General features: G+C 63.2%; 100 protein-coding genes and 2 tRNA genes (2 of these 102 cut by a window edge). 40 read left to right on the top strand and 62 right to left on the bottom strand.

Annotated elements, in window-relative coordinates; genetic code table 11:
• Positions 1–1,359, top strand: partial view of a surface lipoprotein assembly modifier gene (locus tag MF4836_RS05890; protein WP_238596129.1) — the 3' portion only. The gene continues 96 nt to the left of window position 1, outside the view; the window shows 1,359 of its 1,455 coding nt (coding positions 97–1,455); its start codon lies beyond the left edge, outside the window; its stop codon occupies positions 1,357–1,359.
• A gap of 83 nt (positions 1,360–1,442) precedes the next feature.
• On the opposite strand, the gene MF4836_RS05895 is transcribed toward MF4836_RS05890, so the two are convergent.
• Together MF4836_RS05895 and MF4836_RS05900 are read right to left on the bottom strand one after the other, a co-directional pair.
• A tRNA-Leu gene (locus MF4836_RS05895) sits at positions 1,443–1,529 on the bottom strand.
• A gap of 164 nt (positions 1,530–1,693) precedes the next feature.
• Positions 1,694–1,780, bottom strand: a tRNA-Leu gene (locus MF4836_RS05900).
• A gap of 223 nt (positions 1,781–2,003) precedes the next feature.
• Here MF4836_RS05900 and rnr point away from each other — a divergent pair.
• The 13 genes from rnr (at position 2,004) to MF4836_RS05965 (ending at position 20,238) form a co-directional block, all read left to right on the top strand.
• The gene (gene rnr / locus MF4836_RS05905; protein ID WP_078469559.1) at positions 2,004–4,628 is read left to right on the top strand and encodes a ribonuclease R; all 2,625 of its coding nucleotides are present in this window, start codon (positions 2,004–2,006) and stop codon (positions 4,626–4,628) included.
• A complete protein-coding gene (gene rlmB / locus MF4836_RS05910; RefSeq protein WP_078469560.1) occupies positions 4,625–5,380 on the top strand; it encodes a 23S rRNA (guanosine(2251)-2'-O)-methyltransferase RlmB in 756 nt (251 codons plus the stop codon). Before rnr ends, rlmB begins: the two co-directional genes overlap by 4 nt.
• A 308-nt stretch (positions 5,381–5,688) precedes the next feature.
• Positions 5,689–6,114 (top strand): 30S ribosomal protein S6, encoded by a 426-nt coding sequence (gene rpsF, locus MF4836_RS05915; RefSeq protein ID WP_020299424.1) that lies wholly within the window; start codon positions 5,689–5,691, stop codon positions 6,112–6,114.
• Positions 6,115–6,142: 28 nt separating this feature from the next.
• A complete protein-coding gene (gene rpsR, locus MF4836_RS05920; protein ID WP_002551829.1) occupies positions 6,143–6,373 on the top strand; it encodes a 30S ribosomal protein S18 in 231 nt (76 codons plus the stop codon).
• Positions 6,374–6,409: 36 nt separating this feature from the next.
• Complete coding sequence (locus tag MF4836_RS05925; RefSeq protein WP_078469561.1) at positions 6,410–7,303, top strand: hypothetical protein; 894 nt, start codon at positions 6,410–6,412, stop codon at positions 7,301–7,303.
• A 19-nt stretch (positions 7,304–7,322) separates the two neighbouring features.
• On the top strand, positions 7,323–7,769 hold the full coding sequence (rplI, locus tag MF4836_RS05930) for a 50S ribosomal protein L9 (protein ID WP_020299422.1): 447 nt from the start codon (positions 7,323–7,325) through the stop codon (positions 7,767–7,769).
• A gap of 123 nt (positions 7,770–7,892) precedes the next feature.
• Positions 7,893–9,287, top strand: a complete 1,395-nt coding sequence (gene dnaB, locus MF4836_RS05935) for a replicative DNA helicase (protein WP_078469562.1) — start codon at positions 7,893–7,895, stop codon at positions 9,285–9,287.
• 143 nt (positions 9,288–9,430) lie between these two features.
• Entirely contained in the window at positions 9,431–11,734 is a 2,304-nt protein-coding gene (locus MF4836_RS05940) for a YgiQ family radical SAM protein (protein WP_078469694.1), read from the top strand.
• Positions 11,735–11,919: 185 nt separating this feature from the next.
• Entirely contained in the window at positions 11,920–12,870 is a 951-nt protein-coding gene (locus tag MF4836_RS05945; RefSeq protein ID WP_078469563.1) for an NAD synthetase, read from the top strand.
• Positions 12,867–13,328, top strand: a complete 462-nt coding sequence (locus tag MF4836_RS05950; RefSeq protein ID WP_078469564.1) for a hypothetical protein — start codon at positions 12,867–12,869, stop codon at positions 13,326–13,328. Before MF4836_RS05945 ends, MF4836_RS05950 begins: the two co-directional genes overlap by 4 nt.
• Positions 13,329–13,498: 170 nt before the next feature.
• Entirely contained in the window at positions 13,499–16,774 is a 3,276-nt protein-coding gene (locus MF4836_RS05955; protein WP_078469565.1) for a transglutaminase family protein, read from the top strand.
• Between the two features lie 87 nt (positions 16,775–16,861).
• Entirely contained in the window at positions 16,862–19,348 is a 2,487-nt protein-coding gene (locus MF4836_RS05960) for a circularly permuted type 2 ATP-grasp protein (protein ID WP_078469566.1), read from the top strand.
• The gene (locus tag MF4836_RS05965) at positions 19,348–20,238 is read left to right on the top strand and encodes a transglutaminase family protein (RefSeq protein WP_078469567.1); all 891 of its coding nucleotides are present in this window, start codon (positions 19,348–19,350) and stop codon (positions 20,236–20,238) included. The genes MF4836_RS05960 and MF4836_RS05965 overlap by 1 nt, the downstream gene beginning before the upstream one ends.
• Positions 20,239–20,417: 179 nt before the next feature.
• Here MF4836_RS05965 and MF4836_RS05970 read toward each other — a convergent pair whose 3' ends face one another.
• Both MF4836_RS05970 and MF4836_RS05975 read right to left on the bottom strand, forming a co-directional pair.
• Positions 20,418–20,606: a hypothetical protein gene (locus tag MF4836_RS05970; RefSeq protein WP_020299414.1), complete on the bottom strand. Its 189-nt coding sequence runs from the start codon at positions 20,604–20,606 to the stop codon at positions 20,418–20,420.
• A gap of 69 nt (positions 20,607–20,675) precedes the next feature.
• Positions 20,676–21,263: a TIGR00730 family Rossman fold protein gene (locus tag MF4836_RS05975; RefSeq protein ID WP_078469568.1), complete on the bottom strand. Its 588-nt coding sequence runs from the start codon at positions 21,261–21,263 to the stop codon at positions 20,676–20,678.
• Between the two features lie 351 nt (positions 21,264–21,614).
• Between MF4836_RS05975 and azu the strand changes: the two genes are divergently transcribed.
• Entirely contained in the window at positions 21,615–22,061 is a 447-nt protein-coding gene (gene azu / locus MF4836_RS05980; protein ID WP_020299412.1) for an azurin, read from the top strand.
• Between the two features lie 117 nt (positions 22,062–22,178).
• Here azu and nadE read toward each other — a convergent pair whose 3' ends face one another.
• From nadE to MF4836_RS05995, 3 genes are all read right to left on the bottom strand, one after another.
• Positions 22,179–23,006 carry an ammonia-dependent NAD(+) synthetase gene (gene nadE / locus MF4836_RS05985; RefSeq protein ID WP_020299411.1) on the bottom strand — a complete coding sequence of 276 codons (828 nt, stop codon included), beginning with the start codon at positions 23,004–23,006 and terminating at the stop codon, positions 22,179–22,181.
• 3 nt (positions 23,007–23,009) lie between these two features.
• Entirely contained in the window at positions 23,010–24,236 is a 1,227-nt protein-coding gene (gene pncB, locus MF4836_RS05990; RefSeq protein ID WP_020299410.1) for a nicotinate phosphoribosyltransferase, read from the bottom strand.
• Between the two features lie 125 nt (positions 24,237–24,361).
• Entirely contained in the window at positions 24,362–25,264 is a 903-nt protein-coding gene (locus MF4836_RS05995) for a LysR family transcriptional regulator (protein ID WP_078469569.1), read from the bottom strand.
• Between the two features lie 178 nt (positions 25,265–25,442).
• On the opposite strand from MF4836_RS05995, the gene amaB reads away from it, so the two are divergent.
• From amaB to MF4836_RS06045, 9 genes are all read left to right on the top strand, one after another.
• Positions 25,443–26,933: an L-piperidine-6-carboxylate dehydrogenase gene (amaB, locus tag MF4836_RS06000; protein ID WP_078469570.1), complete on the top strand. Its 1,491-nt coding sequence runs from the start codon at positions 25,443–25,445 to the stop codon at positions 26,931–26,933.
• Between the two features lie 244 nt (positions 26,934–27,177).
• The gene (gene amaA / locus MF4836_RS06005) at positions 27,178–28,461 is read left to right on the top strand and encodes an L-pipecolate oxidase (protein WP_078469571.1); all 1,284 of its coding nucleotides are present in this window, start codon (positions 27,178–27,180) and stop codon (positions 28,459–28,461) included.
• Between the two features lie 362 nt (positions 28,462–28,823).
• Positions 28,824–29,960, top strand: coding sequence for a branched-chain amino acid ABC transporter substrate-binding protein (locus MF4836_RS06010; RefSeq protein WP_020299406.1), 1,137 nt, complete (start codon positions 28,824–28,826; stop codon positions 29,958–29,960).
• A 250-nt stretch (positions 29,961–30,210) separates the two neighbouring features.
• Complete coding sequence (locus tag MF4836_RS06015) at positions 30,211–31,125, top strand: ABC transporter permease subunit (RefSeq protein WP_020299405.1); 915 nt, start codon at positions 30,211–30,213, stop codon at positions 31,123–31,125.
• 2 nt (positions 31,126–31,127) lie between these two features.
• Positions 31,128–32,423, top strand: a complete 1,296-nt coding sequence (livM, locus tag MF4836_RS06020) for a high-affinity branched-chain amino acid ABC transporter permease LivM (RefSeq protein ID WP_078469572.1) — start codon at positions 31,128–31,130, stop codon at positions 32,421–32,423.
• The gene (locus MF4836_RS06025; RefSeq protein ID WP_078469573.1) at positions 32,420–33,295 is read left to right on the top strand and encodes an ABC transporter ATP-binding protein; all 876 of its coding nucleotides are present in this window, start codon (positions 32,420–32,422) and stop codon (positions 33,293–33,295) included. Before livM ends, MF4836_RS06025 begins: the two co-directional genes overlap by 4 nt.
• Positions 33,292–34,008 (top strand): ABC transporter ATP-binding protein, encoded by a 717-nt coding sequence (locus MF4836_RS06030; protein ID WP_078469574.1) that lies wholly within the window; start codon positions 33,292–33,294, stop codon positions 34,006–34,008. The genes MF4836_RS06025 and MF4836_RS06030 overlap by 4 nt, the downstream gene beginning before the upstream one ends.
• A 930-nt stretch (positions 34,009–34,938) precedes the next feature.
• Positions 34,939–35,706: an SDR family oxidoreductase gene (locus MF4836_RS06040; RefSeq protein WP_078469575.1), complete on the top strand. Its 768-nt coding sequence runs from the start codon at positions 34,939–34,941 to the stop codon at positions 35,704–35,706.
• A 269-nt stretch (positions 35,707–35,975) separates the two neighbouring features.
• Positions 35,976–36,881, top strand: a complete 906-nt coding sequence (locus tag MF4836_RS06045) for a cation diffusion facilitator family transporter (RefSeq protein WP_078469576.1) — start codon at positions 35,976–35,978, stop codon at positions 36,879–36,881.
• A 47-nt stretch (positions 36,882–36,928) separates the two neighbouring features.
• On the opposite strand, the gene MF4836_RS06050 is transcribed toward MF4836_RS06045, so the two are convergent.
• The 7 genes from MF4836_RS06050 to MF4836_RS06080 all read right to left on the bottom strand — a co-directional run bounded on the left by MF4836_RS06050 (position 36,929) and on the right by MF4836_RS06080 (position 42,186).
• Positions 36,929–38,062: an AGE family epimerase/isomerase gene (locus tag MF4836_RS06050; protein ID WP_078469577.1), complete on the bottom strand. Its 1,134-nt coding sequence runs from the start codon at positions 38,060–38,062 to the stop codon at positions 36,929–36,931.
• Positions 38,063–38,169: 107 nt separating this feature from the next.
• Positions 38,170–38,742, bottom strand: a complete 573-nt coding sequence (locus MF4836_RS06055; RefSeq protein WP_078469578.1) for a HupE/UreJ family protein — start codon at positions 38,740–38,742, stop codon at positions 38,170–38,172.
• A gap of 37 nt (positions 38,743–38,779) precedes the next feature.
• Entirely contained in the window at positions 38,780–39,394 is a 615-nt protein-coding gene (gene ureG, locus MF4836_RS06060) for an urease accessory protein UreG (protein ID WP_020298712.1), read from the bottom strand.
• A gap of 37 nt (positions 39,395–39,431) precedes the next feature.
• Complete coding sequence (locus MF4836_RS06065; RefSeq protein WP_078469579.1) at positions 39,432–40,106, bottom strand: urease accessory protein UreF; 675 nt, start codon at positions 40,104–40,106, stop codon at positions 39,432–39,434.
• Positions 40,103–40,603, bottom strand: a complete 501-nt coding sequence (gene ureE / locus MF4836_RS06070) for an urease accessory protein UreE (RefSeq protein WP_078469580.1) — start codon at positions 40,601–40,603, stop codon at positions 40,103–40,105. Before ureE ends, MF4836_RS06065 begins: the two co-directional genes overlap by 4 nt.
• 273 nt (positions 40,604–40,876) lie before the next feature.
• Positions 40,877–41,509 (bottom strand): TetR family transcriptional regulator, encoded by a 633-nt coding sequence (locus MF4836_RS06075; RefSeq protein WP_078469581.1) that lies wholly within the window; start codon positions 41,507–41,509, stop codon positions 40,877–40,879.
• Positions 41,510–41,676: 167 nt separating this feature from the next.
• Positions 41,677–42,186 (bottom strand): hypothetical protein, encoded by a 510-nt coding sequence (locus MF4836_RS06080; protein WP_078469582.1) that lies wholly within the window; start codon positions 42,184–42,186, stop codon positions 41,677–41,679.
• Between the two features lie 388 nt (positions 42,187–42,574).
• Between MF4836_RS06080 and MF4836_RS06085 the strand changes: the two genes are divergently transcribed.
• Positions 42,575–44,650, top strand: a complete 2,076-nt coding sequence (locus MF4836_RS06085; RefSeq protein ID WP_078469583.1) for an AsmA family protein — start codon at positions 42,575–42,577, stop codon at positions 44,648–44,650.
• 73 nt (positions 44,651–44,723) lie between these two features.
• On the opposite strand, the gene MF4836_RS06090 is transcribed toward MF4836_RS06085, so the two are convergent.
• Together MF4836_RS06090 and MF4836_RS06095 are read right to left on the bottom strand one after the other, a co-directional pair.
• Positions 44,724–45,254 carry a ferritin-like domain-containing protein gene (locus MF4836_RS06090; protein WP_020298718.1) on the bottom strand — a complete coding sequence of 177 codons (531 nt, stop codon included), beginning with the start codon at positions 45,252–45,254 and terminating at the stop codon, positions 44,724–44,726.
• A gap of 110 nt (positions 45,255–45,364) precedes the next feature.
• Entirely contained in the window at positions 45,365–46,276 is a 912-nt protein-coding gene (locus MF4836_RS06095) for a LysR substrate-binding domain-containing protein (protein ID WP_078469584.1), read from the bottom strand.
• Between the two features lie 137 nt (positions 46,277–46,413).
• Here MF4836_RS06095 and MF4836_RS06100 point away from each other — a divergent pair, with 137 nt between their 5' ends.
• Complete coding sequence (locus tag MF4836_RS06100; RefSeq protein WP_078469585.1) at positions 46,414–47,052, top strand: FMN-dependent NADH-azoreductase; 639 nt, start codon at positions 46,414–46,416, stop codon at positions 47,050–47,052.
• A 193-nt stretch (positions 47,053–47,245) separates the two neighbouring features.
• Positions 47,246–48,136 carry a lipase family alpha/beta hydrolase gene (locus MF4836_RS06105; RefSeq protein WP_078469586.1) on the top strand — a complete coding sequence of 297 codons (891 nt, stop codon included), beginning with the start codon at positions 47,246–47,248 and terminating at the stop codon, positions 48,134–48,136.
• Between the two features lie 25 nt (positions 48,137–48,161).
• On the opposite strand, the gene MF4836_RS06110 is transcribed toward MF4836_RS06105, so the two are convergent.
• Complete coding sequence (locus tag MF4836_RS06110) at positions 48,162–49,049, bottom strand: DMT family transporter (RefSeq protein ID WP_078469587.1); 888 nt, start codon at positions 49,047–49,049, stop codon at positions 48,162–48,164.
• A 96-nt stretch (positions 49,050–49,145) separates the two neighbouring features.
• Here MF4836_RS06110 and MF4836_RS06115 point away from each other — a divergent pair, with 96 nt between their 5' ends.
• The 7 genes from MF4836_RS06115 (at position 49,146) to MF4836_RS06145 (ending at position 64,838) form a co-directional block, all read left to right on the top strand.
• Positions 49,146–49,934: an AraC family transcriptional regulator gene (locus MF4836_RS06115; RefSeq protein WP_078469588.1), complete on the top strand. Its 789-nt coding sequence runs from the start codon at positions 49,146–49,148 to the stop codon at positions 49,932–49,934.
• 71 nt (positions 49,935–50,005) lie between these two features.
• Positions 50,006–50,299: a PsiF family protein gene (locus MF4836_RS06120; RefSeq protein WP_020298724.1), complete on the top strand. Its 294-nt coding sequence runs from the start codon at positions 50,006–50,008 to the stop codon at positions 50,297–50,299.
• Between the two features lie 189 nt (positions 50,300–50,488).
• Entirely contained in the window at positions 50,489–51,166 is a 678-nt protein-coding gene (locus MF4836_RS06125; protein WP_178102914.1) for a hypothetical protein, read from the top strand.
• A 309-nt stretch (positions 51,167–51,475) separates the two neighbouring features.
• On the top strand, positions 51,476–53,173 hold the full coding sequence (locus MF4836_RS06130; protein WP_078469589.1) for a ShlB/FhaC/HecB family hemolysin secretion/activation protein: 1,698 nt from the start codon (positions 51,476–51,478) through the stop codon (positions 53,171–53,173).
• A gap of 34 nt (positions 53,174–53,207) precedes the next feature.
• Complete coding sequence (locus MF4836_RS06135) at positions 53,208–62,846, top strand: hemagglutinin repeat-containing protein (protein ID WP_078469590.1); 9,639 nt, start codon at positions 53,208–53,210, stop codon at positions 62,844–62,846.
• Positions 62,843–63,685: a hypothetical protein gene (locus MF4836_RS06140; RefSeq protein ID WP_078469591.1), complete on the top strand. Its 843-nt coding sequence runs from the start codon at positions 62,843–62,845 to the stop codon at positions 63,683–63,685. Before MF4836_RS06135 ends, MF4836_RS06140 begins: the two co-directional genes overlap by 4 nt.
• Positions 63,686–63,827: 142 nt before the next feature.
• Entirely contained in the window at positions 63,828–64,838 is a 1,011-nt protein-coding gene (locus MF4836_RS06145; protein WP_078469592.1) for an AI-2E family transporter, read from the top strand.
• 13 nt (positions 64,839–64,851) lie between these two features.
• On the opposite strand, the gene MF4836_RS06150 is transcribed toward MF4836_RS06145, so the two are convergent.
• Positions 64,852–65,760, bottom strand: coding sequence for a hypothetical protein (locus MF4836_RS06150; RefSeq protein ID WP_078469593.1), 909 nt, complete (start codon positions 65,758–65,760; stop codon positions 64,852–64,854).
• Positions 65,761–65,819: 59 nt separating this feature from the next.
• A complete protein-coding gene (locus MF4836_RS06155) occupies positions 65,820–67,085 on the bottom strand; it encodes an Hsp70 family protein (RefSeq protein WP_078469594.1) in 1,266 nt (421 codons plus the stop codon).
• Positions 67,086–67,385: 300 nt separating this feature from the next.
• Here MF4836_RS06155 and MF4836_RS06160 point away from each other — a divergent pair, with 300 nt between their 5' ends.
• Both MF4836_RS06160 and MF4836_RS06165 read left to right on the top strand, forming a co-directional pair.
• Entirely contained in the window at positions 67,386–68,330 is a 945-nt protein-coding gene (locus MF4836_RS06160) for a DnaJ C-terminal domain-containing protein (protein WP_078469696.1), read from the top strand.
• 22 nt (positions 68,331–68,352) lie between these two features.
• Entirely contained in the window at positions 68,353–68,655 is a 303-nt protein-coding gene (locus MF4836_RS06165; RefSeq protein WP_020298733.1) for a chaperone modulator CbpM, read from the top strand.
• 104 nt (positions 68,656–68,759) lie between these two features.
• Here MF4836_RS06165 and MF4836_RS06170 read toward each other — a convergent pair whose 3' ends face one another.
• From MF4836_RS06170 to cbiE, 26 genes are all read right to left on the bottom strand, one after another.
• Positions 68,760–69,899 (bottom strand): sensor histidine kinase, encoded by a 1,140-nt coding sequence (locus MF4836_RS06170; RefSeq protein ID WP_078469595.1) that lies wholly within the window; start codon positions 69,897–69,899, stop codon positions 68,760–68,762.
• 112 nt (positions 69,900–70,011) lie between these two features.
• Entirely contained in the window at positions 70,012–71,712 is a 1,701-nt protein-coding gene (ureC, locus tag MF4836_RS06175; RefSeq protein WP_078469596.1) for an urease subunit alpha, read from the bottom strand.
• 116 nt (positions 71,713–71,828) lie between these two features.
• A complete protein-coding gene (locus tag MF4836_RS06180; RefSeq protein ID WP_078469597.1) occupies positions 71,829–72,134 on the bottom strand; it encodes an urease subunit beta in 306 nt (101 codons plus the stop codon).
• Entirely contained in the window at positions 72,131–72,664 is a 534-nt protein-coding gene (locus MF4836_RS06185; protein WP_078469598.1) for a GNAT family N-acetyltransferase, read from the bottom strand. The genes MF4836_RS06180 and MF4836_RS06185 overlap by 4 nt, the downstream gene beginning before the upstream one ends.
• A 6-nt stretch (positions 72,665–72,670) precedes the next feature.
• Entirely contained in the window at positions 72,671–73,204 is a 534-nt protein-coding gene (locus tag MF4836_RS06190) for a GNAT family N-acetyltransferase (protein WP_078469599.1), read from the bottom strand.
• A 9-nt stretch (positions 73,205–73,213) separates the two neighbouring features.
• Positions 73,214–73,516: an urease subunit gamma gene (locus tag MF4836_RS06195; RefSeq protein ID WP_020298739.1), complete on the bottom strand. Its 303-nt coding sequence runs from the start codon at positions 73,514–73,516 to the stop codon at positions 73,214–73,216.
• Positions 73,517–73,585: 69 nt separating this feature from the next.
• Positions 73,586–74,425, bottom strand: coding sequence for an urease accessory protein UreD (locus MF4836_RS06200; protein ID WP_078469600.1), 840 nt, complete (start codon positions 74,423–74,425; stop codon positions 73,586–73,588).
• Positions 74,426–74,455: 30 nt separating this feature from the next.
• Entirely contained in the window at positions 74,456–75,154 is a 699-nt protein-coding gene (gene urtE, locus MF4836_RS06205; protein WP_078469601.1) for an urea ABC transporter ATP-binding subunit UrtE, read from the bottom strand.
• 109 nt (positions 75,155–75,263) lie between these two features.
• On the bottom strand, positions 75,264–76,124 hold the full coding sequence (gene urtD / locus MF4836_RS06210) for an urea ABC transporter ATP-binding protein UrtD (RefSeq protein WP_078469602.1): 861 nt from the start codon (positions 76,122–76,124) through the stop codon (positions 75,264–75,266).
• A complete protein-coding gene (gene urtC / locus MF4836_RS06215; RefSeq protein ID WP_078469603.1) occupies positions 76,121–77,200 on the bottom strand; it encodes an urea ABC transporter permease subunit UrtC in 1,080 nt (359 codons plus the stop codon). Before urtC ends, urtD begins: the two co-directional genes overlap by 4 nt.
• Positions 77,200–78,702, bottom strand: coding sequence for an urea ABC transporter permease subunit UrtB (gene urtB, locus MF4836_RS06220; RefSeq protein ID WP_078469604.1), 1,503 nt, complete (start codon positions 78,700–78,702; stop codon positions 77,200–77,202). Before urtB ends, urtC begins: the two co-directional genes overlap by 1 nt.
• A gap of 158 nt (positions 78,703–78,860) precedes the next feature.
• Entirely contained in the window at positions 78,861–80,126 is a 1,266-nt protein-coding gene (gene urtA / locus MF4836_RS06225; protein ID WP_020298745.1) for an urea ABC transporter substrate-binding protein, read from the bottom strand.
• 226 nt (positions 80,127–80,352) lie between these two features.
• Positions 80,353–80,652, bottom strand: a complete 300-nt coding sequence (locus MF4836_RS06230) for a hypothetical protein (protein WP_078469605.1) — start codon at positions 80,650–80,652, stop codon at positions 80,353–80,355.
• Positions 80,653–80,749: 97 nt separating this feature from the next.
• The gene (locus MF4836_RS06235; protein WP_078469606.1) at positions 80,750–81,760 is read right to left on the bottom strand and encodes a FecCD family ABC transporter permease; all 1,011 of its coding nucleotides are present in this window, start codon (positions 81,758–81,760) and stop codon (positions 80,750–80,752) included.
• Complete coding sequence (locus MF4836_RS06240) at positions 81,757–82,704, bottom strand: ABC transporter substrate-binding protein (RefSeq protein ID WP_078469607.1); 948 nt, start codon at positions 82,702–82,704, stop codon at positions 81,757–81,759. Before MF4836_RS06240 ends, MF4836_RS06235 begins: the two co-directional genes overlap by 4 nt.
• Positions 82,701–83,489: an ABC transporter ATP-binding protein gene (locus MF4836_RS06245; protein ID WP_078469608.1), complete on the bottom strand. Its 789-nt coding sequence runs from the start codon at positions 83,487–83,489 to the stop codon at positions 82,701–82,703. Before MF4836_RS06245 ends, MF4836_RS06240 begins: the two co-directional genes overlap by 4 nt.
• A 144-nt stretch (positions 83,490–83,633) precedes the next feature.
• Positions 83,634–85,016: a PepSY-associated TM helix domain-containing protein gene (locus tag MF4836_RS06250; protein WP_078469609.1), complete on the bottom strand. Its 1,383-nt coding sequence runs from the start codon at positions 85,014–85,016 to the stop codon at positions 83,634–83,636.
• A 155-nt stretch (positions 85,017–85,171) separates the two neighbouring features.
• Positions 85,172–87,307, bottom strand: a complete 2,136-nt coding sequence (locus MF4836_RS06255) for a TonB-dependent copper receptor (protein WP_078469610.1) — start codon at positions 87,305–87,307, stop codon at positions 85,172–85,174.
• Between the two features lie 85 nt (positions 87,308–87,392).
• Entirely contained in the window at positions 87,393–87,803 is a 411-nt protein-coding gene (locus tag MF4836_RS06260) for a DUF2946 domain-containing protein (protein WP_078469611.1), read from the bottom strand.
• Between the two features lie 55 nt (positions 87,804–87,858).
• Positions 87,859–88,353, bottom strand: a complete 495-nt coding sequence (locus MF4836_RS06265) for a copper chaperone PCu(A)C (protein ID WP_078469612.1) — start codon at positions 88,351–88,353, stop codon at positions 87,859–87,861.
• Positions 88,354–88,401: 48 nt separating this feature from the next.
• Positions 88,402–88,800, bottom strand: a complete 399-nt coding sequence (locus tag MF4836_RS06270; RefSeq protein WP_078469613.1) for a DUF2946 domain-containing protein — start codon at positions 88,798–88,800, stop codon at positions 88,402–88,404.
• A gap of 98 nt (positions 88,801–88,898) precedes the next feature.
• On the bottom strand, positions 88,899–89,189 hold the full coding sequence (locus tag MF4836_RS06275) for an addiction module antidote protein (RefSeq protein WP_078469614.1): 291 nt from the start codon (positions 89,187–89,189) through the stop codon (positions 88,899–88,901).
• A gap of 3 nt (positions 89,190–89,192) precedes the next feature.
• On the bottom strand, positions 89,193–89,495 hold the full coding sequence (locus tag MF4836_RS06280; protein ID WP_078469615.1) for a type II toxin-antitoxin system RelE/ParE family toxin: 303 nt from the start codon (positions 89,493–89,495) through the stop codon (positions 89,193–89,195).
• A 190-nt stretch (positions 89,496–89,685) separates the two neighbouring features.
• Positions 89,686–90,414 carry a cobalt-precorrin-6A reductase gene (locus MF4836_RS06285; RefSeq protein ID WP_078469616.1) on the bottom strand — a complete coding sequence of 243 codons (729 nt, stop codon included), beginning with the start codon at positions 90,412–90,414 and terminating at the stop codon, positions 89,686–89,688.
• Positions 90,411–91,508 (bottom strand): cobalt-precorrin-5B (C(1))-methyltransferase, encoded by a 1,098-nt coding sequence (locus MF4836_RS06290; protein WP_078469617.1) that lies wholly within the window; start codon positions 91,506–91,508, stop codon positions 90,411–90,413. The genes MF4836_RS06285 and MF4836_RS06290 overlap by 4 nt, the downstream gene beginning before the upstream one ends.
• Positions 91,509–91,562: 54 nt before the next feature.
• Positions 91,563–92,768, bottom strand: coding sequence for a precorrin-6y C5,15-methyltransferase (decarboxylating) subunit CbiE (cbiE, locus tag MF4836_RS06295; protein WP_078469618.1), 1,206 nt, complete (start codon positions 92,766–92,768; stop codon positions 91,563–91,565).
• A 146-nt stretch (positions 92,769–92,914) separates the two neighbouring features.
• On the opposite strand from cbiE, the gene cobG reads away from it, so the two are divergent.
• Genes cobG through cobJ form a run of 4 tightly spaced genes read left to right on the top strand, consistent with a single transcriptional unit; the run spans position 92,915 to position 97,266 of the window.
• Positions 92,915–94,216: a precorrin-3B synthase gene (gene cobG / locus MF4836_RS06300; RefSeq protein WP_078469619.1), complete on the top strand. Its 1,302-nt coding sequence runs from the start codon at positions 92,915–92,917 to the stop codon at positions 94,214–94,216.
• Complete coding sequence (locus MF4836_RS06305; protein WP_078469620.1) at positions 94,209–94,835, top strand: precorrin-8X methylmutase; 627 nt, start codon at positions 94,209–94,211, stop codon at positions 94,833–94,835. The genes cobG and MF4836_RS06305 overlap by 8 nt, the downstream gene beginning before the upstream one ends.
• Complete coding sequence (locus MF4836_RS06310) at positions 94,835–95,566, top strand: precorrin-2 C(20)-methyltransferase (RefSeq protein ID WP_020299137.1); 732 nt, start codon at positions 94,835–94,837, stop codon at positions 95,564–95,566. The genes MF4836_RS06305 and MF4836_RS06310 overlap by 1 nt, the downstream gene beginning before the upstream one ends.
• Positions 95,566–97,266 (top strand): precorrin-3B C(17)-methyltransferase, encoded by a 1,701-nt coding sequence (gene cobJ / locus MF4836_RS06315; protein WP_078469621.1) that lies wholly within the window; start codon positions 95,566–95,568, stop codon positions 97,264–97,266. The genes MF4836_RS06310 and cobJ overlap by 1 nt, the downstream gene beginning before the upstream one ends.
• A gap of 334 nt (positions 97,267–97,600) precedes the next feature.
• Here cobJ and MF4836_RS06320 read toward each other — a convergent pair whose 3' ends face one another.
• From MF4836_RS06320 to aroQ, 17 genes are all read right to left on the bottom strand, one after another.
• The gene (locus MF4836_RS06320; RefSeq protein ID WP_078469622.1) at positions 97,601–98,044 is read right to left on the bottom strand and encodes an SMI1/KNR4 family protein; all 444 of its coding nucleotides are present in this window, start codon (positions 98,042–98,044) and stop codon (positions 97,601–97,603) included.
• Positions 98,041–98,586 carry a CPCC family cysteine-rich protein gene (locus tag MF4836_RS06325; RefSeq protein ID WP_078469623.1) on the bottom strand — a complete coding sequence of 182 codons (546 nt, stop codon included), beginning with the start codon at positions 98,584–98,586 and terminating at the stop codon, positions 98,041–98,043. Before MF4836_RS06325 ends, MF4836_RS06320 begins: the two co-directional genes overlap by 4 nt.
• A 25-nt stretch (positions 98,587–98,611) precedes the next feature.
• Positions 98,612–99,583, bottom strand: a complete 972-nt coding sequence (locus MF4836_RS06330; protein WP_338013625.1) for a tetratricopeptide repeat protein — start codon at positions 99,581–99,583, stop codon at positions 98,612–98,614.
• 58 nt (positions 99,584–99,641) lie between these two features.
• Positions 99,642–100,100, bottom strand: a complete 459-nt coding sequence (locus MF4836_RS06335) for a hypothetical protein (RefSeq protein ID WP_078469625.1) — start codon at positions 100,098–100,100, stop codon at positions 99,642–99,644.
• A 38-nt stretch (positions 100,101–100,138) separates the two neighbouring features.
• A complete protein-coding gene (locus MF4836_RS06340) occupies positions 100,139–100,807 on the bottom strand; it encodes a hypothetical protein (RefSeq protein ID WP_078469626.1) in 669 nt (222 codons plus the stop codon).
• Positions 100,808–100,810: 3 nt separating this feature from the next.
• On the bottom strand, positions 100,811–101,707 hold the full coding sequence (locus tag MF4836_RS06345; RefSeq protein WP_102047884.1) for a hypothetical protein: 897 nt from the start codon (positions 101,705–101,707) through the stop codon (positions 100,811–100,813).
• Between the two features lie 33 nt (positions 101,708–101,740).
• Entirely contained in the window at positions 101,741–102,337 is a 597-nt protein-coding gene (locus MF4836_RS06350) for a MarC family protein (RefSeq protein ID WP_020299145.1), read from the bottom strand.
• A 63-nt stretch (positions 102,338–102,400) separates the two neighbouring features.
• Positions 102,401–105,190: a hybrid sensor histidine kinase/response regulator gene (locus tag MF4836_RS06355; RefSeq protein ID WP_078469628.1), complete on the bottom strand. Its 2,790-nt coding sequence runs from the start codon at positions 105,188–105,190 to the stop codon at positions 102,401–102,403.
• A gap of 98 nt (positions 105,191–105,288) precedes the next feature.
• Positions 105,289–106,584 (bottom strand): phosphoribosylamine--glycine ligase, encoded by a 1,296-nt coding sequence (gene purD / locus MF4836_RS06360; protein ID WP_078469629.1) that lies wholly within the window; start codon positions 106,582–106,584, stop codon positions 105,289–105,291.
• Positions 106,585–106,773: 189 nt separating this feature from the next.
• Entirely contained in the window at positions 106,774–108,381 is a 1,608-nt protein-coding gene (purH, locus tag MF4836_RS06365; protein WP_078469630.1) for a bifunctional phosphoribosylaminoimidazolecarboxamide formyltransferase/IMP cyclohydrolase, read from the bottom strand.
• 81 nt (positions 108,382–108,462) lie between these two features.
• On the bottom strand, positions 108,463–108,783 hold the full coding sequence (gene fis, locus MF4836_RS06370; protein WP_003186237.1) for a DNA-binding transcriptional regulator Fis: 321 nt from the start codon (positions 108,781–108,783) through the stop codon (positions 108,463–108,465).
• Positions 108,780–109,793 carry a tRNA dihydrouridine synthase DusB gene (gene dusB / locus MF4836_RS06375; protein ID WP_020299149.1) on the bottom strand — a complete coding sequence of 338 codons (1,014 nt, stop codon included), beginning with the start codon at positions 109,791–109,793 and terminating at the stop codon, positions 108,780–108,782. The genes fis and dusB overlap by 4 nt, the downstream gene beginning before the upstream one ends.
• A gap of 194 nt (positions 109,794–109,987) precedes the next feature.
• Positions 109,988–111,226, bottom strand: a complete 1,239-nt coding sequence (locus tag MF4836_RS06380; RefSeq protein WP_078469631.1) for a DUF3426 domain-containing protein — start codon at positions 111,224–111,226, stop codon at positions 109,988–109,990.
• A gap of 30 nt (positions 111,227–111,256) precedes the next feature.
• A complete protein-coding gene (gene prmA / locus MF4836_RS06385) occupies positions 111,257–112,135 on the bottom strand; it encodes a 50S ribosomal protein L11 methyltransferase (RefSeq protein ID WP_078469632.1) in 879 nt (292 codons plus the stop codon).
• Positions 112,136–112,336: 201 nt separating this feature from the next.
• Entirely contained in the window at positions 112,337–113,698 is a 1,362-nt protein-coding gene (gene accC, locus MF4836_RS06390) for an acetyl-CoA carboxylase biotin carboxylase subunit (RefSeq protein WP_020299152.1), read from the bottom strand.
• Between the two features lie 17 nt (positions 113,699–113,715).
• Complete coding sequence (gene accB / locus MF4836_RS06395; RefSeq protein ID WP_078469633.1) at positions 113,716–114,174, bottom strand: acetyl-CoA carboxylase biotin carboxyl carrier protein; 459 nt, start codon at positions 114,172–114,174, stop codon at positions 113,716–113,718.
• Between the two features lie 24 nt (positions 114,175–114,198).
• A protein-coding gene (gene aroQ, locus MF4836_RS06400; RefSeq protein WP_020299154.1) for a type II 3-dehydroquinate dehydratase crosses the window boundary here: on the bottom strand, positions 114,199–114,539 show its 3' portion. The gene runs 115 nt beyond the window's last position; only the last 341 of its 456 coding nucleotides appear in the window; its start codon lies off the right edge, out of view — the gene reads right to left on this strand; the stop codon is at positions 114,199–114,201.

Here is a 114,539-nt window from a genome sequence, read left to right on the forward strand (position 1 = left end):
GAGCGCTCGCATTTGATCGATATTGATCCGGCCACGGATGACTCGTCACTGATTACCATCGAGGGGCGCACGTACAACGTGCAGAACACTCTGGAGGATCTGGGGCCTGCCATCTATGTCACGCTGAATTTGCAGCAATGGCCCAAGGTGCGCCAGTTCGTCGAGCGCTACCGGCAACTGCCGGGGCATGAAGAGAAAGTGGTGCTGATGGCCGAAGGCATGCTGGCCCGGCAGGAAAAGCGCTACGGCCGGGCCATCGCCCATCTTCGAGCCGCAGCGGCCATGGACCCGGCTTTTGTGCGGGCCAAGCTGGAGCTGGCCCGGGCTTTATTCGAGGACAACCAGTCGCGTGAAGCCAAGGTGCTGTTTGATGAAGTGGCGGCGAGTGCGGTTCCTGAGCAGGTCATTCCAGTGCTTGAGGGTTATCAGGGGGCCTTGCAGGAGCGGCGCAGCTGGCATGGGTCGGTTGCCCTGGGCGCCGGCTACAACAGCAACGTCAACCAGGCCAACGGCATGACGACCCATACGGACGTGTGTGATTTCTTTGGCTGCTACCGTTTCAGTCGCAAGATGCCCGAGCCCATCAAGTCCTCCAGCCTGGTGTACGACGCCGTGGCCGAGCGGCGCTTTCAGATCGATGGGCATCATCATGTGCTGGTTCGCGGACTCAGCTATGGCAACTACTACCATCGGCACAAGGAAGACGAGCCCGAGACCTATTACGACGAAAACACCAGTGTGATTTATGTCGGCTACAACTACCTGAGCGCGTTGAATGATGTCTCGGTGTCGCCACTGTTCGAAAGCTACTACGGCGATCGGCACAACAAGTATCAAGCCAGCGGCCTGCGCCTGGAGTGGAAGCACACCCTGACCGAGCGGCTGCAACTGAGCCTCCAGGGGCAGCAGAAGCACTTTCGTTTCCAGGGTGAGGAGCGGGACTACTTCGAGAACTACGACGAGCGCCTGGTGGGCGGCTCGGCGTCTTACCTGTTGGGCGGTCAAACCCTGGTGTACGGCGGCTTGACCTATACCCGTCGGACCCAGCCGCAGGAGTCGGCCAGTAACAAGGAATACATGGCGAGCCTTGGGCTGTATCGAATGTTCGATGTGGGGCTGAACCTCAATGCGACGGCGCTCTACCGGCGCACGCGGTATGACGAGCCGGATTACTTTCTCGGCGGGCTGCGCGAGGATCGTCAGCAGATCTATATCGCCAACCTGGCCATGCCACGCTTTAAAGTGGCGGGCGTGGTGCCCAACCTTTACGTCAAGCGCACCCTCAATGCGAGCACCATCGATTGGGCTTATCAATATCGCCAGACGGAAGTGGCGCTGAAGCTGGAGAAGAGTTTTTGATGGGGGAGGGTGTGTAGCGCGTGACCGGGGAAAAACAGGAGGCCAGAAACGAAAAAACCCGCTTTCGCGGGTTTGATCTGAATTGGTGCCCAGAAGAAGACTCGAACTTCCACGACCTTGCGGTCACCAGCACCTGAAGCTGGCGTGTCTACCAATTTCACCATCTGGGCAGTATCGACATCGTTGCCGTGTCGATGGAGCGCACTATACGGAGCGTGATTTGATCTGTAAACCCCTGTTTTGGTTTTAATAAATCAAATACTTAGAATGCAAAAACCCGCTTTCGCGGGTTTTTGTGTGAGCCTTGAGATTGATCTACTCTCAAGCTCGAAATTGGTGCCCAGAAGAAGACTCGAACTTCCACGACCTTGCGGTCACCAGCACCTGAAGCTGGCGTGTCTACCAATTTCACCATCTGGGCAGTATCAACGACGTCGCCGTGTTGATGGCGCGCACTATACGGACCACTTTTTAAGCTGTAAACCCCTGTTTTGAAAAATACCCAAAAAATTGCGCAAGCCATGCTGCTAAGAGGTTTCCGAGGCGTTTCACGGATCTTTCGCGCGTTGTCTGAGCCTGAAATTTCCCGTTTCAATACGCGTATGCCAAACTAACCCGCATATAGACAAGGTGAAATTTATCTAATGGCCGATTGGCAGTCCCTCGATCCCGAGGCCGCTCGTGAAGCGGAAAAATACGAAAACCCTATTCCTAGCCGCGAACTGATCCTGCAGCACCTTGCTGACCGGGGTTCGCCTGCTAGCCGCGAGCAGTTGGTAGAAGAGTTCGGTCTGACCACAGAAGACCAGCTCGAAGCCCTGCGCCGCCGCCTGCGCGCCATGGAGCGCGATGCTCAACTGATTTACACCCGTCGTGGCACCTATGCCCCGGTGGACAAGCTCGACCTGATCCTGGGCCGCATCAGCGGTCACCGCGATGGCTTCGGCTTCCTGGTGCCGGACGACGGCAGTGACGACCTGTTCATGAGCCCAGGGCAAATGCGCCTGGTGTTCGATGGCGACCGCGCCCTGGCACGTGTCTCCGGCCTGGACCGTCGTGGTCGCCGTGAAGGTGTGATCGTTGAAGTGGTATCCCGTGCCCACGAGACCATCGTCGGCCGTTACTTCGAAGAGGGTGGCATCGGCTTTGTCGTGGCCGATAATCCGAAGATCCAGCAAGAAGTGCTGGTGACCCCGGGTCGCAACGCCAACGCCAAGGTCGGTCAGTTCGTCGAGGTGAAGATCACTCACTGGCCGACGCCGCGCTTCCAGCCGCAGGGCGATGTGGTCGAAGTGGTGGGCAACTACATGGCGCCGGGCATGGAGATTGATGTCGCGCTGCGTACCTACGACATCCCTCACGTCTGGCCGGAGGCCGTCCTCAAGGAAGCCGCCAAGCTCAAGCCGGAAGTCGAAGAAAAAGACAAAGAGAAGCGCATCGACCTGCGTCATCTGCCGTTCGTCACCATTGACGGCGAAGATGCGCGGGACTTCGATGACGCGGTGTATTGCGAAGCCAAGCCTGGCAAGTTGCGCCTGTTCTCCGGCGGCTGGAAGTTGTTCGTCGCGATTGCCGACGTTTCCAGCTACGTGAAGATCGGTTCGGCCCTGGACAACGAAGCCCAGGTGCGCGGCAACTCGGTGTACTTCCCCGAGCGCGTGATCCCGATGCTGCCTGAGCAGCTGTCCAACGGCTTGTGCTCGCTGAACCCGAAAGTCGACCGCTTGGCCATGGTGTGCGAGATGACCATCTCGAAAACCGGCGAAATGACCGACTACCAGTTCTACGAAGCGGTGATTCACTCCCAGGCCCGCCTGACCTACAACAAGGTCAGCACCATCCTGGAGCAGCCGAAAACCAGCGAGGCCAAAACCCTGCGCGGTGAGTACGGCCATGTCGTGCCGCACCTCAAGCAGCTCTACGCACTGTACAAGGTGCTGTTGGGCGCTCGGCATGTGCGCGGCGCGATCGATTTTGAAACTCAGGAAACCCGGATTGTCTTCGGTTCCGAGCGCAAGATCGCCGCGATCACCCCGACCACGCGCAACGACGCTCACAAGCTGATTGAGGAATGCATGCTGGCGGCCAACGTGGCCACCGCTGAATTCCTGAAGAAGCATGAGATCCCTGCGTTGTACCGAGTACACGACGGCCCGCCGCCGGAGCGTCTGGAGAAGTTGCGCGCGTTCCTCGGCGAGCTCGGCCTGTCCCTGCACAAAGGCAAGGACGGCCCGACGCCGAAGGACTACCAGGCACTGTTGGCCAGCATCAAGGACCGTCCGGATTATCACGTGATCCAGACCGTGATGCTGCGCTCCCTGAGCCAGGCGGTGTACAGCGCCGATAACCAGGGCCACTTCGGCCTGAATTACGAGGCGTACACCCACTTCACCTCGCCGATTCGCCGTTACCCGGACCTGCTCACGCACCGGGCGATCCGCAGCGTGATCCATTCCAAGCAGAACACCCCGCACGTCAAGCGCGCCGGTGCCATGACCATTCCGAAGGCGCGGATCTATCCGTACGACGAAGCGGCCCTGGAGCAACTGGGCGAGCAGTGCTCCATGAGCGAGCGGCGTGCCGACGAAGCCACTCGCGATGTTGTGAACTGGCTCAAGTGCGAGTTCATGAAAGACCGTGTGGGCGAGTCGTTCCCGGGCGTGATCACCGCGGTGACCGGCTTTGGTCTGTTCGTCGAGCTGACTGACATCTACGTCGAAGGCCTGGTGCACGTCACCGCCTTGCCGGGTGACTACTACCACTTCGATCCTGTGCATCACCGCCTGGCGGGCGAGCGCACCGGTCGCAGCTTCCGTCTGGGCGATACCGTGGAAGTACAGGTCATGCGCGTCGACTTGGACGAGCGCAAGATCGACTTCGGCATGCCGGACAAGCCTGTTGAGCCGACTGGCCGTAAAAAACGTGGCAACGAAACCGCAGCACCGGCCGCGAAAGGTAAAGGTGCTCCTGCGAAAGCAGCGGCCGCCGAGCCTGCGCCAGCCAAGGCGGGTCGTCGTTCGTCTGCCAAGGACAAGGCCCCCGAAGCCTACCGCCCAAGCGATGCCGCGGCAAAAAACGCCGAAGTACGCAAGAGTCGTGAGTTGAAGCAGCAGTTGCTCAGCGAAGCCAAAAGCGGTGGTAAAGCGGCGTCTGGGGGAAAGTCCCAGGGCGCAGAAAAGAAACCGAGCAAACACCGTAAAGGCCCGCCGAAAGCGGGTTCGGCCCCCGCGAAAAGCGGCGGGTCGCGCAAACCTAAGGCCAAGTCATGAGTCTGGAAAAAATCTACGGCGTACACGCCGTAGAGGCATTGCTGCGTCACCACCCGAAACGCGTCAAGCAGGTGTGGTTGGCAGAAGGCCGCAGTGAGCCACGCGTTCAAGCGCTGGTCGAGCTGGCCAACCAAAACAAAGTGGCGATCGGCCAAGCCGAGCGTCGTGAGATGGACGTCTGGGTCGAAGGCGTTCACCAGGGCGTGGTAGCGGACGTAAGCCCGAGCCAGGTCTGGGGCGAGGCGATGCTCGATGAGCTGCTCGATCGCACCGAAGGCGCACCGCTGTTGCTGGTGCTCGACGGCGTGACCGATCCGCACAACCTGGGCGCCTGCCTGCGCTCGGCCGATGCTGCCGGTGCGCTGGCGGTGATCGTGCCTAAAGACAAGTCGGCGACCTTGACGCCTGTGGTGCGTAAAGTCGCCTGCGGTGCGGCGGAAGTGATTCCGCTGGTGGCCGTGACCAACCTGGCGCGCACCCTGGAGAAGCTCCAGCAGCGTGGCCTGTGGATCGTGGGCACGGCGGGGGAGGCCGAGGTCAGCATTTATGACCAGGACCTGACCGGCCCAACCATCCTGATCATGGGGGCTGAAGGCAAGGGCATGCGTCGCCTGACTCGCGAGCATTGCGACTACCTGGTGCACCTGCCGATGGCCGGTAGCGTCAGCAGCCTCAACGTTTCAGTCGCAACGGGTGTCTGCCTGTTCGAAGCCCAGCGCCAGCGTGGCGCCAAGGCCAAAGCCAAGAAGTAACCAAGTTTGACGCAGGTCAAAGTGTGGGAGGGGGCTTGCTCCCGGATACGGTGTGTCAGCCAGTGCATTGGTTAACTGGCATACCGCTTTCGGAAGTGCGCCCCCTCCCACATTTGTTTTTGTGGTGTATGGGGGATTGTTCAAATAATCACCAATCACCTTGCGCCCTTTCTCCCCCTTCTCTACAATTGCGCCCCTTGCCTTCCTGGCAGGCACGCATGTGCCTCCCTGCGGCAAGATCCATAAGTGTCATTCACTCCTTGTCTGACCGTTTTTGAGCGGCAGGCTACAACCCGTAAGGAGCATTCATGCGTCATTACGAAATCATCTTTTTGGTCCACCCGGATCAAAGCGAGCAAGTCGGCGGCATGGTTGAGCGTTACACCAAGCTGATCGAAGAAGACGGCGGCAAAATCCACCGTCTGGAAGATTGGGGCCGTCGTCAACTGGCCTACGCAATCAACAATGTTCACAAGGCTCACTACGTGATGCTGAACGTTGAGTGCACTGGCAAGGCCCTGGCCGAGCTGGAAGACAACTTCCGCTACAACGATGCAGTGATCCGTAACCTGGTCATCCGTCGCGAAGAAGCCGTTACCGGCCAATCCGAGATGCTCAAGGCTGAAGAAAACCGCAGTGAGCGCCGTGAGCGTCGTGACCGTCCTGAGCATTCTGACAGCGCCGATGGCGATGACAGCGATAACAGCGACGCCAGCGATAACGCTGACGAGTAATCCACGGACCTTTTGAGGAGCCAATTACATGGCACGTTTCTTCCGTCGTCGTAAATTCTGCCGCTTCACCGCTGAAGACGTGAAAGAGATCGATTACAAAGATCTCAACACTCTGAAAGCCTACGTATCCGAGACCGGCAAAATCGTTCCAAGCCGCATCACCGGTACCAAAGCTCGTTATCAGCGTCAGCTGGCCACCGCTATCAAGCGCGCCCGCTTCCTGGCCCTGCTGGCCTACACCGACAGCCACGGCCGCTGAGACCGGGCAGTCGACAAGTAGTAAGGGATTGAATGCATGCGCGCCTTAGCTGAGTTCATCATGCGCGGTCGTGTGCAGGCCACTCTGGTAGTGGCTGGATGTGCGGCATTGCCGTTGTTGTATTGGTTGGGTGCTGCTGCGGGAAGCCTTGTGCTCCTGCGGCGCGGATTGAAGGACGCCGTTGGTGTCCTCGCCCTGGGACTGCTGCCAGCGTTGATCTGGTGGTTTTATTCCGCTGATCCCCGCGCGCTTTTAGTGATGCTGGGGTCTTCGGGCCTTGCGTTGGTTTTACGCGCAAGCGAGTCCTGGAACCGTGTGCTGCTGGTCAGCATAGCGCTGGGCCTGGTGTTTGCTGGAGTGCTGGGTGTGACTTTCCGCCCCCAGATCGAGATGCTCTCGCAGGAGTTGGTAAAAATCCTGCCGTTGGCCCTCGGTGATCTCTACCAGCAATTATCGGTTGAAGAGCGAGCTCGTCTCGCCTCGCTGATAGCACCGGTCCTGACCGGCCTGATTGCGGCCTTGTTGCAGATCGTCAGTGTGCTGAGCCTGATTGTTGGGCGCTACTGGCAGGCGTTGTTGTACAACCCTGGTGGTTTTGGTCGCGAGTTTCGCGCGATCAGAATCCCGCTGGGGCCGGCGATGTTGCTGCTGGCGTGCATGCTTCTGGGACCGAACTTCGGCCCCCAGATGGCGATGTTGACGCCGTTGTGCAGCGTACCGCTGGTGTTCGCCGGGCTGGCCCTGATTCATGGGCTGGTGGCTGAGAAGCGGCTGGCCAGATTCTGGCTGGTGGGGTTGTACGTAACGCTGCTGCTGTTCATGCAACTGATCTATCCGTTGCTGGTGGTCTTGGCCATCGTCGACAGCCTGATTGATTTTCGCGGTCGTTTGGCGCCGAAAGACGCCGATAACGCGAACGGTGAAGGTTAAAAGTTAAGAGGATTTTCACATGCAACTGATCCTTCTGGAAAAAGTCGCCAACCTGGGCAACCTGGGCGACAAAGTGAACGTTAAGGCTGGTTACGGCCGTAACTACCTGCTGCCTTACGGCAAAGCTACCGCTGCGACCGCTGCCAACCTGGCTGCGTTCGAAGAGCGTCGTGCTGAGTTGGAAAAACTGGCTGCAGACCGTAAAGCATCGGCTGAAAGCCGCGCTGCCCAACTGGCTGAGCTGGAAGTGACTATCACTGCCACCGCCGGTGACGAAGGCAAGCTGTTCGGTTCGATCGGTACTCACGACATCGCTGATGCACTGACCGCCTCTGGCGTTGAAGTTGCAAAAAGCGAAGTTCGTCTGCCGAACGGCACCATCCGCAACGTAGGCGAATTCGACGTAGCCGTGCACCTGCACGCCGAAGTTGAAGCCACCGTACGCGTTGTCGTGGTAGCAGCTTAAGCAGCACTTGTCGGCTGGCACCCCCGGGTGCTTGCCGGTAACATCGGGCACGATCCTGTTTACAGGTCGTGCCCTTTGTCTTTCTGCACCCTGTGTTTTTTACTCCCCTGATTCCAAGTGGCCATGAACGATATCTCCGCTCCCGAGCAATACGATCTGCAAACCGCTGCCCTGAAGGTGCCGCCGCATTCCATCGAGGCCGAGCAGGCCGTGCTCGGTGGTCTGATGCTGGACAACAACGCCTGGGAACGCGTGCTCGATCAAGTATCGGATGGCGATTTCTATCGACATGACCACCGCCTGATCTTCCGTGCGATCGCCAAGCTGGCCGATCAGAACATGCCGATCGATGTGGTGACCCTGTCCGAGCAATTGGACAAGGAAGGTCAGACCTCGCAAGTGGGTGGCCTGGGCTATCTGGGCGAGCTGGCGAAAAATACCCCGTCGGTGGCCAACATCAAGGCCTATGCCGCGATCGTGCGCGAGCGTGCGACCCTGCGCCAACTGATCGGCATCAGCACCGAAATCGCCGACAGCGCCTTCAACCCCGAAGGGCGCACCGCCGCCGAGATCCTCGACGAGGCCGAGCGGCAGATCTTCCAGATCGCCGAGGCCCGGCCGAAAACCGGCGGTCCGGTCAGCGTCAATGACCTGCTGACCAAGGCCATCGACCGCATCGACACCCTGTTCAACACCGACAACGCGATTACCGGCCTGTCCACCGGCTACACCGACCTCGACGAGAAGACCAGTGGCCTGCAGCCGTCCGACTTGATCATCGTCGCCGGCCGTCCATCCATGGGTAAAACCACCTTTGCGATGAACCTGGTGGAAAACGCCGTACTGCGCAGTGACAAGTGTGTACTGGTCTACTCCCTGGAGATGCCAGGCGAATCGCTGATCATGCGTATGTTGTCGTCCCTGGGGCGGATCGATCAAACCAAGGTCCGGGCCGGCCGCCTGGACGACGACGATTGGCCGCGCCTGACTTCGGCGGTCAATCTGCTCAACGATCGCAAGTTGTTCATCGACGATACGGCCGGTATCAGCCCCTCGGAAATGCGTGCGCGGACCCGACGCCTGGTGCGTGAGCACGGCGAAGTCGCGCTGATCATGATCGACTACCTGCAGTTGATGCAGATCCCGGGTTCGGGTGGCGATAACCGGACCAACGAGATTTCGGAAATCTCTCGCTCCCTGAAAGCCCTGGCCAAAGAGTTCAACTGCCCGGTGGTGGCGCTGTCGCAGCTCAACCGCTCCCTGGAGCAACGCCCGAACAAGCGCCCGATCAACTCCGACTTGCGGGAATCCGGAGCCATCGAGCAGGATGCCGACGTCATCATGTTCGTGTACCGGGACGAGGTGTACCACCCGGAAACCGAGCACAAGGGCATCGCCGAGATCATTATCGGCAAGCAGCGGAACGGTCCGATCGGTACCTCGCGACTGGCGTTTATCGGCAAGTACACCCGCTTCGAAAACCTGGCCCCAGGCAGCTACAACTTCGACGACGAGTAAGCCCGCCGGAGCTTCAGGCTCCCGGCGGCAGGTCCTAAGCCCGGCGCTGATATTTCCGACCGTTGCAGTCGGAATTGGTCATTTTTTGTGCTATATTCCGCGCCCGCGAAATTCAATGAAAGCCAACACCGGTTATCGACATGATGCAAGCAGCCAAGCCTCTCTTTGACTATCCCAAGTACTGGGCCGAATGTTTCGGGCCAGCGCCGTTCCTGCCGATGAGCAGGGAGGAGATGGATCAGCTCGGCTGGGATTCATGCGACATCATCATCGTGACCGGTGATGCCTATGTCGATCACCCGTCGTTCGGCATGGCGATCATCGGCCGGCTGCTGGAGTCCCAGGGCTTTCGCGTCGGGATCATTGCCCAGCCGAACTGGCAGTCCAAAGACGACTTCATGAAGCTCGGCGAGCCGAACCTGTTCTTCGGCGTCGCGGCCGGCAACATGGATTCGATGATCAACCGCTACACCGCCGATAAAAAGATCCGTTCCGATGACGCCTACACCCCAGGTGGCATGGCTGGCAAACGTCCGGATCGCGCCAGCCTGGTCTACAGCCAGCGCTGCAAGGAAGCCTACAAGAATGTGCCGATCGTCCTCGGCGGCATCGAAGCGTCCCTGCGCCGTATCGCCCACTACGACTATTGGCAGGACCGCGTACGCAACTCGATCCTGATCGACGCCTGTGCCGATATCCTGCTGTACGGCAACGCCGAGCGGGCGATTGTCGAAGTTGCCCAGCGCCTGTCCTACGGTCACAAGATCGAAGACATCACCGACGTGCGTGGCACCGCGTTCATCCGTCGCGATACACCGAAAGACTGGTACGAAGTCGACTCCACGCGCATCGACCGTCCGGGCAAGGTCGACAAGATCATCAACCCCTACGTGAATACGCAGGACACCCAGGCTTGCGCCATCGAGCAAGAGAAAGGGCCGGTTGAAGACCCCAACGAAGCCAAGGTGGTGCAGATCCTGGCCAGCCCGCGGATGACCCGGGACAAGACAGTGATTCGCTTGCCTTCGGTGGAAAAGGTCCGTGGCGACGCGGTGCTGTATGCCCACGCCAACCGCGTGCTGCACCTGGAAACCAATCCGGGCAACGCCCGCGCGCTGGTGCAGAAGCATGGTGAAGTGGACGTCTGGTTCAACCCGCCGCCCATTCCCATGACCACCGAAGAAATGGACTACGTGTTCGGCATGCCCTATGCGCGCGTCCCGCACCCGGCGTACGGCAAGGAAAAAATTCCGGCCTACGACATGATCCGCTTCTCGGTGAACATCATGCGTGGCTGCTTCGGCGGCTGTACCTTCTGCTCGATCACCGAGCACGAGGGGCGGATCATCCAGAACCGTTCCGAAGAGTCGATCATTCGCGAGATCGAAGAGATTCGCGACAAGGTCCCGGGCTTTACCGGCGTGATCTCCGACCTCGGCGGCCCGACCGCGAACATGTACCGCATTGCCTGCAAGAGCCCGGAAATCGAATCCGCGTGCCGCAAGCCGTCCTGCGTGTTCCCGGGTATCTGCCCGAACCTGAATACCGACCACTCGTCGCTGATCCAGCTGTATCGCAGCGCCCGTGCCTTGCCGGGTGTGAAGAAGATCCTGATCGCTTCCGGCCTGCGCTACGACCTGGCGGTCGAGTCGCCGGAATACGTCAAAGAGCTGGTGACCCACCACGTTGGCGGCTACCTGAAGATCGCCCCGGAACACACCGAGGAAGGTCCGCTCAACCAGATGATGAAGCCGGGCATCGGCAGCTATGACAAGTTCAAGCGCATGTTCGAGAAGTACACCAAGGAAGCCGGGAAAGAGCAGTACCTGATTCCATACTTCATCGCTGCGCACCCTGGTACCACCGACGAAGACATGATGAACCTGGCCCTGTGGCTCAAGGGCAACGGCTTCCGTGCCGACCAGGTGCAGGCGTTCTACCCGTCGCCGATGGCCACCGCCACCGCCATGTACCACTCGGGCAAGAACCCGCTGCGCAAGGTGACCTACAAGAGCGACGCGGTGACCATCGTCAAGAGCGAGGAGCAGCGTCGCCTGCACAAGGCGTTCTTGCGTTATCACGACCCGAAAGGCTGGCCGATGCTGCGTGAAGCCTTGACCCGCATGGGCCGCGCCGACCTGATCGGGCCGGGCAAGAACCAGTTGATCCCGTTGCACCAGCCGGCCACCGACAGCTACCAGAGCGCCCGTCGCAAGAACTCGACGCCGGCTGGCAGCCACAAAGTGGCCGGCGAGAAGACCACCAGGATCCTGACCCAGCACACCGGCCTGCCACCACGGGCCAGCGATGGCGGCAACTCGTGGGACAAACGCGAGCAGGCCAAGGCGGCGGCTTTCGCCCGCAACCAGCAGGCGGCCAAGGAACGCAAGGATGCGGCCAAGGGCAAGGGCCCCAAGCCCGCGCGTAAACCGGTCGTACCGCGTTAAGCGCAACGCCAGCCTCAGGGCTGGCGTTTTGCATTCCGGCGAAACATTTTGCCGCGCTGCCGGTCTTAAAAGTCCTGCCGGCTTTGTTAAGGTGGCGCCAGCCTGCACCGCCGAGGTGCCCGAGGCAGCTGCCAGCTGACGCATGGCAGGCCGACTTTTCACCCATGAGATCAAGGACGAATCCCGTGACCATCGCTTTAGACGAAGTGATCGGAGACCTGCGCCTGACGCAGGTTCTTGCCCGCCAGCGGATCGAAAGCCAGATCAACCTGCCGCGGCTGTTTGCCGCCATCGATACCGACCCCTCGATTGCCGGCGCCGGGGTGGTGTACATCGATGCAGACTTCAATGTGATCACCCTGCGCGAATTTCGGCCGATCTGCAGCATCCGGCCCAAACGGCTGATTCTGCGGGAGGCCAAGCGCTACATCGCGCCCCAGCAGTTTGTCGACCAGGTGAAGAACAACCCGCGGGAGTCGCGGCTGGCCAGTGAGTCCTTCAACACCACCCTGGCCTGCACGGCCGCGGTGATCGGCTGGGTGGTGGTGTTCAGTGGCAGCATTGCCGTGCCTTTCACCGCCGGCGCCAGTGCCTGGCTGGTGGTGCTGGGGGCTTCGGCAGCGATGGCCGGCACCGCTCAATGCGTGATCGGGGGTGTGCGGGTGGCCAACGAGATCCAGGACCCGGCGGCCAACGACCGCATGGACGATGCCGAGTGGTACAACGTCGTCTCGCCGATTCTCGATGGCATTTCCCTGGTGGGGGTCGGTGGATCAGCGCTGACCACCTACAGGCTGCTCAAGGCCAGCAAAGCGGCCAACGCCGGCAGAAGCTGGACGCAGTTGCTCAAGGGCCTCAACCGCCAGGAACGGGCCAAGTTGACCAACGAGCTGTTGAGCCTGCGGGACCCGAGCCTGACCGCCAAACTGTTGAAGCTGCGCCAGCGTGCCGGTGTCTTGCCCAAGCGCTATTCGACAACGCAGATCAGTCACGCGACCCTGACCCAGATGCAGGATGCCCTCGGCGCCACGCTGAGTACCGGCGGCAGCCTTAGATCCGGCAACATCAAAGCGGCGAAAGAATACGTGGTGCAAAAAGCCATCGCGCTGGGTCTCTACGAGGAGTTCGACGAATGATTGGCGGTGGCCGGACGGTGGATTTTCTTGCGCGTTATTTTCCGACCTTCATGCTCACGATCCTGCTCGGCTGCTTCAGTGGCTCGATCCTGCTGTCCCTGGCCGGCACCACCTATTGGCGCATGCTGGAGCCTTCGCGCAGTACCGATAATGTCGGGCTCGGCATGTTGGTGCTGGTGACGCTGCTGGTGTTCGGCAACCTGATGATTGTGCGCGGGCGGGAATGGGCGGCGTGGCTGGTGGCGGGGTATTTCCTGCTGTGCCTGGCGGCGCTGGTGCCGATGTACCGGTATGGGCCGCACCCGGGCCTGTATGGCTTTGCGCTGTTGCTGCCATTGCTCGGCCTGTTGTTACTCAACAGCCGACGCCATCGGGAGATGCGCAAGCAGCTTGTGCAGATTCGCCACGAACGCCAGCGCATCAAGCGTGAGGCCAAGGGACCGGGCAAGCGCGGGTGAGGTATCGCACCGTGCCTGCCGCATTTGTGTGCAACCCTTGCACGGCAATGCAGGCACTGCGCGGTTTTGGTGCTGTACTGCGTTGAGTCACAGTGGAAAGCGTTGGCGGGGCGGGATGGCATAAGTCTTGCGCGCTTTCTTTCACCGCCCAGGCTCGCAGGAGGCACGCCGTGTCGATCCATGTCGCATTGCACCATGTCACGCATTACCGCTACGACCGCGCGGTCGAACTCGGCCCGCAGATCGTGCGCCTGCGCCCGGCCGCCCACAGCCGGACGCGGATTCTCTCCTATGCGCTGAAGGTTTTGCCTGAGCAGCACTTTATCAACTGGCAGCAGGACCCCCAGGGCAACTACCTGGCACGCCTGGTGTTCCCGGAAAAAACCAGCGAGCTGCGGATCGAGGTCGATCTGCTGGCCGAGATGGCGGTGTTCAACCCGTTCGACTTTTTCCTTGAGCCCTACGCCGAGCAAATCCCCTTTGTCTACGCCGCCGACGAACAGCGCGAGCTGGCGCCGTATCTGGAAACCTTGCCGCTGACCCCGAAATTCCAGGCCTACCTGGACGGCATCGACCGCACGCCACTGCCGGCAGTGGATTTCCTGGTGGCCCTCAACCAGCGCCTGAGCGAAGACATCGGCTACCTGATCCGCATGGAACCCGGGGTCCAGACCCCGGAGCAGACCCTGGCCAACGCCTCGGGCTCCTGCCGCGACTCGGCTTGGCTGCTGGTCCAGTTGCTGCGCAACCTGGGGCTGGCGGCGAGATTCGTCTCGGGCTACCTGATTCAACTGACCGCGGATGTAAAGGCCCTCGATGGCCCCTCCGGCACCGAGGTCGACTTCACCGACCTGCATGCCTGGTGCGAAGTCTATTTGCCGGGTGCGGGCTGGATCGGCCTGGATGCCACCTCCGGGCTGTTTGCCGGCGAAGGGCACATTCCGTTGGCGTGCAGCCCCGATCCGTCCTCTGCGGCGCCTATCAGCGGCCTGGTGGAGCCTTGCGAGTGCGAATTCACCCACGAAATGTCGGTTGAGCGGATCTGGGAAGCCCCTCGGGTCACCAAGCCCTACACCGAAGAGCAGTGGCTGGCGATCCAGACCCTGGGGCGGCAGATTGACGCCGACCTGCTGCAAGGCGATGTGCGCCTGACCATGGGCGGCGAGCCGACCTTTGTCTCGATCGACGACCCGGACGGTGCCGAGTGGAACACCGCAGCCCTGGGTGCCGACAAGCGACGGCTGTCCGCCGAGTTGTTCCAGCGCATGCGCAATCACTACGCGCCCAAGGGCCTGGTGCATTTCGGCCAGGGCAAGTGGTACCCCGGCGAGCAACTGCCGCGGTGGTCGTTGAACTGCTACTGGCGGCGGGACGGTGTGCCGATCTGGCACAACAGCGCCTTGATCGCCGATGAGCATCAGGACTATGGCGCCGATGGCCTGCTGGCTGGACGTTTTCTGGCGAGTGTCGCCGAGCGCCTGAAGCTGCCGGCGCGCTTCGTGTTTGCGGCTTACGAAGACAATTTCTACTACCTGTGGCGCGAGGGCGCCTTGCCATCCAACGTCACCGCCGAAGATTCGCGCCTGGACGATGCCCTGGAACGCGCGCGGCTGCATAAGGTGTTCAGCCAGGGCCTGGACAAGGTCATCGGCCAGGTCTTGCCCCTGGCGCGCACGGCCAAGGGCGACCAGTGGCAGAGCGGCCGCTGGTACCTGCGCGACAGTCACTGCCGGCTGATTCCCGGGGATTCGCCCCTGGGATATCGCCTGCCCCTGGGGTCCCAACCCTGGGTCAAGGCAGCGGAGTACCCGTTCATTCACCCGACCGACCCCAACCAGGAGTTCGCCGAGCTGCCCGGCAGCCAGCAATTGCACAGCCATGGCGAACCGTCTCCCGTGGATGAGCGGGTGCCGGCCATCGATGAGTCCGCCGACTGGCTGACCCGCACTGCGCTCTGCGCCGAGGCGCGTGAGGGGCGTCTTTATCTGTTTATGCCGCCGCTGGAGCGAGTGGAGGATTACCTGGAGCTGGTGAGCGCCATCGAAGCCACCGCCGAGGAGTTGCACAGCCCGGTGTTGCTGGAAGGGTACGAGCCGCCCAGCGATCCGCGCCTGAGCAACTTCAGGGTCACCCCGGACCCGGGTGTGATCGAGGTCAACGTGCAGCCTTCGGCCAGTTGGGACGAGTTGGTGGAGCGCACCGAGTTTCTCTACGAAGAGGCGCGGCAGAACCGCCTGACCACCGAGAAATTCATGATCGACGGGCGCCACACCGGTACCGGTGGCGGCAACCACTTCGTCCTCGGCGGCGCGACCCCAGCGGACTCGCCCTTCCTGCGGCGCCCGGACCTGCTGCGCAGCCTCATCAGTTACTGGCACAACCACCCCTCGTTGTCCTACCTGTTTTCCGGGTTGTTTATCGGGCCGACCTCCCAGGCGCCCCGGGTCGACGAGGCGCGCAACGATGCCTTGTACGAGCTGGAAATCGCCTTCGCGCAAATGCCCGAACCAGGCCAGGAGTGCGCGCCGTGGCTGGTGGACCGGCTGCTGCGCAACCTGCTGATCGACGTCACCGGCAATACCCACCGGGCCGAGTTCTGCATCGACAAACTGTATTCGCCGGATGGTGCCACCGGACGCCTGGGGCTGCTGGAGCTGCGGGCCTTCGAGATGCCGCCCCATGCGCGCATGAGCCTGGCCCAGCAACTGCTGCTGCGGGCCCTGGTGGCGCGCTTCTGGCGCGAACCTTATGCGCCGGCCAAGCTGGCGCGCTGGGGCACCGAGCTGCATGACCGCTTTATGCTGCCGCACTTTATCGAGCAGGACTTCGCCGACGTCATTGTCGAGCTCAATGCGGCCGGCTACGGGCTGCGCGCCGAATGGTTTGCCGCGCACCTGGAGTTTCGATTCCCGAAGGTGGGGGATTACGCGGTCAGCGGTATCGAGCTGGAACTGCGCCAGGCCCTGGAACCCTGGCATGTGCTGGGGGAAGAGGGCACGGCCGGCGGCACGGTGCGTTACGTCGACTCCTCGCTGGAGCGCCTGCAGGTCAAGCTCAGTGGCCTGGCACCGCAACGCTACATCCTGACCTGCAACGGGGTGGCGGTGCCGTTGCAGCCAACCGGCCGGGTCGGTGAGTTTGTCGCTGGCGTGCGCTATCGCGCCTGGCAGCCGGCCAACTGTCTGCAACCGACCATCCCGGTGCATGCGCCGCTGGTGTTCGACCTGCTCGACACCTGGATGCAGCGCTCCCTGGGCGGTTGCCAGTACCACGTCGCGCACCCGGGCGGGCGGAACTACGACAGCCTGCCGGTCAACGCCAATGAGGCGGAAAGCCGGCGCATGGCGCGCTTTTTCCGCCTGGGCCACACCCCGGGAACCTTGCCCGTGCCGAGCTTGAGCATCAACGACGAGTTGCCGATGACGCTCGATTTACGACGCTTCTAAAGCAGACGCGACGTCCGGAGGATTCGAATATCCGGGCGTCATGTGTCTGCGTTAATCTGACGGTCCTTGCTGTCTGCCGAGTTTTCCATGCCCGACCTGCTTGCCCGCTACCCGCTGACGGCGGGTACTTACCATGAACTGCTGGACGACAGCGGTGCGGTCCGGCCGCACTGGCAGCGCCTGCTCGAGCAATTGCAACGCAGCACGCCGACGCAGTTGGCCCAGCGCCAGGCGCTGCTGACCCGGCAAATTCACGAGAACGGCGTCACCTATAACGTCTACGCCGATCCCAAGGGCGCCGACCGGCCCTGGGAGCTGGACTTGCTGCCCCATGTGATCCCTGCGGACGAGTGGCAGCATTTGTCGGCCGGGATCGCCCAGCGTGCGCGCCTGCTCAACGCCGTGCTGGCCGACCTCTACGGGCCGCAGCGCCTGATCAGCGAAGGCCTGCTGCCGGCTGAGCTGGTGTTTGGCCATAACAATTTCCTGTGGCCGTGCCAGGGTATCCAGCCACCTGACGGCGCCTTCCTGCACCTGTACGCGGTGGATCTGGCGCGCACCCCCGATGGCCGCTGGTGGGTCACCGCCGACCGCACCCAGGCGCCCTCCGGCGCCGGTTATGCCCTGGAAAACCGGATGATCGTGTCCCGGGCCTTTCCCGATCTGTACCGGGACCTGCAAGTGCAGCACCTGGCCGGGTTCTTCCGCACCTTGCAGGAAACCCTGGCCCGCCAGGCTCCGCGAGACGAGGAAGCGCCACTGATCGTGCTGCTGACGCCGGGGCGCTTCAATGAAAGCTATTTCGAACACCTGTACCTGGCGCGGCAGCTGGGCTACCCCCTGGTCGAGGGCGGCGACCTGACCGTGCGCGATGCCACGGTCTACCTGAAAACCCTCAGCGGGCTGCGCCGGGTGCACGCCATCATGCGCCGCCTGGACGATGACTTCTGCGACCCGCTGGAGCTGCGCACCGACTCGGCGCTCGGCGTGCCCGGGCTGCTGGAGGTGGTGCGTCAGGGCCGGGTGCTGGTGGCCAATGCCCTGGGCAGCGGGGTGCTGGAGTCTCCGGGGCTGCTCGGCTTCCTGCCGAAGATCAACCAATACCTGTTCGGCGAAGAGCTGATATTGCCGTCGGTGGCCACCTGGTGGTGCGGCGAGGCGCCGGTGCTGGCCCAGGCCCTGGAGAAAATGCCGGAGCTGCTGATCAAGCCGGCGTTTCCCTCGCAAAGCTTCGCGCCGCTGTTCGGCCGCGACCTGACCCCAGAGCAGCGCGTGGCGTTGGCCGAGCGGATGCGGGCGCGGCCCTATGCCTATGTCGCCCAGGAGTTGGCGCAGCTGTCCCAGGCGCCGATCTGGCAGGCCGACGACGGCCAGTTGCAGCCCCGTGCGATCGGCATGCGGGTCTACGCCGTGGCCAGTGCCGATGGCTATCGGGTGTTGCCCGGGGGCTTGACCCGGGTCGCCGCCGAGGCGGATGCCGAAGTGGTGTCGATGCAGCGCGGTGGCGCGAGCAAGGACACCTGGGTGCTTGGCGAGCGGGCGCCCAGCGGCGAGCAGTGGAAGGGCCAGCGCAGCATTGGCGTGTACGACCTGGTGCGGCGCGATCCGTACCTGCCGTCGCGGGTGGTGGAGAACCTGTTCTGGTTTGGCCGTTATTGCGAGCGTTGCGATGACAGCGCGCGGCTGTTGCGGATCATGCTCGCGCGCTACGTTGACGGCGATGACCCACAGGCCTTGCAGGCCGCCGTCGACCTGGGCGAAAGCCTGATGCTGCTGCCGGATGAAGGTGAGCTGCCGGAGCGCTTGCTGGCGGCGCTGCTGGGTGACGACTGGTCGTTCAGCCTGCGGTCCAATCTGCAACGCTTGCAGTGGGCGGCGTCCCAGGTGCGCGGCAAGCTGTCCCGGGAAAACTGGCAGGCCCTGGTGGAGTTGCAGCGCGAAGCGCTGGAGCTGGACACCGAGGAGCCGGACTTTGGCGAGCTGCTGGACTTTCTCAACCGCTTGGTGATGTCCCTGGCGGCGCTGTCCGGGTTTGCCCTGGACGACATGACCCGCGACGAGGGCTGGCGCTTCCTGATGATCGGCCGGCGCATCGAGCGCCTGCAGTTTCTCAGCGCCAGCCTTGCCGCATTCCTGCGTGGCACTGGCGCGTTCGATCAGGCCGGGCTGGAGTGGCTGCTGGAGCTGGGCAACAGCAGCATCACCTACCGCTCGCGCTACCTGGCGGTGGCGCAGTTGATCCCGGTGCTCGACTTGCTGCTGCTGGATGAGCAGAACCCGCACGCCGTGCTGTTCCAGTTGAAACTGGTGACCCGCACCCTGAAGCGCTTGAACGATGACTTCGGTGCCCCCCGCGAAGCCGGCCTGCCCAAACTGGTGGAGCGCCTGTCGCGTTTTGACCTGGGCTGCCTGGAAAACTCCCTGTTTGGCGAAGCCAGCGTGCACGCCGCCATCGATGGCCTGGCCGACCTGTTGCAGGAGATCGCCGATGCCAGTAGCCAGGTGTCCGATCGCCTGGCCTTGCGCCATTTCGCCCATGTCGACGATGTCAGCCAACAAACGGTGTCTGTCTGATGAGCGCTCGGTACCAGATCTTTCACGACACTCACTATCACTACGACAGCCCGGTGTCCCTGGCCCAGCAACTGGCTCACCTGTGGCCGCGAGCCTGCGCCTGGCAGCGTTGCACCGAACAGCAGTTGCTGATCAGCCCGGAGCCGACGGTGCGCCGCGATGAGCTGGATGTGTTCGGCAACCCGCTGACCCGCCTGGCGTTCGAGCGGCCCCATGATGAGTTGCTGGTCAATGCCCAGCTGACGGTCGAGGTGCTGGCCCGGCCGCTGCTGGATTTCAGCCAATCCCCGGCCTGGGATGAAACCCGCAGCGCGCTGACCTATAGCGGCCAGCCCTTGTCGGCAGCGTTGCTGGACGCCTGCCGTTATCGGTTTGAATCGCCCTATGTGCACCTGAAGAAAAGCTTCGTCGAGTTTTCCGCGAGCTGTTTCCCGAGCGGGCGCCCGCTGTTGCTCGGGGTGCAGGCGCTGATGGAGAAGATCTTCAGCGAGTTCACCTTCGACGCCGAGGCTACCCAGGTCGCTACGCCCCTGGTGGAAGTGCTGGAGCGGCGGCGCGGCGTGTGCCAGGACTTTGCCCACCTGATGCTCGCCTGCGTGCGTTCCCGCGGGCTGGCGGCGCGTTATGTCAGCGGCTACCTGTTGACCCAGCCACCGCCCGGGCAACCCAGGCTGATTGGCGCCGATGCGTCCCACGCCTGGGTTTCGGTGTTTTGTCCGGTGCTGGGTTGGGTGGATTTCGACCCGACCAACAACGTCCAGCCGGCGCTGGAGCACATCACCCTGGCCTGGGGTCGGGATTTTTCCGATGTCTCGCCGTTGCGCGGGGTGATTCTGGGCGGCGGCAACCACGATCCGGAAGTGCAGGTCACGGTGATGCCCCTGGAGTGACTGCGGTTTGCCGGGCTTTCACCCAGGCGTGCTTGTACCTACGGCGGGGCTGGCGATCGGGATTTTTTGAGGGGGCGAGACCCGTGGGTCAAGGGGTGGGTCTGTGAGGACCGGCAGCGTGGCTGCCGATCCTGGGCACAGATCCCGGGGCCTGATCGGAACATCGGGCCCGGCGGGTATCAGGCCTGGGGAGCCTGATTGTCTACGGCGTCACTATCATCGGCTGCCACTTCACCTTCTGCTTCCGGGTTCAGTGCGCTGGCTTCTTCTTCAGCGGTCGCTTTCTTGCGTTGCAACTTTTCCTCTTTCTTCTGCTCCTTTGCCAGGTCTCTCTGACGTTTGGCGAAGGAGTAATTAGGTTTAGCCATGGGCGATCCTCTTGGGGTCGAAGGTGAGGTTGAGCGGCGCGTATTCTGCCTTGTATCGGGCCTGGGCGGTTAGCTGGGTTTTTGTTCGGCCCATTTTGCCGGGGCCGAAGGTTGCCAGGCGTCCAGTACATCCAGCAGTTCTGCGGGCGATTCGCTCATTTGCAGCATGGCACGGTGCGGAGCCCGAACGAAGCCTTCGCCGACGATATGATCGAGAAAACCACTGAGCTTTTCATAAAAGCCGTTCACTTCCAGCAGACCCAGCGGCTTGCCGTGGTAGCCCAGCTGACCCCAGGTCCAGACTTCGAACAGCTCTTCCAGGGTGCCGAGACCGCCTGGCAGGGCGATGAAGGCGTCGCTCAATTGGGCCATGCGCGCCTTGCGTGCGTGCATGCCATCGACCACTTCCAGGCGGGTCAGACCGGTGTGGCCGATCTCCGAATCCTTCAGGCTTTGCGGGATGATCCCGATCACTTCGCCGCCGGCCGCCAGGGCCGCATCGGCAACAATCCCCATCAGCCCGACGGCGCCGCCGCCGTAGACCAGGGTCAGCTTGCGCTCGGCCAGGGCCCGCCCGAGGGCGGCGGCCGCTTCACGGTAAACGGGGTTGGTGCCGGTGCTGGCACCGCAGAACACACAGACAGACGTTAATGGCATGCCTTACTCCCAGGTCATTGAGGGCCCAAGAGTAATGGCTTGAGGGTGATGCGCCAAACGTTAAACCTCGTGTTGCGGGGTTTCATGGGTGCCGCTGGCCCCACAGGCATAGGCGGCGAGCAAGCTGCGAAACAGGCTGTTGAGAGGCATGACGGTGCTCCAGCTGGGGGAATGAGCGGATCATAAAGGCCGAGTCGGCCCCGGGCCGGTCAATTGTCTTAATCGGGGCTATAGGTCGAAAGTTGTATACAATTTCTTGATGCAAATCATAGGAACTTGCGAAGTTTTCAGGCAGTCTTCACCCCCATGGATTCAGATGGATTTTGTTAAACCCTGCCTTGGAGATTCACCATGTTTGCCAAACTTGTTGCGGTATCCCTGTTGACACTGGCTAGCAGCCAATTGATGGCCGCCGAATGCAAGGTCGATGTTGATTCCACCGACCAGATGTCCTTCAACACGAAGGAAATCACCATCGACAAGAGCTGCAAGACGTTCACCGTCAACCTGACCCACTCCGGCAGCTTGCCGAAGAACGTCATGGGCCATAACTGGGTCCTGAGCAAAACCGCCGACATGGCCGGTATTGCCACCGACGGCATGGCCGCCGGCATCGACAAGAGCTACCTGAAAGATGGCGACACCCGCGTTATCGCCCACACCAAAATCATCGGTGCTGGCGAAAAAGACTCGGTGACCTTCGACGTGTCGAAGCTGACTGCCGGCGAAAGCTACCAGTTCTTCTGCTCGTTCCCTGGCCACAACTCGATGATGAAAGGCGCTGTGGTCCTGAAGTGATCGGTTGACCCGGCAGCAACAAAAAAGCCGCTTTCCTGATAAGGGAAAGCGGCTTTTTTTATGGGGGGAGCCTGCTCCCTGGCCATAGGTGTTAGCGGGACCAGGGCCCGCAGGGACTCACGGCGCGAAGGGCATTTCGCGTTTGTGGTGGGTCTTGCGGTAGGTGTCGCAGATGATCTTGAACGCTTCTTCGCGCACCGGCTGGCCGTGCAGGAAGGCGTCGATCTCGGTGTAGGTGACGCCGTGGGAGGCTTCATCCGGTTTGCCCGGCGACAGGTCTTCAAGGTCGGCGGTGGGGACTTTTTCCACTAGGGACTCCGGCGCGCCGAAATGCCGGGCGATGGCCCGTACCTGGTTCTTCACCAGGCCGCTCAAGGGGGCCAGGTCGCAGGCACCGTCACCGAACTTGGTGAAGAAACCCATCACCGCCTCGGCCGCATGGTCGGTGCCGATCACCAGGCCATGGGCGGCGCCGGCGATGGTGTACTGGGCCACCATGCGCATCCGCGCCTTGGTGTTGCCGAGAACGAAATCCACCGACACCGCGTGCTGCCCTTCAAAGGCGGCGACTTCATTGGCCAGGGCCTTGACCGCAGGGCCAATATTGACCGTGTGCCGCTCATCGGGGGCGATGAAGTCCACCGAGGCCTGGGCATCGTGCTCGTCGAACTGGGTTTCGTAGGGCAGGCGCACGGCGATGAAACGGTACTTGTCGTCACCCGTGCGTGCGCGCAGTTCGCGCATGGCCCGTTGTGCCAAGAGGCCTGCGGTGAGGGAGTCGACACCGCCGCTGATGCCCAGCACCAGGGATTTGAGCCCCGAGTTGAGCAGGCAGTCCTGGATAAAGGTCACGCGCCGGGCGACTTCCGCCTCCAGGGCGGCCTGGTCCTGGAACGGTGCCTGGACCTTGAGCTGCTGCGCAATCTCACGCTGTACGGCTTGCATGATTCACTCCTTGCTTGATGTGCCTGAAAGGGCGGCAGGTACTTGGAAAACGTGGCGCAGGTAACCTACGAAGTTCGGATCCCGGCAATGGGTCTTGCCCGCTTCGTCGGAGATCTTGGCGACCGGCTGGCCATTGCAGGCGGCCATTTTAAGCACGATGCTCATCGGCTCGACACCGGGAATATCGCAGGTCAGGTTGGTGCCGATGCCAAAGCTGACATTGATCCGACCACGCAGCGCCCGGAAAATCTCCAGGGAGCGGGGCAGTGTCAGGCTGTCGGAAAACACCAGGGTCTTGCTCATCGGCTCGATGCCCAGCTTGTGGTAATGGGCGATGGCTTTTTCGGCCCACAGGATCGGGTCGCCGGAATCGTGGCGCAAACCGTCGAAGAGCTTGGCGAAGTACAGGTCGAAGTCGCCGAGAAAGGCGTCGGTGGTGATGCAGTCGGTCAGGGCGATGCCCAGCAGGCCGCGGTACTCGCGGACCCAGCAGTCCAGGGCGGCGATCTGGCTGTCGATCAGCCGTGGGCCGAGCTGCTGGTGGGCCATGATCCATTCGTGGGCCATGGTGCCCAGGGGCTTCATGTCCAGCACCCGCGACAGGTGCACGTTGCTGGTGCCGACGAAGCGCCCGGGGAAGTCGTGCTTGAGCACGTTCACCACTTCCTCCTGCACGCGGTAGGAGAAGCGCCGGCGGGTGCCGAAGTCGGCGACCTGCAGCTCCGAAAGCTCTTCGCTGCTGGCGTTGGCGCTGAGCCAGTCGAACTTGCGGTACAGCTGCTCGCGCGCCTGCTCCAGCACCACTTCGCGGTAGCGATAGCGGTTACGCACTTCGCTGACGATGGCCAGCATCGGCACTTCAAACAGGATCACGTGCAGCCAGGGCCCGCGCAGGCGGATAAACAGCTCGCCGTCCTCGATGCCGGTGTAGACGTAGCGCAGGTTGAAGCGGAACAGACCGAGAAAACGCAGGAAGTCGGGCTTGAGGAAGCTGATGCGCTCCAGGGAACTCAGTTGGTCAGCGCTCAGGCTGAGTTCGGCCAGGCGTTCGAACTGGTAGCGGATTTCTGCCAGGTACGGCCGCAGGTCCTCGCTGTTACGGCAACGGAACTCCCATTCGACTTCCACGTTGGGGTAGTTGTGCAGCACCGCCTGCATCATGGTCAATTTGTAGAAGTCGGTGTCGAGCAGGTTCTGCACGATGCGATCGGCAAACACACTCTCGCTCATAACGGGAATCTCCAGGCGGGCCGCGTAGAAATGCGCGGCTTTGCAGCTTTTTTCAATGAAGGCGGTAGTGGCGCATATCCGCAGTCTGTTTTGCCAGCGTTTTTTTAGCGGGCGCGGCCGAGCCGCTAGGGGGTCGGGCTGTCGACCTGCTCCAGCATCCAGCGCACAAAGTCGCGGACCTTGGGCACTTCGGCGGAATGCTCGGGGTAGGCGATGAAGTACGCATCGTTACTGGGCATCGCGTACTGCCAGGCGATTACCAGCTTGCCGTCGTTCAACTCTTCCTCCACCAGAAAGCGCGGCAGCAGGGCCACGCCGCAACCGACCTGGGCGGCGCGGATGCACATGTAGAAGGTTTCGAAGCGCGGGCCGTGATAGCTGTGTTCGGTGTGGTAGCCCTGGCTGTCGAACCAGTCGTGCCAGGCCTGGGGCCGGGAGGCATTCTGCAGCAGCACCAGATCGGCCAGTTGCGTCGGGTCGGTGAACGGCTGGTCCGGCAAGCTGCCTGGGGCGCAGACCGCCACCAGCTCTTCGCTGAACAGCTTCAGGCACTCGGTGCCGGGGCGCGAACCCTGGCCGAAGTAGAACGCCAGGTCGCTGCGGCCCTGCAGCAAATCATCGGCCTCCTGCTCGTTGCACAGGTCCAGATGGATATGCGGATGACGCAGGCGCCAGCCCTTGAGGCGTGGCACCAGCCAGCGCGCGCCGAAGGTCGAGGGCGTGGACACCCGCAGCACTTCGGTTTCACCGCCGTAGGAACGCAGGTAGTGGGTCGACATCTCGACCTGGGTCAGGATCTTGCGCACTTCCACCAGGTACAGGTCGCCGGCCGGAGTCATCTGCAAGCGTCGGCGCACGCGGCGGAACAACAGGTGTTGCAGCAGCTCTTCGAGTTGCGCCACCTGCTTGCTGACCGCGCTTTGGGTCAGGTTCAGCTCTTCGGCGGCACGGGTGAAGCTCAGGTGGCGGGTGACCGCTTCGAAACACTGCAAGGCGGTGATCGAGGGCAGGTGGCGTTTGTTCAGCATGGCGCAAGGTCCCTGGTTCTTGTCTCAGCGCTGCTTGGCCGACGCAGCATGAATAAACGGAATGATATCTCGCCTAATCGTCGTTTGTTGGCAAGTCTCAGGCCAGCTACAACTACAGGCCTCAATAGCTGGTTTATCGGCTACGACTTTTTGTTTTTTCATCTGTAAGGAGTGACCCATGGTTGCCGCATTGCTTGATCGTCTCGGTGTGAACCCGGCCCTGTATCAGTCGGGCAGCCAGCCCGTGCACTCGCCGATCGACGGCAGCCGCATCGCCGCCGTGAACTGGGAAGGTGCAGCCGAAGTCGAGCAACAGGTCAGTCGCGCAGAGCATGCATTCGAACTCTGGCGCAAGGTGCCGGCGCCCCGTCGCGGCGAGCTGGTCCGCCAGTTCGGTGAAGTGTTGCGCGAGTACAAGGCCGACCTTGGCGAGCTGGTGTCCTGGGAAGCCGGCAAGATCACCCAGGAAGGCCTGGGTGAAGTGCAAGAGATGATCGACATCTGCGACTTCGCCGTCGGCCTGTCGCGCCAGCTCTACGGTTTGACCATCGCCTCCGAGCGTCCTGGCCACCACATGCGTGAAACCTGGCACCCGCTGGGCGTGGTCGGGGTGATCAGCGCGTTCAACTTCCCGGTGGCGGTCTGGGCCTGGAACACCACTCTGGCGCTGGTCTGCGGCAACCCGGTGATCTGGAAACCGTCGGAGAAAACCCCGCTGACCGCCCTGGCCTGCCAGGCGTTGTTCGAGCGCGTGCTGAAAAACTTCAGCGACGCTCCGCCCTACCTCAGCCAGGTGATCATCGGCGGGCGTGAAGCCGGCGCCGCGCTGGTGGACGATCCGCGTGTGGCCCTGATCAGCGCCACCGGCAGCACCCGCATGGGCCGTGAAGTGGCGCCCAAAGTCGCCGCGCGCTTTGCCCGCAGCATCCTCGAGCTGGGCGGCAACAACGCGATGATCCTCGGCCCAAGCGCCGACCTGGACATGGCCGTGCGCGCCATTCTGTTCAGCGCCGTCGGCACCGCCGGCCAGCGTTGCACGTCCCTGCGTCGACTGATTGCCCATGAGTCAGTCAAGGAAGAAATTGTCACCCGGCTCAAGGCCGCCTACTCCAAGGTGCGGATCGGTCATCCGCTGGAAGGCAACCTGGTCGGCCCGCTGATCGACAAACACAGCTTCGACAATATGCAGGACGCCCTGGAACAGGCCTTGAGCGAAGGCGGCCGGGTGTTTGGCGGCAAGCGGCAGTTGGAAGAACAGTTCCCGAATGCCTATTACGTGTCGCCGGCCATCGTCGAGATGCCTGAGCAGAGCGACGTGGTGCGCGATGAAACCTTTGCCCCGATCCTCTACGTGGTCGGCTACACCGAGTTTGCCGAAGCGCTGCGCCTGAACAACGCTGTGCCTCAGGGCCTGTCGTCGTGCATCTTCACCACCGATGTGCGCGAAGCCGAGCAGTTCATGTCGGCGGTGGGCAGCGACTGCGGCATCGCCAACGTCAACATCGGCCCGAGCGGCGCGGAAATCGGCGGCGCCTTCGGTGGCGAGAAAGAAACCGGTGGCGGTCGTGAGTCCGGCTCCGATGCGTGGCGCGGTTACATGCGCCGCCAGACCAACACTGTCAACTACTCCCTGGAGCTGCCACTGGCCCAGGGCATTACCTTCGATTGAATGAAGGCGGCAAACCGGTAGCCGCTGCCGAGTTTGGTGAGGCTGCGCTGGACGCTGGAGTGCATCCGGGAACGGGGCGTTGTTTTTCAGGGCCAGCGTAGTCTTCGGCAGCGGCTACAACTGAAGCGGGTGTCCGGGGAGGGCGTTGTTTGCGAGAAGCAGCGTCCGAACGGCGGGCCGAGCCTGCGGCAGCGGTTACAGCGGCGAATGCAAACCTGTATGTGGTTGATTTCGGAGTCTGGCAATGGCGTTACGCGAAGAGTGTCTATGGGAAAAACTGACGCCGCAAAGGCCTGACAACGCCGCGCTCAACGGCGAGGTCGCGGTGGATGTCTGCGTGATTGGCGCAGGCTTCACCGGTTTGTCGGCGGCGGTGCATTTGCTGGAGCAGGGCAAGCGGGTCTGCGTGCTGGAGGCTCACCGCGCGGGGCATGGCGGCTCGGGGCGCAACGTCGGCCTGGTCAACGCCGGGATGTGGATCGCGCCCGACGATATCGAGGCCGGCTTCGGCGAGCAGGTCGGCAGCCAGCTCAACCGCATGCTGGGCGCGGCGCCGTCCCTGGTGTTCAGCCTGGTGGACAAATACCGCATTGATTGCCAGTTGCGCCGTGAAGGCACCTTGCACATGGCCCATAACGCCCGGGGCGAGGCCGACCTGCGCAGTCGCGAACAACAATGGAAGCGCCGTGGCGCGCCGGTGGAGTTGCTGACCGGTGCCGCATGCGAAGCCGCCACCGGCACCCAGAGGATTGCCGCCGCGCTCCTGGATCGACGCGCCGGCACCATCAACCCCATGGCCTATACCTCGGGCCTGGCCAAGGCAGCGGTGGACCTGGGCGGGCTATTGTTCGACCACTCGCCGGTTACTCGCCTGGAACGCCAGGGCCAGCGCTGGTCGGTGCAAACGGCTCAGGGCTCGGTGCTGGCCGAGCAGGTGGTGATTGCCTCCAATGCCTACACCGAAGGCGACTGGACCGAACTGCGGCGCAATTTCTTCCCCGGTTACTACTACCAGGTTGCCTCCCGGCCTCTGACGGAAGACGCCGCGCAGCAAATCCTGCCGGGTGGCCAGGGCTCCTGGGACACGCGCCAGGTGCTGAGCAGCATCCGCCGCGATGCCGAAGGCCGCCTGCTGCTCGGCAGCCTGGGCAACGGCAACCAGAAACCCGCCTGGTTCCTCAAGGCCTGGGCCGATCGGGTGCAGCAGCATTACTTCCCGTATCTCAAGCCGGTGGAGTGGGAGTGCACCTGGACCGGCTGCATCGCCTTCACCCCCGATCACCTGATGCGTCTGTTCGAACCTGCGCCCGGTTTAGTGGCAGTCACCGGTTACAACGGGCGTGGCGTCACCACCGGGACCGTGGTCGGCAAAGCCTTTGCCGATTACCTGTGTAACGGAAACCCTCAAGCCCTGCCGATTCCCTTCGCGCCCATGCAGCCGCTGGCCGGGGTGGGCCTGCGCAGTTGCCTGTACGAGGCCGGGTTCTCTCTGTATCACGCGGGCCAGTGCCTGCGGATCGTCATCTGATCGGCGAAATTCAACCCCTGGGGCGGCGCTTTTCGGCGCAGCGACTAGCCTGTAATGGTGCGGCTCGTAGCAGTGCCGCACCAGCAGTGTGCACTTCGGTGACGCAGGCTGTTACAGGCTGGTTGCACGTTGATTTGCGCCGTGGTTGCAATGATGGCGCGTGCGGGTTGCGCCTTTCATTTTTTACGGTTTCACCTTCCGCGGTTTAGACGGTTGCACGCCCAATAAAAAAGGGCTCGAAACAGTCGAAATAACAACATCAGAACGACTTTTTTCAGAATAAAAAACCAATGGCACGGCCCTTGCTCTGAGCATTCAGTGAAGTCGCATTGCCAACTAAAAAAACCTTGGAGCACCACCCCATGTCCCAGACGTTTTACAAGAAAGGCTTTCTGGCCCTCGCAGTGGCAGCTGCGTTGGGTGTTTCTGCGTTTGCTCAGGCCGACCTGAAGATCGGCGTAGCGGGTCCCATGACTGGCGCCAACGCGGCATTTGGCGAGCAGTACATGAAGGGTGCACAGGCAGCGGCTGACGAAATCAACGCCAAGGGCGGTGTCAACGGCGAGAAGATCGTCCTGGTCAAGGGCGATGACGCTTGCGAGCCCAAGCAAGCGGTGGCCGTGGCCAACCGCCTGGTGGATCAGGACAAGGTCGCAGGCGTGGTCGGGCACTTCTGCTCGTCCTCGACCATTCCGGCGTCCGAGGTGTACAGCGATGCGGGCGTGATCGCCATTACCCCGGGCTCGACCAACCCGCAGGTTACCGAGCGCGGCCTGAGCGCCATGTTCCGCATGTGCGGGCGTGACGACCAGCAGGGCATCGTTGCCGGCGACTACATCGTCGATGTGCTCAAGGGCAAAAAGGTCGCGGTGCTGCACGACAAGGACACCTACGGCCAGGGCCTGGCGGATGCCACCAAGGCACAGCTGACCAAGCGCGGCGTGACCCCGGTGCTGTACGAAGGCCTGACCCGTGGCGAGAAAGACTTCAGCGCCGTCGTGACCAAGATCCGCTCCGTGGGGGCCGATGTCGTGTACTTCGGTGGTCTGCATCCGGAAGCCGGTCCACTGGTACGCCAACTGCGCGAGCAGGGCCTCAAGGACGTGAAATTCATGTCCGATGACGGCATCGTCACCGACGAACTGGTCACCACTGCTGGCGGCCCGCAATACGTCGACGGCGTGTACATGACCTTCGGTGCCGACCCGCGCCTGCTGCCAGACAGCAAGACCGTGGTCGACGCTTTCCGCAAGGCCGGCACCGAGCCTGAAGGCTACACCCTGTACGCCTACGCGTCGGTCCAGGCCCTGGCTGCCGGCTTTGGCGGCGCCAAGTCGAACAAGGGTGAAGACGCGGCCAAATGGCTGAAAGCCAATCCGGTGAAAACCGTGATGGGCGAGAAGACCTGGGACGCCAAAGGCGACTTGAAGATCTCCGACTACGTGGTCTACCAGTGGGACAAGGACGGCAAATACCACCAGCTCGAAAAACAGAAGTGACATGAGCGTCTGAGAACCGGTTTACGGTCCGGCGAGCAAGGTTCAGGCACTTTTAACGTCGCCTGAGCCTGGCGCAACTGACCGTATACCGGTTCTGAGCCGTCCGGCACCGCCCCCCGGTGTCGGCCGGTTGCCCGTGCAGTACTTGTCTTTTCTCGTAGAGCTGCACAATGGCCGTGTTGCGCCGGTGGCTGAACACCAGTCCGTCGTCTCCGCTGTGTGCAGTCTCTCAAATGCGTGAGATTGCGTTATGGATGGTATTTTCCTGCAGCAACTGATCAATGGACTGACCCTCGGGTCTGTCTATGGTCTGATCGCCATAGGCTACACAATGGTCTACGGCATCATTGGCATGATCAACTTCGCCCATGGCGAGGTTTACATGATTTCCGCTTACCTCGCGGCAATCAGTCTGGCTCTGCTGGCCTACTTTGGCATCGAATCCTTCCCGCTACTCATTCTCGGCACCCTGGTCTTTACCGTCGTCGTGACGGGGGTCTACGGCTGGGTCATCGAGCGCGTCGCCTACAAACCCCTGCGCAACTCCACCCGCCTGGCGCCGCTGATCAGCGCCATCGGTATCTCGCTGATCCTGCAGAACTATGCGCAGATCAGCCAGGGCGCCAAGCAACAGGGTGTGCCAACGCTGTTGGCCGGTGCCTGGAAGGTCGATATCGGCAGCGGTTTCGTCCAGCTCACCTACACCAAGATCTTCATCCTGGTTGCGGCATTCGCCGGCATGGCATTGCTGACCTACATCATCAAGTACACCAAGCTTGGCCGCATGTGCCGTGCTACCCAGCAAGACCGCAAGATGGCCTCGATCCTCGGGATCAACACCGACCGCGTGATCTCCTATGTGTTCGTCATCGGCGCCGCCATGGCTGCGCTGGCGGGCGTGCTGATCACCATGAACTACGGCACGTTCGACTTCTATGCCGGCTTTGTCATCGGGATCAAGGCGTTTACCGCCGCGGTTCTCGGCGGCATTGGCTCGCTACCGGGCGCGATGCTGGGCGGGATCATCCTCGGGATCTCCGAGTCGCTGTTCTCCGGGTTGATCAACTCCGACTACAAAGATGTGTTCAGTTTCTCGCTGCTGGTGCTGATTCTGATCTTCCGTCCCCAAGGCCTGCTGGGTCGCCCACTCGTGGCGAAGGTATAAGTATGTCTGCTGCCAATAAACCGATTGATATCAAAAAGAGCGTTATCGACGCCGTGCTGGCCGGGCTGATCTCGCTGATCGTGTTCGGGCCGATTGTCGGCGTGGTCCTGGATGGCTACAGCTTCAACCTGCAGCCGGCGCGCGTCGGCTGGCTGGTGGCGATCGTGATGATCGGCCGCCTGGCCATGAGCCTGTTCCTGCAGACCCCCAAGGGCCTGAAGATTCTCCAGGGCTTCGAGAGCACCGGCTCCGGCGTGCATGTGCGCCCGCCGGACTACAAGTCGCGGCTGCGCTGGATCATTCCGGTGCTGATCGTGATTGCCATCGTGTTCCCGATCTTCGCCAACAAGTACCTGCTGACCGTGGTGATCCTCGGCCTGATCTATGTGTTGCTGGGCCTGGGCCTGAACATCGTGGTCGGCCTGGCCGGCCTGCTCGACCTGGGTTACGTGGCCTTCTATGCCATCGGCGCCTACGGCCTGGCATTGGGTTACCAGTACCTGGGCCTGGGTTTCTGGTCGGTGTTGCCGCTGGCGGCGATTGCGGCGGCGCTGGCCGGCTGCATACTCGGCTTCCCGGTCTTGCGAATGCACGGTGACTACCTGGCCATCGTGACCCTGGGTTTTGGCGAGATCATCCGCCTGGTGCTCAACAACTGGCTGTCCTTCACCGGCGGTCCCAATGGCATGCCGGTGCCGTCGCCGACCTTCTTCGGCCTGGAGTTCGGCCGCAAGGCCAAGGATGGCGGTGTGCCGTTCCATGAGTTTTTCGGCATGGACTACAACCCCAATCTGAAATTCCTGTTTATCTACATCGTGCTGTTCCTGGTGGTGCTGCTGGTGCTCTACGTCAAGCATCGCCTGACCCGCATGCCGGTCGGCCGGGCCTGGGAAGCCTTGCGCGAAGACGAAATCGCTTGCCGGGCCATGGGCCTGAACCACGTGCTGGTCAAGCTCTCGGCGTTCACCATCGGCGCCTCGACCGCGGGTCTGGCCGGGGTGTTCTTCGCCAGCTACCAGGGCTTCGTCAACCCGTCGTCCTTCACCTTTTTCGAGTCGGCGCTGATCCTGGCCATCGTGGTGCTGGGCGGCATGGGGTCGACGGTGGGCGTGGTGATTGCCGCGTTCGTGCTCACCGTGGCCCCCGAACTGCTGCGCAGCTTCTCCGAGTACCGGGTGCTGCTGTTCGGGGTGTTGATGGTGTTGATGATGATCTGGCGACCCCGTGGCCTGATTCGCATCAGCCGTACCGGTGTGACCCCGCGTAAAGGTGTCCTGACCCAGAGGAGCGCATCATGAGCGATGAAGTGATTCTCTCGGTAGAGAACCTGATGATGCACTTCGGCGGGATCAAGGCCCTGAGCGACGTCAGCCTCAAGGTGCGCCGCAACTCGATCTTCGCCCTGATCGGCCCCAACGGTGCAGGCAAGACCACGGTGTTCAACTGCCTGACCGGGTTCTACAAGGCCTCCGGCGGGCGTATCGAACTCAATACCCGGGGCCAGAGCACCAACGTCATCAAACTGCTCGGCGAGCCTTTTCGCGCCACTGACTTCGTGTCGCCCAAAAGCTTTGCCAGCCGCCTGTATTACAAGATGTTCGGCGGCACCCACCTGGTGAACCGGGCGGGCCTGGCGCGGACCTTCCAGAACATTCGCCTGTTCAAGGAAATGTCGGTGCTGGAGAACCTGCTGGTGGCCCAGCACATGTGGGTCAACCGCAATATGCTGGCCGGTATTCTCAACACCAAGGGCTACCAGAAGGCCGAGAGCGACGCGCTGGACCACGCTTTCTACTGGCTGGAAGTGGTGGACCTGGTGGACTGCGCCAACCGCCTGGCTGGTGAATTGTCCTACGGCCAGCAGCGGCGCCTGGAAATCGCCCGGGCCATGTGCACCCGTCCGCAGATCATCTGCCTCGACGAACCGGCCGCCGGCCTCAACCCTCAGGAAACCGAAGCGCTGAGCGCGATGATCCGTCTGCTGCGTGACGAGCACGATCTGACCGTGGTGCTGATTGAACACGACATGGGCATGGTGATGAGTATTTCCGACCACATTGTGGTGCTCGACCACGGCAACGTGATCGCCGAAGGCGGGCCGGAGGCGATCCGCAACGATCCGAAAGTGATTGCCGCCTACCTGGGTGCCGACGAAGAGGAGCTGGTATGACTCAACCTATCCTCGAACTCAAGGACTTGGACGTTTACTACGGCCCGATCCAGGCCCTGAAGAAGGTCTCGCTGCACATCAATGAAGGCGAGACCGTGAGCCTGATCGGCTCCAACGGTGCCGGCAAGTCGACGTTGCTGATGTCGATTTTCGGCCAGCCCCGGGCCGAGTCCGGGCAGATCCTCTACCGTGGCGTGGACATCACCCACAAGTCGTCGCACTACATCGCCTCCAACGGCATCGCCCAGTCGCCGGAAGGGCGACGGGTGTTCCCGGATATGACGGTGGAGGAAAACCTGCTGATGGGCACCATCCCCATCGGCGACAAGCACGCCACCGAAGACATGCAGCGCATGTTCGACCTGTTCCCCCGGCTCAAGGAGCGGCGTACTCAGCGGGCCATGACCATGTCGGGCGGTGAACAGCAGATGCTGGCCATTGCCCGGGCGCTGATGAGCCGGCCCAAGCTGCTGTTGCTGGATGAGCCGAGTCTGGGCCTGGCGCCGATTGTGGTGAAACAGATCTTCTCCACCCTGCGTGAGCTGGCGGGCAGCGGCATGACCATTTTCCTGGTGGAGCAGAACGCCAACCATGCGCTGAAGTTGTCGGACCGGGCCTATGTGATGGTCAACGGCGAGATTCGCCTGAGCGGCACCGGGCAGGAACTGCTGGTCAATGAGGAGGTGCGCAACGCGTATCTGGGCGGCCACTGACGCCCCGCACTGTGGATAAAACCCGCCCCGATGTGCCTTGGCCATCGGGGCCTTTTTTTGTCCACAGGCGCCTGAAAAAGCTGAAACGGAGGGCGTTTTATCGGATGTCCGCAGCGGGCACTGGAAATTGTGGAAAACATTATTCGCAAGCTATCAAAGCGCGGCATAAAGCCGCTGCAATTAGTTGTTTTGTCACGGTTTTGACTTGTCCCCGTTTGCTGTGGAACTGGCTGTGGGTAACGTGGGAGTAGCTGGCTGGAGGCCTTGATTGGCGTGGCCTGCAAGCGGGTGGTTGTTTTTTGATCAGGGGTTTTTGGTGAAGCGGGCGGCGCGATTGTCAACCCCTTTATTGTCGCAGCCAGACGCTCTTGAAGGTGTCCCTCAGCCTGTGGATAAGTCTGTGACTAAACTCTGGAAAGACTCGGCTAAGCGCCGTAGTTACTGGCTTCAAGCCATCTCCTTAAACCGCTGTTTCGTGGTCAAACCCCTAGGGGCTGCATGATGGCCATGGGCGGGTCAAGCAAAAAACTTGCAAAGCCGGGCTGCAAGCCCTGTGGACAGCGGCTTCCAGACTTTTGCACTTGCCCCCAAAGACTGTGGACCGGCCTGTGGATAAGATGCGCGCAGATGGCTGCAGGCCATGTAAATCAACGCCTTGCGCCTGCTGATCGTTTTTCGTACAGCGATCCATCATTTATCACGCAAATCCTGTAGCCGCTGCCGAAGGCTAGGGCCGCGTTCGGACGCGGGCCCTCAATTTCGCCGTGAAGTACCTGACACCCCTCTATCGCCCATCCGGGCCAGCGCCGCCTCGCGGGCTCGGCAGCGGCTACGGGTGCAACGTCTGGTTGCCGCTCGGAGCGAGGCCGGGCATGCTGCGAAGCGATTTTCCATTCCAATGGCTGCGCGCCACCCAGCAAGGAGAACACCATGACTTCCACCCTGTTTATCACCGGGGCCACTTCCGGTTTTGGCGAAGCCTGTGCCCGGCGTTTCGCCGAGGCCGGCTGGTCGCTGGTGCTCACCGGTCGTCGTGAAGAGCGCCTGAATGCGTTGTGCGCCGAGCTTTCCAAACAGACGCAGGTGCATGGCCTGGTGCTCGATGTGCGTGACCGCAAGGCGATGGAGGAGGCGATCGCCAACCTGCCGCCGTCCTTCAGCACGCTGCGCGGCCTGATCAACAACGCCGGCCTGGCCCTGGGCGTCGATCCGGCGCCCAAGTGCGACCTGGATGACTGGGACACCATGGTCGACACCAACATCAAGGGCCTGATGTACAGCACCCGCCTGTTGCTGCCCCGGCTGATCGCCCACGGTCGCGGCGCCGGGATCATCAACCTGGGGTCCATCGCCGGCAACTACCCGTATCCGGGCAGCCATGTCTATGGCGCGAGCAAGGCCTTCGTCAAACAGTTCTCCCTGAACCTGCGCTGCGACCTGCAGGGCACCGGCGTACGGGTGACCAATATCGAGCCGGGCCTGTGCGAGAGCGAGTTCTCCCTGGTGCGCTTCGCCGGTGACCAGGCGCGCTACGACGCGACCTACGCCGGTGCCGAGCCGATCCAGCCGCAGGACATCGCCGAGACGATTTTCTGGGTGCTCAACACCCCGGCCCACATCAATATCAACAGCCTGGAGCTGATGCCGGTCAGCCAGACCTGGGCCGGCTTCTCGATTGAGCGCAACGCCAAGCCCTGAGGCATGTACGTGGTGGGCGCGCAGCCTGGCGGCACAGACTCCCTGTAGTCGCTGCCGCAGGCTCGGGCCGCGTTCGGACACTGGCCATCGACAACCACCCACCCATTGGCCTCCCCCCAAGACGCTCGCCAGCTACAGTTGTTGTGCCTGGAAACACATAAGCTGATTCGTTTCAGCTTGAGGTCAGCCCAGCCCAGGTAGAATCCCCGCCAGACACTTCGCTACCGTCTCCTTCGAGGCGGTGGGTTTGAGGTTCGATAGGAGGCGTTGTGAGTAACCGAGGTGAGCAGGTTCTGCTCAAGCAATCGACCGTACTGATGTTCGCCGTGGCGATCGCCGGTATCGTCACGGGTTTTGTTTCTGGTGCCCAGTCCATCCTGTTCGATGGCTTTTTTTCCCTGATCGCGACCTTTATCAAAGTCCTGATGCTGATCACCGCCAAGCTGATCGCCAAGGAAAGCAACCAGCGTTTCCAGTTCGGCTTCTGGCACCTGGAACCCATGGTGCTGTTGATCGAAGGCAGCTTCCTGCTGTTAATCGCGATCTACGCCTTTCTCAACGGTGTGTTCGGCATCATCAATGGCGGGCGTGAGATCGAGTTGGGGCTGGTGATCATCTACGCCGCGGTATTCACCGTGGTCGAGTTCGCTTATTTCTTCTACATCCGCCATCGCAACCGCACGCTCAAGTCCACCCTGATCCAGTTCGACAACATCAGTTGGCTGGTGGACGCCATGCTGTCCGTCGGCCTGTTGGTGAGCTTTCTTGCCGCCTTGCTGCTCAAGAGCCAGGGCTACCACGACTGGGCGATGTACGTTGACCCGCTGATCCTGATTCTGTTGGCGCTGAGCATGCTGCCCGCGGCGTTCAAGATCCTGCGGCCGGCGCTGCGGGACGTGCTGGGCATTGCCCCGGATCAGTTGGACGACAAGGTGCGTAACGTGATGGAAGCGGCCAAGGCCGAGCACGGTTTCGCCGACTATGTGTCTTACGTGCAGAAACACGGCCGGGCGCGCTTTATCGAGATCCATATCGTGCTGCCGGACGGCTATCCGCTGCACAGCGTGGCGACCCTGGATCAGTTGCGCGAAGAGATCTCCAGCCAACTCGGCCAGGCGGACACGGCGCGTTGGCTGACCATCAGCTTCACCGGGGATCGCAAGTGGATTGCCTGACCTGAAACTTGGGGCCGGCCGGAGTCTGTACGACCCCGGCGGCCCAGTCAGGTGAAGTATTCAGTCAGGCCGCGATAGCAGGTGGCCAGGTGATAAGGCGTGGTCGACGGCATGTCTTGCCGGCTGACCTTGCCGGCTGCGTCCAGGCATTCGTTCCAGCCGGCGGGGTGCAGGAAGTGTTGCTGCAACGCCAGCAATTGGCGACGCAGCGATGTCTGGCTGTGAGGGCGCAAGGTCAGCGCGCGCAGGTATTCGGCCTGGGCCCAGATGCGCTGGGTGGCATCCCTTGGCTGTGCTGTGGCTTGCAGGTCGAGCATGGCCGCCACTGCGCCGGTCTCCGGGTCGACTCCGCAGTCTTCGGTGAAGGCAAAAGCCCGATCCAGTGAGCCGTGCAGCGCCGTGCCTCGCAGCAGGGGCGAAGATTCCAGGAGGAAAAACCACTCGAACTGATGCCCCGGCTCAAACCAGTTATCCACAGCCCCCAGCGGCTTCTCCAGCATCACCCCGGTCTGCGGGTCGATGAAGCGCCGCTGCATGGCCTCGCATAACGCGCTGAGAGCGCCTTGCGCGCGACTGTCTTCGCGCACCGCCAGGGTTGCCAGGAAGGCTTCGGCCAGGTGCATCAGCGGATTCTGCAGCGGCCCGGAGCCCAGGGACGACCAGTCCTGATCAAGGCTGGCCTGGTACAGGCCGTCGCCGCTGGCGAAACGTTCGGCCACCACGCTCAGCGCCGCATTGAGTACCGATTCCACCAGGGGCTCGCGCGCCTTGGCCCAGTAATGAGCGCAGGCGAAAATGATGAACGCGTGGGTGTAGAGGTCCTTGCGCTTGTCCAGCGGCGCGCCCTGGGCGTCGATGCTGTAGAACCAGCCGCCGTGCTCGGCATCGTGAAAGTGCTGCTGCAGGGAGCGGAACAGTGCGGCGGCGCGTTGTTCAGCCGCGGGCACCTGGCCGATCAGGCTGGAGAACAGATACAGCTGCCGGGCGCAGGCCATGGCGCGATAGCGCTGCACCGGCAATGGCTCATGCCTGGCGTCCAGGGCTTCGAAAGGCAGCGCCAGCGCCGGGTTCCAGCCAGGGCCTTGCCACAGAGGCACGATGACCCCCTGGAAGTGCTGCTGCACGGCCGCGAACAGAGCGGTCAATTCAGGCTGGGAGGCGGAGCTGGAAACATCGGGCATTGGCTGGCGTCGTCACGGCAGGGTTGAGTGCGCGACATGGTAGCAGGGCGAACGGGGCGGGCGCTCGCGAAAGCGCCGGCCCGTCTGTTCGGTCGTCGCTATTGGTCTCAGCCGGCCAGCAACCACACACCGGTGGCCGCCGATGCCGCACCGGCGACCCGTACCAGCGGCGCCGCAGCCTGGGGCAGGACCCGTACCACGGCGTAACCCGCGGCGTGCAGGGCGGCGGTCGCGGCCACGAAGCCTGCGGCATAGGCCCAGGGGCTGGACATGTCCGGCAGTTCCAGGCCGTGGGCTACACCGTGGAACAAGGCAAACAGCGCGGTGGCGGCCAGGGCCAGGCTCAGCGGTGGGCGTACCGCCAGGGCCACGGCCAGGCCCAGGGCCAGCACCGATGCGGCGATCCCGCTTTCCAGGGCCGGCAGGTTCAGGCCTTCAAAACCCAGCAGGCCGCCGATCAGCATGGTGCCGACGAAGGTGCAGGGCAGGGCCCAGCGAGCGGCGCCTTGTTGCTGGGCCGCCCATAAACCGACCGCCAGCATCGCCAGCAAGTGGTCGAGGCCGCCGATGGGGTGGCTGATGCCGGCCATCATACCGTTGTCGCCATGCCCCGGGTGGGCGAAGGCCAGGGCCGGGGTCAGCAGCAGGGCCAGGGCCCCGAAAATACGCTTGAGTGTCATAGGGTGGCTTCCTTGTTGAGTCGTTTATCAAGGGGAATCAGGCGGCGCCAAGCAGGCCCTGGCGTTCGATGAATTCGATGATCTGGTCCAGGCCGAGGCCGGTTTTCTGGTTGCTGAAGACGAACGGCTTGCCCGCGCGCATGCGCTGGGTGTCGCTGTTCATCAGTTCCAGGGAGGCGCCCACCAGCGGCGCGAGGTCGACCTTGTTGATCACCAGCAGATCGGACTTGCAGATCCCCGGGCCGCCCTTGCGCGGCAGCTTGTCGCCCGCGGAAACGTCGATCACGTAGATGGTCAGGTCCGACAGCTCCGGGCTGAAGGTCGCCGACAGGTTGTCGCCGCCGGATTCCACCAGAATCAGGTCCAGCCCGGGGAAACGCCGGTTCAGTTGATCCACCGCTTCGAGGTTGATCGACGCATCTTCGCGAATGGCGGTGTGCGGACAGCCGCCGGTTTCCACGCCGATGATCCGCTCCGGCGCCAGGGCCTGGTTGCGCACCAGGAAGTCGGCGTCTTCGCGGGTGTAGATATCGTTGGTGACCACCGCCAGGTTGTAGCGCTCGCGCAGGGCCAGGCACAGGGCGAGGGTCAGGGCGGTCTTGCCGGAGCCGACCGGGCCGCCGATGCCGACGCGCAGGGGTTGTGAGTTCATGTGCTTCTCCACAATAAAAGGCGCCATGTCAGAGGCCCTAGGAACGGAATAGACGGCTGTACTGGCGCTCATGGGCCATGCACGCCAGGGACAGGCCAAACGCGGCGCTGCCGTAATGAATGGGGTCGCTGTGGGTGGCGGCATGCTGCGCCTGTTGCAGCAGCGGCAGCAGTTCACTGGTCAGGCGCTGGGCGGCTTGCTGGCCCAGGGGCAGGGTTTTCATCAGCACCGCCAGTTGGTTTTCCAGCCAGCTCCAGAGCCAGGCGGCCAGGGCGTCCTGGGGACTGATCTGCCAGGCGCGCGCCGCCAGGGCCCAGCCCAGGGCCAGGTGCGGCTCGCCGCGTTGCTGGAGAAAATCCCGGGCGGCCTGATCCAGCTCAGGCAGGCCGTTGAGCAGTTGCTGCAGGGAATAGCCCATCTGCCGGCTTTCCTGATACAGCTCGCGGGTTTCCCGGCTGGCGCGATGCTCGTCGCACAGTTGCAGCAACTGCGCCCAGTCTTCATCCGCTGCGGCCTGGCAATGGGCGAGCAACAGCGGCGCTTCGAACCGCGCCAGGTTCAACAGCAATTGATCGCTGATCCAGCGCCGGGCGCTGGCCGAGTCCATCACGCGCTGCTGCTCCACGGCCATTTCCAGGCCCTGGGAATAGCTGTAGCCGCCAATCGGCAACTGCGGACTGGCCAGGCGCAGCAGGGCCCAGGCTGGGTTCATGGGCGCACGCCAAACTGGTGCAGGCGCGGCGGGTAGTTGAAGTCCTCGTCACCGTGCCGCGAGTGATGGTGGCCGCCGCCGTAGGCGCCGTGTTCCGGTTGGAATGGCGCTTCAATGGCTTCGGCCGTGGCTCCCAGTTGTTCGAGCATGGCCTTGAGCACGTAGTCATCGAGCAGGCGCAGCCAGCCATCACCGACTTGCAGCGCGACATGGCGGTTGCCCAGGTGATAGGCGGCGCGGGTCAACTCGAAGGCGTTGCGGCAGGTGACGTGCAGCAGCGCTTCCGGGCGAGCGCAAACGCGCACGACGCGCCCGTCTTCGGCAGCCAGGCATTCACCATCGTGCAGCGGCGGCTGGCCGCGCTCCAGAAACAGACCGACGTCTTCACCCTCGGCACTAAAACAGCGCAGACGGCTTTTGCTGCGGGCCTCGAAGTTCAGGTGCAGCTCGGCGGACCATTGGGCTTGAGGTTCGATTCGGCGATGAATCACCAGCATGTGAGGGCTTCCAGCTAAGAGCGATGCAGGTGCTAGAGCAAGGGCCTTGCCAATCACCGGATACGCTCGAAAAACCCGGCGACCCTCCTATGTGCACGCCTGAAAATGGGGCACGCTCGTGTTTTATTTTGTTACAAGTTGTCGAGGTGCACTGATTTATAGCACCGGCTTGGTGCGCCGTCGGATTTTTTGCTGCAAGGCGGGGCGCCGCGTCGGGTGCTAAGCGTTCGGCTTGATCGGGGAGAGGGGGGGCTCGGTGGGGAAGGTACGGGGTTACTCGGTGCTGCCCAGGCCTTGCCAGTGCTTGAGGCCAATGAAGATAAAGCGCAGTTGCTGGGTGATCTTGGCCTGAGGCGTCAGGTGTTCGGGCAGGGCCGCAGCGGGCGGGTCGATGATGTCCGGCAGGGTGGCGAACACACTTTTGACGATCAGGTCGGCGATCACGCCGAGGTCCGCCGTCGCCAGGTGCTGCAATTTGGGCATCAGGCTCAGGTCGGTGGCGAGGTCGGTGCTGATGTTTTCCCGCAGGTTGGCAATCGCCTGGCGCACCGGCAGCGAGCCCCCGTACTGCTCACGCGCGAGAAACAGGAACTGCGAACGATTGGCCGCCACCACGTCGAGGAAGATCCGAACCGATGCGTCGATGATCCCGCCCATGACGAACTCGTTATGGCGGACCAGGCGAATGGTTTCGCGGAAGGTCTGGCCGACTTCGCTGACCAATACCAGGCCCAGTTGGTCCATATCGGCAAAGTGCCGGTAGAAACCGGTGGGGACCATACCGGCGGTCTTCGCCACTTCGCGCAGGCTCAGGCTGCCAAACCCTCGGCCACACTCCATCAAGTGACGGGCTGCGTCCATCAGGGCATTGCGGGTTTGTTGCTTCTGTTCGGCACGGGGCAGCATTGGCGGGCTGACTTTCTACTCAGGAAGAGCGGGGCACTCTAGCAAATCAACTTTGTCGGCGTCGAACCCGGGCTGGATTGACGGGGAGGCGTGTTGGAACGAGGTGAGGGCTTTACAAAGTCAAAGCCCGATCCAGGGACCGGGCTTTTTTCTGGGCCAGCATGGGCTCAGCTCACAGCTTGATGACGTTGTTCCAGACGATCAGCACCGTCTGCGGCAACAGTCTGACCTTGTGGGGTGCGATCAAAGCCATCTTCGGCAACGGTCTGGCCTTGTGGGGTGCGGTCGAAGCCATCTTCGGCAACGGTCTGACCTTGTGGGGTGCGGTCGTAGCCATCTTCGGCAACGGTCTGACCTTGTGGCGTGCGATCGTAGCCGTCTTCAACCAGGCCTTTCTGTTCCAGGCGATCACGGCCACCTTCGGCTACGGTTTGGCCTTGTGGGGTGCGATCATAGCCGTCTTCGGCAACGCTCTGGCCTTGTGGGGTACGGTCCGAGCCATCGGCAGCGACTTTGTTGCGTTCGATCAGGCGGTCCGAACCACCTTCAGCGAGGGTCTGGCTGAACACGGTGTGGCTGGCTTTGACTTGTGGAGTGGCCTGTTCGGCGGCTGGCAGGGCATAAGCGTTGGCGGCCAGGATCGAGAGGGTCAGGCTGAGCAGTAATTGGCGTTTCATGATGGGGGTGCTCCTCGGGAGGGCGATAAAGTGGGTACGGAGCCAATGTTACGCGCGCTAAATCGATAGAAAAGTTCATAAAGACAATGGTAATAATCAACGGAATTGATTGTTCGGCCCAAAGGCTCTATCTCGGGCGTTTGCGGCGAGGTGTTTTGCACCGGAGTGGGTATTTCCGACTCACTTGCGCTTCACATTCGGGCGGGCGCGGTAACGCGAAGCTGGCGGCCTGGTCAGAAAACCCCGGGTTATTTCGTCTAAATCGGCATTCGGGTTAAACCTGAGAGCGCTTTATCAGTCGTAGTTTTCATGGCCGATCATTTTTGTCCGGCATTTCATCCAAGGCGCCGTCCTACGCGCGCCTCGTCGTATTCAGGAGCCCTGTGCAATGACGCGCACTCGTAAAATTTTCGCCTGGACCACCGCCATCCTGGTGCTGCTATTGGCCGTGTTGGTGCTGTTGATTGCCTTCTTCGATTGGAACCGGATCAAGCCGCAGATCAACGCCAAGGTGTCCGAGGAGCTGCATCGGCCATTCGCAATCAATGGTGACCTGGCGGTGATCTGGCAGCGCGAGCCCGACGAAGGTGGCTGGCGGGCCTGGGTGCCGTGGCCGCATGTGGTGGCGCAAGACCTGACCCTGGGCAATCCGGACTGGTCCAAGGCCCCGCAGATGGTCACTCTCAAGCGTGTCGAGTTGCGTATTTCGCCCCTGGCACTGTTGGCGCAGCGCGTGCACATCCCGCGTATCGACCTGACCGAACCCAATGCCGCACTGCAACGGCTGGGCGACGGGCGCGCCAACTGGACCTTCAAGTTCGACCCCAAGGACCCCAACGCCGAGCCCTCCAATTGGGTGGTGGACATCGGCGCCATCGGTTTCGACAAGGGCCACGTGACCCTCGACGACCAGAGCCTGAAAACCCAGCTCGACCTGCTGATCGACCCTTTGGGCCAGCCAATTCCATTCAGCGATATCGTCGGCGACAAGGCCGCGAAAAAGGTCCAGGAAAAAGGCGCCGAGCCCCAGGCCTATGCCTTCGCGTTGAAGGTCAAAGGTCAATACCATCAGCAGAAACTGACCGGCACCGGCAAGATCGGCGGGCTGCTGGCCTTGCAGGACGCGGCCAAGCCGTTCCCGTTGCAGGCCAAGGTCAAGATCGCCGACACCAGCGTTGAGTTGCAGGGCACCCTGACCGATCCGCTGAACCTGGGGGCGCTTGATCTGCGCCTGAAACTGGCCGGCAGCAGCCTGGGCAACCTGTACCCGCTGACCGGCGTCACGCTGCCGGATTCGCCGCCCTATGCCACCGACGGCCACCTGATTGCCAAGCTGCATGACCCGGCCGGCGCGAGTTTTCAGTACCAGGACTTCAACGGCAAGATCGGCGACAGCGACATCCATGGCAACCTGGCCTATGTCGCCAGCCAGCCGCGGCCCAAGCTCACCGGGGCGCTGGTGTCCAACCAACTGCTGTTCGCCGACCTCGCGCCGCTGATCGGTGCCGACTCCAATGCCAAGCAGAAGGCCCGGGGCGGCGAAAGCAAACAGCCGGCGGACAAAGTGCTGCCGGTGGAGGAGTTCCGCACCGAACGCTGGCGCGATATGGACGCCGATGTCGAATTCACCGGCAAGCGCATCGTCCACAGTGCCGACCTGCCGTTCACCGACCTCTATACCCACCTGGTGCTCAATGACGGGCACCTGAGCCTCGAGCCGCTGCGTTTTGGCGTGGCCGGCGGCAAGCTCGATGCGCAGATCCGCCTCAATGGCCAGGCCACGCCCTTGCAGGGCCAGGCCAAGCTGACGGCGCGCAACTTCAAGCTCAAGCAGTTGTTCCCGACCTTTGAACCGATGAAAACCAGTTTCGGCGAGCTCAATGGCGACGCCGATATCTCCGGCACCGGCAATTCGGTGGCCGCGTTGCTGGGGACCGCCAATGGTGACCTGAAGATGCTGATCAACGATGGCGCCATCAGCCGCAGCCTGATGGAAATCGCCGGGCTCAACGTCGGTAACTATGTGGTGGGGAAAATGTTCGGCGACAAGGAAGTGAAGATCAATTGCGCTGCCGCCGACTTCGGGATCAAGAGCGGGCTGGCCACCTCGCGCCTGTTCGTCTTCGACACCGAGAACGCCATCATTTACATCGATGGCACGGCAAACATGACCCGCGAGCAGCTCGACCTGACCATCACCCCGGAATCCAAGGGCCTGCGTCTGTTCTCCCTGCGCTCGCCGCTCTATGTGCAGGGCCCGTTCATCAAACCGAGCGCCGGGGTCAAGGCGGTGCCGCTGATGCTGCGCGGTGCCGGCATGGTTGCCCTGGGGGTGATTGCCGGGCCGGCGGCGGGCCTGTTGGCGCTGGTTGCGCCGAGCGGGGGCGAACCGAACCAGTGCGCGCCGCTGCTGGATCAGATGCGCTCGGGCAAGGCACCGGTCACGGTCAAGCCGACCAAGTAACCCGCCCAAACGAAAACAGCCAGCTGCGGAGAGCTGGCTGCGGTATTACGAGAAGCGGCTTACAGGCAAGGTCTTACAGGTCGGCCAGGATATCCGCCATGTCGTCGGCGTGTTCCTCTTCCTGGGCCAGGATGTCTTCAAAGATACGACGCGTGGTCGGGTCCTTGTCGCCGATGTACTGGATGATCTCGCGGTAGCTGTCGACGGCGATCCGCTCTGCCACCAGGTCTTCGTAGACCATCTCTTTCAAGGTATTGCCGGCCACGTACTGGGCATGGGAGTTCTTGGACAGCAGGTCGGGGTTGAACTCCGGTTCGCCACCCAGTTGCACGATGCGTTCGGCCAGCTTGTCGGCGTGCTCGGCTTCCTGGTTCGCGTGTTCGAGAAATTCGTCGGCGGCGACACTGGCCTTGATCCCGTTGGCCATGAAGTAGTGCCGTTTGTAGCGCAGGACGCAGACCAGTTCAGTGGCCAGCGACTCGTTGAGCAGGCGCAGGATCTCTTCCCGGTCGGCACTGTAGCCTTCGGTCACGGCGCCGTTCTCCACATGCTGGCGGGCGCGTTCGCGAAGGGTGTTTACATCAGATAAATGCATGTCGCTCATCTCGATCTCCTGGAGGCTAATCCGATTGACGCCAGGCTCTGTCGGCCTGATCGCTACCTTGGGTGTGAGTCTCGGGAGCTGCAAAAAGTTTTATCGGATGTGTCCGGCGGTCAACTGCGCGCCAGGGGTGGATGCCCGGCCAGCAGCGATTCTTGCTGCAGCCATTGGAGAAAGGCGCGCACCGGCGGATGGCGCTCGCGCCCCGGCACACACAGTGCGCTGTAGCCGGCACCGTCCACTTGGACCTCGGGCCGGTAGGGCTGCAGCAGGCCGCCGGCCACGCTCTGTGACACCAGGATGTTGCTGGCCAGGACCAGGCCCTGACCGGCAATCGCGGCTTGCAGGGCGTACTGTTCCTCGTCGTAGGAGCGGATCAGCGGCTGGTGCTCGAACCAGCTTTCCCCGGCCAGGGCGCACCAGGCCTGCCAGCCGTCGGCATAGAGCCGGGAGTTGCGCCAGTGCACGCTGATCAGGGTCGGTTGCTGCTGGTGGGCCTGGGCCACTTGCTGCGGGGCGCCATAGACCGCGAAACGCTCGTCGAACAGGCACAGGCCGTGCAGGTTCAGGTAGCCCTCCTGGCTGTAGCGGATCGCCACATCGATGCTCGCATCCTGTTGCAGGTCGACCACCTCGGATTGGCTATCCAGGCGCACGCTGATGTTGGGATACCGGGCATAGAAACGCCCCAGCCGCGGCACCAGCCACAAGGCGGCAAAGGCCGCGGTGGTGGAGACCGTCAGTTGGGTGTTGCTGGGTTTTGGGCGCAGGGTGTCGACGCTCTGGGTCACCTCCAGCAGGGCGCTATGCAGGCTGTGGAACAAGCGCTGGCCGGGCTCGGTCAAGCGCACCTGGCGCGGCAACCGTTCGAACAGCGCCACCCCCAGCCAGTGTTCCAGGCTACGGATCTGGTGTGACACCGCGGTGGGCGTCACCGACAGGTCTTCGGCGGCGGCCTTGAAACTCAGCAGGCGCGCGGCGGACTCGAACGTGCGCAGGGCGGTGAGAGGCAGGTGAGCAAACATCCAAGGCTCCATGATTGATTTAAATTCATCTGAAAGGATTTCTGCTCATTTGTTGAAGCAGGGTTTGGCTAATAGATTTAGCGCGGACAGGCCGTGGTTTCAAGGCCGCAATCAGCAACCTGCATGAGGCAGATGAGATGAATACAGTTCTTGCGGTTCACGGTAGCCCACGGGGCGAGCGCTCCCATACCCGGCGCTTGGCCGAGGTTTTTCTCCAGGCCTGGCAAACGGCCAACCCCCAGGGGCATCTCACCCGGCGCGAGGTCGGACGCGGGCATTTGCCCCACGTCAGCGAGGCTTTTATCGCCGCGGCGTTTTATCCACAGCCCGAGGCGCGGCCGCTGTCGATGCAGGCGGACCTGGCTTTGAGCGATGAGCTGGTGGCGGAGCTGCTCGGCCACTCGCGCCTGGTGATCGCGGCGCCGATGCACAACTTCAGCGTGCCCAGCGGGATCAAGGCCTGGGTCGATCACATTGTGCGCCTGGGGCTGACGTTCAACACCCTGCAGGACAGCGGCGTGGCTCAGTACCAGCCGTTGGTTCAGGGCAAGAAAGTGTTGATCGTCACCAGTCGTGGCGGGGGCGGCTTTGGTCCGGGAGGCGAGCATGAAGCGATGAACCACGCGGATCGCTGGTTGCGTACCGCCCTGGGTTTTATCGGTATCGAGAACGTCACGGTGGTTGCCGCGGAGGGTGAGGAGTCGGAGAGCGAGGGTTTTCAGCGTTCCTGCGCAGAGGCGCAGCAGCGCTTGCTGGCCCTGGCGCAAACCTTCTGAGAAGGCAGTGTTGGCCAGGATGTTGCTGCGGTTGGTGGGGCTGATGGAGGCGGGGGTGGTCAGGCTTAAGCAGCCGGGTGGGCAACAGGGCTGTCATCAGCGTGTCGCCAAAGCGTCATGGGGGCTGACGATGTCCCTGGTTATGGTTTAGCTTTCAGCCAGCCCCGCTGCCTTCGCACAAGGACGTCGCCGCATGTCTCAAGAGCTCGCCACGCGTTACCCGCTGGTCCTGGTGCCCGGCATGCTGGGGTTTGTCCGCCTGCTGCTGTACCCCTATTGGTACGGGATAGTCGCAGCCTTGCGCCGGGGTGGTGCGACCGTGATTGCGGTGCAGGTTTCGCCGCTCAACTCCAGTGAGGTGCGCGGCGAGCAGTTGCTGGCGCGGATTGAAGCCATCCGCCAGGAAACCGGAGCGGCCAGGGTCAACCTGATCGGCCACAGCCAAGGCTCGCTGACCGCGCGTTATGCCGCGGCCAAACGCCCCGACTGGGTGGCGTCGGTGACTTCGGTGGCCGGGCCCAATCATGGTTCGGAACTGGCTGACTACCTGGAGAAACACTACCCGGCGACCACCGCCAAAGGGCGACTGCTGAGTGTTGCCCTGCGCCTGATTGCAGCGCTGATGAGCCTGCTGGAGACCGGCTATCGCGGGCCGCGGCTGCCGGTGGATGTGCCGGCGGCGCACCAATCGTTGACCAGCGAGGGCGTGGCCCTGTTCAACCGCCAGTACCCCCAGGGCTTGCCTGATACCTGGGGCGGCCAGGGGGCGGAAGAGGTCGACGGCGTGCGCTATTACTCCTGGTCCGGGACCTTGCAGCCCGGCAAGACCGACCGCGGGCGCAATCTGCTGGACGGCACCAACCGCAGTTGCCGGCTGTTCGCCAGGACCTTCGTGCGGGAAGCCGGGCACTGCGATGGCATGGTGGGGCGCTACAGCTCGCACCTGGGCACGGTGATCGGCGACGAATACCCGCTGGATCATTTCGATATCGTCAACCAGTCCCTGGGGCTGGTGGGCAAGGGCGCCGAACCGGTGCGACTGTTTGTCGAACATGCCCGGCGTCTCAAGGCCGCGGGCGTCTAGCCTGTGCCTGGGGGATGCAGCCGCTTCAGGCCGGTTGCGGCGAACGGCCGATGACGGTGGTCCAGCGTTCGCAGACAATCACCCCGCCCAGGGTCAGAACGCCGCCCACCAGGTGGTACAGGGCCAATTGTTCGTGCAGCACCACGGCCGCGATCAGTGCGGTGACCAGCGGCAGCAGGTTGAAAAACTGCGTGGTGCGGCTCGGCCCCAGGCGCGACACGGCCTGCATCCAGGCCAGGGGCGCCAGCATCGAGGCCAGCAGGCAGGCATAGAGCACCAGAGGAATGTTGCGCAGGGTCGGGCCGACTTTCTCGGACAGCAGAAACAACGGCAACAGCACCAGCACCGCCACCAGCACCTGCAGGTACAGCAGCACCAGGGGCGGGATGCGCAGCTGCCATTTTTTCAGCAAGGTGCTGTAGATCGCGTAGGCCAGGGTGGCAATCAGCATCATCGCGTCGCCCAGGTTCACCCCATGTTGCAGCAGGGTCTCCAGGCTGCCGGCGGACACCACCACCAGCACCCCGGCAAATGACAGCAAGGCGCCGACCAGCGCGCCGGCGGTCAGGCGCTGGCCGAGGCTGATAATGGCCATGGCCAGCGACATCAGCGGCATCAGCGACAGGATGATCCCCATGTTGGTGGCCGACGTGCGGCTCGCGGCGAAGTAGGCCAGGCTCTGGTAAACCGCCATGCCCAGTACCCCGAGGATGAAAATCCGCCCCAGGTTCGGGCGGATCAGCGGCCAATGCTGCTTCACCGGCTTGAGCATGAACGGGGTGAACAGCAGCCCGGCCAGCAGCCAGCGGTAAAAGCCGATCTCCGCCGGGAAGATGGCGTCGGCCGCCAGTTTGGTGACCACGGTGTTGCCGGCCCAGATCAGAATCGCCAGCAAGGGATAAGCGTATTGCATGAGAACAGCCATAACGTTGATGAGGAGGGATTATCCGTCTGTCTGGATAAATGCTTATACTTCGAAACAGACAACCCGCCCTTGAATCCGGACAGCATGAGCAAAAAACATATCGAGCTGCTGCCTTTCAGCGGCCTGCCGGCGCCGCTGTACTTTCGCCATGCGCACTTTCATGCCCACAGCCATGCCCTGGAGCATCGGCATCCCTGGGGTTGCCTGGAGTATTCGGCCCATGGCGTGCTGCACATGGAGATCGCAGGCAGCCGCTTCATGTCGCCGCCGCAGTTCGCCATCTGGGTGCCACCCCACACCGAGCACAGCTTCTACAGCCCGCAGCCGATCACCTACCGTGCCGTGTGCCTGGTGCCCGAGTTGTGCGAGGCGCTGCCGCAGCAGGGCTGTACCCTGGCCATCAGCGATATTCTCAAGGCCATCCTCAAGGACTTTGCCGTGCGCGACGTGCAGATACCCGACGGCGCGGCTGACCAGCGCCTGGCCGAGGTGGTGCTGGATCAACTGCAACAGGCGCCGGTGCATGACTGCTATCTGCCCTACGCCAGCAGCCCGGCCTTGCTCGGGGTGCTGGAAGCCTTGCAGGCCGCGCCGGGGGACAACCGCCCGCTGGCCGACTGGGCCGGGCAGATCCATGTCAGCGAACGCACCTTGGCCCGGCAGTTTGTCCGGGAACTGGGGATGAGTTTTGGCGAGTGGCGCCAGCGCCTGCGCTTTTTGGCGTCGATCGAGGCCCTGGACAGTGCCCGCAGCGTCCAGGAAGTGGCATTCGACATGGGCTACAGCAGCGCTTCAGCTTTTATCGCGATGTTCCAGCGCCAGGCCGGCTGCACTCCCGAGCAATACCGGCGGACCAGTTTGCAGAACAGGTGAAGGTGTAACCGGGTTTGTCTACACTGCGCTGGAGGCCGTGCCGATCGGCGCGGTAACCAGGAGAAAACTCCATGAAGATGCTGCGTATTCCGTTGTTGATGGTGGGCCTGTTGCTGTGTTCCCAGGGGTTTGCCGCAACGGCTGCCCAACAGGCCCAGCAGGACAAGATGAAGTCCTGCAATGCCGACGCCACCACCAAGGCCCTCAAGGGTGATGAGCGCAAGGCCTTCATGAGCACCTGCCTGAAAGCCGCCAAGCCCACTCAGCAAGACAAGATGAAAACCTGCAACGCCGACGCCACCACCAAGGCCCTCAAGGGCGATGAGCGCAAAACCTTCATGAGCACCTGCCTCAAGAACAAGTAAATCCCCCCGGTTCAGGCCTCTGCTGTTGCCGCAGTCGGAGGCCTTGGCCGAGGTTCAAGTCCCTTCGCCAAATCCCTGCATCCCGACCTATCCCTTTGGTTATGATTCGGCGCCGTAGTGGCGCTTTGTCATTGTCTGCGATGAGGCGTGCGGGTCCCGCTCGCTCATTGCTCTACCCAGGAATACGCGGTGAAGAAAATCGTATGGATGCTGCTGCCCCTGTCGCTGCTGGGGTGTGATTTTCACGCCCGCAGTTCCGCCCCGACGCTCTGGAACGACGGCATCATGCTGGAGCAGAAAAAGGTGGCGGTGGATGAACAGCACGCAAAAGTGATCATGCAGTCGACGAGTGTCAGCGCAGTGGAGTTTTCGGTTAGGCGCGAAAACGATCCGGACCCGCGTCCCGAAAAACTGGGCACCGCGTCCAAGCCTCTGGGCGGCAAGCTGGGGGCTTGGTTCGCCACCTTCGAGAGCGCCGTGCACAAGAACTTCCCCCAGCTTGAAATACCGGCGCAGCCGGGCCAGAAGTTGCAGGTGCTGGGCTATTGGGAAACCTCGGGCACTCAGCCGGCGCCGGGTTATGAGTATCAGAGCACAGTGCAGAAGGTGTACGACCCGCAGAAGAACAAGTGGGAAGACAAGCCGGTGTCCATTCCCACCGTGCCGACCTCAAGCCATTGCGGGCCGTTGGGCAGCACCTTTGTGCCGGAGAAGCAAAAGGTCTACCTGGTGGAGTTCGCCAGGGTCGATAACGACACGGCTTGCCAGCAGCATGTCTATGACATCACCCAGCCCAATCAACGCATTCCGGTGGTGCTGATCGATGACATGCCCGGTTCGAGCATGCAGGCGTTTCATTCGCCTTAGAACGGGCGCCGAAGCAGGAGGTTTTTCAATAGGCCCGGCTATGAAAAGCCCACCAGCGAGAGCGGCAGGGCGCAATGGGTAGGGGAAAATCCGATGTGTCTATTTGGATACAAAACACCTCGTCCGGCGTGCTCCCAGCTGCTTTTTTTGCCGACGCACTAGTGGCAATAAGCCTTGTAGCCGCTCGTCGTATTTCTGTCATGTAACGGATTTAACGCCTTAATATCTTTTCCCTTCAAAAGCAGGTGCTGGATTACACCTGATAGGCGCTGCGGTTTTCTGCGTCGGTTATTCAAGGGAATTGAATGAATGTCACGTTTTGGCATCACGCCTGTAGTAGCGTTTTGTGCTCTGTTCACTTCCATGCTCCAGGCTGCCCCGGTGCAGACCCCGGGCGATCGCGACCTGATTCGTGATCGCCAGCAGCAGTTGCTGCAAGAGCAGCAAAAACGTCTCGAAGAACTCCAGCAGCTGCCGGGTAAGTCCCTGCCGCCTGCACCCACCGAAAAAGCCGATGAACAGCGCTGCTTCACCATCAAGACCGTGGTGCTGGACGGTGCCGAACACTTGAGCTCCGGCGATCGTGACCGCTTGTTGGCGCCCTATCGCAACCAGTGCCTGTCGGTCGGCCAGATCAACACCCTGCTCAAAGCCATTACCCATCACTACCTGGAACGCGGGTATGTGACCACCCGTGCCTATCTGCCGGCCCAGGACCTTTCGACTGGTGAACTGAAGATCGTCGTGGTCGAAGGCCGCCTCGAGTCCCTGGACAGCTCGGCGCTGGCCAGTTCCCGGGAGTTGGCGATGACCTTTCCGGGGCAGGTGGGGGACGTGTTGAACCTGCGGGAACTGGAGCAACTGGTCGATCAGTTGACGCGCCTGCCTTCGCGCCAGGCCGAGCTTGAGCTGGCCCCCGGCGACGAGGTGGGCGGCAGCCGGGTCGGGCTCAAGGGTGAACGACTCAAGCCCTGGCGCGTCTCGGCGACCCGTAACAACGATGGCGATAAAACCACCGGCGAGCAGCAGATGGGCGTCGGTCTCGATTGGGACAGCCCGCTGGGCCTGGCCGACCAGTTGAGTTTGCGCGCCAATCAGGATGCGGTCAGTGATCGCTGGCGCCACTCCGACAACCAGAGCCTCTACTACAGCCTGCCCTGGGGCTGGTGGACCCTCAGTTATTCCTACAGCCAGAGCTACTACCGGACCCGCAACGACGACGCCGGGTTTGCTGTCGAATTCGATGGCGTGAGCAAGAGCCAGCAACTGCGCGCCGAGCGTGTGCTGCACCGCGACAACCTGAGCAAGACCGGCATGAGCCTTGGCCTGAGCCAGTTGCATACGCGCAATTACATCGATGACAACTTTATCGATGTGTCCAGCAACCGCATCACCGAAACCCAGTTGGGCTTCAACCACGGCCGGCGTATCGGCAGCGCCTTTGTCAACGCCGATATCGGCTGGCAACAGGGCATCGGCGCCCTGGATGCCCAAGGCAGCGGCCACCCGCGCGGCAGCGAGCCCGTGGCCCGCTACAACAAATACACCCTGACCCTGAGCTACCTGCAGCCGTTTCGCCTGTGGGACGAGAACTTCAGCTTCGACAGCCTGGCCACTGGTCAGCGCAGCGAAGACGTGTTGTTCAGCCCGCAACGAATCAGCCTGGGCGGGGTCAGTTCAGTACGGGGCTTTCAAGACCAGAGCCTGTCCGGCGACAGCGGTGGCTACTGGCGCAACCAGTTGCGCTGGCGGCGCGCCGTGACCTGGCAGCCGCTGCTGCCTTTCGTGCATGAGTACGGGGCGGCCCTGGCCTATGACGTTGGCGTGATAAAGGGCGGGCGCTACAACCCGGATGCCAAGGGGCGCATGACCGGCAATGCCCTGGAATTCAACGCCCGCGGCCAGTACCTGGCGGCTTCGGTCAGTTTTGCTCGATCCCTGGAGCGACCCGGCCTGATCGAGAAACGAGAACATCCGGTGTATTTCCGCCTCGACATGTTCTTTTGATTTGACTCACTTTCAGTGAATGGATGATTGCCACATGGACGTTCGCAAGCCCTTTGCTCAATGCATTGCCCTATCACTGTCGGGCATCATTTTCCTGAACCCGATTGTCAGCGTCGCCGCCGGGCTGACGCTCGATCCCCAGGCGGGTGGCAATGCCACCATCGGCCAGGCAGGCAATGGCGTGCCGGTGGTCAATATCAATGGGACCAACGGCAGCGGGCTGTCCCACAACAAATTCAGCGAATACAACGTCGGCAGTAACGGCCTGATCCTCAACAACAGCGTCAATTCGGTGCAGAACACCCAGCTTGGCGGTTACATCCCGGGCAACGCGAACCTCAAGGGCCAGGCCGCGCAAGTCATCCTCAACGAAGTCACCGGCAGTAACCGCAGCACCCTCAAGGGCTACACCGAAGTCGCGGGCCAGGCGGCGCGGGTGATAGTCGCCAACCCCCATGGCATCACCTGCAACGGCTGCGGCTTCATCAATACGCCGCGCGCCACCCTGACCACCGGCAAACCGGTGATCAATGGCCAGAAACTCGATCATTTCCAGGTCGATGGCGGGGATATCTCCATCGAGGGCGCGGGGCTCAACGCCAGCAATATCGACCAGTTCGACCTCATCACCCGCAGCACCAAACTCAATGCCGACCTGTACGCGAAGAAGCTCAATGTCATCACCGGCCGCAACGATGTCGGCGCCGATGACCTGAGCGTCACCGCGCGTGCAGACGACGGCAGTGCCAAGCCGGAAATGGCCATCGACAGCTCGGCCCTGGGCGGTATGTACGCCGGGGCGATCCGTCTGGTGGGCACGGAAAAGGGCGTGGGGGTGAACATCTCCGGCGAAATGGCCGCCAGCACCGGCGACATCCAGATCGATGCCAGCGGCAAGGTAACCGTAGCCAGCATGGGCGCCAACCAGGCCATCGCCATCAAGGCCCAGAGCGTCGAGCTTCAGGGCCCGGCCTATGCGGGCACCGAGGCGCGGATCGACAGCCGCGGCGCCGTGACCGTCAGCAAGAGCCTCGCCGCGCGGGACAAAGTACAGGTCACCAGCGGCAGCCACATACGCAACAACGGCATCATCGAGGCGGGTGTCAACCCGGATAACACGCGCACCGCCACGGGCGATGTGACCCTCGTCAGCCAGACCCTGAGCAACCAGGGCAATGTGCTGGCCAGCCGCACGCTCAACGTGAAGGCGCAACAGGCCGTCGAAAACAACAACGGCGTGATACAGGGCGCCAAGGTGCAAGTGAGCACCGCGCGCCTGGTCAGCCAGGGCGAGCAGGCGCGGCTGCTTGCGCAGCACACCCTCACCCTCGACACCCCGGCCATCGTCAACCTCGGCGGGCTGATCCGCTTTGGTGACGGCCAGGCGGTCGACCTCAACCTTGCCAGCCTGGACAACACTGGCGGGCGGATCGAGGTTGCCGGTGCCGGTCTGAACCTGCGTACCAGCGATTTTATCAACCAGAAAGGCAAGGTGATTGCCGACCAGGTACTGGTCAGGGTTGATCGCCTCAACAACCAGCAAGGCCTGATCGGTGCGAGCCAGGGCAGTGCGATTTTCAAGATCAGCGGCCAGCTCGATAACGACGGCGGCCACCTCCAGGCCAAGAGCCTGCTTGAAGTGCAAGCGGGTGAAGCCCTGAACCGTGGCGGCAGCTTGCTGGGCGACCAGATCACCCTGACCGCGCAACGCCTGGACAACAGCCAGAAAGGCATGATCAGCGCAGAGAACGGGGCGACCGCAATCACCCTCGACCAGGACCTGATCAATGCCGGTGGGCAGATCCAGGCCACTACCGCGCTCGACCTCAAGATGGCGAGCCTGGACAACCGTGGCGGCACTTTGATTGCGCCGCAACTGACTCTGGACAGTCGCGGCAGCCTGGCCAACCAGGGCGGCACCATCAACGGTGATGTGCTCAAGCTCAAGGCCGGGGATGTGGATAACAGCGGCGGCCTGCTGCAAGGCCGGCAAACACTGAATCTGCAAGCCGGTGACCTGGCGAACAATCAGGGTCGTGTCCTCGGCAACGAACTGACGACCCACCTCGACGGGCTCAGCGACAACGCCAACGGCGTGCTCAGCGCCGAGAACGGTCCGCTGACGCTGATCGTCAAGCAGCACCTGAATAACGCCCTGGGCCATCTGCAAGCCAAACAGGGCAATGTGCAGGTCGAAGCCGGCAGCGTCGGCAACCAGCAAGGGGTCGTGGTGGGCAACCAACTGGTGCTGACCAGCAGCGGGATGCTCGACAACCGTGGCGGGCGCCTGGTGGGTGACCGCCTGACGGTCACCGCCAGCGGCCTGGACAACCAGGCCAAGGGGCTGCTCGCGGCCGGAACCGATGGCTTGACGTTGACCATCAACCCCAACGGCACCGCACCGGGTCAGGTGAGCAACAGCCAGGGGCGGATCCAGAGCGATGGCGCCTTGCAGATCGACGGTGGCCAGTTGAGCAACAGCGCGGGCGTGATGCTCGGCAATAGCCTGGTGATCAATGCCGACAGCCTGGACAACAGCAACCAGGGCGCACTGGTCGCCCAGGCCGGCAATGTCGCCCTGACCCTCAGTGGCGCCTTGAACAACAACGCCGGACTGATCGATGCCGGCGAGCAGAAACTGCGGGTCAGCCAGTTCAGTCAGCTCGACAACCTGGGTGGCACCTTGAAGGGCAAGCGCCTGGAAATCCAGGGCGCGGCTGTGGATAACCGTCAGGGCCAATTGCTCGCGGGCGGTGCGGGCCTGGAGCTGATCACGGGCAACCTGGATAACCGCGGGGGCATGATCCTGGCCAAGGACAGCCATGCCGAAGTGGCCCTGGCCCAGGGCGCCATGGATAACCGTGGTGGGACCTTGCAAGGCGCCAGCGTTGCGCTGACTGCCGGCTCTGTGGATAACAGTGCCCTGGATGGCAAGGCCGGCCTGATCAGCAGCCAATCCGGCGCGCTGAAATTGACAGTCGACCGCCTGACCAACCAGGCCGGCAAGCTGTATGCGAACGGCTTGCTCAGCTCTTCCGGGCAACTGCTGGACAATCGGGGTGGCGAAGTCAGCGCCCGGCAACTGGAACTGGCGGCCCGTGGCGACCTGTTGAACCAGGGTGGCCTGATCGAATCGGCTGACGGCCTGCTGCTTACCGGCGGCAACCTGGACAACAGCAGCGGCGGTCGAGTGCGGACGCTGGCGGGGCAGTTGGGCACTGTTGCGCTGACCGGCAACCTGAATAACCAGGGCGGATCGCTGGCCATCGGTACGGCTGCATTTGCCCTCAACGCCGGGCTGTTGAGCAACTCCCTGGGGAGCATCGAACATGCCGGGGGCGGCCTGTTCAAGCTGGACCTGGCCGGGCTTGCGGGCAGCCAGGGCCGTATCACCGGTCTCGGCCACGGCGATTGGGATATCGGCGCGGTCAATGGCGCCGGGCTGTTGCAGCTCAATGGCGCACTGGACTTGAGCACCTCGGGTGATCTCAGCCTGAATGCCGGCGACCGCATTGCCAGCGCCAGCGGCCTGCGCCTGGCCGCGGTGAACCTGAACAACGGGGGCGAGCTGGTCAGCGATGGCGACCTGGCCCTGGAGCTGGGTGGCAACCTGAACAACAGCGGCCTGCTTTCGGCGCAGAAAAAACTCACGGTCGGCGCCACCGACTTGAGCCAGCTCGGCGGACGTATCGCCAGTGGCGGTGATACCCAACTGAACCTGCGCGGCACCCTGGACAACCTGGGGCGCCTGATCGCCAGCCAGAACCTGTCGGTGTCCGCAGCGCAGATCAACAACCGCGGCACCCTGGGCGCCCTGGGGCAATTGGAACTGCGCTCGGCCAATGGCATCACCACCTCGGCCGACACGCTGATCTACAGCGGCGCCGACATGATCCTGCGCGGCAACGGCCTGGCCAACAGCTACGGCGATATCTACAGCGCCGGCAACCTCAGTTTCACCGCGTTGGATGGCGGGCGAGCGGCGTTGCTCAGCAACCGTTCCGGCACCATCGAAAGCGAAGGCGACATGTACATCGACGTGGGGTTGCTGGAAAACGCCATGGACAAATTCAAGATCGGCGAAAGCATCGTCAGTCGCCGTATCGACATCAATTGCACCGACTGCTCCGGCGACCACAACACCGGGACTTACATCGTCAACACCACCTACGAGGACAAGGTCCTGGAGCAATCGCCGGCTGCACGGCTGGTCTCCAATCGTGACCTGATCCTTCATGCCGACACCGTGGAAAACAAGCAAAGCCTGATCGCTGCCAACCGCGATGCCTTTGTCACCGCCAATAACTTCTACAACCGCGGCTCGACCTTGAACAAGCGGGTCGAGAGTATTTCCTACCTGTTGCATGGCGTTTCCAAAAGCGCGTTCCGCTATGCCCAGCAAGAAACGGTTGCCTGGAATGCCCGTAATGCAAATGTTGCCCCCGACCATCAGGAACCGGTGCCGGCGGTGATTTTGCAATACCCGGTCTGGGCCTCCAACAGCACCCTCCTGCCGGGCACACAAACAGGCTACGCCTCGACCTTGCAAGCGGGTCAGCGGCTGAACCTGCAAGTCAGTGGCAATCTTGAAAACGGCACCCTGACCGAACAGAGCCGCGCCCAACTGACGGGCCAGCAGTTGCAGAACAACCTGTCCCAGGCCGGTGGCCAGGTGATCACGGTCAATGCGCAAAGCTCTGCCGCCAGCAATCAGGAAGCCAAGGATGTGCAGCGCGTCGAGCGCGTAGCCGCCGATGGCAGCACCCAGGTCGGTTTCGTGCCAGTGGACTTCAGCGGCACGCCGTTCGTTGCGGTCGATCCGACTTCGCTTGCGAGCTACCACCTGCCCCAGGGCGAGTACGGCATGTTCGTCAAGAGCCAGAACCCCAGCGGTCGTTACCTGATCGAGACCAACCCGGCCTTTACCGATCTGTCGCGCTTCATGAGCTCCGACTACATGCTCGGCCATCTCAACTACAACACCGACCAGACCTGGCGCCGCCTGGGCGACGGGCTGTATGAGACTCGGCTGATTCGCGAGGCCGTGTTGGCGCAAACCGGGCAACGCTTCCTGGCGGCCAGTCTGACCAGCGATTACGACCAGTATCGCTACCTGATGGATAACGCCATTGCGTCCAAGGACCAGTTGCAACTGAGCGTCGGGGTCTCCCTCAACGCGCAGCAAGTGGCGGCCTTGACCCACGACATCGTGTGGATGGAAACCCGCCAGGTGCAGGGCGAACAGGTATTGGTGCCGGTGCTGTACCTGGCCCAGGCCGACTCGCGCAATCTGCGCGGCGGCAGCTTGGTGCAAGGGCGGGATATGACCGTGCTGGCAGGCAATGACCTGACCAACGTCGGCACCCTGCGCGCCAGCAATGACCTGAGCGTCAATGCCGGCGGCAACCTGTATCAGGGTGGCCTGGTGGAGGCCAACCAGCGGGTCAGCCTGATGGCCCAGGACAGCGTGCGTAATGCCCTGGGCGGTGAAATCCGCGGTAACCAGGTGAGTGTCACCGCGATCAAAGGCGACCTGATCAACGACCGCACCGCCGTTGCAGTGGGTTATGGCTCGGGTTCGCGCACGGTGCTGGATCAGGGCAGCCAGATCAGCGCGCGGCAGCAGCTGGACCTCAGTGCCGGACGCGACCTGACCAACGCAGGCCAGATCAGCAGCGCCGGCGATGCCAAGCTCAGTGCCGGCCGGGATATCGATCTGCTCGCGGTGCAGGACCATACCTTCACCCAGAGCGCCATCAGCCGTGGCCTGGTCACCAAGGACACGCTGCAGAACCTGGGTTCCAGCGTGACCACCCAGGGCAATCTCGAACTCAATGCCGGGCGTGATTTGGCGGTGGTGGCGAGCAAGGTCGCTGCGGGCAAGGACCTGACGCTCAATGCCGAGCGCGATATGGTCATCGCTTCGGCCCAGGACGCAGAGGCGTCGACCTTCTCCCAGAAGAAAAAAGGCTCCTGGGGCAGCAGCAAGACCACCCGCAGCGCGGATTCAGCCACCACCAACGTCGGTTCTGAAATCAGCGCCGGGCATGACCTGATGGTCAATGTCAGCCAGGACAAGGACGGCCGCATCAGCCTCAATGGCGGGCGCGATGTCACCGTGGTCGGCAGCCAGTTGAAAGCCGGCAATGACCTGTTGCTCGGCGCCGGTGGCGATGTGAGCCTGGTCTCGGCGCAAGAGCAGCAGGACAGCGCCTACAGCCAGAAGAAAAAAGGCAGCTTCGGCCTCAATAAAAGTGGCAACAGCCGCAGTTCCAGCACCACCACCCAGGTGGGCAGCGAGCTGAGCGCCGGCAATGACGCCGTGATCATCGCCGGCACCAACGTCAACCTGTCGGCCAGCACCGTCGAGGCCAAGCGTGATGCGGAACTGCGAGCAGGGCTGATCGACAAGAACGGCGACATCAACCTGATCGATGCGGCGAACGAGTCCACCAGCCAAAGCGAGAAGTACCGGAGCAAGGTCGGTTTATCCAGTTCCGGCAGTTTTATCTCGATTGCCTCGTCCAAGAAGTCGGGGCAGGAAAACCTGCAGACCCAGAGCGTCGGCAGTGTGGTCAGTGCCGGGCGTGATACCACGCTGCAAGCGGCCCGTGATGTGAACATGATCGGCAGTACCGCTGCGGCGGTGCGCGACCTCAACGTCGGTGCGGGGCGCGACGTCAATGTCCTGGCCGGCAGCAACAGCCAGGACCAGAGCAATTGGAAAAGCGAGAAGCACACCGGCTTGTCCCTGGAAAGCGACCGTAACGGCGTCACCGCCTTCCTGGGGCGTGAGGCCCTCAAGGAGAAATCGCGCAATGCCCAGCAGACGGTCGCCGAGAGCCAGTTGCTGGCCGGGCAGGACGTCAACATCAAGACCGGTCGCGACCTGACTGTGGAAGGTTCGCGGATCGACGCCAATCGCGACGTCAACCTGCAGGCCGGACGCGACATCAATGTCGATGCCGGCAAGGAAACCTCGATTCAGGAAAACAGCAAGAGCCGCGACCGCAACGGCCTGACGGTCAATATCAGCCACAACTATGGCAACACCAAGGACGCCCTCGCAGGCACCGGCAAGGGTGAAGACGGCGTGAGCAAGGCCTCGAGCGTGCTGAGCACCGTGGATTCGATCAACCAGTTCACCTCCGGGCCGACCAGCGCAACCCACTTCGGCTCGGCCAGCCAGGCCACCAGCTCACGCCAGGAAGTCCGGAGCAACAGTCCGTCGAATGTGGGCGCGGGTCGAGACATCAGTGCCGTGGCCGGCAATGACATCACTGTCCGTGGCAGCCAGTTTGACGCCGGGCGCGATATCACCCTGGCCGGGCGCAACATCACCGTGGATGTGGCGCGTGGCGTGGTCTCGGAAGAGAGCAAGACCACCCGCAGCCAGGGTGGCATCAACGGCCAGAGCGGCGGTGGCAGTGCCCGGGCCGGGATCGGCGGCAGTGTCGGCTCGGCTACCGAGCAGCTCAGCGATGGCACCAGTACGCCTTCGGTGTTTCTGGCCGGGCGTGACGTCAGCCTTGAAGCCCGTGACAACCTGACGCTGATTGGGACCCAGGTCCATGCCGGGCGGGATATCGACCTCAGTGCCGGCAAGGACCTGACCATTCGCGCGGCGCAGAATGACTCCAGCAGTGAGTCCGATCGCAGCAGTGGCGGCGGTGAAGTCGGCCTGGCAGTGGGCGGCAAGGACTTCATCTCTGTGTATGCCAGTGTCGATATGGGCAAGGGCAAGCTTGATCGCGAGAACGAACGGCAGCAGAACGCCAACCTCGTTGCCGGTGACCAGTTGCGCTTCACCAGCGGCAAGGACAGCACTATTTCCGGTGCGACCTTGCGTGGCGATGAAGTCATCGGCCGGGTGGGCGGTGACCTGACCGTGTCCTCGGTGCCCGATACCGGAAAAGTCAGCGGCAAGCAACTGGATGCCAGTGTGACGGTGAGCATCGGCCTGGGCGGCGGTGGCAGTGTCAGCGGCTCGCTGGGGGTGGGCAAGACCACCGGCAAGACCGATTGGGTACAGGAACAGACCAGTATCACCGGCAAGAACGGCGTGGATATCCGCACCGAAAACCATACCCAGATCGACGGTGCGGTGATCGCCGCCGACAACGGCAAGCTGAAGCTGGACACCAACACCCTGGGCTTCCGCGATATCTCCGGCCAGGACAAGGAGCACAGCTACTACGTCAACGCGGGCGGCTCCTTCGCCTGGGGCGGCGGTGGCGACGGCGCCAAGTCGACGGGCGGCAAGGACGTCGCCTTCACCACTGACAAGAGCGTCGCCGGCAAGGGCCAGAATGGCGTCGCGGGCTGGAGCGTCAGCGGTTATGACTACCGCAAGGAGAAGGAGCAGGAAGTTCGCGCCACCGTGGGCGCCGGCAGCATCATCGTGCGCAACGACGCCAAGACTGGCGTGGACTCCACGACAGGCCTGAACCGCGATCTGACCAAGGCCTTCGAGATCACCAAGGACAAGGAAAAACGCACCGACCTGTATGTCAGCCAGTCCTCCCTGGACGGCGTGTCGCATCCGGTGGATACCGTGAACAACTGGCGCCAGGGTGTGAAGGACTATGGCAAGAACGCGGCGGGGATTTTTAGCCAGTACGCCGCCTTGAGCGGTGCCGCCAGCGCGGCGCTTGAAGAGAACCCGTCGCTGTGGCCATTGGCATGGATTCCGGGGCTGCTGGAAACCGTCATGGACAAGGCGTCCACCTACACCCTCGGGGTCATGCCGGGTGTTGAAAGTCATGGTGGCCTGATTACCCAGGTGCCGACTCTGTTGACCGGGGACATGCGTTTTTATCGAGTCAAAACCGGCTTCGAATACGAGTCAGACGGCAAGACCATCAAAGTAGATGACGGTGGCAAACCGGTGCTCAAGAAAGATCAGAGCCTGGTTGAGATCAGCCGGCCGGATGGCGATGGTGCGATTTTCACCAACGGCATTCAGAACTCGCTGCTCTCGGCCCTGGTCAATGGCGCTATGCAGACCGGCTCGGATACCTTCATGCAGGCCTACAACCCGGAGCACGGCATATTGGGCGACCTGGTCGAGTCATTGTGGGATGTGGCGCTGGGGGGGGTAGTGCGCTCCGGTAACGCGCGCGAACTGCATGACTTCTATCAGGCTGGCATCGACGACAATTACAAACTGGACATCGCCGGCCACAGCCAGGGTGGTCTCCTGACCTACCGCGGGATCTCGGGGCTGGACTTCAACCTCAATGGCAAAGTGGGCAGCATCCAATTGTCCGGCGCACCTGTGGGCTCGACGAGTTTCTTCCAGGCAGCCAAGGAGGCCGGGTTCAACATTGAGGACGGCGCGTACTTCCAGGTGAACCGTCCCGGGTCGAAAAACTTCTTCGGCATGTTGCCCGTCACCGATACCGTGTCTGACTTGTTGGGCGGCAACTTCCTTCATTCGTCCGACCCGGTGGCGCGCTTCTTTGGTTCCCTGACCACCAGCACGTCGTTGCTGGGTGCGGCCAGCCCTCACTCCAACTACTTGTGCGTGTCCAAAGCCATGTGCGGTGATCAACCCAACGCCCTGCAAGATCAGTTCAAAGGCAATTCGCGCTACATCACGCCGACGGTGATCGACGCCAACGGCACCCACACGCGCTTGCCCGATCCGGCCAACAAGACCAACAAGCTATGAAGATTCTCAGAGCAGTCGTGGCAGGCGGGTTGCTGATCCTGGGCAGCGGGTGCAGCAACCCGCCCCTGGTCTACGAGAATGCTCGCTTCGACAACCGCATGCTCTGCACCGAAGGCGCCAAGCGGGTCACGTTGATGCAGCGTTATTCCTTCGACCTGCCGGGGCCTTTTCGTCATGCGCCCTGCGGGACGATCACCAGCGGGTTTTATTATGAGAAGGGACTTGATGCTCTCTCCGTGGGGACGTCCGGAACCTTTTCCTATGGCGATATCCAGGTGACGGCGTCCGGGCTCTATATGCGGGTCAACAGCTTTCTCAGTGGCAGGTCGGACGGGCTGCTCTATCCCAAGCAGGCGTTTAAGGACGATCTGGTGGCCAGGCAGGCGTTGCCTTCCTATCACGGGGTCAAACCCAGCAGTTTCGATTGGGTGACACACCAGGGTTTTCAATGCCTGCGTACCTACGAGCGCTGGGAAGGGAAGGCGGTTGGCATTTTCGAGGATGAGGTCAAGTACTGGTGCTGGGAGCAGGAGAGCGGCTTGAAGCAGCCTTTCTACGTGCATGCGGGCCAGCGCCTGCCCTTGGGAACCAAGGGCTACGACCTGGATCAGGTCTTTATCGAACCGTTCTTCCAGAGCCTGAAAATCAATCGATTGCCCGCACCGGTGCTGGCCAAGGCGCAGGCGGATCTGCAAGCCTTCTGTAGCCACGTCAAGTCGCGTCTGGACAAGAACCTGCCCTGGGGCGATGACTACCCCGACAAGCGCCTGAACCTGACCTTTCTGCATTACTGCGGCTACGACGTGCCGCTGCCTGACTCGGCCGCGCCAGCGCTCTGATGGCACCATTGATTCGAACCAACGGCTGTCGCGACACTCTTGTAAATAATTGAGCCGCTTTCCTTACGGCGCCTGCCCCTATTCGTGCCCGGAGAACGCTGGCAGACTGCCAATCTTTTCAAGCCGTTCGTTTTGAGGCTATATGCCAACGTTTTCTCAGCGTCATCTGTTGTTGTTCAGTTGGGTCATCATTTTCGGCGGGTTGCTTCTGGTTCTGCCGCTGCGACTATTGCCAAGCCTGCTGGCCGGGCTGCTGGTTTTCGAGCTGGTCAATATGCTCACCCCGCAGCTGCAACGGCTGATCGAAGGAAGACGCGCGCGTTGGCTGGCAGTGGCGTTGCTCGGCACCCTGGTGGTCAGCCTGCTGACGCTGCTGTTTGCCGGGGCCATCAGTTTTCTGCTGCACGAGGCGGAAAACCCAGGCGCTTCCCTGGATAAATTCATGGCCGTGGTCGACAAGGCGCGTGGCCAGCTGCCGCCGTTTCTCGACTCCTACCTGCCGGCCAGTGCCGCAGAATTCCAGGCCGCGATTGGCGCCTGGGCCAGCAAGCATTTGAGTGAGTTGCAACTGGTGGGCAAGGACGCGGCCCATATGTTCGTGACCTTGCTGATCGGCATGGTGCTGGGGGCGATCATCGCCTTGCAGCGGGTGCCCGACCTGACCAAGCGCAAACCGTTGGCCGCTGCCCTGTTCGATCGCCTGCACCTGCTGGTCCAGGCGTTTCGCAACATCGTGTTTGCCCAGATCAAGATTTCCCTGCTCAACACCTTCTTCACCGGGATCTTCCTCGCGGTGGTACTGCCGATGTTCGGGGTCAAGCTGCCGCTGACCAAGACCCTGATTGTGCTGACCTTCCTCCTGGGCCTGCTGCCGGTAATCGGCAACCTGATCTCCAACACCCTGATCACCATAGTCGGGCTGTCACTGTCGATCTGGGTGGCGGTGGCGGCGCTGGGCTACCTGATCTTTATCCACAAGCTGGAATACTTCCTCAACGCGCGAATCGTCGGTGGGCAGATCAGTGCCAAGTCCTGGGAGTTGCTCCTGGCGATGCTGGTGTTCGAGGCCGCGTTCGGCCTGCCGGGGGTGGTGGCAGGGCCGATTTACTACGCCTACCTGAAAAGCGAGTTGAAGCTGGCGGGGCTGGTCTAGGCCGCCGCTTGCTTCAATTGCGCTTGTCGCCCTCATAGGTGACCGACTGGAGGCGATCAAGACCTGAGCCGATATGGAACGAGAACGGCCGGCCCAGTTGCTGGATCTTCTCGGCGCATTGAGCGTTCCAATCGTCGTTACGGTTATCGGGGCTGAAGTCGGCGGTTAGCAACTGTTCACCCAGGTTGGCGACTTCAATCGACAGTTGCAGCTTGGTCCGCAGCAGGTCGTCCTGAACCATGTCTTCGCTCCACAGGCGAATCTCGCCTTTGCGCACGCTTTCGCGCAATTGGGTGTCCTTGACGATCATTTGGCCGGTCACGGTCTTTTTTCTATACCCCTGGCTGCGGTAGTTGATGCGCACATGCTCCGGTGATTGCCCGGGAACTTGTTGCACGCTCACCGCGTTGAAGGGCAGGTCGCCGTCCAGTTGGCCCTGGATATTGCAGACGATTTCGACCGGAACCCCACTCTTGTTGTAATAGCCCAGTGCCCGGTCGAGCAGCAGGTAGCGCGCCGAAAGCCTGACCTCGGAGTTGATGGACAGGGTCAGGGTGGTCGGCTGCGGGGGCGCGTCCCCCGGCTGCGGTTCGAGTGTCATGTCGATGGCCATGCTGCTGGCCGTTCGCGCTTTGAGAATGTCATCGAACAGTGCGCGCAATGCCTCGCGCTGCTCGGGGCTCAGGCTGTCCTTGAGGGACAGATGAACCACTCGGCTGTCTTGCTCATCCAGCTCCAGCTCGACCTTTTCAGGATCGATGCCGCGGGCGCGAATCGCCTCCACCAACAAGGCGCTGACACTGCCATTGACCTGCTGGCCCTGGTACCCAACCGGCTGCTCGAAGTGCAGGGACATGAAGTCTTCCTTGCAGCCGGTCAGCAGCAGGGCGGCGAGCAGGGGCAACAGTTTGTACAGGTTCATCGTTTCGGTTCCTTGCGAAAATTTTCCCCAGCCCTGGGGCACGACGGTCGAGCGGGTTTCTAGCCGTAGCGCTTCCTGGCTTCAATCGCCAGACCGCTGCCGATGCTGCCGAAGATGTTGCCTTCGACGTGGCGGGCATTGGGCAGCATGGCCGAGATGCTCTGGCGCAGGGCCGGGATGCCGCTGGAACCGCCGGTGAAGAACACCGTGTCGACCTGGGCCACATCGACGCTGGCATCGTCCAGCAACTGGGTCACGCTGTTGCGGATGCGCTCCAGCAAGTTGTCGATGGCCGACTCGAACAGCGCCCGGCTCAGCTCCACGCTCAACCCCGGCTCGATACGGTCCAGGGGCACGTGGCGGCTGTCGGTGTGGGTCAGCTGGATCTTGGTTTCCTCGACTTCCATCGCCAGCCAGTGGCCGGCACGCTGCTCGATCAGCTTGAACAGGCGGTCGATGCCACCGGTGTCTTCGATGTCGTAGCGCATGCTGCCCAGGGCCAGCTGGGATTTTTGCGAGTACACCGAGTTGATGGTGTGCCAGGTCGCCAGGTTCATGTGGTGGCTGGTGGGCATGTAGGCGCCGCTTTTCATCCGGCTGCCGTAGCCGAACAGCGGCATCAGGCCTTGCAGGCTCAATTGCTTGTCGAAATCGGTACCGCCGATGTGCACGCCACCGGTGGCCAGGATGTCGTCGTGGCGGTTGTCCAGGTCGCGGCGCTCGGGGGCCAGGCGTACCAGGGAGAAGTCGGACGTACCACCGCCGATGTCGACGATCAGCACCAGTTCTTCGCGTTCGATGGTCGACTCGTAGTCGAAGGCTGCGGCGATGGGTTCGTACTGGAAGGACACTTCCTTGAAGCCCAGCTTGCGCGCCACCTCCACCAGGGTGTTTTCAGCTTCCTGGTCGGCGGCGGCATCGTCATCGACGAAGAACACCGGGCGACCCAGGACCACTTCCTCGAATTCCCGACCGGCGGCGGTTTCCGCGCGGGCCTTGAGTTGGCCGATAAACAGGCCCAGCAGGTCCTTGAAGGGCATCGCCGTGCCCAGCACGCTGGTGTCGTGCTTGATCAGCTTGGAGCCCAGCAGGCTTTTCAGCGAGCGCATCAGGCGGCCTTCATAGCCTTCCAGGTACTCGTGCAACGCCAGGCGACCGTACACCGGGCGACGTTCTTCGATATTGAAGAACACCACCGAGGGCAGGGTGATCTTGTCATCCTCCAGCGCGATAAGCGTTTCCATGCCGGGGCGCAGCCAGCCGACAGTGGAGTTGGACGTGCCAAAGTCGATACCGCAGGCACGGGCCGGAGATGCGTTTTTCATGTCTTTCAAGTTCCGGTTAAAAAACGGCCGCGCAGTGTATGCCAGTCGCTGGCAGATTCGAAGGCCGACTATCCGCTAAATCGAAACCTTTTCCTGCCTTGAAAGACTATTCTTCACCCCAAACTTGCAGGCATGAGCCGGGCAATCACCGGGCGCTCGCAAGAACCGCCGGCGATTGCCGATAAACTTTTGATGCGCCGCACCAGTCAACGGGTTGAGATTGATCAATCCTTATGCTGCCAATGAGAGCATGCTGCACTGTATGCCGCGCGATATTGATAACGGATGGTGATTCCCTCGATGGACTTCAAAGACTATTACAAGATTCTCGGTGTGGAACCGACGGCGGACGACAAGGCGATCAAAGCGGCCTATCGCAAGCTGGCGCGCAAGTACCACCCTGACGTCAGCAAGGAAAAGGACGCCGAGGCAAAGTTCAAGGACGCCTCGGAAGCCTATGAAGCGCTGAAAAGTGCCGACAAACGCGCCGAATACGACGAAATGCGCAAATACGGCCAGCACGGCCAACCGTTCCAGGGGCCGCCGGGCTGGCAGGGCCGTGGCGGTTTTGGCGGTGGCCAGGATACCGGCGACTTTTCGGACTTCTTCAGTTCGATCTTCGGTAACCGTGGCCCGGGCTTTGGTGGTGGTGAACAATCGCGGCGCAGCGCCGGACGTCGTGGACAGGATGTGGAAATGGAACTGCCGATCTTTCTTGAAGAAACCCTCTCTGCCGAGTCGAAGAAGATCAGCTTCCAGGTGCCGCAGTACAACGCCGCCGGCCAGCATGTGAGCAACACCAGCAAGAGCCTGAACGTGAAAATCCCGGCCGGGGTCAGCGATGGCGAGCGTATCCGCCTCAAGGGCCAGGGCGCGCCGGGTGTGGGCGGTGGGGCCAATGGTGACCTGTACCTGACCATTCGCTTCGCCCCGCACCCGAAATTCGACGTCGAAGGCGAGAACCTGATCATCACCTTGCCCCTGGCTCCGTGGGAGCTGGCGCTGGGTACCGAGGTCGCGGTGCCGACCCTGACCGGCAAGATCAACCTCAAGGTGCCGGCCGGCAGCCAGAACGGCCAGCGCATGCGCGCCAAGGGCCATGGCTTGCTGAACAAGGCCGGCGAGCGTGGTTCGCTGTTCGTCCAGCTCAAGGCGGTGATGCCGAAACAGGCTGACGATGACGTCAAGGCGTTGTGGCAGGAGCTGGCGAAAAAGGCGGCGTTCGACCCACGGGAACATTTTTGATTCGAGAATGGAGTAGCTGAGTATGAGTACCCTGATCGTTCAGCTGGACATGGAAGAATTCTGTGAGGTGACCGACCTGTCGGCCGCTTACGTGATCGAAATCGTCGAACACGGGATCCTCGAACCTCAGGGCCAGGCGCCCAAGGATTGGCGTTTCAACGATTACCAGCTGGCCCTGGCCAAGCGCGCGGCCATCCTGCACCGCGACCTGGAACTGGAGTGGCAAGGCGTGGCCCTGGCCCTGGACCTGCTGGATGAAGTGCGCGAACTGCGCGCGGAAAATCGCATGCTCAAACAACGCCTGGGGCGCCTGGTCCTCGACTGACCTGTAGCCGCTGCCGAAGCCTCGGGCCGCGTTCGGACGCTGGCCCTGATAAACATCGCGGATGTTTCAGGAAAACGTCGGCGCCTTGGCGCCCAGTTGTGTTTTCAGGGCTGTGCCCGGGAAACCCGGGGCAGGGTGACGGTGAAGGTGGTACCGTCGCTTTCGTTGGAGCTGACTTCGATGCTGCCCTGGTGCGCGCTGACCACTTCCTTGACGATAAACAACCCCAGGCCAAGGCTGGTGGAGGGAGTGCCGAGTTCTTCACTGGCGCTGCGCACCAGGGGGTCGAACAAAGTGCTCAGGGCGTCCTTGGGGATGGGCGTGCCGTAGTTGTGCACCGTCAGCAACACCTGTTCGGCGCCGCCGGTGATGGTCACGGTCACGGTGCGGCTGTTGTTTCCGTGCTGCAGCGCATTGCCGATCAGGTTCTGCAGCATCTGTTCGATGCGCCCGCGATCCCAGATGCCGTGGCCATCACCGTGGAAATTCAGCGAGGGGGAGCAATCGGGCTGCCCGGCGCAGGCTTCATCCATGGCCGCTTTGGCGGCGCTGGCCAGGTCCATCGGTGCCGGCTCGATCGGCAAGCCGCTGCCCAGCCGGCTGCGCACAAACTCCAGCAAGTCACTGACCATCGCCCCCATGTGTCGCGCGCCGCTCTTGATCCGCGCCACGTAGGCCAGGCCCTCGGCGTCCAGCGCGACACGCCGCGCCAGCATCTCGGTGGACATGCTCACGGCCTGCAACGGCGCGCGCAGGTCATGACCGAGAATCGCCAGGAAGATATCCCGCGAGCGATCGACCTGTTCGGCATAGGCCGCGGTGGACTCGGCCAGCGCTTCGTCGATGGCTTCGTTGAAGCGGATCATGTCCTGGAAGTACATCAGGTCCGGTGATTCCAGGCTGCCCACCCACAGGCGGATCACGCAGGCGCGCAGGTGGCGAAATTCGGAGGTCATCTGCGCCAGGTCAAAGCCCACGGTGTGCCGCAGTTCTCCATGGCTGGCGGCGGCCTCATCCAGGCTTGGGGTTTTTTCCGGCCCTTCGCCCTTGGCCTTGGCCTGTTGTTCATGGGCGGTCTGGGCGGTGCGCATGTCGCGCGCAGCGGCCAGCAGGATCGATTTTGCGTGATCGCGCAATTGCAGGCGGGTCATGGAGTCGGCGGCAGGGGCGATGGATTTCGCAAACTGCTCCCATTCATCAACGATTCGATCAACGTGTTGCACGATGAAATCGGACAGGCGCATAGCCGGGAACCCTGCAGGCAATTGTGAGAAATCGAGTGGCATCTTAGCGCCAAACCGGGGTTTTCAAAACTCGCGCTGCCAAACAGGGTTCCGGGCTGATCAGTGCAGGGTTCTAGAAGAGAAAATAACGTTGTGCCATGGGTAGCACCTCCGCCGGTTCACACCACAGCAGCACACCATCGGCCTTGACCTGATAGGTCTGCGGGTCGACATCGATCTGTGGCAGGTAGTCGTTGTGGATCAAGTCGGTCTTTTGCACCTGGCGACAGCCCTTGACTACCGCGATGCGTTTTTTCAGGCCCAGGGTCTCGGGCACGCCGGCGTCCAGGGCCGCCTGGCTGATAAAGGTCAGGCTGGTGGCATGCCGGCTGCCGCCAAAGCTGGCGAACATCGGGCGGTAATGCACCGGCTGCGGGGTTGGGATCGAAGCGTTGGCGTCGCCCATCAGGCTGGCGGCAATCGCCCCGCCCTTGAGGATCAGGGTCGGCTTGACCCCGAAAAACGCCGGGCGCCACAGCACCAGGTCTGCCCACTTGCCGACTTCGATCGAGCCCACTTCGTGGCTGATGCCGTGGGTGATCGCCGGGTTGATGGTGTATTTGGCGATGTAGCGCTTGACCCGGAAGTTGCTGTTGCCCTCGCCGTCGCCCGGCAGCGGACCGCGCTGCTTGTGCATCTTGTCGGCGGTCTGCCAGGTGCGGGTGATGACTTCGCCGACCCGGCCCATGGCCTGGCTGTCGGAGCTGATCATGGAGAACGCGCCCAGGTCGTGGAGGATGTCTTCGGCGGCGATGGTCTCGCGGCGAATGCGGCTTTCGGCAAAGGCCACGTCTTCGGCGATGCTTGGGTCCAGGTGATGGCAGACCATCAGCATGTCCAGGTGCTCGTCGATGGTGTTGCGGGTGAAGGGCCGGGTCGGGTTGGTCGAGCTCGGCAACACGTTGGCAAAACCGCAGGCCTTGATGATGTCCGGCGCATGGCCGCCACCGGCACCTTCGGTGTGGTAGGTGTGAATGGTGCGGCCCTTGAAGGCGGCCAGGGTGGTTTCGACGAAGCCCGACTCGTTGAGGGTGTCGGTGTGGATCGCCACCTGGACGTCGTACTGGTCGGCGACGCTCAGGCAGTTGTCGATGGCCGCGGGGGTGGTGCCCCAGTCTTCATGCAGCTTGAGGCCGATGGCCCCGGCCTTGACCTGCTCGATCAAGGGCTCCGGCAGGCTGGCGTTGCCCTTGCCGGTAAAGCCGATGTTCATCGCGAAGGCGTCGGCGGCCTGGAGCATGCGCGCCATGTGCCAGGGTCCCGAGGTGCAGGTGGTGGCGTTGGTTCCGGTGGCTGGCCCGGTGCCGCCGCCGATCATGGTGGTGACGCCGCTCATCAGCGCTTCTTCGATCTGCTGCGGGCAGATGAAGTGGATATGGGTGTCGATGCCGCCGGCGGTGAGGATCATGCCTTCGCCGGCGATGACTTCGGTGCTGGCGCCGATGGCGATGGTCACGTTGGGTTGGATGTCCGGGTTGCCGGCCTTGCCGATGGCGGCGATGCGCCCGTCCTTGAGGCCGACATCGGCCTTGACGATGCCCCAGTGGTCGATGATCAGGGCGTTGGTGATCAGGGTGTCGACCACCTCGGCCGCCAGCAACTGGCCCTGGCCCATGCCGTCACGGATCACCTTGCCACCGCCGAACTTCACTTCTTCGCCGTAGGTGGTGAAGTCCTTTTCCACTTCAATCCACAGCTCGGTATCGGCCAGCCGCACCTTGTCGCCGACGGTGGGGCCGAACATGTCGGCGTAGGCCTCGCGGGAAATGCGCATTCCTCGGTCCTCGGAAATAAGCGGCAAGCTTTAAGCTGCCCGCTGCAAGAAAAATCAAAAGCTATCGATAGCGCCGCAAATGGCTGTTACTTGCCGCTTGAAGCTTGAAGCTGCGCTCAAAGAGCGCCCATCACTCGCCCGGCAAAGCCGAATACCCGGCGATGCCCGGCCAGGTCCACCAGTTCCACTTCCCGGGTCTGCCCCGGCTCGAAGCGCACGGCGGTGCCGGCCGGGATGTTCAGGCGCATGCCCCGGCTGGCGGCGCGGTCGAAGGTCAGGGCGTCATTGGTCTCGAAGAAGTGGTAGTGCGAGCCGACCTGGATCGGCCGGTCGCCGCTGTTGGCCACTTTCAGGCTCAAGGTGCGGCGGCCGACATTGAGTTCGATGTCGCCGGGCTGGATCTGGTATTGGCCTGGAATCATGCGGGCAGTCCCAAAGTCTTGAAGTAAATGGCGGTCGGGGTGTAGGTGCCGTCCGGGCTCTGGCAGTAGTTGGGCAGTTCACCGACCCGGATGTAGCCCAGGGAGCGGTAGAAGTCCTCGGCGGGGGAGCCGGCTTCGGTGTCCAGGTACAGCAGGCCGCGCTTGTTCTGGCGGGCTGCCTGCTCCAGGGCCGTCATCAGTTGCTGGCCCAGGCCGCGGCGACGGGCGTCGTGGCGCACCTGGAGTTTCTGGACCTCGGCGCGATTGCGTCCGTTGGGTTTCTGGCACAGCGCCAGTTGCACGCTGGCCAGGACCTTTTCGTTATCCACCACTACCCACAGCAGCAGGCTGGCGTCTTCCACCCCGGCCTGCAGGTTGCGCAAGTAGGCATCGGCCTGGGCCTGGTCGAGGTCGGCCATGAAGCCGATCGAGGCCCCGTGCTGCACCGCGTCGAACAGCAGATCACTCAGTCCCTGGCGGTAATGGGCAAAACTTTCCCCATGTACTCGGCGCAGTTGGGCAGCGTTCATCGGGTATCACTCCTTGTCGATGGCGGGCGGCAGCGCCCCGGGGTTGAGGATCAGTTGCATGAAGGTCAGGTCCAGCCAGCGTCCGAACTTGGTGCCTACTTGAGGCATCTGTCCGGTGGTGATGAAACCCAGACGCTGGTGCAGGCGGATCGAAGCCTCGTTGCCGCTTTCGATGGCTGCGACCATTACGTGCTTGTCACAGCCCCGGGCGCGTTCGATCAGTGCTTCCATCAGGCGTGGGCCAAGGCCGTTGCCGCGCTGGTCGTCGCGCACGTACACCGAGTGTTCGACGCTGTGGCGAAAGCCGTCGAACGGTCGCCAGTCGCCGAACGAAGCGTAGCCGAGCACCACCTCGTCGGCGTTGATGATCACCAGGATCGGATAGCCCTGGGCCTGCCGGGCGCTGAACCAGGCCTGGCGGTTGCCCAGGTCCACGGGCTGCTCGTTCCAGATCGCCGTGGTAGTGCGCACAGCGTCGTTGTAGATGTCACGGATCGCCGGCAGGTCGGCATGCAGTGCATCGCGGATGCGGTAAGTCATGGCGCGGCCTCAGGCGATAGGTTGGTGGACGGTGACCAGCTTGGTGCCGTCGGGAAAGGTCGCCTCGACCTGGATCTCCGGGATCATTTCCGGGATGCCCTCCATCACTTGTTCACGGCTGAGCAGGGTGGTGCCGTAGTGCATCAGTTGGGCCACGGTCTGGCCGTCACGGGCGCCTTCGAGCAGCGCCGCGGAGATATAGGCCATGGCCTCCGGGTAATTGAGTTTCACGCCACGGGCCAGCCGTCGCTCGGCCACCAGGCCGGCGGTGAAGATCAGCATCTTGTCTTTTTCGCGTGGGGTCAGGTCCATCGTGTTCAATCCGTTTGGGCAGTTAAAAGGTTCAGCGCGTCAGGGCGGCGGTCCCGCGTGACAGGCGCTTCATGTATTCCAGATCCTCGGCGGCACGGCCTCGCGCCCGAGCAGGGCGGGGCGCAGCAGGCGCCACAGGTCGATCAGCCAGGCCCGGGCCAGCAGCGCTTCGCTGGCCAGGCAGCGGGCCACCAGCAGCCCGGGCAGTTGTGTCAGGTCGCCGCGTACCTCGTGGGGCAGGGAGCGGCAGGTCTCCAGCAGTTGCGTGTCGATTTCGCCGGTGACCAGCAGGGTCGCGAACACCGGGTGGCCGTCCAGGCCGATGGGCGAGTCCAGCAGGCCGTCGCCCCCGACAATGCGCTGGCGTTCGTGCCAGAGCAACTGGCCGTCACGGCGGATATCCAGGTGCGATTGAAAATGCCCGAGGTCAAAGCGTTCACCGCTGGCCGGGCGGCCCAGGGCCACGATGTCCCAGTAGAACAGTCGAGCGTCGCCCTCAAGCTCGATCACGGTCGCCAGTTCCGCCTGGGCGGCACTGAACACGATGCTCTCCTGGGGCAGCCATTCCAGGGTGGCACCGGCGGCGACGTGCAGCTCAAGGTTTTGGTACGCCGGCCCAGCGGCGCGGTACCACTTGGCGGCGCCAGGGCTGGTCAGTTGCGCCCAGGCATCGGTGCCGACGCTGGCGCGGATGTCCAGGCGGTCGCCACCGGCAATCCCGCCAGGGGGGTGGACGATGATGTGCTGGCAGACCTCGGGGCCTTCGGCATACAGGTGCTTCTGCACCCGCAGCGGGCCCAGGTGACGGCGCTGCACCGGACGCGTGGTGTCGCCGAAACGGGCGTAGCCCAGCTCCAGCTCGGCATGCCAGCTAGGGGTGAACAACGCGGTGTGGGCAGGAAGATTCATGGTTCGCGCTTATCGTCAGGAGGCTACAGGTTAGATCGTAACCAGGCCGCGTACACCTTCGGTTTCCATATTTTCGCCCCGCCCTTGCTGGACGATTTCACCCCGGGACATCACCAGGTACTGGTCGGCCAGTTCAGCGGCAAAGTCATAGAACTGCTCCACCAGCAGGATCGCCATGTCGCCTCGTGCCGCGAGTTTTTTGATCACCGCGCCGATCTCCTTGATCACCGAAGGCTGGATGCCTTCGGTGGGCTCGTCGAGGATCAGCAAGCGCGGGCGGCTGGCCAGGGCGCGGCCGATAGCCAGTTGCTGCTGCTGACCGCCCGACAGATCGCCGCCGCGACGCTGCTTCATTTGCAGCAGCACCGGGAACAGTTCGTAGATAAAGGCCGGCACCTCCTTGGCTTCCTTCGCGCCGAAACGTGACAGCCCCATCAGCAGGTTCTCCTCCACCGTCAGGCGCGGAAAAATCTCCCGGCCCTGGGGCACATAGGCAATACCGGCGTGCACCCGCTGGTGCGGTTTGTAGCCGGTGATGGCCTGGCCTTCCCAAGTGACCGTGCCTTCCTTGGTCGGCAGCAGGCCCATCAGGCACTTGAGCAGGGTGGTCTTGCCCACGCCGTTGCGCCCGAGCAGGCAGATGACTTCACCCACCGTCACGTCAAAGCTCAGGCCACGCAGAATGTGGCTGCCGCCGTAGTACTGATGAAGGTGTTGGATCTGGAGCATGGAAGAACCTCAGATAGGAGAGCGGCAAGCTTCAAGCTGCAAGCTGCAAGAAAGAGCGGGTGTACGGTTTTGCTTTCAACTTGCCGCTTGAAGCTTTCAGCTGGCCGCTTCATCGGCCCAAATAAACCTCGATGACGCGTTCATCGGCTTGCACCTGCTCCAGGGAGCCCTCGGCCAGTACGCTGCCCTGGTGCAGCACGGTGACGTGGTCGGCGATGGCGCCGACGAAGCCCATGTCGTGCTCCACCACCATCAGCGAATGCTTGCCCGCCAGGCTCTTGAACAGTTCGGCGGTGAACTCGGTTTCGGCGTCGGTCATGCCGGCCACCGGTTCATCGAGCAGCAGCAACTGCGGGTCCTGCACCAGCAGCATGCCGATTTCCAGGAACTGCTTCTGGCCATGGGACAGCAGGCCCGCCGGGCGCTGGACCGAGGCGGTCAGGCGAATGGTCTGCAGCACCTCGTCGATACGGTCGCGCTGTTCACCGCTGAGTCGGGCCCGCAGGCTGGCCCACACCGATTTGTCGGTCTTTTGCGCCAGCTCCAGGTTCTCGAACACACTCAGGGCTTCGAACACCGTGGGTTTCTGGAACTTGCGGCCGATCCCGGCCTGGGCGATCTGCACTTCGCTCATCGCCGCCAGGTCCAGGGTCTCGCCGAACCAGGCCTTGCCGTGGCTGGGCCGGGTCTTGCCGGTGATCACGTCCATCAGGGTGGTCTTGCCCGCGCCGTTGGGGCCGATGATGCAGCGCAGTTCGCCCACGCCGATGTACAGGTTCAGGTCGTTGAGGGCCTTGAAGCCATCGAAGCTGACGCTGATGTCTTCCAGGGTCAGGATCGTCCCGTGGCGCGTGTTCAGGCCCTTGCCAGCGGCCTGGCCGAGGCCGATGGCATCGCGGCTGCTGCCCTGGTCCTTGTTGGGTTCCAGGATAGGTTCGAGCATGAACTCCGCCGTCGCCGTGACTCTCATTGCTCACCTCGTTTTTTCAGCAGGCCGATCACGCCCTTGGGCAGGTACAGGGTCACCACGATAAACAGCGCCCCGAGGAAGAACAGCCAGTACTCAGGGAAGGCCACGGTGAACCAGCTCTTCATGCCGTTGACCACGCCGGCCCCCAGCAGCGGCCCGATCAGCGTGCCACGCCCGCCCAGGGCCACCCACACGGCAGCCTCGATGGAGTTGGTCGGCGACATTTCGCTGGGGTTGATGATGCCCACCTGGGGCACATACAAGGCCCCGGCCAGGCCGCACAGCACCGCGCTCAGCACCCACACGAAGAGCTTGAAGCCGCGCGGGTCGTAGCCGCAGAACATCAGGCGGTTCTCGGCGTCGCGCAGGGCGGTCAGGACCCGGCCGAACTTGCTCTGCGCCAGGCGCCAGCCAATCCACAGGCTGGCCACCAGCAACAGTACGGTGGCGAAAAACAGCACCGCGCGGGTCCCGGGTTCGGTAATGCCGAAACCGAGAATGGTGCGGAAGTTGGTGAAGCCGTTATTGCCGCCAAACCCGGTTTCGTTGCGGAAGAACAGCAGCATCCCGGCGAAGGTCAGGGCCTGGGTCATGATCGAGAAATACACGCCCTTGATCCGCGAGCGGAAGGCGAAGAAACCGAACACCAGGGCCAGCAATCCCGGGGCCAGCACCACCAGGCACATGGCCCAGAGAAAATGGCTGGTGCCGACCCAGTACCACGGCAGCTCGGTCCACGAGAGGAAGGTCATGAACGCCGGCAAGCCATCGCCCGAGGCCTGGCGCATCAGGTACATGCCCATGGCATAGCCGCCCAGGGCAAAGAACAGCCCGTGGCCCAGGGACAGCAGCCCGGCATAGCCCCAGACCAGGTCCAGGGCCAGGGCGACGATGGCGTAGCAGAGGATCTTGCCCACCAGGGTCAGGGTGTAGGCCGAGACGTGCAGCGGGTTGTCCGCTGCCAGCAGCGACAACAGCGGCAAGGCCAGCAGCACCAGGAGCAGCAGCGCACCGACGGTGAGCGTGACCCTGGGCCCGGCTTTCTGGCTGGCGGTAACGAGCAGTGGTTGATTCATCAGTCGATCACCCGTCCTTTCAGAGCAAAGAGGCCTTGCGGACGTTTCTGGATAAACAGAATGATCAGCGCGAGGATCAGGATCTTGCCGAGCACGGCGCCGATCTGCGGTTCGAGAATCTTGTTCGCGATGCCCAGGCCAAAGGCCGCCAGCACGCTACCGGCCAACTGGCCGACCCCGCCCAGCACCACCACCAGGAACGAGTCGATGATGTAGCTCTGGCCCAGGTCCGGGCCGACGTTGCCGATCTGGCTCAGGGCCACGCCGCCGAGCCCGGCGATCCCCGAACCGAGGCCGAAGGCAAGCATGTCGACGCGCCCGGTGGGCACGCCGCAGCAGGCGGCCATGTTGCGGTTCTGGGTCACGGCGCGCACGTTCAGGCCCAGGCGTGTCCGGTTCAGCAGCAGCCAAGTGAGCACCACGACAAACAGCGCGAAGCCGATGATCACGATGCGGTTGTACGGCAGCACCAGGTTGGGCAGCACCTGGATCCCGCCCGAGAGCCAGGCCGGGTTGGCCACCTCGACGTTCTGCGCGCCGAACACCAGGCGCACCAGTTGGATCAGCATCAGGCTGATGCCCCAGGTCGCCAGCAGGGTTTCCAGCGGGCGGCCGTAGAGGTGGCGAATCACCGTGCGCTCCAGGGCCATGCCGATCGCCGCGGTGACGAAAAACGCCACCGGCAGGGCAATCAACGGGTAGAACTCGATGGCCTGCGGGGCGAAGCGCTGGAACAGCAACTGCACCACGTAGGTGGAGTAGGCGCCGAGCATCAGCATCTCGCCGTGGGCCATGTTGATCACCCCCAGCAAACCGAAGGTGATCGCCAGCCCCAGGGCCGCCAGCAGCAGGATCGAGCCCAGGGACATACCGCTGAAGGCCTGGCCCAGCACCTCGCCCACCAGCAGCTTGCGCTTGACCTGGGCCAGGCTGGTTTCGGCGGCGGTGCGCACCGCAGCGTCGGCTTCGACCCCGGGTTCGAGCAGGCCTTCGAGGCGGGTGCGGGCCAGCGGGTCGCCGGTTTCGCCGAGCAGGCGCACGGCGGCCAGGCGTACCGCCGGGTCGCTGTCCACCAGTTGCAGGTTGGCCAGGGCCAGGCTCAGGGCGGCGTGTACGCTTGCGTCCGGTTCCGCGGCCAATTGCCGATCCAGGAAAGTGAGTTGCGCCGGCTTGGCGCTCTTTTGCAATTGCTGGGCTGCCGCGAGGCGGATCTTGCTGTCGGCGGCAAGCAATTGGTGGCTGGCCAGGGCGGTGTCGATCAGCCCCCGCAAGCGGTTGTTCAGGCGCAGGGTCTTGGCTTGGCCATCGACCGTCAACTGGCCTTGCTGCAAGGCGTTGATCAGTTCGACGCGCGCCGGGTCGGGCTGCGCAGCCCAGGCTTCCAGCAGTTGAGCCTGCTGAGACGGGTTGGCCGCGACGAAGTCTTCGGCGTCACCGGCCCTGGCTGCCAGCGGCAACAGCAGCAGGCAGGCGAGGATAAAACGGTAGAGGGCAGTGGGCATATCGTTGGCCTTGCGCGGACAGGCCGGGGCCTGTGCGTGATCCTGTCGCCGTTGCCGAAGGCTGCGCTGACCCGGTTGGCCCGGGCTGGTCACAGCTTTCGGCAGCGGCGACAGAGGTTGTGCCGGACCGTAGACGGCGTCCGGCTTCCATCCCTTGCTTAGTTGCTCTTGACCGCGTAGTCCGGCTTCTTGTCGTTACCCGGAATGAACGGGCTCCACGGCTGGGCGCGGATCGGGCCTTCGGTCTGCCACACCACGTTGAACTGACCGTCGGGCTGGATCTCGCCGATCATCACCGGCTTGTGCAGGTGGTGGTTGGTCTTGTCCATGGTCAGGGTGTAGCCGGACGGCGCGGCAAAGGTCTGGCCGGCCAGGGCTTCGCGGACCTTGTCGACGTCGGTGGATTTGGCTTTCTCCACCGCCTGGGCCCACATGTGGATGCCGACATAGGTGGCTTCCATCGGGTCGTTGGTCACGGCCTTGTCCGCCCCCGGCAGGTTCTTGGCCTTGGCGTAGGCCTTCCAGTCGGCGACGAATTTCTTGTTGGTGGGGTTATCCACCGACTCGAAGTAGTTCCACGCCGCGAGGTTGCCCACCAGGGGTTTGGTGTCGATACCGCGCAGTTCTTCCTCGCCCACGGAGAAGGCCACCACCGGCACGTCAGTGGCTTTCAGGCCCTGGTTGGCCAGCTCTTTGTAGAACGGCACATTGGAGTCGCCGTTGACGGTGGAGATAACGGCGGTCTTGCCCCCGGCGGAGAATTTCTTGATGTTGGACACGATGGTCTGGTAGTCGGCATGGCCGAACGGGGTATAGACCTCTTCGATGTCCTTGTCGGCCACGCCCTTGGAGTGCAGGAACGAACGCAGGATTTTATTGGTGGTGCGCGGGTACACGTAGTCGGTGCCCAGGAGGAAGAAGCGCTTGGCGCCGCCGCCGTCTTCGCTCATCAGGTATTCCACGGCCGGGATCGCCTGCTGGTTGGGCGCGGCACCGGTGTAGAAGACGTTGGGCGACATCTCTTCGCCTTCGTACTGCACCGGATAGAACAGCAGGCCATTGAGCTCTTCGAACACTGGCAACACCGACTTGCGCGACACCGAGGTCCAGCAACCGAACACCACCGCGACCTTGTCCTGGGTCAGCAACTGACGGCCCTTCTCGGCGAACAGCGGCCAGTTGGAGGCGGGGTCGACCACCACCGGCTCCAGCATCTTGCCGTTGACCCCGCCCTTGGCGTTGATCTCGTCGATGGTCATCAGCGCCATGTCTTTGAGCGAGGTTTCGGAGATCGCCATGGTCCCCGACAGCGAATGCAGGATACCGACCTTGATGGTCTCGGCGGCCTGGACGGTCCAGGTCAAGCCCATCGCGGCAATGCTTGCCGTGAGTGTGAAAGCCTTGATCAAGCTGCGACGCTTCATTGTGCGATCCCCATGACTATTTGAGTTTTTCAGGTGGCAGATGCGAGCTACTGAAAAGCTGTTTTGCAAGGGGTGTGCCGAGTCGCTGCAAGGCATGAAAACGTCGCCTTGCGCGCACAGGCAGGGCAGGCGATGCCCCAAGACGAGGCCTTGGGCAGGGGGTGGTGCGTCGGGGTGCTTCATTGTGGTGCTGCCGCAGGGCGGCAGCCGAGGTCGCGAAGGAGCCTCAATTCACGCCGGGGAAGGAGTCCACATACTCGATGGTGAAATCGGGAAAGGAGTCGACAATCTGGACCTTGTAATCCGGGAAGCTGTTGACGATTTTCCACTTGCCTGCCGAGTCGGGGAAGGCGCTGACCTGCTTCACCTTCAGGTCGGGAAAGGAGTGCACCACTTTGACTTTGTAGTCCGGGAAGCTGTTGACGAACTGGATGTTGCCGTAGATTTTCGAGACATCGACCGTGGTGTCGGCCATTGCGCAACTGGAGCCGAACACCAGCAGCGACAGGCAAATATTTTTCAACATGAGACTCATCCTGAGCAGTGTGAGGCGCGCATTCTAGGGCGCGCCGAGCCGTTGTGGGAAATCGTCCTATCGCCGCCTATCTGTATGCCGAAGGCCTTCAGCGCCGGCGCATCAGCCCGATAAAGAACAACCCGCCGATAGCCGCCGTGGCCACGCCGATCGGCAGGTCTTCGGGGGCGATCAAGGTGCGTGCCGCGACGTCGACCCAGACCAGGAACAGGCTGCCCAGCAGCACGCACACCGGCAGCAGACGCCGGTGTTCGGCGCCCACCAGGCGGCGGGCGATGTGCGGCACCATCAGCCCGACAAAACCGATGGAGCCGCTGATGGACACCAGCACGCCGGTCATCAGGGAGGCGATCAAAAACACCCGCAGGCGCACGTTGCGGGCGTTCAGGCCCAGGGTCACGGCGGTCTGCTCGCCGGCCATCAGCGCGTTCAGTGGGCGGGCCATGCCCAGCAGCAACACCAGGCCGAGCAACACGCTGATGGCGGGGATCGTCAACAATTCCCAGCGCGCCAGGCCGAGGCCGCCCAGCATCCAGAACATCACCGCCGAGCTGGCGCGGTGGTCGCCCAGAAACAACAGCAGATTGGCGATCGCCATCATCACAAAGGACACCGCGACCCCACACAGCAGCAGTCGATCGCTGTCGAGACGGCCGTGGCGCGCGGCGATGCCGAGCACCAGCAGCATGCTCAGCAAGGCGCCGATAAAGGCCGCCAGGGGCAGGGTCAAGAGACCGATCACTTGCCCCACATGCAGCACCACGATTACGGCGCCCAGGGTTGCGCCGGACGTCACCCCCAGCAGGTGCGGGTCGGCCAGCGGGTTGCGCGTCACCGCTTGCAGCACCGCGCCGATCAGCGCCAACCCGGCGCCTACCAACGCCCCGAGCACCATGCGCGGCACGCGGATCAGCCAGACGATATGTTCCTGCCCGGCACTCCAACTCACCTCACCGATACCCAGGGCCTTGTGCAGCAGGATGCGCCACACCACGTCCAGTGGCACCGGCGCCGGGCCGAAGCCGAGGGAGACCACGCAGGACACCAGCAACAGCGCGCCCAGGAGCATCAGCAGCCCGGCATAACGACGGTTGATCATGGGCCGTGGAAACCCTTGGCCAGGGTCTGCACCGCCAGCACGTTGTCGATGCCCGGGGTGGCCTGGACGTAGGGGATCACGATAAAGCGCCGGTTCCTGATGGCGTCCACCGACTGCAACGCCGGGTTGTCCAGCAAGAACTGCTGCTTCTGCTCGGCGCTGATTTCGCTGTAGTCGACGATCACAATCACCTGCGGATTGCGCTCGACCACGGTCTCCCAGTTGACCCGGGTCCAGCTGGTGTCCAGGTCAGCAAGAATGTTGCGCCCGCCAGCAGCATCGATCAGCGCCTGGGGCATGCCCAGGCGACCCGAGGTCATGGCGCGGTCTTCACCGCTGTCGTAGAGGAATACCCGTGGCCGGTCGGCGGGCAGCTGTCGTTTGACCTCGGCCACCTGCTGCTGCATCTGGCTGATCAACTGATTGGCGCGGTCCTGCACATCGAAAATGCGCCCCAGGTTGCGCAGGTCGTTGTAGGTGTCGTCGAGGCTGGCGGCCGGGCGCTTCATGACAAAAGCGCAGGACTCGGTCAGCTCATAGACGTTGATGCCCAGTGGCGCCAGAGTCTGGGGCGTGAGGTCGCCGCCGACGCGCATGCCGTAGTCCCAACCGGCAAAAAAGAAGTCGACGTTGGCGTTGAGCAGGGTTTCCACCGATGGGTATTTGGCCGCGAGTTCCGGCAGCCCGGCGAGGCTGGCCTGCATCTCGGGAGTCATGGCTTTCCAGCCGCTGATGCCGCTGTAGCCGACCATGCGCGGCTTGAGGCCGAGGGCGAGCATCATCTGGGTCATGTTGATGTCATGGCTCAGGGCGTGCCGGGGGGCCTGGTTGAAGGTCACTTCGCGGTTGCAACTGTGGACGGTCAGCGGGTAGTGGGTGGCCTCGGCCAGGGCTTGGCCGGCCGCCAGGGACAGGGCGAGGCACAGCAGGACGCGCAGGGTCATGGTTGGGTTATCCAGGTAATGCGTGGATGGTCGGCCAGCGGATGGCGATCGATCAGGGCCTCGACCCCGAACACTTCCCGCAGCAGTTCGGCGGTCAGGACCTCGGTCGGCGTGCCGCTGGCGACGATGCGCCCGTGATCGAGCACGTACAGCCGGTCGCAGAAAGCCGCGGCCAGGTTCAAGTCGTGGATGCTGGCCAGGGTACCTACCCCCAGGCGTTTCACCCATTGCAGCAACTGCAATTGGTAGCGTGGGTCGAGGTGGTTGGTCGGCTCGTCGAGGATCAGCAATTGCGGCTGCTGGGCCAGGGCGCGGGCCAGAATCACCCGCTGCTTTTCACCGCCGGAGAGGGTGGCGAAGGCATGCGTTTCAAAGCCCAGCAGGCCTACTGACTGCAGGGCCTGGCGGGCCAGTTCGCGGTCATGGGCGGTGTCGCCATCGAACAAGCCCTTGTGCGGGGTCCGGCCCATGGCGACCACTTCTTCAACGGTCAGACCGAAGGCGTCGGGGAACTCCTGCAGCACCACGGCAATGCGCTGCGCGCACCAGCGAGGCGATTGCCGCCACAGGTCGTAATGCTCCAGGCGCACTTCGCCCTGCTGCGGTTTGCTGAAGCGATAGGCGCAGCGCAGCAGGCTGGTCTTGCCGCTGCCATTGGGCCCGATCAGGCCGACGAACTCCCCCGGTGCCACATGCAGGCTGGCCTCACGCAGCTGGAACTGGTGATGACAATGGCCCTGGCCCAGGGGTGTCCAGGCCAGGTTGGTGAGGTTCAGCGAGGTCATGCGCGATCCGTATTGATTGCCCGGCGCCGCGATGGGGCGGCGGGCAGCAAGCTTACACTTGCAGGTTACAAAGTAACATTGGTCCGGGTCGAACCGGGCCGCGCACAGTCTACAGAAGCGCAAACGCTGCGCATCTCGCCAGGTTCATGTTGAAGATGAGGCGGACTCAGAGGCACGGTTCCAGCGTGATAACAGCAGGCGATCGAGCAGCCACACCGCAATCAGCGACGCGCCCACCAGGGGAAACGCCAACGCCAGGGCCAGCATCACCCACATCGCGGTTTTCCACTTCGGCAGGTCATGGCGCAGCGGCGGCACGCCGAGTCGGCCAGTGGGGCGGCGCTTCCACCAGATCACCAGGCCGCTGACGGCGCTGAGCAGAATCATCAGACAGATCAACAGCACCGCCAACTGATTCAGCGGCCCGAACATCTTGCCTTCGTGGAGCATGACCCCGACCTCGGTGGCGCGGGCCACGGGGCTGTAGTCCTGCCAGCGCACATCGGCCAGGACCTGGCCGGTGTACTGGTCGATGTGCAGGGTGGCGTCGTTGCGCGGGTCGTCGGCGAACACCGCGACGGTGAACACGCCGCTGGCGGTAGTGGGCAGAGTGATGCTGTAGCCGGGCTCGACCTGGCGCTGGCGAGCGATGTCCTGCACCTGTTGCAAGCCGATGGCTGGCGCTGCCGGCGCGTGGTCGGCACCACCGTGGGCCATGTGCTCGGCATGGTCGCCGGACATCGGCATCGGCGTGTTTTCCAGGGCCCAGGGCACGGTCTGGCGCGTGGCGTTATTCAGGGCGCCGGCCTGCTGGTCGGACTGCGGCACGTTGTTCCACATGGCCGCCGGGAAGCGGTTCCAGAGGTCGGCGTATTGCTTGCCCCAGAAGCCGGTCCAGGTCATGCCGCTCAACAGCATCACCAGCAGGAATGCGGCGCCCCAAAAGCCCACCACGCTGTGCAGATCGCGCCAGAACAGGCGGCCGCGGCTGCTCAGGCGTGGCCACAGGACCCCGGCCGTGGACTTGCCGCGCGGCCACCACAGGTACAGGCCGGACACCACCAGCATCACGCCCCAGCCAGCGGCCAGTTCCACCAGGCGGTCGCCCAGGGTGCCGATCATCAGCTCGCCGTGAATGGCCCGGGCCACGGCTTGCAGCGTGCGCTTGGCGTGCTGCTCGCCGAGGATGTCGCCGTGGTAGGGATCGACGAACACGTTCAACTCGACGCCGGCGTTTTGCGCCACGAACTGTGCGCTGCGCTCGGCATTGATCGGCGGCAGGTACTGTTTGATCTGGGCCTGTGGATAAACCGCCTGCACCCGCTTGAGCAGCTCGTCGGCGCTGAGGCTGTGGTGCCCGGCGGGGACGTTGAGCAGCTCGCCGTACATCAGCGGGTCGAGCTGGGGCTTGAACAGATAAATGATGCCGGTCAGGGCCAGCATCACCATAAAGGGCGCGACCAGCAGCCCGGCGTAGAAATGCCAGCGCCAGGCCAGGTTGTAGAAAGACACCTTGGGTTGAGTCATCGAATAAGGCTCCGCACGGCAGTGGATCTGTTGTTGTAGGGGCAGCTGTTGCTGCCAGTCATGCTCTGTAGCCGCTGCCGAGGCACGAGGCTGCGCTGGTCTGGGCGGATTCACTCGCTCATCCCCAGCGCAGCCTGGCGGCAGCGGCTATGGGGTCAGAAGCTCAGGTCGACCTTGGTCCAGAGCGTGCGTCCCGGTTCGTTGATGGCTTGCGGGTCATTGGCCGGATAGCCGAACCCGGCGTTGCCGGCCAGGTTCAAGTGCTCGGCGTAGGCTTTGCCGAACAGGTTGTCGACGCCGCTGCTGAGTTTCAGGTTCTTGTTGATGCGGTAGGCGCCGTTGAGCGAGAACACGCCGAAGCCGCCGCTCTTGTCGAAGTCCTTGCCGACCACGTTGCCCTTGTTCTGGTCGATGCGGTTCTGCGCCGCGACCACCCGCCACAAGGCGCCGGCGCTCCACTGATCCTGGCTGTAGGTCAGGCCCATGCGGGCGTCGAGCGGTGGCATTTGCGGCAGGGCCTTGCCATCGCTGCTGTTCTTGCCCCAGGCGTAGGCCAGGGTGGCGTCGGCCTTCCAGTTGGAGGTCAGCTTGTAGGCCGCCCCCAGTTCGCCGCCCATGATCCGGGCGTCGATGTTCTCGGCCTGGGAGGTGGTGCCCATCATCCCCGGGCGGTAGTTGAACAGGATGTAGTCGCGGATTTGACCGACATAGCCCGAGGCCCAGGCCTCCAGGTCTTCGCTTTTGTATTGCAGGCCGAAATCAAGCTGGGTGGTTTTCTCCGGCTTGATCGAATCGAAGGCGTTGACCGAACCGGCAGGGCCGGTATTGGGCGAAAACAGCTCCCAGTAATCCGGGAAACGCTGGGTATGGCCAAGGCCGGCGTACAGGGTGGTGGGGCTGTCGGCCAGATCATGCTCGTAGCGCACAAAGCCGCTGGGCAGGGTGTCGGCGCGGGTGTTGTCGGCGGTGGGGTTGGGGCGGCTCATCATGTTGCTGGTGAGGCGCTGGCGATAGTCCTTGGCCGAGGCGCGGTCCAGCCGCGCGCCGCTGATCAGGCGATCACGGTCGGCGGCGTACCAGGTCAGCTCACTGAAGACTCCATAGTTGTGGAAGTCGGCGTCCTTCTCGCGGGGCAGTTGCTTGTAGGTGTCGACGCCGCTGCTGGCGCGTTGGCGGTGTTCGTTGGTCTGTGCATCCAGGCCGCTGATCAGCTGCACATCGGCCCAGCGCCAGGTGGCCTTGATCCGCGCGCCGAGGGTCCGGCGATCGACGTTGGACGCCATGGGCCCGGCCATCATCCCGGTGCCCGACGGCGTGCGCAGGCTGTAGTTGTCCATCACGTGGTCGGCGTAGTTGTAGTAGACCTGGGCCTCGACCTTGTCCAGCACTTCGCCGAGGTTGGACTTCTCGAAGCGCAGCCCCAGGCTTTCGCGCTTGAACTGCGAACCGTCCATGCCGCGTCCGGCGTAGCGAGCCTCGCCGTCGCCCTTGCCGGCGGTCAGCTCCAGCAGGGTGTCGGCGTCCGGGGTCCAGCCCAGGGCCACATCGCCGTTCCACTTGTCGTAGCGCGAGGCCACGGTGTCGTTGTTGCCGTCTTTGTAATCGTCGGCGTGGGCGGTGTTGCCGATCACCCTGACATAGCCCAGCGGGCCACCGGCAGCGGCATCCAGCACCTTGTCGAAACGACCGTTGGAGCCGGCCAGCAGGCTGGCATTGACCCGGGTTCCCAGTTCGCCGAAATGCTCGGGCTCACGCTCGAACAACACGGTCCCGGCCGATGCGCCCGGGCCCCAGAGCACGGTTTGCGGGCCTTTGATCACGGTCAGCTTGTCGTAGGTCTCGGGGGAAATGTAGGAGGTCGGAGCGTCCATGCGCCCGGGGCAGGCGCCGAGCATCATGCCGCCATTGGTCAGTATGTTCAGCCGCGAACCAAACATCCCGCGCAGCACCGGGTCGCCATTGGTGCCGCCGTTGCGCACCAGGGCAAAGCCGGGAATGGTCTTCAGATAGTCGCCACCATCGCTGGCCGGCACTGGCTGACGCGGGTCCTTGGGGTTGGTGACCACGGTCAGCGGCGAGCTGGGGGCAATGGCGGTAATCACCGTGGGCGTGAGCTCTTGCGGATGCGGGTGCTGGTGCAGGTCCTCGGCAGGCTCGGCGGCCATGACCAAGGGGGCGAGCAGCGCCCCGCACATGACGCTGATGGCGCAGTTGAACCGCACACGGGACGGTTTCAGGGCAAAGGTGTTGCATGCCTGGGCGGCGCCCAGGCGAGTGTTGGCAGAAAACATAAATGTTCCATCAATAGGCACAAACGACACGGCCGAGCGCCTGCGACTGGGGGCGACAGTCGGCCGTGGGAGAGAAGCAAGGGGCCTAGCGGATGGCGGGCGGGGCGCGGGTCAGGGCGCCGGGGAACACGGTCTGCCGGGCGTGACCCAGGCGCGGGGAGGGGCTGACAAAGGGAGTGTTGGGGGGCATCGCCGCGATGCTGAACGACAACCCGCCGGGCAGCGCCGGGCAGTTGAACAACAGGCTGCAGTAGCCGCATTTTTCCCAGAGCCCATGGTGCTCGCTCTGGGTCTTGCCTGGTTGCGCGCTGGGTTGGGTTTCGCCGTGGCAGCCGGGTTCGCCGCTGTGCATGTCCATCGACATGGACATGTTCATCGGCATGGCCTGATCCATCGGCATCGCTTGGGAAATCAGCGGACCGATAAAGATCATCAGCATGGCGAACAGGCTGATCCAGCTACCGCGACGCACTTTTATCGAGTGGCGAGGCGGCACGGATCGCCTGGCGCCGGGCGGGCGCAGGGCGTTCACGAACAGCGCGGGTCAGTGATTACTGGGCGTGCTTGTGCTCGGCCATGTTGTCGGGCGCCTGCTTCTGCACCGCGACCTCGACCGTTACGTCACCGGCCTTCTCGAAGTGCAGGGTCAGCGGGAAGCGTTTGCCGTCGCTCAGCAGGCTGCGGTCTTTAAGCTCCAGCAGCATCACGTGGTAGGCCATGGGCGCGAAGCTGACCTCGGCACCCGGGGCAACGGCCACCTTCGGCACTTGCTGCATTTTCATCAGGTCGCCCTGCATCACGTGTTCATGCAGCTCGGCTTTGCCGGCAATCGGTGTGTCGACGCTGAGCAGGGTGTCGGCCGTGCTGCCGGTGTTGTGCAGCACGAAGTACGCCGCAACGGTCGGCGCGTTCGGCGGCAGCTCCTGGGACCAGGGGTGGGCAATCTGAATCTCGCCGGCCTTGTATTCATGGGCATTGGCGAAACAGGCAGGTAGCAGTACAGCGGCCAGCAGCAGGGCTTGCTTGACCAGGGATGGTTTGAACATGGCAATTCTCCAGGGTGATTCAAAAACGCAGGTCACTTGCGAAAGGAATCACGCCAGGGGCGGTGCACCGGGGTTCAGGCTCGGCCATTGCTGGCGCGGCGTGGGGGTGTCGATCAGGGTGGGCGGCAGGCTGCCGTGGGTGGCGTAGCGTGCGAAATACGGCTGCGGCACATGCCCGGGCATGGCCATCAGGGGCGCTGAGCCCGAGCAGCACCAGCAATGCTGCATGTTGGAGTGATCGTCGTTCTGCGGGGCTTTTTGCTCGAGCTTGCCCAGGGAGATCGCCACCAGCTTGGTGCCGGTCGAAGAACAGAAGCTGCCCCACAGCAGTTGCTCGGTGGCGCCCTGGTCGTCCCGCGGCATGGCCCCGGAAAGCGGCATGGCAAGCATGTTGAACAGCACTGCGAAGCAGGCGATCCAGGCAAATGCGAGCCGTTGTCGGGACATGATGGACGATCCGTCGGGTTGAGCGATCAGGCGGGTATTTAGCCTGATCGCCGGGCATAAGTAAAAAAGCCGTGTGCGGTGTGGTGTCGCAGCGCGGCTCAGGCAGTGCTGGCGTGCAGCTTGAGGCCCAGGGCCTTCATCACCTTGATGATAGTCGCGAACTCGGGATTGCCCTGGCTGCCCAGCGCCTTGTACAGGCTTTCACGGCCCAGGCCGGTGTCGCGGGCGATCTGGGTCATGCCCCGGGCGCGGGCGATGTCGTTCAGGGCCGCGCGAACCAGCACGCCGTCGCCGCTGTCTTCCTCGAAGCAGGCGTCGAGGTAGGCCACCATGTCTTCGGGTGTTTTGAGGTGCTCGGCGGCGTCGAAAGGGATCAGTGGGTGGTTCATGGTTCAGTCCTCGCTCTTGAGGTCATGTGCCAACTGCCTGGCACGTTGGATATCGCGCGGCTGGGTGGTTTTGTCGCCACCTGCCAGCAACAGGTAGATCACCTTGCCGCGTCGGGAAAAGTACACCCGGTACCCGGGCCCGCGATGGATGCGCATTTCGTAGACGCCCCCGCCGACGGCTTCGCAGTCTCCGAAATAACCAAGCTGCGCGGCCCTTACCCTGGCCAGTACCCGAGCCCTGACGGTGGAATCTCTCAAGGCCTGGAGCCAGCGGACAAACACTGGGGTCTGTTCAAAGATAAGCATGGCAACTGTATTCCTTGGGATACGTCCTGGCAAGTCATTTGCCAGGTGACCAGCCCGCGAGGCGACGACCGGCCCTTCGGGGCTGTGACCATGGCCATCGATCTGGCTGTGCAAGGAACATTAAAGCGTCGGCTTTTTTAAAGCTGTCAGGGGAATCCCAAGGGGCTGTGGGCCGGAGCTTTATTGTTTGTCAGGCGTGAGGCTGATCGCTCAACGCCAGCAGTAGCTCGGCCACGGAGGTAAAGCAGCGATCGGCCTCGGGCAGCGCCGGGCGCTTGAGCACCAGCACCGGTATCCGGCGTTCGCGGGCCACTTCCAGCTTGGGCTCGGTGGCGCTGCTGCCGCTGTTTTTGCTGATCAGCACATCGATTCGGCGCTGCTCGAACAGCTCGCGCTCGGCGTCCAGGTGGAACGGTCCACGGGCGCCTATGACCTCGCAGCGCGAGTTGCCGGGGTAGGTGTCGAGGGCGCGCAGGGTCCAGAACTGCCCTTCGGGGATCTCATCCAGATGCTGCAAGGGTTCGCGCCCTAGGGTGAACAGCGGGCGCTGGAACGGGCGCAGGGCCTCGACCAATTCGTCCCAGTCAGTGACTTCCCGCCAGTCGTCTGCAGGCTGCGGTTGCCAGGCCGGACGGCGCAGGGCCCAGCATGGAATGGCGCTGTGGCGCGCGGCCTGGACCGCGTTGTGGCTGATTTGCGCGGCGTAGGGGTGAGTGGCATCCAGCAGCAGGTCGATGCCTTGTTCCTGGATAAACCGTGCCAGCCCTTCGGCGCCACCGTAGCCGCCGACCCGCACCTGGCAGTCGAGGTCGGTGGGCACCCGGCCGACCCCGGCCAGGCTGTAGATGTGCGCCGGGCCCAGGGTACGGGCGATGGCCAGGGCTTCGGTCACGCCGCCCAACAGCAAAATACGTTTCATTGGAAGGCTCCGGCCCGGCCGACAATGCCGCCCTGGCGATCAATGGCAAACACCTCGACCTGCACCTGGGTCGGCACCACGCTGCGGGCAAACGCCAGGGCGTGCTGGCACACCGCGTCACCCAGGGCGATACCGGCGGCGCTGGCCAGGGCCAAGGCCTGCTGGCTGGTGTTGGCCTCGATGATGGCCTGTTGCAAGGCCCCGTCGGCGCCAATGGCCGCCGCCCAGGCCGCCAGTTGCGGCAGGTCGATGCTTGAATGGCGGCTGTGCAGGTCCATGTGCCCGGCGGCCAGTTTGCTGATCTTGCCGAAGCCGCCGCACAGGCTGAGTTTATCCACAGGCACTTTGCGCAGGTGCTTGAGCACCGCGCCGACAAAATCGCCCATCTCGATCAGGGCGATTTCCGGCAGGTCGTAGACCCGGCGCATAGTGTCTTCACTGGCGTTGCCGGTGCAGGCGGCGATGTGCTGGTAGCCGTTATGGGTGGCGACATCGATGCCCTGGTGGATCGAGGCGATATAGGCCGCGCAGGAGAACGGCCGCACGATGCCGCTGGTGCCGAGGATCGACAGCCCCCCGAGAATGCCCAGGCGCGGGTTCATGGTCTTCAGGGCCAGGGCCTCGCCGCCCTCGACATTCACCGTGACCTCGAAGCCGCCGCCGTAGCGTTGTTCCAGCGCCAACTGGCTCAGGTGATCGCTGATCATCTTGCGCGGCACCGGGTTGATCGCCGGTTCGCCGACCCCCAGCACCAGCCCCGGGCGAGTCACGGTGCCCACGCCGTTGCCGGCGATAAAGCGGATCCCCGGCTCCGGGGCCAGGCGCACCCGGGAGTAGAGCAGGGCACCGTGGGTCACGTCGGGGTCGTCGCCGGCGTCCTTGATGGTGCCGGCCTCGGCGCCGTCGGCATTGAGGCGGCAGAACTCCAGGCGCATCTGCACCTGCTTGCCCTTGGGCAGGGTGATCTGCACCGCATCGGCGTCCACGCCACTGAGCAGCAGGCGCGCAGCCGCGAGGCTGGTGGCCGTGGCGCAGCTGCCGGTGGTCAGGCCACTGCGCAGGGGCGCGGGCTGTTCGGCGGTTTCGTCACGCATCGAGCGCTCCCGGCTGTGGCCGGACGCGGGCTGTTGCGCGTGGGGAATGCTGGCTCATAGCGGTTTGCCGAGGTCGAGCAGGGTGATCGGCAGTGCCTGGCGCCAGGTGTCGAAGTCGCCCAGGGGTTGGGCCTGGGCGATGTGGATGCGGGTCAACTCGCCGCCATGGCGTTCGCGCCAGGCCATCAGGGTCATTTCGCTTTGCAGGGTCACGGCATTGGCGATCAGCCGGCCGCCGGGCTTGAGCTGCTCCCAGCAGGCTTGCAGCACACCCTCGCGGGTAACGCCGCCGCCGATGAAAATCGCATCCGGGCGCTCCAGCCCGGCCAGGGCCTGGGGCGCGCTGCCGCGAATCAGTTGCAGGCCGGGCACGCCCAGGGCGTCACGGTTGTGTTCGATCAGTTGCTGGCGCCCGGCATCGGCCTCGATGGCCAGGGCCCGGCAGCTGGGGTGGGCGCGCATCCACTCGATACCGATCGAGCCGCTGCCGGCGCCCACGTCCCACAGCAGTTCGCCGGGCACCGGTGCCAGGCGGGCGAGGGTGATGGCGCGGACATCGCGTTTGGTCAGTTGCCCGTCATGGGCAAAGGCGTCGTCGGGCAGCCCGGCCAAGCGTGACAGGCGCGGCGTGCCGGGTTCGGCGAGGCATTCGATGGCCAGCAGATTGAGGTCGGCGTGGGGCGTATCGTTCCACTGGTTGGCGATGCCGTCGATCCGCCGTTCGGCCTCGCCTCCCAGGTGCTCGAAGACGCTGACGCGGCTGGGGCCAAAGCCCCGCTCGCGCAATAAGCGAGCAACCGCCGCCGGGCTCTGGCCGTCGTTGCTCAACACCAGCAGGCGCACGCCGCTGAACAGCTGGGCACTGAGGGCGGCCACCGGGCGTGCCACCACCGACAGGGTCACCAGCTCTTGCAACGGCCAGCCCAGGCGGGCAGCGGCCAGGGAGTAGGAAGAGGGCGCGGGCAGCACCTGCATTTCGCCCTCGGCCACCTGGCGCGCCAGGCTGGCGCCGACGCCGAACAGCATCGGGTCGCCGCTGGCCAGCACGCACACTGCGTCGCCGCGCCGGCCGAGCACCGGCTCCAGGGAAAACGGGCTGGGCCACAGCTGGCGTTCGCCACGGATGCACACCGGCAATAAATCCAGTTGCCGCTGGCCGCCCACAATCCGCGAAGCACCCATCAGGGCCCGACGGGCGTTTTTGCCCAGTCCCTTGAAGCCGTCTTCACCGATTCCCACTACCGTCAGCCAGGGCGACATCTATATTCCTCAAAAGCAAAGCGCTTGAAACTGGAAGATCCGACGGGCAGGCTTTTCATGCCTTCGGACAAAGCAGGCATAATACCGCGCCTTCGCCCGCTAAGCGCCTTTCCCACCAGCCGGTTGCCCCTTTGAATCAACGCCCGATGTCCACTGCCTTACGCCCCTCGGCCTGCCCGGGGTTGCTGCGTATTGTCCCGGCGCTGGATGGCGGGATCTGCCGCATCAAGCTGGCCGGCGGCGCCATCAGCGCGGCCCAGGCCGTGGCCGTGGCCCAGGCGGCCGAGCGCTATGCCGGCGGGGTGATCGAGGCCACCAACCGCGCCAACCTGCAAATCCGCGGCATTGGCGAGCAACAGTCGGCGCTGATCGCCGAACTGCTGGCCGCCGGCCTCGGTCCCAGCACCGCCGCCGGCGACGATGTACGCAACCTGATGCTCAGCCCGACGGCCGGTATCGACCCGCAGATGCTGATCGACACCCGTCCGCTGGCCGCGCAGATACTCGGCACCTTGCAAAACCACCCGCGCTTCCACCAACTGTCGGCCAAGTTCGCCGTGCAGCTGGACGGCGGCGAAGCCCTGGCCATGCTCGACCATCACCACGACCTGTGGCTCTCGGCGTTCGCCGGGGTCGATGGCCCGTGCCTGGCGTTCGGCCTGGCCGGCTGCCCGGTGGACCCGCCCCTGGGGGCGGTGGCCCTGGAGCATGGGCACCGATTGCTGGTGGCGGTGCTGGAGCTGTTTCTTGACCGGGCGCGTCCGGAGCAGACGCGCATGCGCCATCTGCTGGCCGACTATTCGGCGGCCGAGTTACTGGCGCGTCTAGACCTGCCGCTGCTCGAAATCGAGGCCTGGGCTCGCCCGACGACCCCAGCCGGTTTGCACATCGGCAGCCACCCCCAGGTCGGCGGCGGACGGGTGTATGTCGGCGCGGTGACCCCACTGGGCCGGCTCGACCCCACTCTGTTGCGGGGCGCCGCCCGACTGGCCAGTGAATGGGGTGATGGCAATCTGCGTTTCAGCCCCTGGCAGAGCCTGTTGCTGCCCAATGTCCGGGCCGAAGATGGGCCCGAGGTCTGTCGGCGCCTGGAGCAACTGGGGCTGCTGTGTTCGGCGGACCGAGCCCTGGCACACCTGGTGGCCTGCACCGGTTCCAGCGGCTGTGGCAAGGGCCTGGCCGATACCAAGGGCGACGCCCTGCAACTGGCCGCACTGCTGCAACGCCATGCCCGGACCCTGGAGGTGCACCTGTCCGGCTGCCCTCGTTCCTGCGCCTGCGCCCATGTTGCGCCGGCCACTTTGCTGGCCGTCGGCCCCGGCCGCTACGACCTCTATTTACGCGATGCAGGGCAGCCGGGTTTCGGCGCCCTGCACGCACGCAACCTTTCTATTGAAGCGGCAGGCGCATTGCTCGACGCCCGCCCACGGAGCAACCTTGATGCTTGATTACATCCGCGACGGTCAGGAGATCTATCGCAACTCCTTCGCCATTATTCGCGCGGAGGCTCGGCTCGACCGAATTCCGGCCGACCTGGAAAAACTCGCGGTGCGGGTGATCCACGCCTGCGGCATGGTCGACGCCATCGACGGCCTTGAGTTTTCCGAGGGCGCCGGCAAGGCCGGGCGTGATGCCCTGGCCGCTGGCGCGCCGATTCTGTGTGATGCGCGGATGGTTTCCGAGGGCGTGACCCGCGCTCGGCTGCCGGCCAACAACCAGGTGATCTGCACCCTGCGCGACGACAGCGTGCCGGAGCTGGCCCGCGAGCTGGGCAACACCCGTTCGGCGGCAGCCCTGGAGCTGTGGCGCCCGCACCTGGAGGGCAGTGTGGTGGTGATCGGCAATGCCCCCACCGCGTTGTTCTACCTGTTGGAAATGCTCGACGCCGGGGCCCCGAAACCGGCGCTGATCCTCGGCTTCCCGGTGGGTTTTGTCGGCGCTGCCGAGTCCAAGGCGATGCTCGCTGCCGACAGCCGGGGCGTGCCCTTTGTCATCATGCAGGGCCGCCTGGGCGGTAGCGCCATGGCCGCCGCAGCGGTCAATGCCCTGGCCACGGAGGTCGAATAATGCAGCAACCTGGACGTTTGATCGGCCTTGGCGTGGGCCCCGGTGACCCGGAACTGATTACCGTCAAAGCCCTGCGCCTGCTGCGTGAAGCACCGGTGGTGGCGTATTTCGTGGCCAAGGGCAAAAAGGGCAACGCCTTCGGCATCATCGAAGCCCACCTGCAATCGGCCCAGACCCTGATGCCCCTGGTGTACCCGGTGACCACCGAAGTGCTGGAGGCGCCGCTGTCCTACGAGCAGGTGATCAGCGATTTCTACGACAGCGCCGCCCAGGATCTGGCCCTGCACCTGGATGCCGGTCGCGACGTGGCGGTGATCTGCGAGGGCGACCCGTTCTTCTACGGCTCCTACATGTACCTGCACGACCGTCTGGCCGAGCGCTACCAGGCCGAAGTGGTGCCGGGCGTGTGCTCGATGCTGGGTGGGGCCTCGGTACTGGGGGCGCCGCTGGTGTACCGCAACCAGAGCCTGTCGGTGCTTTCCGGCGTGCTGCCCCATGACGAGCTCAAGCGACGCCTGGCCGATGCCGATGCGGCGGTGGTGATGAAGCTGGGGCGCAACTTCCCCAAGGTGCGCCAGGTCCTGGAAGAACTGGGTCTGGCGGAGCGTGCGCTGTACGTCGAGCGCGCGACCATGGCCAACCAGAAAATCGTCCCCCTGGATGAGGTGGTGCCGATGTCGTCGCCGTACTTCTCGCTGATCATCGTTCCCGGCGAAAGGTGGCAAGGTTGATGGCCCGTTCAACACCGGCCATCGTCATCCTCGGCCAGGGCAGCCTCGCGACTGCCCGCAGAATCCAGCAGCTGTACCCGGACGCGCTGATCCACGGCCTGGCCGAACGGGTGGAAGGTGCGGACCGTCCGTACCAGGATTTCGGCGCGACCCTGCGTCAGTTGTATCAACAGGACACGCCGATCATTGCCCTGTGTGCGGCCGGTATCGTGATCCGCACCCTGGCCCCGCTGCTGCTGGAAAAAGGCGCCGAGCCGCCGGTGCTGGCCGTCGCCGAAGACGGCAGCGCCGTGGTGCCGCTGCTCGGTGGCCTGGGCGGGGTCAATGTGCTGGCGCGGGAAATCGCCGCCGGACTGGGCGTGGCAGCGGCCATCACTACCAGCGGCGAACTGCGTTTTGGCACCTGCCTGCTGAACCCGCCCAGCGGCTATGCCCTGGGGGACCTGGAGCTGGGCAAACGCTTTGTTTCCGACCTGCTGGGCGGTGAAAGCGTGCGCATCGAAGGTGCCGCGCCGTGGCTCGCCGAGGCCCGGTTGCCCGAAGATCAGCAAGCGCGTCTGAGCATTCATGTGGGCTCGGCCGAGCGCGAGCCGGCGGCCAATGAACTGCTGATCTACCCGCGCTGTGTGCTGGTGGCGTGCAGCAGCCAGGGGCATGAAGACCTGGCGCTGCAGATTCGCCAGGCGCTGCACCAGGCCCGAATCGCCGTGCAGTCCGTGGCCTGCCTGCTGGCCGCGGACAGCGACATGGCCTGCCCGTCCTTGCGCGAGGCGGCCCTTGAACTGGGCGTGCCCCTGCGTTTTGCCCCAGCGGCAGAGAGTGTCAGTGCGCTGGCACAAAATGCGGTGCCGCAACTGTTGCCGCCGCTGGCCGTTGGCGCTGGGATTGCCATCGCCGTCGCCAACCAGCCGCTGGACCCCGAGCAGATCGGCCGTCCTCGCGGGCGGCTGGCGGTGATCGGCCTGGGCCCGGGTGCGGCCGAGTTGATGGTGCCGGCGGTGAAGGCCGAACTGGCGCGAGCCAATGACATTCTCGGCTACGAAACCTATGTGCGCATGGCCGGGCCGTTCCGTGCCGATCAGGTCATGCACTGCACCGACAACCGCGAAGAAATGCAGCGCGCCCGCCACGCTTTCGAACTGGCAGCCCAGGGCCGCTCAGTGGTGGTGGTGTCGTCCGGCGACCCAGGTGTGTTTGCCATGGCGGCGGCGGTGCTGGAGGCGCTGCACGAGTCTGCGGACCCGGCCTGGCATAACGTCGAGCTGGAAATGCTGCCGGGGGTTTCAGCCTCCCTGGCCACCGCCGCTCAGGCGGGGGCGCCGTTGGGGCATGACTTCTGCGTGCTGTCGCTGTCGGACAACCTCAAGCCGTGGGCGATCATCGAGAAACGCCTGGACCTGGCGTGCGAGGCCGATCTGGCATTGGCCTTCTACAACCCGATCTCCCGTTCGCGACCCTGGCAATTGGGGCGAGCGCTGGAGATCGTGCGCGAGCACCGGACCCCGCAAACGCCGGTGGTGCTGGGGCGCGATATCGGCCGGCCGGGCCAGACCCTGCGCGTCATCACCCTGGGCGAATTGACGCCGGAGCAGGTGGATATGCGGACCATGGTGTTGGTGGGATCGTCGATGACCTGCACCTTCCCCAAGGCAGGGGGCGGCGAGTGGGTCTATACGCCGCGTTGGTATAAAAGCAGCTGAAAGCTACACGCTAAAAGCGGCTACAGGTGCCCCCCGTGGCGAGGGAGCTTGCTCCCGCTCGGCTGCGCAGCAGCCGTAAACCCTGCCGGCCGGTTCTGCCTGAATGCACGCGTTGCCTGCTTTGGGGCCGCTTCGCGCTGGAGCGCCAGCCCGGCCCAGCGGGAGCAAGCTCCCTCGCCACAGAGAGGTGCCCGGCCAACGTCTTGATTGCCCAGTGTCCGGGGTAGGGGCGATCAGGATTTGATTCACTTCGTCAGCGTGGCCCATTTGCAGTGGCGTATCGCAAGCTGACGGACCCTGAGTAGAACCGGCCGCTCATCCCAGGGCGGCGGTTTTAGTCTTCCTCTGCTTCGGCCGTCAGCAGCCAGGTGATGAATTCAAAGAAACCGCTCCATCTGGCCGGGATACGGCCGGCGGTGAAGTCTTCCCAGTGGGCCAGGCCGAAGTCCCAGACGCCGCCGCTGTCTTTGTCCAGCAGGTAGCCGCCTTCGCCTTGCAGCGAAGTGAAGGCGATGAAGTTCTGCGGCAGCTCCCACACCTCGTGAATGAACTCGGTGCCCATGAGGATTTGTTCGGTGGGCTCGGCGATGTCGGAAATCATTTCGTAGTTGGCCCGGCTTTCGAAGTCGCCGGGGTGGCAGGCCAGGTAGATCTGGGCGAATTCGCTGTCGAGGGCGATGCCCAGTCGGTTCAGCGCCTGGGTCGCCCTGGCGATGTCGGTGCGGGGGCGGTGGTCGGGTTGGGCTTCGATCAGGGCAGCCAGTTGCGCAGGGATCATGGGTGGGCCTCAAGGGTTCGCGGCCATTTGTCCAGGGCCAGCTCTCCCTGGTGGCGGGCGAAGTGGTCCCGGGCCTGGGCCAGGGTCATGTGGTTCGGCCCGCTGTACACATCCGTTGCCTGGCTGCCGTCATCTTCCCAATGGCACAGGTCGCAGATTTCATACTCGGCCCGTGCGCCCAGGGTCAGGTAACCGCAGCAGGGGCAGGCCAGCAACGGCTCGATGGGCCCCTCGACCTGATGCTCTGCACCCCCGGCTTCTGCCAGGCAGCGGCTCAGGTAGCCGTTGGTGACGCCGTGGTATTGCGCGCGCAGGGCGAGCAGCAGTAATGGGTCGTAGCACCGGTCTTGCGCATCTGCGGGTGGCTCGGGGTGGTCGAACATCAGCTGGCGCAGTGTGGGCGGCAGCCCGGCAAACTCGGGATGCTCGTCACCCAGGCCCCACCAGTCCAGCAGCAGCTCGGCGCGAGCGCACGGGTCGAGGGTCAGCAGGCGCTGCCGGCTCAGGCGGTCGATGGCGACGGGGCGGGTCAGGGTGGACATGGCGGCGGGTGCTCCGGGCGGGGGTTCAGTAGCCATAGATCGGGTCGTAGTAGGACAGTGGCGGGTGGGTTTTTTCCCAGCCCTTGGCAAATGCCAGGCCTTGCTCGATTTGCGCCGGGGTCATCTTCGCAGCGATTTCATCCAGGGTCAGCTTGGCTTCCCGGGGCGAGTTGCCGCCGCCTTCCAGGTGGGCCACCAGGTACGTCAGGCCGTAGGCCTTGACCAGGTCATGGGGATGGCCGAAGCGGTTGGGCTGGTCGGACAATTCGCTGGCATAGGTGGCCACCGAGTCGATGTGTCCACCCTCGGCGGCCTGTTCGAGCCAGTGGCCGATTTCCCGGGGGTCGCCGTTGTTGTCGTACAGCAGGCTGGCATACAGGAACATGCCCTTGGGGTTGCCGCCCTCGGCCGAGGCCTTGTACCACTTGCGGGCAGCCATTTCGCCCAGGGCGGGAATCAGGTACCAGCCACCGCCATCCTTGTAGATCCCGGCCAGCCACTCCTGCGCGCGGCTGTCCCCGGCCTCGGCGGCCATTTGCAGCCAGCCCAGGTCATGGCGCGTGATAAACAGCACGGTCATGGCCTCGGTATCGCCCTGTTGTGCGCGGGCATAGGCCTGCTCGGTGGCGACCTTGCGCCATTGCATGTCGTTTTCGCCGTCGCAGTCGCCCAGGTATTTGCAAAAGTCATCGGCGTTGCCCAGGCGCAGCATGGCGTACAGATGGCCTTGGCGCGCCGCCGCTTCATACCATTTGCGGGCGTCTGGCGTGCTGTAGCGGTTGCTCAGGCGCAGGGCCTCGCCCAGGTAGTACTGGGCTTGCGCATCACCGGCTTCGGCGGCGGTTTGGAGCAGCGGCTGCGAGTCGTACCAGTCACTTTGCTTGTACAGGGCAATGCCCTTGTCGCGGGCGTTTTGCTGCGCGGGAGTCAGTTGGGCCAGGGCCGGCCCGGACAGGGCGAGGGTCAGCAGGAGGGTGCTTGTCAGAAACTTGATCAAACGCGGTTCTTCCATGGGACGGTGTGTTTATTGCCTGTAGCGTGAGCCGGCCGCGCTTTCAGTCGCTGGGCCAGGCCAGGGTCAATTGGTCGGGGCGGTCGACAGGGATCCGGGCGATGACGCCGCAGGTGGAGTGGGCATGCACCGAGCCCTCGCGGATTTCAATCCGGCTGAAGGGGTTGGTGTCGCGCAAGACCAGCAACCAGATCAGCCGACCCGATTCCTTGTCCTGCAACGCCACAAAACCATCACCACCATAGGCGGCGCATTCACCGCCCCTGGCCTGAAACGGCTGCGGGCCGTCGGCTGCGGTGCCCAGGGTCGCCAGGCAATCGCAGGTTTCCTGGGCACGGTAATCCAGGGCCGGCAGCCACACCTTGTTGGTCAGGTGCGGGTGTTGATCAGGCAGGTCGAACAGGCAGTAAAAGCCATTGCCCAGGGTCAGGCTGTTTTCCCGAGGGTAGGCTTCATCCCGCCACTGTTCCTGGATAAAAGCCATGTCGGCGCTGTAAGGCATTGAGGTTCCTTGATCCATCAGGAGAGGCATGGGCTGCTCTATAGGCTCGGCACCAGCAAGAAGCCGGAGTAGTAGGCGCAGTGCCCGGGGTAGCCGGGGCGTGCATCGCAGGGCTTGAGGCAACCCTGGGCGCCGCCGGGGAAGCGCGCCGCCACCGACATGGCAAAGCCGTAGGTCGGGGTGGTCACCGCAAAGCTGTTATCGCACGCGGCCTTGGTGGTGTAGGTGAAGGTCATGGCCTCGCGCCGGCCGTTGTGGGCAAAGGCCACCTCGAAGCTGTTGAGGCTTTTCCAGCCGGACAGTGGCAGCACCACAAAGCGATAACGGGTGCTGTCCAGGCGCTGGCCCATGACCCGCAGCGAACGGGTCGAGGAATCGGTCTTGGGCGACGGGTAGGGCAAGGCCAGCAGCGCCCGAGGGTCGCCGAGCACACCCAGCTCGAAGCTGATGCCCTTCTGGTAGAACGGAATTTCGATGTTCGGGTAACCCTCGATCTTCACGTAGCGGCTGGGCGCGTAAGGCCCCGAGGTGTCGGGCTTGTAGTCCGGCGCCTGGGCAAAGGTCACCTCAAGCTCCAGCACCGCGTCGGCGGCCTTGGCGTCTTCGCTGCGAATATCGCTGGGCTGCTCGCTGCTGTGGCTGACGCAGCCGGCCAGCAGTACGCTGCAGGCTAGGTGCAGCAGGCGTTGCAATAGGCAAGTCGGCATCACTCAGTGCTCCGTCTTGAGAGGGCTGGAGGTCAGGCCCAGGCCCTTGAGTTGCCAGGTCCCTTGTACCTGCTGCCAGCTGAATTGCCGGCCCACCCACTCCACTTCGAGGGCGCGTTGCAGGCGCCTCTGGTCGATGCGCCGGCCTTCGTCCAGGGCTTTGCGGGCGCGGGCGCTGGCTTCTTCGTACAGCGGCCAGAGTTGGCTCAGGTTCAGCTCCTTGCTGATCGGCAGTTGGGCGTAGACGCCTTTCTCCGTCGAGCTGAGCAGCAAGCCCTCCTTGGCCAGGAACGCCGCGCTGCGGTTATCCGGCGCCACCGAGACCAGCATCCCGTAGTGGGAAAAACCCCAGCCCGGCAGACGCTCGTCAAACCACAGGACCTGTCCGGTCGAGGGCACAAAGGCCCGTGCGCCCTCGGGAAACAGCAACAGGTCGCTGCGCCCGGCTTGGGCCTGGCCCCAGTCGGGTTCGTCGCGGCTTTTCACCGGGCTGAGGATGCGTGCCAGGGGCGTGTCGTTCTGCACCGCGATCACCACCGTGCCGACGCCCATCCATTCAATGGTGGTCGCCAGCAGCACCGGCTGGCCATTCTGGATCGCGCCGGTGGGGCGCACATCGGTTATCTGCCAGGCGTTCAGCGGCCGATAGGGCCGGCCCTTGTAGGTGATTTCCAGGGTGCTGATGGACGACTTGCCGCGAAACACCTGGAAGTCGCCAAACTGTTCGCTGTAGCCGCTGAGGTAATCGAGCTTGGCCTTGGCGGCGGGTTGTACCGGGTCGGCGGCGAAGCCCGGCGGCGCCATCAGCATCAGCAGGCAGGCCGCCAGCAGCGGTCGTGGCCGCGTCACAAAGGGCTGGCGCGTCGAGGTGGAGTCCTTGCTGCGAGGTCTCTGAAGCATGTGCATTCCATTGCCTGTGATTGCATGAGGACGCTATGGCACCAGGTAGCCGCGAACCCCGGTGAAGATGATCTGCGCCGCCAGGGCGCACACGAACAGCCCCATCAGCCGGCTGACGATCTGCAAGCCTTGCTCACCGAGAATGCGTTCGATGCGGTTTGATAGGTAGAGCACCACGCCGACGGTAAAGCTGGCCAGGGCGATGCTGAGGATGGCGGTGAGTTTGTCGTCCCAGTGCGGCTGGCTGACCCCCATCACCAGCAGCGCACCGATGGTGCCGGGGCCTACGGTCAGGGGAATGGTCAGCGGGACGATGGTCACGTCCTGTTGCACGTTGTCGGTCTGCACTGCGGACTTGCCCTGGGCCATGCCCAGCGCCGAGATGAACAGCACGCTGCCGGCGCCGATGCGAAAGGCGTCGACGGTAATCCCGAACACACTGAAGATCACGCGTCCGAACAGATACAGCAGCACGCTGGAGACCAGGGTCGCCAGGGCCACCTTCCAGGCCAGGCGCCGCCGCTCCTTGCTGGAGTAACCACGGGTCAGGCTGATAAAGCAGGACAGGACGAAGAAGGGGCTATAGAGCACCAGCATCTTCAGGTAAACGCTGAACAGCACGTGGAGCATGGTGGAAGCTCGCAGCGAAGGAGGGCGAGCGCGAGTTTAACAGGCGCCGCGCAGTCTGTCGGCTCAGCTGGCAGGCTCGGCGCTGCGATTGTGCTGGTCGCGCTGGGCGACCCAGTGCTCGATCAGTTCGCGCAATTGCGAGAGCTCCACCGGCTTGGCCATGTGCCCATCCATGCCGGCCTGGCGCGCGCGTTCCTTGTGTTCGGCAAGGATGTGCGCCGTGAGGGCCACCACCGGGGTGCGTACCCGTTGGTTGCCGACTTCCCAGGCACGCAGTTGCTGGGTGGCCGAGAAACCGTCGAGGACCGGCATCTCGCAATCCATCAACACCAGGTCGTAGCGCTGGGCTTTCATCGCCTGCAGGGCTTCTTCGCCATTGCTGGCGGTGTCCGGCTGCAGGTTGAGCTTGCCCAGCATGCCGCGGATGACCTTGGTCGAGATGCTGTTGTCTTCGGCCACCAGGATGCGGAAATCGCTGGGCACGGTGATGGGCGTCGCGGCTGGCGCCGTGGTGTTGCCCGGCAGGTAGTGCGGGGTAACCAGGCCTTTGTTGCGCTGGGTCAGCTCGTCGGCCAGGGTGGTCTTGAGGGTGTAGCCGGCCACCGGTTTGGCGAGGATGCGCTTGATCCCGGCATTGCGTGCGATGACCTTGCTTGGCGCGTTGCTGATGCCAGTGAGCATGATCAGCAGGATGTCGTGGTTCAGGCTCGGGTCTTCCTTGATCTTGGCCGCCAATTGCATGCCGGTCATGCCGGGCATGTTCTGGTCGAGCAGGACCACATCGAAGTAATCGCGCAGGTGGGCCTTGGTCCGCAGCAGGGCCAGGGCTTCCTTGCCCGACGGCACGGCACTCACGTTCAGGCCCCAGGCGCTGCATTGCTGCACCAGGACTTTGCGGCAGGTGTCGTTGTCGTCCACCACCAGCACCCGCGCGCCTTGCAGCGGGCCGTCGAGGTCCGAGGTCGGGTGTTCCAGGCGTTCCGGGTCCAGGGGCAGGGTCAGCCACAGGGTGCTGCCCTGGTTGGCGCTGCTCTTGATGCCGAATTCGCCGTGCATCAGCAGCACCAGTTGCCGCGCGATCACCAGCCCCAGGTTGCCCCCCAGGCGGGTCGCGGCGAGGAAGTTCTTGCTGTGCAGTTCCGAGTGCAGCAGGGCGTCGCGCTCTTCGGCGTCCATCGGCTGGCCGCTGTCCTGCACGGCGATGCGCAGGCGCGGCTTGCTGCTGCGCTCATCGAGGGCGACCACGATCAGTACTTCGCCTTCGTCGGTTTTCTTCAGGGCGTTTTCCAGCAGGCTGAGCAGGGCCTGGCGCAGGCGGGTCGGGTCACCGCTGATCACCCGTGGCACTTGCGGCTGGATAAAACTGATCAGCTCGACATTCTGCTGTTCGGCCTTGGCGCGGAAGATGCTCAGGCAGTCTTCGATCAGCGCATTGAGGTCGAACTGCACGTCGTCCAGCTCGATCTGCCCGGACTCCAGCTTGGTGATGTCGAGGATCTCGTTGATCAGGGTCAGCAGCTCGTTGCCGGCGCTGTGGATGGTCTGCACGTAGTCGCGCTGCTTGACCGACAACGGCGTGCCCAGCAGCAGCTCGGTCATGCCCAGCACACCGTTCATGGGGGTGCGGATTTCATGGCTGATCTTGGCCAGGAACTCGGCCTTGGCGTTGACCTCGGCATTGCTCGCGGCCAGGTCGCGGCTGACGCTGAAGCGGTTCTCGGTGATGCTGCGCTGGCGCTCGCCGAGGGCGACGCTCATCAACAGGCCGCTGATGCAGATCACGCTGAGCAGGGTGATGATCAAACCCTGTGGCGCCACCAGGGTCAGGCCGAGCAGGGCCGGGAGAATCACCAGGGTGCCGAGGTTGAAGATCACCATGGCCGCGACGAACAGCCGCGCCGGGCGGTAGCCCTTGTGCCAGTGGTAACCGCCCACCAGCAGCATGCTCAGGCCGGCCAGCGCCACCAGGGCGTAGGTGATGATGTTCAGCGGCAGGGTGTTGACGAACAACAGCAGCAGCCCGCAGAGGATGATCAGCAGGATGTCGCCCAGCAGCAGCTTGTTCAGCGGGTGCGGGCCCAGCGGGGCGAAGTAGCGGTAGGCGAACATCAGCCCGCAGGGGGCGGTCAGCAGCAGCGCCAGGTAAGCCCCCGGGGTTTGCAGCGCCTGCCAGTTCGGCAGCCAGGGGCCGGCCAGGTTCAGCAGCATCAGCAGGCTCAGGGACAGCAGTACCTCACAGGCGGCGAGCCACAGGCTGCTGCGGGAGCGGGTGTAGGCATAACGGGTGAGGTTATGCAGGATCAGCATCGCCATGCAGCCGAACAGGACGCCGTAGATCAGGGTCTGGCTCTGGTTGGCCGCGGCCATGACTGCCGTTTGCAGGGTGATGTAGGGGCGCAATTGATGGTCGGAAACCAGGCGCAGGTAGACGTCGAGGGTTTTCTCGTTCTGCGGCAACGGCAACATGAAGTCGTTGCTGGGCAGGTTTTTTTCGGTCTGGGGCTGATGGGTGCCGGTGTTCACTTGCTCGATCAGGCGGTCGCCGTCGAACACATACAGATTCAGCTGCGACAGGTCGGGAGCGAAGATGCGCAGCAGTTGTTCGTGCTGATCGGGATGCAGTTTGAAGCGTACCCAGAGCGCGCCGTCGGGTTCGGCAGCGGTCAGCTTGTCGAGTTCGATCGGGCTGAATTGCGTGGCGTAGCGTTGGGAGCGGATGTCACTGAGCTGCAAGCTGGCCTGTTCATCGAGCAATACCGCCCAGCCACTGCCTTGAGCGGCCAGGGCCGTGTTCAAGCAGAGCAGGGTCAGCAGTGTAGCGATGAAGCCTGTGGCAATCCTGAGCCAGCGCACGGCGAAATCCCTTCGTAGGTTGATGCCAGGTTGTAACTATGCGCGGGGGCATGCCGCTACGGCAAGGGCAGGGACCCTTGCCGAGCGATAGGGCCGCCTTATTGCTGTTCTTCGCCACGCTCGCGGGCAATGGCACGGTAGCCGATGTCCTTGCGGTAGAAGCAGCCTGGCCAGTCGATCTTGGCGGCCAGTTTGTACGCTTGTTGCTGGGCGGCGTCGACACTGTTGCCCAGGGCCGTGGCGCACAGCACGCGACCGCCGGCGGTCACCACCTGGCCGTCCTTGAGCGCAGTGCCGGCGTGGAACACTTTGCCTTCCAGGCTGGCGGCGGCGTCCAGGCCGGTGATGGCTGCGCCTTTGGCGTAGTCACCCGGGTAGCCACCGGCCGCGAGCACGATGCCCACGCTCGGACGTGGATCCCATTGAGCTTCGACCTTGTCCAGGGCCTGGGCCAGGGCGGCTTCCACCAGCAACACCAGGCTCGACTGCAGACGCAGCATCACCGGTTGGGTTTCCGGGTCGCCGAAGCGGCAGTTGAACTCGATGACTTTCGGATTGCCAGCCTTGTCGATCATCAAGCCGGCGTACAGGAAGCCGGTGTAGACGTTGCCTTCGTCGGCCATGCCGCGCACGGTCGGCCAGATCACCAGGTCCATCACCCGCTGGTGCACTTGGGCCGTGACCACTGGCGCCGGGGAGTAGGCACCCATGCCGCCGGTGTTCGGCCCGGTGTCGGCGTCGCCGACGCGCTTGTGGTCCTGGCTGGTGGCCATGGGCAGCACGTTCTTGCCGTCGACCATGACGATGAAGCTGGCTTCCTCGCCGTCGAGAAACTCTTCGATCACCACCCGCGAACCGGCTTCGCCGAAGGCATTGCCGGCCAGCATGTCGCGTACCGCGTCTTCGGCTTCGCCCAGGGTCATGGCGACGATCACGCCTTTACCGGCGGCCAGGCCGTCGGCCTTGATCACGATCGGTGCGCCTTTTTCACGCAGATAAGCCAGGGCCGGCTCGATCTCGGTGAAGTTCTGGTAGTCGGCAGTCGGGATCTTGTGGCGGGCCAGGAAGTCCTTGGTGAAGGCTTTCGAACCTTCGAGCTGCGCGGCACCGGCGGTCGGGCCGAAGCAATCCAGGCCACGGCTGCGGAACAGGTCGACCACACCGGCCACCAGCGGCACTTCCGGGCCAACAATGGTCAGGGAGACATTCTTCTCAGCGAAATCGGCCAACTGCTCCAGGGCCAGCACGTCGATGGCGACGTTCTCGCACTTGGCTTCAATGGCGGTGCCGGCGTTGCCCGGTGCCACGAATACTTTCTGGACGCGTGGGTCCTGAGCGACTTTCCAGGCCAGGGCGTGTTCACGACCGCCGCTACCGATGATCAGTACATTCATTTCAAAAACCTCGGATGACGCTAATTCTGTTTTAGAACCTAAAGCGCTTCACGCCGTAGGAGGCTGCAATGACACCGCTAGATGCAAGGCGGAGCCCACCTCGATGAGCGGAGTTGCCTGTTGGCAATGAGCATCATCGGGGTGGGCTCCAACGCAGCAGATGCCGGTGTCAGTGCGACCGTTGTCGTATCAGTGACGGAAGTGGCGCATGCCGGTGAATACCATGGCAATGCCGGCTTCGTCGGCTGCGGCAATCACTTCGCTGTCGCGCATCGAGCCGCCTGGCTGGATCACGGCGGTGATGCCGACCTTGGCTGCGTTGTCCAGGCCGTCGCGGAACGGGAAGAACGCGTCGGAAGCCATCACCGAACCCGCGACCTGCAAACCGGCGTGCTCAGCCTTGATCGCGGCGATGCGCGCCGAGTTCACGCGGCTCATCTGGCCGGCGCCGACACCGATGGTCTGGCGGTTCTTGGCGTAGACGATGGCGTTGGATTTAACGTACTTGGCCACTTTCCAGGCGAAGATCAGGTCGTTGATTTCCTGTTCGGTCGGGGCGCGCTTGGTCACCACCTTCAGGTCCTGGCTGCCGATCATGCCGATGTCGCGGCTCTGTACCAGCAGGCCGCCATTGACGCGCTTGTAGTCCCAGGCAGCGGCACGTTCAGCCGACCATTCGCCGCAGGCCAGCAGGCGCACGTTGGCTTTGGCAGCGACGATGGCGCGGGCTTCTTCGCTGACGCTCGGGGCGATGATCACTTCGACGAACTGACGCTCGACGATGGCCTTGGCGGTCTCGGCGTCCAACTCGCGGTTAAAGGCAATGATGCCGCCGAAGGCCGATTCGGTATCGGTGGCGTAGGCCAGTTCGTAGGCCTGGCGAATGCCGCCTTCGGCGTCCGGGCTCACGGCCACGCCGCACGGGTTGGCGTGCTTGACGATCACGCAGGCCGGCTTGACGAAGCTCTTCACGCATTCCAGCGCGGCGTCGGTGTCGGCCACGTTGTTGTACGACAGCTCTTTGCCTTGCAGCTGGGTCGCGGTGGCGATGCCGACTTCGGCAGGCTTGGCTTCCACGTAGAACGCCGCGCTCTGGTGCGGGTTCTCGCCGTAGCGCATTTCCTGGGCCTTGATGAACTGGCTGTTGAAGGTCCGCGGGAACTGGCTGCGGCCGGAAGTCGACAGGGTTTCAGCCGCCTGGTTCACGGTGCCCATGTAGTTGGCAATCATGCCGTCGTAGGCGGCGGTGTGTTCGAAGGCCTTGAGCATCAGGTCGAAACGCTGGGCGTAGGTCAGGCCACCGGCTTTCAGGCCTTCCAGGACACTGGCGTAATCGCTGGCGTTGACCACGATGGCCACGTCTTTGTGGTTCTTGGCCGCCGAGCGAACCATGGTCGGGCCGCCGATATCGATGTTCTCGATGGCCGTCGGCAGGTCGCAGCCTGGCTTGTTGATAGTGGCTTCGAACGGGTAGAGGTTGACCGCGACCAGGTCGATCGGCTTGATCCCGTGTTCGCTCATGATGGCGTCGTCGATGCCGCGACGGCCGAGGATGCCGCCGTGGATTTTCGGGTGCAGGGTCTTGACCCGACCGTCCATCATTTCCGCGAAGCCGGTGTAATCCGCGACTTCCACTGCGGCCACGCCGTTGTCGCGCAGCAGCTTGAAGGTCCCGCCGGTGGAGAGGATCTCGACGCCCAGGGCTTCCAGCTCCTTGGCGAATTCGAGGATCCCGGTCTTGTCGGAAACACTGATCAAGGCGCGGCGGATCGGCAGGCGGGTGGTCTGGTCGGTCATCTCAATTTCCATCAAAAGCAAAGGAGTCAGCAAAAAAGGCGACCGGTTTTACGCGGGCGCCTTTCTGGTTTGATTGAATGCTTACAGCAAATCGTATTGTTTGAGCTTCTTGCGCAGGGTGCCGCGGTTCAAGCCCAGCAGCTCGCTGGCCTTGGTCTGATTGCCCTTGACGTAGTTCATCACGCTTTCGAGCAACGGGGCCTCGACTTCGGAGAGCACCAGGTTGTACACGTCCGTGACGGCAGCGCCCTCAAGGTGGGCGAAATAATTGTGCAGCGCCTTTTCGACACTCCCGCGAAGGGTCTGGCCTTCTTCGCTCGGCGTATTGAGGTGCTGTTTCAAATTCACGTTGTCGCTCACGGGTGTTGTTCCACTCACTAAAGTCTCGGTCATCATCGTCATGCGGCCACCCCTTCTCCGTCCCCTGTCACCAGGCTCTTGTAACGCTCGGCAAAGAACTCACGAACGTTGGCGCACTGTGCTTCCGTATCTTCCAAACGATTGAAGTGGGCGCGAAACTCCCTGGCGCCCGGCAGGGTTGCGAGATACCAGCCGACATGCTTTCGAGCAATGCGTACGCCCATGACATCTCCATAGAAGGCATGCAGCGCGGCCAGGTGCTCTAGCAGAATACGTTCCACTTCAAACAGCTCCGGTGCCGGAAGAATTTCGCCGGTACGCAGAAAGTGCTCGATTTCACGAAAAATCCATGGCCGCCCCTGGGCGGCCCGGCCGATCAACAGCCCGTCGGCTCCGGTGGCATGCAACACCTGCCGGGCCTTTTCGGGTGAGTCGATATCGCCGTTGGCGAAGACCGGAATCGACACCGCCTGCTTGATCGCGGCAATGGTGTCGTACTCGGCTTCACCGGTGTACAGGTCGGCGCGGGTCCGCCCATGGACCGCCAAAGCCGTAATGCCTGCCTGTTCGGCGATCTTCGCCACCGTCAGGCCGTTCTTGTTCGCCCGGTCCCAGCCGGTGCGGATCTTCAGGGTGACCGGCACATCGACCGCAGCCACCACGGCCTGCAGGATCTCGGTCACCAGCTCTTCATCTTTCAACAGTGCGGAACCGGCGGCCTTGTTGCAGACCTTCTTGGCCGGACAGCCCATGTTGATATCAATAATCTGTGCGCCCAGCTCGACGTTGGCCCGGGCTGCATCCGCCAGCATCTGCGCATCACCGCCGGCGATCTGTACCGAGCGCGGCTCGGGATCACCTTCGTGAATCATGCGCATCCGCGATTTGCGGGTGTTCCACAAACTCATGTCGCTGGTGACCATTTCCGAGACTACAAGCCCTGCGCCCAAACGCTTGCAAAGCTGACGAAAGGGCTGGTCGGTGACACCCGCCATGGGGGCGAGAATCAAGCCGTTGTGCAATGTATATGGGCCGATGCGTACCGCCGACATAGGACTTCCCTGTTGTGGGGCCGGATCATGAGAGTTCGAAAAAGGGTTGGCATGATACCCGCTCTCGATGACTGGTTAAAGGCTGAATTGGATAAAATCTGAACAGTTATTCCTTTATCGCCAGCGGTTTGGTCGGCCGGGGCTATCGGAAAACTGCCGTCAAAAGTGTGCCGCCTGTGCGGCCAGTGACCGGATCACTCGGGAGAGTGGAAGCTCAGACTGTAGTTCACGGCCTTGGGGCCCGGATCAAGAATGTCCAGGGCGATGTGGATTGGCGTCTGCGGTGGCATTTCCGACAGGCCTTCGAGCTCGCCGTTGAGGTACTCGCCGGGTTTGAAGCGTCGACTGGCGATCAGTTGCCCATTGAGGTCGGCGAAGCGCAGTTCCAGCAGGGGGAACGGCTGGGAGAACGGCGCGCGGTTATAGATGATGGCGTCCACCACCAGCGCGCCGCTGAAATCCGGATGGCTGCGGACCACCAGGTTGCTGCTCTTGATTCGGGCGATATCGACCTTGGACGGCACGGTGCAGCCCATTTCCGGGCACAGTTGCTGGAACCAGGGGCGGTACTGGTCCTGGCGCGCCAGTTCGTCGAAGTGATAGGCAATGTACTGCCCGGCCAGGGCCGCGGCGGCCAGCAGGATCAACAGGCTCCACAGCAGGCGCCGGCCCCAGGGCGAGCGACGCTTTTGCCAGTCGAGGTGAATCGGGTCGTCGACCAGGTCCAGCAGCACGTCGTCCTGGACGCCGGGTTCGCTGCGGCCGCGCTTTTGCTTGCCGTTGACGGGCACCTCGACGTCGTCCTCGTCGCGCTCGGCGGCGATCGGCGCGGTTGGATGCGCAGCTGGTTCGAGGTCGTTGTCGTGCTCGATGTGGCGTGTGCCGGGTTCGTCTTCGAGGTCGGCCAGGTTGAATGACAGCGAAGGCTCGGTGCGTCCGGGTTTCTGCGGCTCGGCGGTCGGGGCCGGGTGCTCTTGCGTCTTGCTGGTATCGAGCTCGTCGCGCTCGTCGGCGGTGGCGCTGAACAGGCTGTCGGGCCAGTGTTCGTCTTCGGCGTCCGGTTGATCGCGGCGGGCGCTCAGCGACTCTTCGCGGTGGCCGCGGTCCTGGCCGAAGGCCTTGGCGGGCTGGATTTCCCGTTGTTCGAGCTTGGCCAGTTCCTCATCGAGGTCCAGGTGATCCAGGTCGAGTTCGCTGGCCGACCATTGCTTCTGGCTGATGGCGCGCTGCGGGGGAGGGGCAACGGGCGCCACCGGTGCCGGAGTGGCCGCGGCGTCCCGGTTGGCGCGTTGTTCCAGCAGTTGGCGCGCCGCGTTGAACACCTGCAGGCAAGAGCCGCAGCGCACCACGCCACGGGCCACGCTCAACTGGGCGTGGCTGACGCGGAAGCTGGTCTGGCAATGCGGGCACTGGGTGACAAAACTGTCGGTCATGCGGCCATCCGGATTATGCAGGCGGCCATTCTAGCGCCGACGGCCGCTGATGCGCACCCAGCCATCGCGATTGGCGATGGGGTCCAGGTCGAAGTCCTGGGCATAGGCCGCGGCGACTTCTTCGCCCTGTTCCGCCAGGATCCCCGACAGTGCCAGGCGACCGCCGGGCTTGACCAGGCTCGACAGCTGCGGGGCCAGGGAGACCAGGGGGCCGGCGAGGATATTGGCCACCAGTACATCGGCCTGGACCTGGGGCAGATCCTGCGGCAAGTACAGCGGGAACAGCGCTTCGGCGATATTGTTGCGCCCGGCGTTATCGCGGGAGGCTTCCAGGGCCTGGACGTCGATGTCGGTGCCGACGGCTTCCTTGGCGCCCAGCAGCAGGGCGGCGATGGCCAGGATCCCCGAGCCGCAGCCGAAGTCGAGCACGTTGCAGTCCTTGAGGTCCTGGCCATCCAGCCATTCCAGGCACAGTGCGGTGGTCGGGTGGGTGCCGGTGCCGAACGCCAGGCCCGGGTCCAGCAACAGGTTGACCGCGTCCGGCTCCGGCGCGGCGTGCCAGCTCGGGACGATCCACAGGCGCTGGCCGAAACGCATGGGCTGGAAATTGTCCATCCAGCTACGCTCCCAATCCTGGTCCTCGATCACTTCGCTGTGGTGCTCGGGCAGCGGGCTGCCGGTCAGCAGCTCGAGGTGGGCCAGTACGCTGGCCGGATCGGCGCCGTCTTCGAACAGGGCCAGCAGGTGAGTGTGGGACCACAGCGGGGTGGTGTTGAGTTCCGGTTCGAAGATCGGCTGATCCTCGGCGTCCATGAAGGTGACCGAGACGGCACCGACTTCAAGAAAAGCGTCTTCATAGGTTTCGGCTTGTTCTGGGCTGATGGCGAGACGGACTTGCAGCCAAGGCATGGCGGGCACCTTTGAAAATATGTGTTGTGCAGCCTAGCGGGCCGCGAGAAGCGCGCAAGTTTACGCGAGCCAGGACCGGGTTGCACAGGATATCCCGGTGGCGACGGAGCGTGCCCTTCGCCGCGGCGGCGGAGGTCATGTCTGTGTTTCAGAAACAACAAAGCCGCTCGAAAGCGGCTTTGTCGGTGTGGCGTGTGCCGATCAGTGTTGCTCGGCCAGCTTGTGCTCCAGGTAGTGAATGTTCACTCCCCCTTTGCAGAAGCCTTCGTCACGGGTCAGGTCGCGGTGCAGCGGGATGTTGGTCTTGATCCCGTCGACGACGATTTCGTCCAGCGCATTGCGCATGCGCGCCATGGCTTCGTCACGGGTCGCCCCGTAAGTGATCAGCTTGCCGATCAACGAATCGTAGTTCGGTGGAACCGCATAACCGCTGTACAGGTGCGAATCGACACGTACGCCATTGCCGCCCGGAGCATGGAAATGCTTGACCGTGCCTGGGCTTGGCATGAAGGTTTTCGGGTCTTCGGCGTTGATCCGGCATTCCAGCGCGTGACCGCGGATGACCACGTCATCCTGGGTGAACGACAACTTGTTGCCGGCGGCGATGCTGAGCATCTCCTTGACGATGTCGATGCCGGTGACCATTTCCGATACCGGGTGCTCTACCTGGACACGAGTGTTCATCTCGATGAAGTAGAAGCTGCCGTTCTCGTAGAGGAACTCGAACGTGCCGGCGCCACGGTAGCCGATGTCGATGCACGCCTTGACGCAGCGGGCGAAGACTTCCTGACGCGCTTTCTCGTCGATGCCCGGTGCCGGTGCTTCTTCGAGAACCTTCTGGTGACGACGTTGCAGCGAGCAATCGCGGTCGCCCAGGTGGATGGCGTGGCCCTGGCCATCGGAAAGCACCTGGACTTCCACGTGACGTGGGTTGGTCAGGAATTTTTCCAGATAGACCATCGGGTTACCGAACGCTGCGCCCGCTTCGGAGCGGGTCAGCTTGGCCGAGGAGATCAGGTCTTCTTCTTTGTGCACCACACGCATGCCGCGACCACCACCGCCGCCAGCGGCCTTGATGATCACCGGGTAGCCGACTTCACGGCCGATGCGCAACGCGGTTTCTTCGTCTTCGGGCAGTGGGCCGTCGGAGCCTGGAACGGTCGGTACGCCGGCAGCGATCATGGCGTGCTTGGCCGAAACCTTGTCGCCCATCAGGCGGATGGTTTCAGCTTTCGGGCCGATGAAGGCGAAGCCGGAGTTTTCCACCTGTTCGGCGAAGTCGGCGTTTTCCGCGAGGAAACCGTAGCCTGGGTGAATCGCCGTGGCGCCGGTGACTTCTGCTGCCGCGATGATGGCCGGGATGTGCAGGTAAGACTGTGCAGCTTGCGCCGGACCGATGCAGACGGATTCGTCTGCCAGGCCCAGGTGCATCAGCTCTTTGTCCGCCTTGGAGTAAACGGCGACGGTCTTGATTCCCATTTCCTTGCAAGCGCGCAGGATCCGCAGTGCAATTTCACCGCGGTTGGCAATCAGGACTTTTTCCAACTTCGCAGGGGTCGGCATCAAAGGCACTCCGCGGCTCAAACGATGGTGAACAGCGGTTGGTCGTACTCAACCGGCTGGCCGTCTTCGACGAGGATGGACTCGATCACACCGCTGGTTTCAGCTTCGATGTGGTTCATCATCTTCATGGCTTCAACGATGCACAGGGTGTCGCCTTTCTTCACGCTCTGGCCAACTTCAACGAAGGACGGCGAGGACGGGGAAGACTTGCGATAGAAAGTGCCAACCATTGGCGAACGGGCAACGGTGCCGTTCAGCACTGGGGCTGCGGGTGCGGCTGGCGCAGCAGCGGCGGCCGGAGCAGCGGCTGGAGCGGCAACCGGAGCGGCCATTGGAGCCGGTGCGTAGTATTGCTGGGCTGGAGTCTTGCTGTGGCGGCTGATGCGTACGGACTCTTCGCCTTCCTTGATCTCCAGCTCGTCGATGCCGGACTCTTCCAGCAGTTCGATCAGTTTCTTAACTTTACGGATATCCATGAATCATCAACTCCCAAGGGTCGGTCAGGGGCGTTTAGCTTGTTGTTCAAGCTGCTCTAGTGCGGCCTCCAGGGCCAGTCGGTAACCGCTGGCGCCAAGGCCGCAGATCACTCCCACCGCAACGTCGGAGAAGTAGGAGTGATGGCGGAATGGTTCGCGTTTGTGCACGTTGGACAAATGCACTTCGATGAATGGGATGCTCACCGCCAGCAGCGCGTCACGTAATGCGACGCTTGTATGTGTAAAAGCTGCTGGATTGATCAAAATGAAGTCCACGCCTTCGCCACGGGCAGCATGGATCCGATCGATCAATTCATACTCGGCGTTGCTTTGCAGGTAGAGCAAATGGTGCCCGGCATCACGGG

This window comes from Pseudomonas sp. MF4836, from assembly GCF_002018875.1.
Taxonomy (GTDB): domain Bacteria; phylum Pseudomonadota; class Gammaproteobacteria; order Pseudomonadales; family Pseudomonadaceae; genus Aquipseudomonas.

What these genes read in the sequence shown, in the direction of transcription:
- rpsR (WP_002551829.1), top strand. Translation starts at nt 6,143, where the DNA reads ATGGCACGTTTCTTCCGTCGTCGTAAATTCTGCCGCTTCACCGCTGAA.
- dusB (WP_020299149.1), bottom strand. Translation starts at nt 109,793, where the DNA reads ATGTCGGCGGTACGCATCGGCCCATATACATTGCACAACGGCTTGATT.
- MF4836_RS06100 (WP_078469585.1), top strand. Translation starts at nt 46,414, where the DNA reads ATGAATACAGTTCTTGCGGTTCACGGTAGCCCACGGGGCGAGCGCTCC.
- MF4836_RS06155 (WP_078469594.1), bottom strand. Translation starts at nt 67,085, where the DNA reads ATGAAAAACGCATCTCCGGCCCGTGCCTGCGGTATCGACTTTGGCACG.
- urtB (WP_078469604.1), bottom strand. Translation starts at nt 78,702, where the DNA reads ATGCCCACTGCCCTCTACCGTTTTATCCTCGCCTGCCTGCTGCTGTTG.
- MF4836_RS06105 (WP_078469586.1), top strand. Translation starts at nt 47,246, where the DNA reads ATGTCTCAAGAGCTCGCCACGCGTTACCCGCTGGTCCTGGTGCCCGGC.
- MF4836_RS05995 (WP_078469569.1), bottom strand. Translation starts at nt 25,264, where the DNA reads ATGCTGAACAAACGCCACCTGCCCTCGATCACCGCCTTGCAGTGTTTC.
- MF4836_RS06160 (WP_078469696.1), top strand. Translation starts at nt 67,386, where the DNA reads ATGGACTTCAAAGACTATTACAAGATTCTCGGTGTGGAACCGACGGCG.
- MF4836_RS06245 (WP_078469608.1), bottom strand. Translation starts at nt 83,489, where the DNA reads ATGACCTCGCTGAACCTCACCAACCTGGCCTGGACACCCCTGGGCCAG.
- MF4836_RS06090 (WP_020298718.1), bottom strand. Translation starts at nt 45,254, where the DNA reads ATGAGCGACATGCATTTATCTGATGTAAACACCCTTCGCGAACGCGCC.
- MF4836_RS06280 (WP_078469615.1), bottom strand. Translation starts at nt 89,495, where the DNA reads ATGCTTATCTTTGAACAGACCCCAGTGTTTGTCCGCTGGCTCCAGGCC.
- azu (WP_020299412.1), top strand. Translation starts at nt 21,615, where the DNA reads ATGTTTGCCAAACTTGTTGCGGTATCCCTGTTGACACTGGCTAGCAGC.
- MF4836_RS06285 (WP_078469616.1), bottom strand. Translation starts at nt 90,414, where the DNA reads ATGAAACGTATTTTGCTGTTGGGCGGCGTGACCGAAGCCCTGGCCATC.
- MF4836_RS06170 (WP_078469595.1), bottom strand. Translation starts at nt 69,899, where the DNA reads ATGCGCCTGTCCGATTTCATCGTGCAACACGTTGATCGAATCGTTGAT.
- rnr (WP_078469559.1), top strand. Translation starts at nt 2,004, where the DNA reads ATGGCCGATTGGCAGTCCCTCGATCCCGAGGCCGCTCGTGAAGCGGAA.
- accC (WP_020299152.1), bottom strand. Translation starts at nt 113,698, where the DNA reads ATGCCGACCCCTGCGAAGTTGGAAAAAGTCCTGATTGCCAACCGCGGT.
- MF4836_RS06135 (WP_078469590.1), top strand. Translation starts at nt 53,208, where the DNA reads ATGGACGTTCGCAAGCCCTTTGCTCAATGCATTGCCCTATCACTGTCG.
- MF4836_RS06030 (WP_078469574.1), top strand. Translation starts at nt 33,292, where the DNA reads ATGACTCAACCTATCCTCGAACTCAAGGACTTGGACGTTTACTACGGC.
- cobG (WP_078469619.1), top strand. Translation starts at nt 92,915, where the DNA reads ATGTCCACTGCCTTACGCCCCTCGGCCTGCCCGGGGTTGCTGCGTATT.
- urtD (WP_078469602.1), bottom strand. Translation starts at nt 76,124, where the DNA reads ATGAGAGTCACGGCGACGGCGGAGTTCATGCTCGAACCTATCCTGGAA.
- MF4836_RS06140 (WP_078469591.1), top strand. Translation starts at nt 62,843, where the DNA reads ATGAAGATTCTCAGAGCAGTCGTGGCAGGCGGGTTGCTGATCCTGGGC.
- rpsF (WP_020299424.1), top strand. Translation starts at nt 5,689, where the DNA reads ATGCGTCATTACGAAATCATCTTTTTGGTCCACCCGGATCAAAGCGAG.
- accB (WP_078469633.1), bottom strand. Translation starts at nt 114,174, where the DNA reads ATGGATATCCGTAAAGTTAAGAAACTGATCGAACTGCTGGAAGAGTCC.
- MF4836_RS06110 (WP_078469587.1), bottom strand. Translation starts at nt 49,049, where the DNA reads ATGCAATACGCTTATCCCTTGCTGGCGATTCTGATCTGGGCCGGCAAC.
- MF4836_RS06080 (WP_078469582.1), bottom strand. Translation starts at nt 42,186, where the DNA reads ATGAAACGCCAATTACTGCTCAGCCTGACCCTCTCGATCCTGGCCGCC.
- purH (WP_078469630.1), bottom strand. Translation starts at nt 108,381, where the DNA reads ATGACCGACCAGACCACCCGCCTGCCGATCCGCCGCGCCTTGATCAGT.
- cobJ (WP_078469621.1), top strand. Translation starts at nt 95,566, where the DNA reads ATGGCCCGTTCAACACCGGCCATCGTCATCCTCGGCCAGGGCAGCCTC.
- MF4836_RS06305 (WP_078469620.1), top strand. Translation starts at nt 94,209, where the DNA reads ATGCTTGATTACATCCGCGACGGTCAGGAGATCTATCGCAACTCCTTC.
- MF4836_RS06275 (WP_078469614.1), bottom strand. Translation starts at nt 89,189, where the DNA reads ATGAACCACCCACTGATCCCTTTCGACGCCGCCGAGCACCTCAAAACA.
- MF4836_RS05970 (WP_020299414.1), bottom strand. Translation starts at nt 20,606, where the DNA reads ATGGCTAAACCTAATTACTCCTTCGCCAAACGTCAGAGAGACCTGGCA.
- prmA (WP_078469632.1), bottom strand. Translation starts at nt 112,135, where the DNA reads ATGCCTTGGCTGCAAGTCCGTCTCGCCATCAGCCCAGAACAAGCCGAA.
- MF4836_RS06380 (WP_078469631.1), bottom strand. Translation starts at nt 111,226, where the DNA reads ATGACCGACAGTTTTGTCACCCAGTGCCCGCATTGCCAGACCAGCTTC.
- MF4836_RS06115 (WP_078469588.1), top strand. Translation starts at nt 49,146, where the DNA reads ATGAGCAAAAAACATATCGAGCTGCTGCCTTTCAGCGGCCTGCCGGCG.
- nadE (WP_020299411.1), bottom strand. Translation starts at nt 23,006, where the DNA reads ATGCAAGCCGTACAGCGTGAGATTGCGCAGCAGCTCAAGGTCCAGGCA.
- MF4836_RS05960 (WP_078469566.1), top strand. Translation starts at nt 16,862, where the DNA reads ATGCCCGACCTGCTTGCCCGCTACCCGCTGACGGCGGGTACTTACCAT.
- MF4836_RS06250 (WP_078469609.1), bottom strand. Translation starts at nt 85,016, where the DNA reads ATGACTCAACCCAAGGTGTCTTTCTACAACCTGGCCTGGCGCTGGCAT.
- dnaB (WP_078469562.1), top strand. Translation starts at nt 7,893, where the DNA reads ATGAACGATATCTCCGCTCCCGAGCAATACGATCTGCAAACCGCTGCC.
- MF4836_RS06065 (WP_078469579.1), bottom strand. Translation starts at nt 40,106, where the DNA reads ATGAACCCAGCCTGGGCCCTGCTGCGCCTGGCCAGTCCGCAGTTGCCG.
- MF4836_RS06325 (WP_078469623.1), bottom strand. Translation starts at nt 98,586, where the DNA reads ATGTCCACCCTGACCCGCCCCGTCGCCATCGACCGCCTGAGCCGGCAG.
- MF4836_RS06085 (WP_078469583.1), top strand. Translation starts at nt 42,575, where the DNA reads ATGACGCGCACTCGTAAAATTTTCGCCTGGACCACCGCCATCCTGGTG.
- MF4836_RS06190 (WP_078469599.1), bottom strand. Translation starts at nt 73,204, where the DNA reads ATGACTTACCGCATCCGCGATGCACTGCATGCCGACCTGCCGGCGATC.
- rlmB (WP_078469560.1), top strand. Translation starts at nt 4,625, where the DNA reads ATGAGTCTGGAAAAAATCTACGGCGTACACGCCGTAGAGGCATTGCTG.
- MF4836_RS06255 (WP_078469610.1), bottom strand. Translation starts at nt 87,307, where the DNA reads ATGTTTTCTGCCAACACTCGCCTGGGCGCCGCCCAGGCATGCAACACC.
- MF4836_RS06095 (WP_078469584.1), bottom strand. Translation starts at nt 46,276, where the DNA reads ATGTTTGCTCACCTGCCTCTCACCGCCCTGCGCACGTTCGAGTCCGCC.
- cbiE (WP_078469618.1), bottom strand. Translation starts at nt 92,768, where the DNA reads ATGTCGCCCTGGCTGACGGTAGTGGGAATCGGTGAAGACGGCTTCAAG.
- ureG (WP_020298712.1), bottom strand. Translation starts at nt 39,394, where the DNA reads ATGAACTCACAACCCCTGCGCGTCGGCATCGGCGGCCCGGTCGGCTCC.
- MF4836_RS06195 (WP_020298739.1), bottom strand. Translation starts at nt 73,516, where the DNA reads ATGGACCTGACCCCACGCGAAAAAGACAAGATGCTGATCTTCACCGCC.
- urtC (WP_078469603.1), bottom strand. Translation starts at nt 77,200, where the DNA reads ATGAATCAACCACTGCTCGTTACCGCCAGCCAGAAAGCCGGGCCCAGG.
- MF4836_RS05975 (WP_078469568.1), bottom strand. Translation starts at nt 21,263, where the DNA reads ATGCCATTAACGTCTGTCTGTGTGTTCTGCGGTGCCAGCACCGGCACC.
- urtE (WP_078469601.1), bottom strand. Translation starts at nt 75,154, where the DNA reads ATGCTCCAGATCCAACACCTTCATCAGTACTACGGCGGCAGCCACATT.
- rplI (WP_020299422.1), top strand. Translation starts at nt 7,323, where the DNA reads ATGCAACTGATCCTTCTGGAAAAAGTCGCCAACCTGGGCAACCTGGGC.
- MF4836_RS06340 (WP_078469626.1), bottom strand. Translation starts at nt 100,807, where the DNA reads ATGCCGACTTGCCTATTGCAACGCCTGCTGCACCTAGCCTGCAGCGTA.
- MF4836_RS06075 (WP_078469581.1), bottom strand. Translation starts at nt 41,509, where the DNA reads ATGCTGCCCCGTGCCGAACAGAAGCAACAAACCCGCAATGCCCTGATG.
- MF4836_RS06230 (WP_078469605.1), bottom strand. Translation starts at nt 80,652, where the DNA reads ATGTTGAAAAATATTTGCCTGTCGCTGCTGGTGTTCGGCTCCAGTTGC.
- urtA (WP_020298745.1), bottom strand. Translation starts at nt 80,126, where the DNA reads ATGAAGCGTCGCAGCTTGATCAAGGCTTTCACACTCACGGCAAGCATT.
- ureE (WP_078469580.1), bottom strand. Translation starts at nt 40,603, where the DNA reads ATGCTGGTGATTCATCGCCGAATCGAACCTCAAGCCCAATGGTCCGCC.
- MF4836_RS05940 (WP_078469694.1), top strand. Translation starts at nt 9,431, where the DNA reads ATGCAAGCAGCCAAGCCTCTCTTTGACTATCCCAAGTACTGGGCCGAA.
- MF4836_RS05965 (WP_078469567.1), top strand. Translation starts at nt 19,348, where the DNA reads ATGAGCGCTCGGTACCAGATCTTTCACGACACTCACTATCACTACGAC.
- MF4836_RS06290 (WP_078469617.1), bottom strand. Translation starts at nt 91,508, where the DNA reads ATGCGTGACGAAACCGCCGAACAGCCCGCGCCCCTGCGCAGTGGCCTG.
- MF4836_RS06130 (WP_078469589.1), top strand. Translation starts at nt 51,476, where the DNA reads ATGTCACGTTTTGGCATCACGCCTGTAGTAGCGTTTTGTGCTCTGTTC.
- amaB (WP_078469570.1), top strand. Translation starts at nt 25,443, where the DNA reads ATGGTTGCCGCATTGCTTGATCGTCTCGGTGTGAACCCGGCCCTGTAT.
- MF4836_RS06050 (WP_078469577.1), bottom strand. Translation starts at nt 38,062, where the DNA reads ATGCCCGATGTTTCCAGCTCCGCCTCCCAGCCTGAATTGACCGCTCTG.
- ureC (WP_078469596.1), bottom strand. Translation starts at nt 71,712, where the DNA reads ATGCGCATTTCCCGCGAGGCCTACGCCGACATGTTCGGCCCCACCGTC.
- livM (WP_078469572.1), top strand. Translation starts at nt 31,128, where the DNA reads ATGTCTGCTGCCAATAAACCGATTGATATCAAAAAGAGCGTTATCGAC.
- MF4836_RS06270 (WP_078469613.1), bottom strand. Translation starts at nt 88,800, where the DNA reads ATGTCCCGACAACGGCTCGCATTTGCCTGGATCGCCTGCTTCGCAGTG.
- purD (WP_078469629.1), bottom strand. Translation starts at nt 106,584, where the DNA reads ATGAATGTACTGATCATCGGTAGCGGCGGTCGTGAACACGCCCTGGCC.
- MF4836_RS06145 (WP_078469592.1), top strand. Translation starts at nt 63,828, where the DNA reads ATGCCAACGTTTTCTCAGCGTCATCTGTTGTTGTTCAGTTGGGTCATC.
- MF4836_RS05925 (WP_078469561.1), top strand. Translation starts at nt 6,410, where the DNA reads ATGCGCGCCTTAGCTGAGTTCATCATGCGCGGTCGTGTGCAGGCCACT.
- MF4836_RS06010 (WP_020299406.1), top strand. Translation starts at nt 28,824, where the DNA reads ATGTCCCAGACGTTTTACAAGAAAGGCTTTCTGGCCCTCGCAGTGGCA.
- MF4836_RS06335 (WP_078469625.1), bottom strand. Translation starts at nt 100,100, where the DNA reads ATGCCTTACAGCGCCGACATGGCTTTTATCCAGGAACAGTGGCGGGAT.
- MF4836_RS06120 (WP_020298724.1), top strand. Translation starts at nt 50,006, where the DNA reads ATGAAGATGCTGCGTATTCCGTTGTTGATGGTGGGCCTGTTGCTGTGT.
- MF4836_RS06350 (WP_020299145.1), bottom strand. Translation starts at nt 102,337, where the DNA reads ATGCTCCACGTGCTGTTCAGCGTTTACCTGAAGATGCTGGTGCTCTAT.
- MF4836_RS06185 (WP_078469598.1), bottom strand. Translation starts at nt 72,664, where the DNA reads ATGAACGCTGCCCAACTGCGCCGAGTACATGGGGAAAGTTTTGCCCAT.
- MF4836_RS06040 (WP_078469575.1), top strand. Translation starts at nt 34,939, where the DNA reads ATGACTTCCACCCTGTTTATCACCGGGGCCACTTCCGGTTTTGGCGAA.
- MF4836_RS06015 (WP_020299405.1), top strand. Translation starts at nt 30,211, where the DNA reads ATGGATGGTATTTTCCTGCAGCAACTGATCAATGGACTGACCCTCGGG.
- MF4836_RS06150 (WP_078469593.1), bottom strand. Translation starts at nt 65,760, where the DNA reads ATGAACCTGTACAAACTGTTGCCCCTGCTCGCCGCCCTGCTGCTGACC.
- fis (WP_003186237.1), bottom strand. Translation starts at nt 108,783, where the DNA reads ATGACGATGATGACCGAGACTTTAGTGAGTGGAACAACACCCGTGAGC.
- MF4836_RS06200 (WP_078469600.1), bottom strand. Translation starts at nt 74,425, where the DNA reads ATGAATCTTCCTGCCCACACCGCGTTGTTCACCCCTAGCTGGCATGCC.
- MF4836_RS06320 (WP_078469622.1), bottom strand. Translation starts at nt 98,044, where the DNA reads ATGATCCCTGCGCAACTGGCTGCCCTGATCGAAGCCCAACCCGACCAC.
- MF4836_RS05950 (WP_078469564.1), top strand. Translation starts at nt 12,867, where the DNA reads ATGATTGGCGGTGGCCGGACGGTGGATTTTCTTGCGCGTTATTTTCCG.
- MF4836_RS06165 (WP_020298733.1), top strand. Translation starts at nt 68,353, where the DNA reads ATGAGTACCCTGATCGTTCAGCTGGACATGGAAGAATTCTGTGAGGTG.
- MF4836_RS06310 (WP_020299137.1), top strand. Translation starts at nt 94,835, where the DNA reads ATGCAGCAACCTGGACGTTTGATCGGCCTTGGCGTGGGCCCCGGTGAC.
- MF4836_RS06240 (WP_078469607.1), bottom strand. Translation starts at nt 82,704, where the DNA reads ATGACCCTGCGCGTCCTGCTGTGCCTCGCCCTGTCCCTGGCGGCCGGC.
- MF4836_RS06235 (WP_078469606.1), bottom strand. Translation starts at nt 81,760, where the DNA reads ATGATCAACCGTCGTTATGCCGGGCTGCTGATGCTCCTGGGCGCGCTG.
- amaA (WP_078469571.1), top strand. Translation starts at nt 27,178, where the DNA reads ATGGCGTTACGCGAAGAGTGTCTATGGGAAAAACTGACGCCGCAAAGG.
- pncB (WP_020299410.1), bottom strand. Translation starts at nt 24,236, where the DNA reads ATGAGCGAGAGTGTGTTTGCCGATCGCATCGTGCAGAACCTGCTCGAC.
- MF4836_RS06180 (WP_078469597.1), bottom strand. Translation starts at nt 72,134, where the DNA reads ATGATTCCAGGCCAATACCAGATCCAGCCCGGCGACATCGAACTCAAT.
- MF4836_RS06265 (WP_078469612.1), bottom strand. Translation starts at nt 88,353, where the DNA reads ATGTTCAAACCATCCCTGGTCAAGCAAGCCCTGCTGCTGGCCGCTGTA.
- MF4836_RS06345 (WP_102047884.1), bottom strand. Translation starts at nt 101,707, where the DNA reads ATGCTTCAGAGACCTCGCAGCAAGGACTCCACCTCGACGCGCCAGCCC.
- MF4836_RS06055 (WP_078469578.1), bottom strand. Translation starts at nt 38,742, where the DNA reads ATGACACTCAAGCGTATTTTCGGGGCCCTGGCCCTGCTGCTGACCCCG.
- MF4836_RS06025 (WP_078469573.1), top strand. Translation starts at nt 32,420, where the DNA reads ATGAGCGATGAAGTGATTCTCTCGGTAGAGAACCTGATGATGCACTTC.